Raw genomic sequence first — 112863 nt, forward strand, 5'->3', positions numbered from 1 at the left:
GGCGAGTGGAACTACACAATCAAATCAACTGTTTGAAATCTTATATGATTCCAGCCCCTTAGTTTCGATCTCGGCCGCGAATCGCACGTGCCAGCGCATTTTTCAACTCAACTTCAGGGAATTCATCGACGGTTTCGAAAGTTGCTGCCATGATGACGGACGACTCAAGGCTACTGACAAGCCCGAGAACTTGCGAGATATTCAGTTCCGGCTCCAGTGCGACTACGTCGTCACTCGGAAATCCCCACTTCTCCACCAATGGCGCCGCCTGTAACCAGCTATTCATTCGTTGATGATCCAGTCTGGCGCCTTCTGCAACTCTGACCCGAAGGCGGGAGGAGCGAGTTCCTTGAACAACCTCGTTCTCCCGAGCCAAATAGATATCCTGCACCCAGCTGGGAAGCTCAGCGCGACGACTATCTATCTGCTGAGCAAATTCATCGCATTCCCGGAGGTGCTCCCGCTCGTCACGAACTCGCCCAGTCGCTACACGCGCCGCAACGGCATCCGCATCAATCAGTACCTGCTCAACCGCCGCCACAAGTGCTTCGACATCGACTCCACTTGTCACCTCGGCATTAATGTTCCAAGATGCAGCCGACCACTTCGTGCATCCTGGAATCGCCAACGCCGCGAGACCATCGTTAACGGCTAAACTCCAGTCTTGAAAGAATCTGAGGTTCAACGGCGGCAGATTCACAAGAGAAAACGACACCTGGAAAGAAGTTTGACCTTGCCCTACTGAGATCGGTCGCACCTCAACCTCATCCAGATACGCCGGCCCATCCGCCTCCCTGGTCCTCGAACTATGTTCATTCTCCATCCAGCGTTGGCGTCGAAGTCCGGGCGAGACCATCATTGCAGCCACCGCTTCCCATCTCACAATCCACCAGAACGCGAACACCAGCGCCTGTCGTGCATCATCCAGACCAATCATAAATGAGGGCGTCTTCTGCAAGGCGGCAAACCAGGTATATTCGGCAGGTTCCATCGCAAAGGCTTGAGCAGCTGCAGCATTCCGTGCAGCCACGATCATCTCATCTAACTCTAGCTGTCCCGCCGCTTGAAGACGAAAAGGACGCTTAGCGTGCGTGTCGCCAAAATAGTTTATCCACTTCCTATATGCGGGGGTAAACGCGCGCCAGACCTCTTCGACAGCAGAGCCCGACTCCCCTTGCTCAAGGAAGTCTTCAGCAGCGTGCAGGTGCGCCGCCATCTCAGGATCAGCAACAGCTTCCGCGAGGTGCACATTTTCGATATTTACTTGAAAGACAACTCGAACCATAGACGAAACATAGCGCTCGGTTGCAATCATCCAACCGGACATCCTGATCGGGTCGGGCCCAATCCCCTCATGCTGGGCAATATTTCTGGCACGATGCAACTTCCACACCTCGGCCCATCCGTTATTTGCAGGCATGGAGGTGGCGAGTTTTCCCTTGACTCGACTATAGATGGTTTCGATTCCATCTTTTGACTTGATTTCAATCCCTTGCAGACTCTGCGCAGCCATATGCGTGATACGCTCATTAACCGCGTCAAGGAGAATCAAGGCAGTCAATTGACCAACCCGGGCCGTCGTACGCGCGGATTGTTGCGCATGTCTCAACATCGCCCGAAGCTCCACGAGAGCCTTCGCGTCACCGGGATCAAGTAGCGTCATAGTTCATACTACCTCTGCACTCCCGTCCCAATCGAGAAGCGGCATCGGCGTCCGATTCTCGGGCCCCAACCTTTCTGGGCTCAATCTCGAAGACGCCTAGAGTCCGGGATACAAGGCGGCGTCAAGCACACCCACAACCGCCGGCCAATCGAACGTAACCAGGCCATTGCCAAGTCGGGATGTTAGACGCTCAGAGTTTAAAAAATGGACTCCGGAGGCCGTCAAGGTTCGGACATTTGCTCCGTACGCCGGATGCTTGCGGAGGGCATCCTTAGCGCACGGTGCCGAAAAGATCGGGATTCCCACCCCCAGCAACTCATTGAGAACTCCCAAGGCCAGGGTGTCGCTGACGCCCATGGCCCATTTGTTGATCATATTGAAGGTCAATGGCGCTCCGAGCACCACATTTGCCTCAGGCAGCGGATCCTGATCACCAGGACGGCGCGGATACACTCGAACGGCCGCCCTCGTTGCCTTCTCCAACCGAGGTACGTCAACCCAGCCAGCGGCTGTAGGCGTCAAAATGAGACAGACTTGCCAGCCACATTCTTGAAGGAGAGATATGGGTATCTCGATCTCCAGCACCGGCGGCGCGGCTGCCGCGATCAGGTAAATGACTTTGTCCTCGCTCAATGCAAGACTCCCGACCGCTGGGCAAGTGGGCGCAGGCCTGGCGTTGCGGACTTTCGCTCCCGTTTGAGGAGTTCTCGCAGCATCTCGCGGACGATGATGTTGTATCGCAGCGTCTGCGGCGCTACCCGCTCGGCTTCCATCAGGTTGATGACGACGGCTGAGTCGTTGCGGTGCTGGGCGTACGCCCAAGCGGTGTCGATGTGGACCTGGGCGCGACGGCTGCGAAGGCCTTCGGGAAGGCCGGACGTGTCAACGTCCTCCGCGATGCTGATCGCCAACTGCGCGTCGCCGAGTTCCGCAGCTGCGGAAACCTCGTGGATGGCCACGTTCGTCGGGCCGAATCCTGTCCAGCCGTGGTTGCCGTCATGTCCAAGTGTCTCGGCGAGCTGCCGCGCGCGGCCGAGGCGCTCGGCTGAGGCCACTCGGTCACTTCGCCGCCCGGCCATGACCGAGGTGATCAGGAACAGCGCGCCGCGAACGGACAGGCCCATCGGCGAGTCATCGGTGAAGCTTTCGGCCGTCTCGATCGCGATCCGCTCCCCCTCCGCTCCCCTGTCGAACCGGTAGAACGCAGACGCGAGCTGGTACGCGGCGGCAGCTTTCAAGATGGGCGAGTCGAGACGAAGAGCCGCGGTCACAGCTCGATCGGCCGCGACCCACGCGAGCCGGCCGTCGCCGACCTTGGTCACCAGCTTCGCGGTAGCCACGTACGCCTGGTGCTGAATAACGAGCGCTCGGCGGAGTTCGTCGCCGGTTGCTTGCGCGACGGCGCTGTCGATGGTCGTGATGAGACTGGGAAGAATCCGGGCGGCTGAACCGTAGTCAGCGGCCTGGTAGCGGCGGTGAGCCTCGACCGTGAGCTGGTCAAGGTCCGCGAGATCGGCGACTACGGGACCGCTGCCGAGCAGAGCCGGATAGGCACTGAGCGCCTCGCGTACGCGCTCCATGCCGTCGAGTTCCGGATCGCCGTTGGGCGCAAACTCCATACGACGACCGGACAGCGTCTCAACGTCCGTCTTGAGGATCTTCGCGATGTCGACGAGAACCGAGAGGCGGTCGACAGAGCGGATACCGCGCTCGACCTGCGACAGCCAAGACTCGGAACGGCCGGCGAGTTCGGCCAACTCTCGCTGGCTCAGGCCGCGCCGGCGGCGGTAGATACGGATGCGCTCACCGATCGGGCCTTCCATCACCATCCCGCCACTCTCCACCGGCCTCGCCATGCCAACCCGCACTTTTGTACGGGTCCCAACTTCACGTTCGTACGTCCCACGACGTTGCGCATCGTGTGCGTCTGATGCCCTCAGAGTACGTCGCATCGGTTCGACCCACGACGTACGAAGGACTGATCGACGATGACCAACACCGATCGCGACCGGCCCCGCCGGCCGCAGCCGGCGGCCAACGGATTGACCAATCTGGAACGTGCACGGATCCTCCGTGAGCTGCGTTCACTTGCCGTCGCCAGCGACTCAATGCGCGAACGAATCAGTCAGTTGACGGCGGCGGTTGAGTCGGGTGACCGACCAGTTTCTCCAGCTCAGCCATGCGAGCATTCGTCGCGCGAACCTGGTCGGCGAGAGCCCGGATCTCAGTCATGATCGCCACGTATTCGGCACTCGGTTCAGGTTCGGCGTCCATGTCGCGTACAAAGGTGCCGCGGCCATGGGAGGCCTCGACTAAACCTTCAGCACGCAGGATGTTGATTCCCTTTTCGACCGTCGATGGCGTAACACCGAACCTCTTGCCGAGTGCGCGCCACGACGGAAGTTGCTGCCCGCCACGCAAGGTGCCGGCCTGGATGTCTTGTCGCAGCTCGTCCGCCACCTGCACGAACGCCGGACGCGGGTCATCTGCCTTCACGGTCACTCGAAGACCGTAATTGAGCTAGGGCACTCCCGTCTCGCAACCCGCTCAGCCAAACCCTTGCCAATCGATTGACCTAGTGTACTCTCGTGCACACTAGTCCAATCGTCGCCTACGGAGGAACCAGATGAAGACCGAGGTCAAACGGGAGATGGCGCCACCGGCGCCGCGTTTTTACACGGTTGCCGAAGTCGCGCGGATGCTCAGCATCTCGACGCGGATGCTCTACACCGCGATCAACAACGCGGAGTTTCCGGCCGTACGTATCCGTGGTCGGTTCGTCATTCCGGCCCGCGCCATCAACGAGATGGTGGCTGCTGCGATTCAGGCTCACGGGCTCGTTGACGCCTCCGACTGGGTCGCCCAGGACGGAGCTGCCTGATCATGCGGCCGCCGATGAAGTCACTCGATCGGGCTGAGGCGCGACGGCTCTCGCCGGAGCGGCTCGCCGAGTTGACCGAGTCCATAAACGACTACACCGCGATTCCGGTCGCGCCGGTCGTCAAACCGGCGGCAGTTGAGACCGCGCCCGAGCGGGCTCGGCGGCGCTGGTTCGATCGCCGCCCGCAGTCGGCGCCTGTTGACCGCGATCAGGTCGCCGTTGATCGCATCGTGCTGGTTGCGGCATCGGTGATCTCTGTTGCCGGCGTCGCTTTGATTGCCGGCGCGATCAGCTTCGGACACATGCATGACTGGGCCGCCGTTAACGGTGAGCCGGCGTGGCGCCAGCCGTTGTTCCCGCTCTCGGTCGATGGCCTGGTCATTGCGGGATCTGTCGTGCTGCTCGCCGATTCGCTGGCGGGGCGCCGCCGCGACTGGCTCGCTTATGTCTTGGTGACCGCCGGCGCGGCGGTGAGTGTGGCCGCCAACGTGCTGCACGGCTGGCACCACCCGATCGCCGCGACCGTCATCGCCGCATGGCCGCCGTTGTCACTGATCGGCTCGTACGAACTGCTGATGCGCCTGCTGCACCGTCTACGCCACCCGCAGATGGCGACCAAGAAGGCGTCCAAGTCTTCCGGGACCCCGGCCGCCGGCACTGGCCCGGTCGAGGTCCCGGACTCCACACCAGCTGTCGCCGCCGCAGCCAAGGTCACGGCGCCGGTGAACGTGCAGCTGCGCAAGCGGCCCAAGACAACCCGCCCGAGACGGGCGAAGACGGCAGCGGTCATCGCGCGCTCAGATGCCGACTTGCTGGTCATCCTCGCCGATCCAACCCTGACCCCTCGCGACGCCGACGGCTCGGTGTCCGTGCGTGCCGCAAAGACAGCGCTGGGCATCGGCGCCGACCGCGCCCGCCGGCTACTGGCCGAAGCCGACCTGCTGCGTAACCCGAACGGAGGACCCACCTCATGACCAGAAACCGCCGGCCGCGTGCCGACCTGATTGCTTGGCCGAACACCACAGCCATTCCCACTCCGCCTGCCGGTCATCCGTACGCGGCGGCGCTGTGGCTGCTCGGTCGCCACCCGATGTTGGCGCGGCTGGTCGCTCGCGTTCCGGACCTGGTGAGCAGGGACGGTCAAGGGCGACTCGGGTTGGACCTCGACGAGCTCGCGCTGACCTTGGTGACACTGGACCAGCACCGATCGGCGTGGAAGCGATACGAGCGCGATCACCGAGCCCCGTCTGACGATGCCGCCTACGACCAGTGGCTGGCGGCCGGACCATCCAGTACCCCGCAGGTCGACGCGATCTCTGTGATGAGTAGCTCCGAGCTGACCAGGGTCCGTCTGCTGGGCACCTTCAGCACCGTTCGAGTTCCATTCCGAGTCGGTGACCTCAGCAGCTTTGACGCCGAGGGCGTCACGCTGTTCGCCGACTGGTGCACCGCGGCGGCCCAACAATGAGCGCGGACAGCCGGCCGGCCATCGAGGCACGGCATGCCTGGGCCGAGCGAGAACTGACCGCCACGTTGCGAACCCTGATGCGGGTCGCCGAGTCCGCACGGACTCAGACCGAGGTCGTTGTCGACCTCACTCGGCAGGAGGCCGAGGTACGACCCGGCGCTACTGCCGGAGAGAGGCCCGTGCTCGACGACGGCGCGTACCTCGCGGCCCTGGACAAGTTGACCCGGGTCCGTTCCGTACACGCCGCCGTCGAAGCCGAACTCGCCCATGCCAGCGTCGGCGGTGCCGCATGAACCCGCAGACCGAACCGCTGTACCGGGTGTGTACCTGGTGGGGCCGGATTCCGTTGTCGGAGTCCACCGGCCTGACGGCAACACAGGTTCGCGAGATCGAGCGAAACGCGCGCCTTCTCGGGCACGACGTGACGACCGAGCGAGTACGCAACAATTCCGCAGCTCAACAGCCAAAAACGGCGCGTCCGGGTACGTACCTGGCTGTGGAGCTGGAAAGCGCCAACATTTGGCGTGGGCTTCCAGTCTGGGACTGGAGATGCGCTCCGGTGGGGTACGCGACACGTCGCCAGCTCCGTGAGACCGGACTCGCTCCCGGCGGGCACGAACCTGCTGGTGCGATCCGCCGCGGCGACCGACTTTTCGCGTGGCTGTACCGGATCGACCTCTGCGTCCCAAAGCGCAAGCCAACCGCAGCGCAGCTCGCCGCGATCAGCAAGGCAACCGCGGCTCGACGTACGTGCTGCGACTGCCGCCGAGATGCCGGATACGTACTTCCGCTGGTTTACGGCGGCAGATGCATCGACTGCTACGAAGGGAAATCCAGTGCCAAAGCTGCGTAAGCCCGCGATCACTCTCCACCGCATCACTCCGGCGGTAACCGGTGTGATCGTGCCAAGGACGCGCAAGGGAAGCGATCCGGTACGCACAGCGGTCACTATCCCGCCGTTTGTAGATGGAGCCATATGTGCGCAGGTCGATCCGGAGATCTTCTTTCCCGAAAAGGGCGGGTCTTTCCGAGACGCGAAGCGTATCTGCGCAATATGCCCTGTCCAGCGCGAATGTCTCGAATGGGCGGTGGAAAATCGGGAGCCGTTTGGGATCTGGGGCGGTAAATCAGTTAGCGAGAGGCAGAAAATTCGCGCGGCAAACAGCCGTTCGGCTGCGGCATAAGGGGAATCGAATGAAAAAGGGAGCACGCGACCGAGAATCTCGGCGTCAGGCGTGGTTTCGGGATCGGATTCAGTCAAGAACGGCGCCCACCGAGCAGCTCTCTGCCGCATTCGAATATCTCCAGGCGACGCTGAAAAGGCTTCCCGAGGAGGACGCGGATCGAGCCGCTCAGACGATCTGCCGAGACCTCATCGCAACGACCGAGTCCCTTGCAAGCAACAAAACGAAGGTGGCCTGATGAGTGTGGAGTTCACTAAGCGTGATGAGGCAGCCGAAGATGCGGCAGCACTATCGGCCGTCGACTCGGCGCCCAACGCGGAGCCGCGTCGTGCGGGCACGCGCGCGAGGATACCGCCCGTTTGGATCACGGAGCGTATTGCGCGATGGCGTGCACTGATCGCCGATCGAGAGCGCATGGCGGCAACTGTCCAGGTATCGCTATGGCGCGAAGCGCCAGCATCGATAGCTGACCTTGCTGGTTACGCGAAAGCTGCGCCGTGGGCTGGTGACGACTCGCCGGTTCTCGCAGCTTTGGGGCGGCTTTATGCGATCGGAATCGGGATTCCTGCGTCGGTTCTCTTGTACGCGCTGGCGTGGGTTTTGCAGCGTCCGATGCGTTTGTTGTTCGGTCTGTTTGTCATTGCCGTTGTCTGGCTGGCGAGTTAGGAAAGGTCGGGTATTCGAGATGGTTCTCAGCACGATTGGTGGGGTGATCGCCCTCGCACTGGCGGGAGTGCTGTTTTACCTCAAGATCTTCAAGAAGACTACGGCCGCATTGACGCTTGTCGGTGGCACGGCCATTACAGGTGGTATCGGCGGTCACATCTTGACCTCGGCGGTCAGCTGGACATCGACGATGGTCGGCCACGTTACCGCCACGGTAGTTGGGATCGCAGTTCCGTTCGTCCTCTCGCTGGTACTCACGGTCATCTACATCCACGACATGTGGCCCAAGAAGGGCGCAAAGACGCGAACGGCCGGTATCGGACTGGTGCTGCCCATCTTGGCACAGGGAATTCCGGGCTCCGTCGGCGCGACGTTGACCGGCGCGATCGCGATGATCGCTGGTCTTTTGTCAGGTTTCATCGGATCGATTTTCTAGGTGGTGCGTGATGATTCTGATTTGCGCGTGTCTGGCGTGGGCCTTGATGGGTGCCGGCAAGCAGTTGCTGGCCGATACCCGGTCAGGTATCCGGCAAGGGATCACGAAGGTCAAGCGGGACGCCAGTCGGAAAGCCGCTCAGATCCGCCGCTCGCACAGCTGGTTGTCGCCGGTGCGCTGGGCTCTGGCGGCTGGCACGGGCGCCCTGACCGCGTTGAAGATTACGACTCGGCTCAGCCGATCGGCTGGCAAGTCGATTCGTGCCGGTTGGGCCGATGGGTGGGAGCAAGGCCGCAAGAAGCATGCCAAGTTCGCGGCCCGCCGTCAGGAGAAAGAGCAGGCCGCGGCTGCCGAGTGGGACGCAAGCCACAGCGGCGTTCCGACGGAGGAGGAAAAGAGACCGGAGACGACAGCGAAAACACCGGCCGGCGTTCTGACCGGTGAGCACCAGCCAACGCATGCCAAGAACGACGAGAAGGAGTTGACCATGGCGGTATCGGGTGAGGCGAACAACATCGCTCAGACGCGTGAGGCGTTGGACGCGATAGTGAAGCAGGCGCAGGGGTTCACCGAGACGGTGGATCAGTTGGCCGCCGGTTTGGCGACTCAGGACGTGGATCCGGACACCATCGGTGAGGTGATGGAGATTTTCGAGGCCACGAACGGGTTGCGGTCGGCGGCGTACAAGGCGCTGGCTGGTTTGAACCAGCGCCACGGCGCGATGGAGGAGGCGGTCAACGCCACCCCGCACGCGGCCAAGACCGACTTCTACAAGCACTCCTAGATTCCGCACAGGGAGGCCGGCCGGACCACTGCACCCGGCGAGGCCGGCCACCCATTCTCGTTAGACGGACCTAAAACTTTGGAGGTGAGACCCCGATGATCGGCAAGCCACTGGGAAAGGCGAACCGCCGCCAGGTGCGTAAGATCGCCAAGGCCGTGAACAAGGAGGGCCGCCGTACCGCCCAGGACTTCGCCTCGATGTTCTCCGGGCAGATGTCCGGCGGGCAGGCCATGGTGCTGGTGGGCGGTAGCAAGCCCGCCCGCGGCAAGCGCGCGATGCGGACCGGTCGCCGGTTGGTGTGGCGGTACCGGCGCCAGCTCGCGCCGATCCTGGGCATCGTGCTGACCTGGCTGGCCGGTGCTGTGATTGCGGGCCGGCCGGATGCGACCAGGTCGGTGCTGGTGATCGCTCCGATCGCCGCCGGGTTGCTGTGGTGGGCCGGGCGCCGGTGGTTGCACCTGGACCGGGTCGCCGAGCGCCTGTACGCCGTCGTATCCCTCCTGGCAGCCGCTGGGTGGCTCGCGGTCGCCGCCGGGTACGGCGTTGGGCGACCGATGCCCGCGGTGTTGTGGCTCGGTGGGGTGGCGGTGGCGTTTCCGTGGTGGTGGCATCACCGCATCCGGGGCGTGCAGGTGGTCGCGGACAGCTCGGTGGTCGAGATCTTCAACGAGCGGGTCGGCGCGTCGGGTTATGCCCTGCCGGGCGCGAAGTTGACCGATGTCGCGTCGATCAAGAACGGCTGGGCTGGGGTGATCAAGCTGCCGCCGGGGAAGTTGGCGACGCAGAACGCGATCAGCGCGACCGAGATGGTGATGTCCGCGTACGACGCCGAACCCGGCTCCCTGGTCATCGAGCCGACCGCGTCCGGTCGAGCGTCCGAGGCCCGGCTGATGGTGCTGTCGCAGAACCCGCTGCACGACACGCTGCCGTGGCCCGGCCCGGGCGAGTTCGACCCGGCGACCGGGATCGCGCCGATCGGGATCTACGCCGATGGTGAGCCGGCGCTGTACCGCTTCTACCAGCCCGGCAGCGGCGCGGTGCACGACCTGATCGCCGGCGCGATCGGGTCCGGCAAGTCACGCCTGGTCGACGAGCTGCTGGCGTACGAGCGGGCGTCCGGACTGATCGTGTCCTGGGTGATCGACCCGCAGCGCGGCCAGTCACTGCCGGACTGGATGGACAACGTGCCCTGGTCAGCCCGCGACCTGGAAGAAGGCATGCGGATGATCCGCGCGGTGCACCGGGTGATGCTGACCCGCAACGCGTACTTCGCCACCATGTCCTGGACCGACGACAAAGGCCGAAAGCGCCGCGGCAAAGCCCACTTCGACCCCACCCCGGACATCCCACTGCTGTCGGTCACCATCGAAGAAGCCCACCAACTGCTGCGCCTGGAGCAGGCCCGCGAGTTGGTTGAGGACATCGCGAAGATGTCCCGCAAATGCGGCGTACGGCTCCGGCTGATCGTGCAGGTCCCGCTCCTGGACCAACTCGGCGGGTCAACCACCATCCGCGACTCGTTGGCCAGCGGCAACGTGATCGTGTTCCGCACCGCCAACCCACTCTCGGGGCAGGTGGCATTCAACGGCACCATCCCCGTCGACCCACACCGACTGCCCCGTACGTTCCCCAACGGCCAACCCACCGGCGGCATGGGCTACCTACTCGGCGCCTCCTCCCGACCGGCACCAATGCGCACCCACTACGTCGATGACCCGTTCCAATGGGCCACCCACGGCACCCCAGTCCAGCTGGACAACCTCTCGGTCATGGCCGCCGGCCCCGACTACGCCACCCGAGCCGACCGCAAAACAGCATTCGACGACTTCGCCGCCGTCGTCGATGCGTTCAACGACCTCACCGACCCCGCCGCCGTCGCCGCGGTTATGAACCGCACCGCCGGCACGACCGACGCCCTCAACACCACCGACAACGCCACCGGTGGTGGCACCGCGGCCGATGTGGTGCTCCAGGTGTTGACCGAGCGCGGCGAGGAGATGAAAAAGGGCGAGATCGCGCAAGCCGTCAACCGGGTCAGCGGACATTCCCTGCGTACGGTTGGCGACGCGCTGGCCAAGCTGATCACCGACGGCCGGGTCCGCCAAAGCGGCCACGGCCGCTACATCCTCACCGACCCGGACACCACCGAAGAGGACACCGCCGCATAGCCCTGCGGTACGAGTCTTCCCTATCTCGGAACAGAGCCAGCACCGCGCATTCTCCCCGCTATTGCACACATTCCTTGAAAGGAAGGGTGAGCGAAGCCATGCCAGAAAACAGCTCCTTGAGTCAGCGAAGCGAGTACACGGCCGGTTTGAGGGCTTTAGCCGACCTGCTCGACAAACACCCGGAAGTGCCACTCCCGTACAGCGGCCGCAGCGCGTTCGGCGGACATCTCACCTGGATCCTCGCCGGAGACACCGATCAGCGGAACGTTCTCGCCGACATCGCACGGGCACTACCCGGCCCGGTGCACAAAGTCGTTCGCGGTGTCGCGTTCGACCTGAAAGGCGCCCTTCACGGCCTCCACGTCCTGGTCATCGCCGACCGCGCCGAGGTCTGCACCCGACGCGTCGTCGGGATCCGGGAAGTGACAAAGGAAATCCCCGACCCGGCCGCTCCCACAGTGACCGTCACCGAGAGCGTCGAAGACGTGGTCTGGGACTGCCACCCATTGCTGAGCAACAAAAACTGCCCCACCCAGACATGAGTCACACACCCCCACATGTCACCGGACTGACCAGTAAGGAGACCACCACCGTGGCCACCACCAGAACCATTCACCGCAAGACCACCCGCGCTCCAGTCCAGTGCGTTGCACGGTGGCCGATCCAGAAGCCCCTGGTCGTCTGCTCCGGCGGGCCACTGGATGCCCGCTGGTATTTCGCGGACGACTTCACCATCCAACAGAGCGCCGCGGTCCGGCTCGGCGACACCGCCGACCGGCCGGCCGGCGCCGCACTGGCCTACCACCCCTGCACGCCGTACCGCGGCACCGGCCACCCGCAGTTCGACCTCGTCGGCCAGGTCCTCACCTACGACCCGACCTACCCAGCCACACCGGGCGACCACCAGCCCACCGACGCCCCACTCCGGGCCGCCTGACCACCCAACCAACCACCCACCCCGACTTTCCGCGTTCTCATCGAAAGGAACCATCTCGTGCAGTCCATCGACCACCGGGCGCAGCTAGCCGGCGACACGGCCACCATCCGTACGGAGTTGACTCGCGCGGACGGCAAAGCCGCCGCCCTGCTCGGCCTGGCCGGCACCATCCTGACCGTCCTGCTGGCCATCCTCACCTTGAAGCCACCCACGGCCGCCGCGACGCTCACCGCCGTCGCCGGGGCCATCACCGCTGCAGCCGCGGGAATGTTGGCCGCCGCGATCCGGCCCCGGCTCGGCGGCACCGGCGGAGTCCTGGGCCACGCCGGCGCCACCGTCGAGCAGTTGACGGACCCGTACGCCGGCGTCCATCCCATCGACCTACCCCGGATCGCCGAGCGGTACGCCCGGGAGGCGGACGAACACGCCGCCGCGGAGCTGATCTACCTCGCTGGCGTTGCCCGGTCGAAATACCGCCTCATCCGCGCGGGTGTCGACCTGCTCATCGCCACCGTCGCTGTCGTTGCCCTCGCTGGCATCACCACGGTCCTCTAAATCCGTTCCAGAGAAAGGAAAAGATCGGCATGTCCATCGACCCCACCATGGTGATCGTCGGAAATCTGACCGAGGATCCCGAACTGCGGTTCAGCCCCAACGGCACCGCGTGGACGGTGTTCACCGTCGCGCACAACAAACGCCGCCGTGACAAGGCCGGCAACTGGGTCGACGGCGACCCGCTGTTCATGCGCTGCAAAGCCTGGCGCGAGATCGCCGAGAACATCGCCGCGTCCCTCACCCGCGGCAGCCGCGTCGTGGTCTCCGGCCGGTTGGAGCAGTCGCACTGGGAAACCGCGACCGGTGAGAAACGCAGCTCCTACGGGCTCGCCGTCGACGACCTCGGCCCGTCCCTGAAATTCGCCACCGCCACCACCAAAAAAGTCACCCGCACCAAACCCACCACCACCGGTGGCGGTGCGGCTGGTGATGACCCGTGGACCAGCGAACCGGTCGATAACGAACCGCCGTTCTAACCCGCCCTTCTGATCCGCCTACGAGACAACGAAAGGACAGCCATCATGAACATCCGGGGCACAACTCACACCCTGCTCCACAGCGACGTTCTCGCGACGGTCGCCGGCCTCGCCGCCGGCAGCGCCGCGGCAGCTGCGACCGGGTGGTACCTGACCCGTACAGCCCGCACCATCGCAGATCTGCACGTCGAGGTCACCGACGCGAATCAGCGGGCATTTACCGACCCGTTGACGGGACTGGGAAATCGAGCCGCGTTCGACGCAGCGGCCCGGGACACAGCGCAAACGTGCCGAGCAATGTTCGGCCGGCCGTTGGTGTGCCTGCTGATCGACATCGAAGCGTTCAAGCAGATCAACGACACCCACGGCCACGCCGCCGGCGACCGCGCCCTGATCACCACCGCGCACGTCCTGGAGGACCTGCTCAACTCGTACGGCACGGTCGCGCGTATCGGCGGCGACGAGTTCGCGGCCATTCTCGCCGCACCCACCGACCAGGACCCGAACGCGTGGGCCACCCGGCTGGCGTGGGCGGGCCGCACCGCCCTGACCCGCCTCACCCAGGCCGCCGGCGGTCCCGTCGTACGGATCACCGTCGGCATCGCCGTCGCCGACCCGCAATACGTCACTTGGCAGGCCCTGCTCGCCCGCGCCGACGATGCGATGTACCGAGCCCGAAACCGGGACCTCGCCGTCACCCACCAACCGACCGACGCCGACGAGCCGGTTGTCACCTACCGGCCGAACATCCGGCGCCGCGACCAGCGCCGTCCCGGCACGCCCTTGCAATTCCGGCAGGTGACAGCCGCCTGAGCCCGCAACTTTTCACACCCGCACACCAATTCCCACGACATTTTCAGGAGAGCACATATGAACACCCCAACCATCGGCACCGACGACAACGCCGACCCGTACACCGATGAGGTCCAGCTCGTCCGGGTCATGAAGGTCACCCGCACCCAGTACGTGCTGACCAAAATCACCAGCGCGGTCTCAGACATCACCGGCATGGTCGTCATCGGCGCCCTGGCCCTGCTCGGTCTCTACTACGCCACCGGCCCCGGCCCCATCGCCCGCGACCTGGTCCTGCGGATCGCCATCATCACCGGCGGTGTCGCCCTCGGCGTGATGATCCTGGCCCTTGGCAGCGGCGAACTCCGCCGCTGGCTGCGCTATCGCCGCTACTTCACCGACGCCGCCGAGCACGCCACCGAATCCAACTCTCACCAGCCCTAACCCCCGTCGGCGTGGGCCGTACACGGCCCACGCCCCCATTCGGCACACCTTCCCTCCACCCACAACAAAACCAGGAGTGAACACATGAGCTGCGCACCAAATATCACCGAAACTCGCGCAGTACTACACGCCATCGCGACCACCGCACTGGAATTCGCCAACGCCGCCGACACCATGGCCGCAGCGCTGTCCGCGAACGACCTGGACACCGAAACGGTGAGCAACCTCATGGACGTTTTCGAGGCCACCAACAGCATCATCCACGTAGCCCACCACACCCTGAACAACCTGAACCGACGCCACCAAACGATGGAAGAAGCCGTCAACACCACCCCCAACGCAGCCAAAACCGAGTTCTACCGACACGACAACGAGAACTCCAAAACCGCGCCACCGATCACCGCGAGCGAGCCCGACACCGCCGCGGCGACCATCGCCGCGCATCTGAGGGCGACAGACACCGAGGAGGCGGGCGCCGCGTTCCTGGACGCCCAGCACCTGAACCGGACGAGCCTGCTCGCGATCGCTGCCGAATTGGGACTCACCCGCGTGAACAGCCTGAGCCAGACAAAGCTGAGACAGCGAGTGCTTAAGCAGGCCATCGGCGCCCGCCGTAAGTTCGCCGGCCTACGCAAGTGGTAGCTAGCGCGCCGCCCACGTCATCGACGTGCTGATCACCGCCACCTTCTCACCCCTGCCAGACAGGAGCCCGTTGACCATGCCCTTCCTTGTCGACGCCACCCAGCTCCGCTACGCGATTAGCGTGATCACTCCGCATCTGAGCCCCGACCAGGACGACCTTCCCATCCTCACGCACGCGCTCGTCCAGTTCACCGGCACCGACATGTGGCTCTATGCCACCGACCGGTTCACGATGGGCGCCTACCACCTCCAACCGGCCCGCGACAGCCAACCCACCGGCGCGCCGTACCAACTCACGCTGTCCCACCTGGACCTGCGCCTGATCCGCCGACTGGCCGCCGACCCCGACGTGCACCAGCTCACCCTCGACGCCGTTCACCCCGACACCGCGCCGGACGCCGGGCGCGGCACCGAATGGATTCTGGAGGTCAACGCCGGACGCTACCGGTCGCCGATCAACTACGCCCGCCCCGCGACGTACCCGAATTTCCGGGCAATCATGGAGAAAAGCGCGGCACGTACTACCGCGGTCGGCACGCTGCTCGACGCGTACGTCTCGCCGGAATATCTGGCCAGGTTCGACAAGCTCACCGGCCCGGTCAAACTCCGCGCGGCGGGCAGTCACAGCAACGACTCCAGCCGGTCGATGCCGTTGATCGTGGGCGCTGGTCGGTTCGTCGGGGCTATCGCCGTGATCAGTCGCGAACGGGTGCCCGACCAGGTCGCGTTCACTCTTCCACCGATCAATCAGCCCGTTGCCGCACCAAACGCGGGCCTCGGTGGTGGCTCGTGCTGAGGCTCACCGACCTGTTCTGCGGGGCCGGCGGATCCAGCTCCGGCGTGGCTGAAGAGGTGGCGCGGTGAACGTCAAGCCACCGTTCGCGTATTACGGCGGGAAGACCCGGATTGCCGCAAGGATCGCTGAGCGGATGCCGGCGCATCAGCACTACGTCGAGCCGTTCGCGGGCTCGCTGGCGGTCCTGTTGGCCAAGCGGCCGGCGGCGATGGAGACGGTCAACGATCTCGACGGCGACCTGATGCTGTTCTGGCGGGTCCTGCGTGACCGCACCGCCGAGCTTGTTCGTGCCTGTGCACTCACACCGCATGGCCGCGCCGAGCACCAGGCGGCGTACGACCTCAACAGTGCTGACGAGGAAATCGAGCGGGCGCGGCGGATCTGGGTGTTGCTGTCGCAAGGGTGGACCGGTGGCTTCACGCGCACCGGCTGGCGTCTCTACCTCGATCCGGCCGGATCGGGCACCTCGATGCCGGGCTACCTCACCGGCTACGTCGAGCGAATGGCCGCGGTCGCCGAGCGGCTTCATGCCGTCAGCCTGGAGTGCCGGCCGGCTCTGGAGATCATCGAGGCGTACGGCGCTCACAAGGACGTGCTGATCTATGCGGATCCGCCGTACCTCGGATCGGCGCGCAACAGCGTGAAGTACCGGCACGAGATGACTAGTGACGCCTCGCACCGCGAGCTGGCTGCCCTTCTGACCACGGCCCGGGCCTGCGTCGTCCTGTCCGGCTACCCATCGCCGCTCTACGACCAGCTGTACGCGGGCTGGGACCGCGTCGAATTCCACGCTGTCACCGCGCAAGGCGGCGCCGGCGGCCGCCGCACCGAAGTGCTGTGGAGCAACCGTCAGATCAGCACACCGAGCCTGTTTGGTAACCAGCTCGCCAGCCTGTTCGACCAGATCGCCTAACTCATACAACCGGAAATGAGATCAACACTGATGTCGAAAACCATCATCGCTTCCGAGTTTTCCACCGCTGTATCGGAAACCGCGCTACCGGACGAAGTCGAACCCACCTCGATCTATCCCACCAACGTGGTCAAGGGCGCTTCTACCACCAAAAACGGACTGAAGTACCTCGATCTCGGAGAGGATGGCGACCACCTCATCATCCTGGGCCCACCGACCATGGCTGAGATCACGGCAGCAATGCACGACCGGGCCGTTGCATTGGGACTCAGCGACGACGACGTTCCCGACGCGCACGACTTCCGCTACACGTACGTCCGGGAACTCACACTGTGCCGTGACCACTCGACGTTCAACGCCGAGTGCACGCGTTGCCGCTTGGTCGATGACTTCGGGAGCTGGTTCGACTTGTCAGGTCCCGACGAACGGCTAGCGGATCCCACCCAGGCGGACTACTTCCCGACCGCACTTTGGTCATCTTTTCAAGCTGGATAGGAAAAGAGTCGGAACAGCCACCTCTACCCGCAAGTGATCGCCGCCCGAAAGAGGAGAAATTCGATATGTGCAACGACAACGCTCCGACCGACACCGACCAGGTGTGCGAGTTTTGCCGGTGGGACCGGCCGCGATTCCAGATGCCTGACGGGCGCCTGGCGGGTTTTGAGGTGGTCAGTGTCTGCGCCGAACCGGCGTGCAGTATCCCGATTCACCGCGGCCTGTTCCACCTGTGTGGTGACTACCCGGGCAGTAATCGGGGGTGTGGCCGGTTTTTCTGCCCGGCGCACCTGTACGTCGGGCTGCCGTACGGATCGCAGCAGTGCGGCCATTGCAACGCCCAGCCCGTGGTCGACCTCGCCGATACCAACCAGCGCCAGCGGGTCGCGGACGCGTCCGGTGTCCCGGCGCACCTGCTCGCGCCAGCCGGCACGGTGCCGCCGCTGCCGCCGCTGCCCGAGGGCGGTCGACTACGGCCGTCAGCGGCGGCTTGAACCCGGTTTCCTTGCCGCCTCAAGGAAACGGCGGCGTACGGCCGGCGAGCGAGCATGATCATGGGCGCGAGAAAGGGTGGGGGAGAGCGACGTGGCTGAGCAGATGCCGCCGCACGACGCCGACGCTGAGGAGAAGGTCCTGGGTGCGGTGATGCTCAGTGGCGCCGTGCTGGACGAGTTGACCGAGCTGACAGGCGAGGATTTCTACCGGCCGTCGCACGCGGTGATCTGGTCCGCGCTCACGCAGTTGCACACCGCCGGCCAGCCCACCGAACCGGTCGCCCTGGTCAACCACCTGGTTTCGGCCGGCGAACTGGACCGCGCCGGCGGTATCGGGGCCATTCATGGCATCCACCGGAGTGCCGTAGTGCCGGCGCAAGCGGGCTACTACGCGAAGATCCTGACCGATCACACCCGGCGCCGGGCGATGATCGCGCTCGGCACCCGCATAACCGACGCCGCAACGTCTGGTCGGGACACAGACGACCTGCTGGCCACCGGCCGCGAACTGCTCGCCGATGCGCCGACCGGCGCGTGGCCGGAACCGTTGCCACTGCCGGAAAAGCAGGCTCTGCCGGTGTTCCCGACCGAGGCGCTGCCGGACTGGCTCGGGGAGTATGTCACCGCGGTCGCGGACTTCTTCCAGGTCCCGGTCGACCTGCCCGGCTCGCTCGCGCTATCGGTGCTGTCCACGGCGGCCGGTGGGCGGGTGCAGATCCAGATCCGACCCGACTGGATCGAGCACGTCAACGTGTTCACCATGACCGCGATGCCGCCCGGATCAAGGAAAAGCCCAGTGTTCAAGGCGTTGACAGCGCCACTGCTCGCCGCCGAGGCAGCGCTTGTGGAGCTTTCGGCGCCGAAACGTGAGGAAGCGTTGGAAGCGCGTCGCCGCGCCGAGGCGGAACTCGCCAAGGCCCGTACCGAGGCCGACGACGCCACCGGCGGGATTGAACGGGACCTGGCCACCCAGCAGGCGATCGAGGCAGCGCTGCGGCTCGAAGAGATCGTGGTGCCGCCCAAACCGATCCTGGTTGAGGACGACATCACCTCGGAAACCGCAGCGTCCCGGATCGCCGAGCAAGGCGGCCGGCTGTCGGTGATGGCTCCCGAAGGCACCATCGTGGCGTTGATGGCTGGCCGGTACGGCGGGAAACCCAACTTCGAAGTCTTCCTACGTGGCCACGGCAACGACCGGCTACCCGTCTCGCGCCAGAACCGGCGGGAGGTGATCGAGAGCGTCTGCCTCACCGTTGGGCTCGCGCTGCAACCCTCGGTGCTGCGGGAACTGCGCAGCATTCCCGACGCCGGTGGCCGCGGCCTGCTCGGACGTTTCCTGTACTCACTGCCGCCGGACAACGTCGGGCTCCGGCGGGTGCGCGACGTTCCGCTGATCCCGCAGCTGCTCACCGAGGAATACCAGCACACCGTCAAAACCCTCACACTCAGCCTCGAACCTCTCGCCGAGCCGGTCATGGTGCAGGTCACCAAGGACGCCGACGACCTCGTGTTCGACCTCCAGGACGAGGTCGAGAAGCTGCTCGCGCCCGGCGGTACGTGGTCGCACCCGATGATGCGCGAATGGGGCTCCAAATGGGTCGGGTCTTGCTGCGTACGCATCGCCGGCCTGCTGCATGTCGCCGACAACTTCCGCGACACCAAAGGCGGCGGCTACGCCCAACCCCTCACCCGGGACACCCTGCTACGGGCTGAGCGGATCGCCCGCTACTACGCCGAACACGCCCTGGTCGCTTTCGACGAAATGCAGGTCGACACCGCCGTATTCGGCGCCAAATTCGTACTCGACTGGATCACCCGCAACAACAAGACCACGTTCACCCGACGCGACGCCTACTACGCCAACCGACGCACCTTCCCCCGCGTCGACGACATCATCCCCGCCCTCACCCTGCTCGACCAGTACGGCTACCTCCGCGAATACGTACGCACCGCCGGCGCCAAAGGCGGCCGCCCCTCCACCACCTACCTCGTCAACCCCGCCATCACCGGCACCGCCGGCGGCGCAGCCGCCGATGTCATCCCGCTGCGTCCCGCCTGACCGATCAGCGCGGGGTATCCAATCGCCGCGGTGCAGGTTTTGTGTACAGGATCGGGGTTTTGTGTACACCCAACGGTCTCCAGGAAACCCTTGCCAGCAAACGCGTACACAAAACCCACAAAACCTCGACCGAACCTGAACCATTATCGAGACTGAACCGATCGAGAACGGGTTTTGTGTACGCCAACCGGGTTTTGTGAGTTTTGTGCGAGGGTCGATCGCCCAACCAGGCGCCATCCAGGCCAGAGGTTCTGTGTACGGAGCGGCGTACACAAAACGATCACAGAACCTCACAAAACCTCAACCAAGCCCCGAATGCCCGAATCGGGCAACGCGAGGCGCGCCCAGCACCTGGCTCGCCAATTCGGCCATGGGAGTTTCGTGTACAGCCGCCGTACACAAAACCTCACAAAACCGTGCACTCGTCTAGACCCAGGTACGAACTCCCAGACGCAGATCATCGAAGAGACCGTCCACCTCATCACTTGACTGCGGTTGAAATTGGTCCCGCAGGGCGATGATTCTCCAAGCGGTCTCCCGAACCGCCTGCCGATAACGATCGATGAGCTCGTCTTGCTCGATCTTGCTGCTCTTACCGCCGTGCGCGATTGCGCTACGGATAGAATAGAACTCATTGAATTCTTTGCGGCGGCCCAGGCGCTCAGCCGGCGCACCACTTAGGAAGGCATAGCGATCCGCCAACGCGCCACCTGGCATCGCCTTCTTGCCACTTACCAAGGCATCCATGCTTACACCAAGCGCAAGCGTCGAATGGTCACGTTCTCCAGTGAAATGGGATTCAGAAAACCACCTTGCGGCCACCCGAACACTCAATGACAAAGGGTCATTCGCCAAGCAGGAGCTCACCGCTTCACGCAAGTACGGCTGCGCGAGCATCGCGCCCAGCGGCACGGGCTCAGCTCCATACCATTTCACAGTTCGCGTTACTCCAAAAGCGTTGAAGAGAACCGGCATGGAGGCGAGTTCGAGCGACCACGGCTTTCCTTTCATTCCACTCTGAACCGAGCCGCGCTCAAGCGTTAGACCCCGAATACCAGGTCGGTTCGTGGCTCCTCTACGAAAGACTTCGAACCGAGGAAGATCACGTTCGAGCAGGATAACAAGGTCGACGAGATCACGAAGGTTTCTCTCAGACTGCGACAGCGCGAGCGACGACTGCCCGGGCGTCCAGCAGGCTAGTGCCACAGGGTGGACGCGTCCGTGACTCAAGCGCGGTTGAATCTGGTCCTCAAACCAACGATCTGCTTGGTCGTCCGACACGACCTGTCCCGCACCGGCTCGATCATTGATCAACTGGAGGAAGACTTTGTCAGCTTTCCCCAATACCACGTTACCGAATGCCATTGGAGGCTCGTCCCAAATTACATTTGCGACCAACTGGAGCGTCAATGCTGGAGGCGCTTTGCGGAGTCTTTCCAAACTACTCGCGAGCAAACCAGAAGGATCTGACCCATAATGCAATGCCACTGTTAGCGATCCAACGATCCCCCAGAACTCCTCCTCACTCCAGCGCGCCTGAATGGCGGGCTCACGCGCGAGGCGCTCGACAGCGTCCTCCCAGTCTGGAAGCACATCAGCAGGGATAGTCGCCGAACCGCGAGGCCCCTTCAAAGCAGCACCGTCAGATCGACGGTATCCGGGATCGCACCACCCGTAATCCCACGGCTTACGATCGGGAACTTCCTGTACTCGTATTGCCGCGTCTAGGATCGCTTGCACTACGTCGATCTTCCTAGACATGAGGCTCCTTCTCAGAAGATCTGACGCATGCTGGCTCTATCTCACTGCGGTCACGAAGGTCTTGAGGACGCTACGGTCGCCGGCGTAGCGGATCTGGAGCTCGAACTCGTTGATCCGGTCGTCGCTCCAGCCGTCTCGCCGGATGGCGTCGAGTAGGAGCGTCCGCAACTCGTCGGCATCGTCGGGATCTGCCTCGACGACAAGGTTCATCAGCTTGTCGCCCCTGCGTACGACCGTCAGCTCAAGGTTCTTGCGTCCCAATGTCCCGACCTCCCGTCTCGTCATCGGACTACCCAACGCAGCCCACCGTACGACAGGAAGCACGCGAAGGGACCGAGGTAGCCACTGCCCAGTTTGGAGAGCGACCGACCGGCGACTACAGAACGTGACCAACCTGCGGAACATCTTCCCCACCGCTCCTCGACCGGAACTCGGCAAGTCGTGGTTCCGGTCGTGGTGCGAACTTGACGGCACGGCCGGCACAGGATGCCGCCGTAGTGACGCTAGACTTCACTGTATTCGCAGGTAGACACCGGTTTCCGCAGTGTCGGGCGGCCTCCTAAAGCGGGTGTCGGCAGTTCGATTCTGCCCGGGGGCACCATGCGTGACCAGCACAAACAAGCCCCTGACCAGCCGAAAAGGCGGTCAGGGGCTTGTTGTCTGTGTCCGGCTAGAACCGATGATCACCGATCATCCTGGCCGAATACGAGCCAAGGTTGGCCGGCGTTCAGCGGTGGTATGAAGGCGATCCCCGGTGTTCGCGCCCTGGGGACACCCTTCTGGGGAGCAACTCCTGGATCACCGGACCATCCCAAACAAGAAACACATCACTTGCTCAAGACCAGGACCAAAACAGTCCAGGTCTGGCTCTAGGCTCATGCCATTACTGCTCCTAGAAAGGAACCCCTGACAATGATAGATCACGTTATTCTGACGGTGAGCGACATGGACCGCTCAATCGAGTTTTACAACCAGGCATTGAAACCCCTGGGCCTGAGCCACCTCATCGACTTCGACGGTTCGACCGGCCCGGAAGGACACCCCGACCTCAAGGGATTCGGCAAGGACCACACGTACCCGCTCTGGCTACGCGCGGGAGTCAGTGCCGGACGTGCCGCCCATGTCGGCTTCACCGCGCCCTCCAAAGAGGCCGTCAACGCGGCGTACACCGCCGCTATGGCAGCCGGCGCGACCGACAACGGCGCACCCTCGGATCGGCTCTACTACGGTCCCGGATACTACGCGGCCACTGTCTTGGATCCCGACAGATACAGCCTCGAGTTCACCTACAAAGAATGGCTCCACCCGACCGGTAGCCGAATCGACCACGAGTGATGACAACCAGGACGACCGCTGCCACGACCGACGCGATCAGCTGCGCATGCAACGAATTCCGGAAGGCGTCCAGCGCCGGGAACATCGCCGGCCATCCGCCCCAGAGCGTTCCGAGGATAAACGTGCCGACGAGCGGCGACCGCCGCTCATCGGCATTATTCAACACGGCTGTCCCAGATCGGCATAACTCCGGTAGACGTGGCGCTCGGTGAAACGATCCCAGTGGAGTCGACTTTTTTGGCGCCGATCAGTCGAGACAGAACTCGTTGCCCTCGATGTCCTGCATTCCGAGACACGACTCGTTGACCTCATCGGCGACCTGCAGTAGTCCACGGACAGCACCAAGTGGGATCAGTCGCGCGCACTCGGCCTCGAGCGCGGCCAGCCGTTCTTCGCCCACCAGCCCGGTGCCAACCCGGACGTCAAGATGCACCCGGTTCTTGACGACCTTGCCTTCGGGAACGCGCTGGAAGAACAGTCTCGGTCCTACGCCAGAGGGATCAACGCAGGCAAACGCTGAACCCTGCTCCTCAGCCGGCAGCGAGCGATCGAAATCGGCCCAACTAGCGAACCCGTCGGGTGGTGGTGGCACGACATACCCCAACGCCTCGCACCAAAAACGAGCGACCTGCTCTGGCTCCGCACAATCGAAAGTGACTTGAAACTGCTTGACCGATGGCATCTGTCCACCATAGAGGCGGGGGCTGGCTCGACATCGTCGACCACCAGGGCCCTGTCGGTGAGATCTAAACAGCAGCCCGATGGGCGATTTGGAAGGTGTTGCCGAACGGGTCGCGGACCATCGCGCGGCGGTCACCGTACGGGGTGTCCGAAGGCTCTTCCACGCTGACCGCGCCGGCATCGATCGCCCGGCGATAGGCGGCGTCCGCGTCGTCAACATAGACGTAGAGAAAAGCCGGGAAAAGCTCACGTTCGCCGGCCTCGGACACCATGACGAGAGAGTCGCCGATCTGGATTTCGGCCGGGCGTCCTGGCGCGATTTCGCCAGTGGCACCGAAAGTCGTCTTCAGAAAGTCGACGGCCGCGGTCACGTCGGTGACGAAAATTCGTGGCGTCACGGTGTGATATTTGAGCTGAACGGTGGTCGCAACTGGAGCGCCGAAGTCGGCATCGGCGGTGCTGACGGTGCCGGCGATTCGGCCGGGAGCGGTGTGATATTGCCAGTAAAGGTTCGTGTGGGCAATGACCTTGTCGGGCGTCGGCGCGCCGTACGACGACATGTCATCGGTCGTGTGCGCGTCCCCGACCAGGGTCGCGTCGTAGCCACGGACGAGAGCCCCGTGCAGGGTGGAGCGGACGCATTCGTCAGTCTGCGCACCCGCGACATAGACCCGGCCGATGCCTCCTGCGGCCAACACCGACTCCAGGTCGGTTTCCTCGAAGGCGTCGGCATAGTGCTTTTGCACGACCGGTTCGCCAGCACCCCACTTCAGCTCCGGCACAAACTGCCAGTTCTCAGTGTCCTTGACCAGATCGTCGTTGTTGTGCTGGATCCAGACGACGTCGATGCCTGCCACCCGGGCTTTGTCAACCAGCGTGGCGATGTTGGCGACGACGGTGTCCCGGTCGTACGCATCCGCGACGACTCCGTTCTGCACGTCGATGACCAGCAGCGCCGTCTTCGGTCGATTGGTGAGCGTGGTCATGCGGCCTCCCCGGTGCGTACGAATCATGGCTTCGCCGATGCTATGCCCGCGGTACGACACTGCGTCGCCCGAGCGGCACCGCGGTCGGTACGCTTCAAGGCTGCCTTCCGGAAGGACAAACCGCGAGATGCCCACCGATGACACTCCACTCGGCGCGATCGAGCCGCACAACGCACCCATCACACTCACCGAATATGACCCGCAGTGGCCGCTGCTTTACCAACGGGAGGCCGAAAGGATCCACTCCCTGCTCGGGCCAACGGCCGTACGGATCGAGCACGCTGGGTCCACTTCGGTGCCAGGCCTGGTCGCCAAGCCAATCATCGACATTGTGCTGGCCGTCCCGGACTCGGCCGACGAACCGGCGTATGTGCCGGCTTTGGTGGCCGCGGGCTATGTGTTGCGGATCCGCGAGCCGCAGTGGTTCGAACACCGGCTTCTCAAAGGCCCAGACACCAATATCAACCTTCACGTTTTCACCGTAGGGGCAGCCGAAATCGACCGGATGCTGCGTTTTCGCGATCGTCTGCGGAGCAATGACACCGAGCGGGAACGGTACGCGGCCCGCAAACGCGAACTGGCTCAGCAGACGTGGCAGCGCGTACAGGACTACGCCGACGCCAAGACCGAAGTCATCCGGACCATCGTCGACGAGCCTCGGCAAGCCGACGATGGAGATCAACTTCCCACACTATGACATCAAAGTGATGTCACGAGCTTGCAGTGACGTCACTTTGATGTCATAGTCGTCGGCATGGACTTGACGCCGTACGTCGACAGCCTCCGCCGCGAGCTCATCTTCGCAGCTGAAGCCGGTGGTGACGATGCCCGTGACCTGGCCGAGCGGCTGACCGCACCGCTGGAAGCCGCAGCTCGGCTCGTCCTGCTGGAGGCCATGTCGGCCGCCGCGGACGAGATCAGCGACGAGTTGGGTCCAGGATCGGTGCAAGTCCGGCTGCGTGGCCGGGATCCTGACTTCATGGTGACGTCACCGGTCGGCGACCGGCCGTTCGGTACGGTCGCCGACCACCCGCCGCTGCCCGCGGCGCCTCCGCCGCCTCCACCGGAGGCCGAGGACGGCGGCACCTCCCGGATCACGCTCCGGCTCCCCGAGCACCTGAAACCGCGGATCGAGGGAGCGGCCAACGAGGAAGCACTGTCGGTGAACGCCTGGCTCGTACGAGCTGTCGCCGCCGCCCTCGGACCGTACGACCGGCGGCATGTCACCCGCCGATCCGGAGCGACCGAGTCGAGACAGCGCTACACCGGCTGGCTGCGCTAATAACCGACAACCTCATCACGACGGGACAGCCATGCCGATTTTCCAGACCCCAGAACCCATTCTCGCCGTCATCGAGATCGTCGAAGGTGACGTACGGATCGCCGCCAGCGACCGGACCGATACCGTGGTCGAAGTGCGACCGCACGACGAGTCCAAGGAGGCCGACGTGCGGACCGCCACGCAGACCCGGGTCGAATACGCCGATGGCCGGCTTTTGGTGAAAACGCCCAACAGTCGAGGCCTTCTCTTCACGGCCAAAGGCGGTGCGGTCGACGTAACGCTGAGCCTGCCGACCGGTTCGACGCTGGAGGCGAAGACCGCGGCAGGTTTGCACAGCCAGGGCCGGCTTGGCGAGACGAAGCTGACCTCGGCCACCGGCGACATTTGGCTTGACCAGGTGGGAAAGCTGCGGTTGAACACGGCTGACGGCGAGATCCGGGTCCGTACGATCGACGGCTCCGGCTCGATCAACACGGCCGACGGCGACATCATCGTCGGCGACGTGACCGGCGATGTGCGGCTGCACACCGCCGACGGCAGCATCACGGTCGACAGCGCTCTGGCGGATGTGACCGCTCGTACGGCCAACGGCAGCATCCGGATCGGCGAGGTGGTCCGCGGCACGGTGACCGTGACGACCGCCGCCGGCGAGCTGGAAGTCGGCGTACGCGAAGGCACCGCCGTCTGGCTGGACGCGAACTCGTGGTCCGGCGACCTGATCAACTCCATGGACGAGGCCGACGGACCGCAGGAGTCCGACGAAACTGTCAAGGTCCGCGCTCGTACGTATTCCGGCGACATCATCATCCACCGCTCCTAATTTTCTTCCAGCACGACGGCCCGAGCTTTGTGCTGCCCAAAAACTCCCAGCAGATGAGGAATCATGACCATTTCCCCAGCCGAACCGACGATCGTGGCCACCGGGCTGCGCAAGTCGTACGGCGATCAGCTTGTCCTCGACGGCATCGACCTGTCCGTACCCAAGGGCACCATCTTTTCCCTGCTGGGTCCCAACGGTGCCGGCAAGACCACCGCCGTCAAAATCCTGTCGACGTTGATTCGCGCCGATGGTGGCAAAATCCTGGTGGCCGGCCATGACCCGGCCAGCGATCCGGACGCCGTACGGGCCGCGATCGGCGTCACCGGGCAGTTTTCCGCGGTCGACAATCTCCTGACAGGCGAGGAAAACCTGGTGCTGATGGGCGACCTGCACCACCTCGGCCGGCGGCGGTCCCGGCTGCGTGCCGGCCAGCTGCTCGACCAGTTTGGCTTGGTGAATGCTGGAAAGAAGGTGGCCGCGACCTATTCCGGCGGCATGCGACGACGTCTCGACCTCGCGATGGGCCTGGTCGGCCAGCCTCGGGTGGTTTTCCTGGATGAGCCGACCACCGGCCTGGACCCGCGGGCCCGCCGCGACATGTGGCAGGTCATCCGCGAGCTGGTGTCCCGCGGCATCACGATTTTCCTGACCACCCAGTATCTCGAAGAGGCCGACCAGTTGGCCGATCGAATCGCGGTGCTGGACCACGGAAAAGTCGTCGCCGAGGGCACCGCGGACGAGCTCAAGCGGCTGATACCCGGCGGCCACATCAGCCTGCGGTTCGCCGATCCGACCGCCTTCGACCTGGCCACCAACGCGTTGCGCGACAGTTCGCGGAACGACGAAACACTGACTCTGCAGGTCGCGAGCGACGGCAGCGTCCGGTCGCTGCGGGCTTTGCTCGGGCGGCTGGAATACGAGTCGATCGAGGTCGCCGACCTGACCATTCACACCCCGGACCTGGACGACGTTTTTCTCGCACTCACCGGAAACGCCTCACAAGAACACCAGAAGGAAGCCGTACGATGAGCACACTTTCCTACGCCGTCAGCGATTCCACCACAATGTTGCGGCGCAGCATTCGCCGCATCGTGCGCTATCCGTCGATGACCCTGCTGCTCGTCGGCATGCCGATCGTCTTTCTCCTGCTTTTCGTGTACGTCTTCGGTGGCACGCTCGGCGCGGGCCTCGGCGGCGCCCGCGCGGACTATCTCACGTACGTGGTGCCCGGCATCCTGCTGATGGCGATCGCCAGCGCCTGCCAGGGCACCGCGATCTCGGTGGCGATGGACATGACCGAGGGCATCGTCGCGAGGTTCCGTACGATGGCGATCTCCCGGGCTTCGGTGCTGACCGGACACGTCCTGGGCAACATCGCGCAGAGCGTGGTCAGCCTCGCCATCGTGCTGGGAGTGGCGATATTGCTGGGATTCCGGCCGGCCGCGAGCCCGCTGGGCTGGCTCGCGGCGACCGGCATGGCCGTCCTGGTGATCCTGGCGCTGACCTGGCTGTGCGTCGCGCTGGGCCTGGTGACCAAAAGCGTGGAGACCGCCAGCAACCTCCCGATGCCGCTGACTTTCCTGCCGTTCCTCGGAAGCGGCTTCGTGCCCACCACGTCCATGCCGGCCGGGTTGCGCTGGTTCGCGCAATACCAACCGTTCACCCCGATTATCGAGACCTTCAGGGGACTGTTGATGGGCACTGCGGTCGGCGGCACCGCGCTCATCGCGATCACCTGGTGCGCTGTCATCGGGCTGGCCGGATACCTGTGGGCGAAAAAGCTCTACAACCGCGATCCCTCGCCGCGCTGAAACACAAAACGTCACCTTCGCGGCGATCGCGAAGGTGACGTGTTTTTGCTAGATAAGACCGTGTTTGAGGGCGTACGCGACGGCGTGGGAGCGGTTGCGCAGGTGCAGTCGGCTGGTCACGTCGTGCAGCACGTTTTTGACCGTACGCTGCGAATACGACAGCTTCTGCGCGATTTCCTCGGTGTCGAACCCGTCCGCCACCAACCGCAGCACCTGCACCTCCCGCTCCGCCAGACCGGAGAAGGTCAACCCCCGCGGGCCGAGCACCTGCCGCTGCAGCTGACCGACCTGGTTAAGCAACCTCCCCAGCAAATCCGGCGGCACCGCCCCATCGCCGGCCGCGGCCGACTTCAACACCGTCACCAAATGCTCAGCGGTAGCCTCCGCGCGCCGTACCAGACCGGCGACACCGATCTCCACGACCGCCACCAGCTCCGACTCCTCGATCTGAGTCGCGATGATCACCAACCGGTTGATCCCCCGAGCCCGCAGGCCACGAAGAGCGCGAATCGCGGTCTCATCGATCCGGTCCGTCACCACCAACGCGACCTGCGCGGACTGCCACTCGTCGTTGCTGACGATCCGAACCTCGGGACGCGGAGCCAACTGCCCCTTGATCCCCGCGTAGGAAATCGGGTCACGAGCGTGAAGAAGAACTGGTAGACGTTCCATCATCTGAACCACCTGCCGGAAGACGTGTCAATCTGATGGGACAAGCATCTTCGGCGTCGTTAAGGTGCCCTTAAAGCGCCGGTAAGGGCAGGTGAACGGGCATCAGCCGAGCAGCCGGTCGAGCGCCGCGCGGTCCATCCGATGGGCCAGGATCATGCCCGCCAGCGTCTTCACCATCAGGTCGAAATCCTCGTCGTACGGCAGCGGGCTCGCCATCCGGTGCAGCGCGAAACCGTCCGCGATCGCCACGAACGCCTTGGCCGCCTGGGCCGGCTCGCGGACCCCGAGCCGCTCCAAATGGCCGGCGGCGACCTGTTCGAAGGCGCTCATCGACTCCTGCACCACCTCCCGCAGGGCCGGGTTCCGGGTGGCCTCCAGATAGACCTCGTACTGCGCGACGCTGACCCCGGACTGACCGCGAATGAGTGCTTCCACGACACGTTCACCCAGCTCACGGGCCGTTTTCGCGGCCTGGGCAATGCTCTCGATGAGGGCCGCGAGGGTGGCCGAGCGCTCCCGTACGTGAAAGCGCAGCGCCTGCTCGATCAGCTCCTGCGCAGTCTGGAAGTAGTAGCCGGCGGCGGCCGGCGGCAACCCGGCTCGCGCCGACACCGCGCGATGGGTCACCGCCCGCGTACCGCTCTGGGCGATCAGCTCGATGGCCGCGCGCAACAGCGCTTCCCGCCGTTCGCGGCTGCGCTCCTGATGAGCCCCTCGAGACGTGACCATTGACACACCCTAATTCGTGACCGATACTCCTGTATCACTTAAAAGTAATACAGATGTATTAGTCTATCCGCCCTCCCGAGGAGGCTCCATGACCACACCCCGGTGGCGCGCGCTGTCGATCGCGCTCGCCACGCTGCTGAGCTGCCTGCTGGTCGGCGCGAGCGGAACCGCCGCGCACGCCGCGCAGGCGGCGCCGGCCGCGGTCCTGCCGCCCGACCAAGACCCCTTCTACCAACCGCCGGCCGGCTTCGAGGCCAGCAGCCCGGGCACCATCCTGCGCGAGCGGCAAGTCGCCGCCAGCACGTACCTGATCCCGGTGCCCGCCCGGGTTTTCCAAGTCCTCGTACGCACAAACGACGCCAACGACCAGGCGATCGCGACCGTCAGCACGGTCGTCGTGCCGCTCACGCCGTATCCCGGCAAGCGCCCGCTGCTCTCGTTCCAGATCGCCATCGACAGCCTCGGTCGCGACTGCAACCCGTCGTACGAGCTGCGCCAGGGCACCGAGCTGGACTCGACCGGCATCTGGACCCCGCTGTCGTACGGCTGGGCCGCGGTGATCACCGACTTCGAGGGCCCGAAGATGACCTTCGCGGTCGGCCGGGTCGCCGGGCACGCCACCCTGGACGGCATTCGCGCCGCGCTGACGCTGCCCGAGGCCGGCCTGGACGTGACCACCCCGATCGCCGGCTGGGGGTATTCCGGCGGCGGGCAGGCCACCGCGTGGGCCGCCCAAATGCAACCCGGCTACGCACCCGAGCTGAACGTCAAAGGCTGGGTGGCTGGCGACTTTCCAGGAGATCTCAAGAAAACCCTGGTCGGCGTCGACGGCGGCCCGTTCTCCGGCTTCACCCTCGGCGCGGTCGTCGGGATGCAGCGACAATATCCGGAGCTGACATCTTTGTTCAACGACAAGGGAAAACAGCTTGAGTCGAAAATCGGCAAACAATGCCTGGTGCAACTGGTGTCCACCAACACCTTCCAGAAAGTCAGTGACTACACCACTGCCGACGTGGTGACTGACCCGCGTACGCAACGAATGTTCGCCGACAACAGCACCGGAGCCACCGCGCCGAGCGCGCCGGTGCTTTTCCAGCAGTCGCCGCTGGACGAGATCATCCGGCCGGACTTCAACATCGACACGTACCATTCCTGGTGCGCCAAGGGTTCCACCGTGCAATACCAGGACTATCCGGTGCCCGAACACGTGCTGAACCTGTTCGCCACCATCCCGAACTCACTGGTCTGGCTGACCAGCCGCTTCGCCGGCCTACCGGCCAGCAGCACCTGCTAGCACAGTCGTGGGAGCGGGCCTGCGTCCGCTCCCACGACTGCTACTTTCGTTACGACGCCTGATCGTTTCGAAAGGACAACACGTGCAGCTCAGCGACGAACCGCTCGAAGGATCGTTGGTACGACTCGTGCTGGTCAGCCCGGACGAGGTGAAGATCCTGGCGGCCGGCGAGCGGCTGGAGTGGTTCGCGGAAGGTTATCCGCGCGAGGACGACCAGGACGCGATGACTCTGGTGAGCCGTACGCTCGAGGCCGACCGGCGGTGGTCCGTGCGGCACATCATCCGCCGCAGCGACGGTCTCGCGGTCGGAACGATCGGGTTTTTCGGGCCGCCTGAGGACAACGGCGAGGCCGAGATCGGCTACGGGCTGGTCCCGTCGGCCCGCCGCCTGGGCCTGATCACCGACGCGATCGCGATCGCGGTGACCGCCGCCGAGGCCGCCGGTGCCCGGGTCGTGGCCCACACCGCCGCCGACAACCTGGCCAGCCAGGGCGCCCTGCTCAAGAGCGGTTTCGTCCGCGAGGAGGGCACGAACGAGGACGGCGAGTGGCGCTATGCCCGCCCGCTCGTACGCGCATAGTGCCGGTCGAAGCGGTCCGCACTCCAGCCGAATTCCACTGTCGGCCGCGGCTCTGCTTCGATTTCGCGCCATCGTTTCGGTGGATTTTCGAGCCTGTGCCGGGCCGCCGGCCGGCCGCCTCGGTGGATCGTGAGCCACCGCTCGCACAGGAAATTTTCCAGCGCCAGGTGGGGAAACAGCGGCGCATTTTCTCCTTGTGGAGATAACAAAAAACGTAGTAGTGGACATTTCGGTTATCCGACAAATCAACTCTTGTGTCGATGGTCAGGTTTAGTTGATACTTCCACCGACTCGGCATTTGGTGCGTACGAAGGTGTCTGCGCCTTTCGCGAAACATGTCCGTCGCCGCGTCTCCACTCCCATCAGGAGGCTCACGTGAGACTCACAAGGTCCTCGCTCCGCCACGCCGCCGTCGCCACGGCGGCCCTTGGCCTGATCGGCACCGCGCTGATGGCCGCCCCCGCGCAGGCCGCCACCAGCAGCACCATGTCGCCGGCCAGCGCCCAGGCACTGGCCAGCCAGCTCGGCGCCCGGTCCGCCGGCAACTATGTCGACAGCGCTGGAAAATCCGTCGTCACGGTGACCGACAACGCGGCCGCCCAGCAGGTCGCGGCGGCCGGCGCGGTGCCGAAAATGGTCACCTACGGCGCCGCCCAACTCGCCGGCGTGACCGCCGCGCTGGGCCGCTCGGCGACCGTTCCGGGCACCGCCTGGGCCACCGACCCGGCCACCGACCAGGTCGTGGTGAGCGTCGACCAGAGCGTCACCGGCGCGAAGCTCGCCCAGGTCACCGCGGCGACCCGGCAGCTCGGCGACGCCGTCCGGGTGGAGAAGGTGGCCGGCGTGTTCAGCCCGCGTCTGAGCGGCGGCGACGCGATCTGGGGCGGCCAGTATCGCTGTTCGCTCGGCTTCAACGTCCGCAACGGCAGCACGTACTACTTCCTGACCGCCGGTCACTGCGGCAACGTGGCCTCTACCTGGTACGCCGACTCCGGCCACACCCAGCTGGTCGGCAGCAACCAGAACAGCCAGTTCCCGGGCAACGACTTCGCGCTGGTCAAGTACGCCGCCAGCTACACCAACCACCCCGGCACGGTGGGCAGCGTGGACATCACCGGCGCAGCCAACCCGACCACCGGCACAGCGGTGACCCGGCGCGGCAGCACGTCGGGCATTCACAGCGGCACGGTGACCGGCCTCAACGCCACGGTCAACTACTCCGAGGGCACGGTGACCGGCATGATCAAGACCAACGTGTGCGCCGAGCCCGGTGACAGCGGCGGCCCGCTCTACGGTGGCCACACCGCCTACGGCCTGACCTCCGGCGGCAGCGGCAACTGCAGCTCCGGCGGCACCACGTTCTTCCAGCCGGTCGTCGAAGCGCTCAACACGTACGGCGTCTCGGTTTACTAGGTTTACCCTGAAAAACCCTTCCCCTGAAAACGCCACCCTCGGCCTGCCAAGGGTGGCGTTTTCTCGTCCCTGGGCCGTTTTAGTCTCTGGGCCGGCGGAGGCGGGAGAGTTTGCGCGGTTGACCGGGCGGACCGCCGGCGGTGCCGGGATAGTCGGCCGTGCCGATCACGGTCGCGAGCATGATCGCATCCGAGATGCCGACCACCTGTTCGGTGACGTCGTCAATGAAACTCATGCCGGAGCCGCCGCGGCCAAGCGCGAAAGCGGCCAGTTGCAGCCGGCCGGAGACGATGCCGGCCTCCAGCTGCGCGCTCCGGTAGCCGCGCTCGCCAGCCAACATGCCGAGGTCAGCCGAATGCACCGCGGTGTAGCCGCTGTCGCCGCCGAGCGTCTGCCGCTCGCAGAAATACGTGGCCTCGTCCCGAAGATCGCCCAGCCGCTCGGCGATCAGCTCACCGTCGGACCAAAGATAGAGGCCAGGTCTTACGCCTTGCACCGCGTGCGCGAAAATCCGGTGCCGCAGGATCGAAGGGCCAGCATCCCAGGGCAGCGGCCGGGTGGCCGCCGCGAACGCCCAGCGCAGGCAGTCCGCCGGCAGCACGGCGGCCGGTGCGAACGTACGGGTGGACCCGCGGCGCAGGATCAGCGCCTCCAAGACGTCGGTGTCGCCCGGATCCTCGACCGGCGGGCCGGCCGGCACCGGACCGGCGCCCCAACTGTCCACATCGGACGCTCGCTGGGTGCTGGTCACCAACCCGAACTCGAGCACGTTCGTACCCACCAGGCCGGCCGCCGCGGTGCCCTCGGCCTTCGCGACCGGCTCGCCCGTGCCGAGCGCGACAACCGCGAGCGGGAACTCGTCGCGGCCGTCGGCGCCCACCAGCGCGCCGACTTCGTGGTCCGGGAAGGTCATCCGCAACCCGGCCGGGATGCCGGCGGACTCGGCCAACGCCAGCAGCTGGGCCAGCAGCGAGCCGCAGTCCCACCACAGGTGCCGGTAGCCGCGCTCCGCGTAGCGCCATCCCGTACGCCACGGAATGCCAGTGATGACAACATAACTCGGGCCTGCTGACGGCGCGGCACCGACGCGTACCAACCGGTGCTCGATCGGGTCGTGATGCCAGACGCCGTCGGGCAGCCCGTCGATCCCGTTGGCCACCACGTAAAGCTCCAGCGGATGGGTGGCACCAGCCGAGCCGGCGGCCCGCAGATAGCGCCTGCCACGGGCGTCCTCGAGGTCGACATAACGCACCACGCCCGCCGAGTAGAACAGCAGCCGGGTCAACGCCGGCAGGTCCAGCCGGCCAGCTCCGTTGCGCTGTCCGGAAAGGGCCGCCGAGGCCGACACCCCAGGCGACGGCAGCTCGGTCGGCAGGCCCACCACCGGCAGATCAGGGTCGTACGTTTTCACCTGCCCGGGCCAAAGATCGACCAGGTTCGGCACGTACTCAGTGCGCAGTCGTGGGTCGTCCTGCGGCTGGTCCCAGGGACGGTCCGGTGAATAGTCGGTCAACCGGTGAAAAGTGGCTGCTGCGGACATCGGTTCCCATCGTTTTCGCTGCTGTGGAGACCATAATCGTTCAGGCGATCGGGGGCCAGCGGCAAAGACCCCCAGCGAGGCGCTCGTCGCGTCGGACTGGGCGAGCACCCCTGGTACTTCTGCCCCGAGAGCCACGTTGACGATCTGTCGACACGCCGAGAGAGGGCGGTATCCAGCCGGTACGGGTGCGGATTGGGCATCCTGGTGCTATGCAACCCGTGTCGTCGGGTGACGGCGCCCCGGAGACCGACCTGCCGGTGGAGCGCCGATACCAGGTGCCCGCTCGCTGGCCGGCCGGTCGGGTGCCCAGCGGGGACACCGAGTTCCGCGCCGCGGTGAATTGGATGCGGCACGAGAACCTGGTGCTGCGCCAGCTCGCGGTCCGCGACCTGGTGGGCCTGCTGCGGCCGTTTTTCGAGAGCGGCTACCGCATCCGGGACATCGCGGAGGCACTGGAGACCAGCCCGACCGGCGACGGGTACGACGACGGGCCGCCGCTGCTGCGATGGGGATCCGTACGCATCCTGCAGTGGGTCAAGACCCGGCTGGAACGCTGGCTGGATCCGGCCAGCTCGCGGCCGCTGCGGCCGCCGTCCGCGGACGTCGCGCAGGAGGCGGCGCAGGCCAAGGCGGCCCACCGCCAGCAGGAGCGGACGTACGAGCAGTTGCGCGCCGCCGCCGTACCGATCGCCTCCTCACCGGCCGCCCAGGAGGCACTCCGGATCGCCCGGCAAGCCAGCCACCGCCGCCGTACGCCCCGCTGACGGTTTTGTCCACAACGTCCCGTTGCGAGCAGCGGGGCGTTGCGGACATAAGAGCAGTCAGGGGGTGGCGAGGGTGGGTTGGGAGCGGCGGGCCTTGCGGCGGCGATAGCGGCGAAAGGCCCACAGGAACAGCACGGTCATGCCGGCGAAGAAGATCAGCACCAACAGCGGTACGAAGATCGCCGCGAGGATCAGCACCACCGAGACGATGTCCTCGAAGAAGCTGACGAAAGGCGCGCCGAGCCCGACCGTACTGGCGTTGACCACCGCACGGGTGGTCGCTTTGCCGCCGTGGAAGAAGAGGGCGATGACGACGCCGACCACGATCGGCACCCAGTTCCAGTTCTGCAGGAAGGTGACCGGGTCGGCGAAGGTGGCGGTCTCACCGCTCGCGGCCGCGCCGAAGGTCAGGCCACCGGCGCTCGGGCGGATGACCGTCTGCACGATGTCGTTGAGGTGGTCGACGGCCGGCACCTTGTCCGCGACGAACTCCACGACCACCAGCACCCCGAGGACGCCGAGCACCCACGGATTCTGCAGCCACATCCAGCCCGTCGGCACCGCGACGAAACTGGTGAACTTGCTGGCCAGGCCCACGGCGAGCAGCGGCAGATACGCGTTCAGGCCGGCCGAGGCGGACAGCCCCATCCCGGTCAGCACCTCGATCATCCCCGACCGCCTTCCTCCGGTACGGGGTTAGCTTGCCATGACCACGCCAGCACGCACGGCGAAGCCGGTCAGCGCCGGCCCGGCCGGTCGGCCGCCGAGGGAGGGGCGACCGGCCGACCGGGTACGTACGAAACCTAGGCGCCCGCGCTGACATTGCGATGTCAGGAGGTGGCGCCGGCGAAGTCAACCAGTGCCGCGTTGATCTCCTCGGGACGTTCCTGCTGCACCCAGTGGCCGGCGCCGGGCAGCAGCCGGAAACCGCGCAGGTCCGAGATGACCGACCGCATGGACGCCTCCAACCGGACCGGGTCGAACCATGAGATGACCGGGTCGCGGTCGCCGGCCAGCATCAGCGCCGGCGGGGTGATCTTTGCGGTCTCCCAGGCCGCGGTCAGCGCCCAGTTCCGGTCGATGTTGCGGTACCAGTTCAGCGGGCCAGTGAGGCTGGTGCCCGCATATTCCCGCACGTACGCGCCGATGTCCTGCTCGGTCAGCCACGACGGCAGTTTCTCCGGCGCTGGCCAGATGTCCGCGAAACCGCCGCCCTCCGGTACGACCAGTGGCCGGATGTGCGGGCTGTCGCCGGAAAGCCCGACCAGCGACCGGCGAAAGGCGCGGTCCAGGTCGGCTTCGAATCCGGCCTCCGCGACGCCCGGCTGCTGGAAATACAGCTGGTAGAAGTTGTCGCCGAACCGGGACCGCAGCCCGGTCAGCGTCGGCGTCGGGGAACGTTTGCTGTACGGCACGCTCAAAGCGGCCACCCCTCGTACGACATCGGGGCGCAGCAACGCCGTGTGCCAGGCCACCGGCGCACCCCAGTCATGCCCCACCACGGTCGCGGTCGACTCGCCGAGCGCCTCGATCAACGCCACCGCGTCCCCCACCAGGTGCAGGATCGTGTAGTCCTCAACGGCAGCCGGCCCGCCGGTCCCCGGATAGCCCCGCTGGTTGGGCGCCACCGCGTGGAATCCGGCCTCCGCCAACGCGACCAACTGGTGCCGCCACGAATACCAGCTCTCCGGAAAACCGTGCAGCAGCAGCACGAGCGGTCCTTCACCGGCCTCCGCGATCCGCAGCTGAAGCCCATTCGCCGGTACGGTTCGGTGCCTGATCTCAGTCATACCCGCGATTCTGCCTCGCCGGTCAGGAGTGCGCCTTGACCGCGGCCGTAGGCACCTCCGGGTCGATTTGCCAGCTGATCACCCGGCGCGGATGCACCCGGATGACCTCGCGACTGAAGAAGTCCGGCGCGAGCGGCGGATCCGCGTCGGTCAGCAGCTCAGCCTCGCCGCGGATCTCCACTCCCCGCCCCCAGCCCGGCGCGAGCGCGCCAGGCTCGTCCGGCGTCATGTCGTCGACCAGGAACGACACCAGCGGCCGGGCCGCCGCGTTCCGATATTTCTGACTGGCCGCGTTGGCCGGTCCGCCGATGTCGATGGTGTCGTCGTCATTCAGCTTGAATCCGACCGGCCGGACCTGCGCACCGCCGTCCGGCCCCACGGTGGCCAACCGGCCGAGGCTCTGGCCACGAAGATAGTTCCGCTCAGCTTCGGTTAGACCCACGGATCGTCCTCTCATCGGTGAAGCTTCAGCCTAGAACCTCAAGAATGCTTGATGTCAATCGCGAAATAATCGGCTGACTCGCGACCGCCGGCTCGCTAGCATGCGCGGTGAGGAGTTCATCGACCCAGGGAGTCGGGATGCGCCAGTCGTCGCAGGTCATCAAGACAGACGACTGTTCGGCAACCTCCCTGGGGATCTCTCTTGGCAAAAACGCTCAACATCGGCATCGTCGCGCATGTTGACGCCGGCAAGACCAGCCTGACCGAGCGGCTGCTCTACGCCACCGGCGTCATCGACCGGATCGGCAGCGTCGACCGCGGCACCACCCAGACCGACACACTTGAGCTGGAACGCCGGCGCGGCATCACCATCCAGTCCGCGGTGGCGTCCTTCATGCTCGGCGACCTGGCCGTCAACCTCATCGACACTCCCGGGCACAGCGATTTCATCGCCGAAGTGGAGCGGGCCGTACGAGTGTTGGACGGCGCGGTGCTGGTCGTGTCCGCGGTCGAAGGCGTGCAGCCGCAGACGCGGGTGCTCATGCGTACGCTCGCCGCGTTGCGGATCCCAACGCTGATCTTCGCCAACAAGATCGACCGCGTCGGCGCCACATACGACGATCTTCTGAGCTCTGTCAAACAAAAACTCGTGGCCGGCACGGTTCCCATGAACACCGTCACAGACCTGGGCACGCGATCGGCTCGGACGACCGCGACCACCACCGACGGGTGGATCGAGACGCTCGCCGAGCACAGCGACGAGCTGCTGGAGTCCTATGTGGAGGGACGAGTGGTCAGCGAACAGCGGTGCCGGCGCGAACTCGCCCGGCAGACCGCGCGAACGCTGGCCCACCCGGTTTTCTTTGGTTCGGCGGTGACCGGCGAAGGCGTGGCCGACCTACTCACCGGCATCCGGGACTTGTTGCCGGCCGCCCAAGGCGCCAGTGACGGGCCACTGGCCGGCCGGGTGTTCAAGATCGAGCGCGGTCCGGCGGGCGAGAAGCTCGCGTACGTACGACTCTTCTCCGGCTCTGTCGCGGCCCGCCAGCAGGTCACCTTCCATCGGCAGGATCTCGGTGCCGGACAAGGAAAAGTGACCTCGGTGCAGGTCTTTCGGCCCGGCGGGGCGGTGGTGGCCGACCAGGCCGTCGCCGGCCAGATCGCGAAACTCGGCGGACTGCCCGAGCTGCGGATTGGCGACCAGCTGGGGACCCCGGACGAAGCGGCCGAGCGCGCGTACTTCTCGCCGCCCAGTCTGGAAACCGTGGTGCGCACCGCGGATCCAGCGCAGCGGCCGCGACTTTTCGCCGCGTTGCAGGCATTGGTGGAACGCGACCCGCTGATCGCGGTCCGCCAGGACGCCGAGAGCGGCACCCTGTCGGTCCGGCTTTACGGCGAGGTGCAGAAAGAGGTGATCGCCGCCCAACTGGAATCGGAGTTCGGCGTGCGGGCTTTCTTCGCGGACACCCAGACCATCCACATCGAACGGCCGGTGGGCATCGGCGAAGCCGTGCACCAGATCTCCCGGCGCGGGCCGAACTTCTTCTGGGCCACCATTGGGTTGCGGATCGCGCCGGCCTCGGCGGGCAGCGGAGTAACGTACCGCATCGAGGTCGAGCTTGGCTCCTTGCCGGCCGCTTTTCACCACGCCGTCGAGGAAACCGTCCGACAGGAGCTGCGTCATGGGCTCTACGGCTGGGAAGTCACCGACTGCACGGTGACCATGACACACAGCGGATTCGCCAGCCCGCTCAGCACCGCCGCGGACTTTCGTGGCCTCGGCACCCAGGTCATCCGGGATGCCTTGAAGGACGCCAAAACTCGGGTTTTCGAGCCGTACCATCACTTCGACCTCGAAGTCCCGGCGGACGCGATGGCCGCCGTGCTGCCCAAAATCGCCGAGGCCGGCGGCATCGTGCGGGAGACGGTCGTACGCGCCGGCATCGGGCACCTGAACGGCCTGCTGCCGGCCGCCAACCTGCACGCCATCGAACAACAGCTGCCAGGACTGACCCAGGGCGAGGCCGTACTCCGCGCCGCGTTCACCGAGTTTGCGCTGGTTAGTGGCCCTTTCCCGAAGCGCCAACAGGCGCTGGTCGCTGGCGTTGGCGGGGAACCTCTACGGTGAGCATCATCGACGTTAAGGATCGTTCCGAAGGGTTTCAGATGACTGTGGTGATAGCGGGCGCGACCGGCAACGTGGGCAGCGAAGTCCTTCGCGCCGTACTGGCGGCCGGCGGCAAGGCACGAGGGTTGGTACGGGCCGAAAAGCAGCTGCCCGAAGGCGCGGAGGTCGCGATCGGGGATCTCAACGACCCAGCTTCGCTGGCCGACGCTTTCCAGGGCGCGACGGCGGCCTTCCTGCTCAGCGGCTATGCCGACATGACCGGCCTGTTGGCCGCCGTCCAGCGGGCCGGCCTGGAGCGGGTCGTGCTGTTGTCAGGAGGCTCGGCCGAGCTCGGCGACCTCAGCAACGCCGTCAGCGCCTACATGGTCCGGTCGGAGGTGGCGGTCCGCGAGTCCGGTGTCCCGTTCACCATCCTGCGGCCGAGCATGTTCATGACCAACACCTTGGACTGGCTGCCACAGCTGCGAGAATCCGATGTCGTACGCGCCGCCTTCCCGGACGTGGCCGCCGCGGTCCTGGACCCGGCCGACATCGGCGCCGTCGCCGCGACGGCCTTGTTGAACACCGGCCACGAAAATCGTACGTACCGGCTGACTGGCCCGGAGGCACTGACGCCGGCGGACCGGGTACGCATCCTGGCTGGGATCCTCGGCCGCGACCTGCGTTTCGAGGGTCTGTCGAACGAAGCGGCGCGGGCTCAGATGACCGCCGCGATGCCGGTCGAATACGTCGACGCCTTCTTCAGTTTCTACGTCGACGGCACCCTCGACGAGTCCCCCGTACTGCCCACCGTCACCGACATCCTCGGCCGCCCGCCCCGCACTTTCCGTGAGTGGGCGCAAACCCACGCCGCCAGCTTCTCCTAACTCTCAACGCACGCATTCGGTTACTGGGCGTGGGAGTGCTCGGAGTCGGGGCTGCCGCCCATCATGCGCAGCATCGGGAGGCCGCCGGAGCGGAAGAACCGCAAGACCAGTAGGGCGGCCAGGATCAGGAAGGCAATGTTCAGCCAGGTGGTGTAGTTCCAGGAAATGCCGGACTCCATCACCATCGCGCCACGGTTGGACGGCACCAGACCGAGGCCGCCAAAGATCAGCTCGATCGCGTAGCCGGCGATCACCATCGCGAGATAGAAAGCACCGACCATCAGGGCCGCCATTTTCAGGCCGTAGTATTTCCGATAGATGTTCAGGATCGGCAGGATAATCAGGTCGGCGAAGATAAACGCCACCACACCACCAAAACTGATGCCACCGTTCCAGAGCACCACCGCGAGCGGCACGTTGCCGATCGAGCAAACGAAGCTGATGACGGCCACCAGCGGGCCGACAATCGGTCCCCAGATGCCGGCGAGTACGGGATCATTGGCCAGAAAGAAGGCTCTCCAGAAGCTGTCCGGCACCCAAGCGCCAATCGCGCCAGCGATCAACAAACCGCCGACAATGTCCTTCCAGACGGCTGCCCACTCCATCACGAAAATGTGCGAAACCGCGGTCAAACCCGGCGCGGACCGCAGCCGTCTCCACAGCGATCCCTGCATTTGTACGCTCATATCCATCGCCGCGTGACCCTCCATCGAGCCGGTCAGTCCGCGGTCGGCCTGTTCCAGTGCCTTTTCCAGGAGCTGTTTGCGGAGGAAGATGCGGAAGAACACGGCCAGCGCCACGATCATGATCGGCCCACCGACGAACTCGGCCAGGGTGAACTGCCAGCCCATCAGCAGCGCGAGGATCACGCCGAGTTCGATCACCAGGTTGGTGGACGCGATCTCGAAGGCCATCGCGGCGGTGAAGTTGGCGCCCTTGCGCAAAAGCGACCGAGCCAGCGCCACTGCCGCGTACGAGCAGGACGACGACGCGATGCCGAGCCCGGTGGCGATCGCCAGCGTGCGCGGCCGGTCGTCGCCGAGCAGTCGGACCACGGTGGCCCGGCGGACCAGCGCCTGCACGACCGCGGACAGCGCGAATCCGAGGATCAGCGCCCACAGAATTTCCCAGGTCATCGACCCAGCCAGCGCGAGCGCTCGACCGACGGCTTCCATCTTTTGGCTCCTTCCAGGGCTCGACATACCCCTCTGGGGTATGTCGAGCCCGACTGTACACCGCGGTTGGGGTTACCGCACCCGGAGTGTGATCGCCGCCGTGCGCAGCCGCCCGCCGGTCTGGAACTGGACGAACAGCCGCCAGTCGCCAGACTTGGGCAGCATCGCCACGAAAGTCAGCTTCGGCCCGCCGTGATCACCCTGCACCGAGCCCTCCGGGTGCAGGTGTGCGAACGCCTGGTCGCCGGCATGGAAGGCGGTCAGGTGTGCGTACGTGTCGAGGTACGGCTGGAGGTCCGTCACCGGCTTCCCCTCCCGCGCCACGCTGACCGTGAGCGGATGGGACATGCCGGCCAGCAACGACGGGCTGTCGACCGTCAGGGTGTAGCCGTCGACCGTGGTGGTCGTCGTCGGCGGTGGCAGCACCATCGCGGATGCCTTGCCAGGCACCGAAACTGGTTGACTGAGCACCAGCGCCTTGCCGGCGGAGAGGAAGGACGCGTACGCCCGATAACTGCCCGGTGCGGCAGTGGCGAGGTTCGCTGTCCAGGTGCCATCGGCGGCCATTTCCGGGTGGACGTGCTGAAAACCGGTGAGATCGGACCGGACGAGATAGAAGTGCATTCTCTTGGTCTGGTCGACTTCGAAGCTGGTGACCGGCTTCCCGTTCGTACCAAGGATCTGGAAGGTCAGTGGCCCGGCGGTTTTGCCGATGGCCAAACGGAATCCATCGGCACTGGCGGCGAGCCCGTCGCCGGTCGCCATTTCCATCCCGCGGTGATCTGCGGCGGACGGTGAGGCGCCCATCGATCCGTGGTCGGCCATCGGGTTCGCGCAACCGGCGACCACCAGGGCGACCGCGGCGGCAGCACAGAGACGTGTGAACGTACGCATTTTTGGTTGTCATCTTTCCGAACATGCACGCGTACGCGTGCGAACTGGTCAGGGCAGCGAAAAACGCGGCCTGATCAGGTCCGGCTGATGCAGAGGTCCAGCAGCGGGTCGCGCGGCGGCGGACGGGCCGGCGGCACCGGACGTACGGCCGAAGAGAAAAGCCGGTCGATGCCGAAGACGGCGACAAACAGGACCAACAGGACCACCGCCCAGTGGAAATCACGAGGCAGGGTGGGATCGCAGGTCAGGCCTACCTTTTCGGCGACGGCCGGTCCCATCGCCAGGCCCATGACGTGACTCACGCCACTGTCCATTGTGGCCATGCTGCCGTGGCAAGCGCCCGTGTTGGGCGCGATGTGCATGCCATAGAGGCCCGCCAGCACGCCAAGAACGACGACGAGCGACGCGAGCGTACGGTGCCGCCCGCGTCCGGTTCGCCCGATCGGTGCCATCAGGATGTCAGCGTACGACGGAACCATGGTCGCCTCGCAAGCGTCCGACACTCGTACGCGCGACACAAAGGAGCGAAGATGGTCAGACGCAGCGGCAAGTCCGCCGACGAGCGACGCGCCCGGATAGCGGCGGCGATGGCGGCGAAGGCGCGGGCTCGCCGCCGCCGACAGCTGATGATCTGGAGCTCCGCCGCGGTGGTCGCGCTGGTAGTGGTGGTGGGCGCGGTGGTCATGATCATCGCCACCACCGGCCACAAGTCACAGGCCGCGCCCAAGGCCTCGCCGACCACCGCCGGCACCACCGCGAACCCGCCGTGGGCCGCGCCGACCGATCCGTCGGCGGCCATCCAGGCCGCCGGCCTGCCGCTGCTCAGCGCCGAGGGCACCGTCGAGCACATCCACGCCCACCTCGACGTGATCGCCGACGGCAAACCCGTCCAGGTGCCCGCCGAGCTGGGCATCGACGAGGCCGGCGGCCACATCAGCCCGCTGCACACCCACGACACCACCGGCGTCATCCACGTCGAGTCGCCGGTCAAGAAGGACTTCACGCTCGGTCAGTTCTTCACCGAATGGCGGGTTTCCCTTGCCAGCGACCACATCGGCGGCCTCAAGGTCAGCTCCGACCAGGTTTTTCGCGCGTACGTGAACGGAAAACTCGTCCAAGGTGACCCGGCCGCGCTCGTCCTGCACGCCCATGACGAGATCGCGCTTGTCTATGGAACCACCGCGCAACAGCAAAATCCGCCGAACAAATACGCCTTCCCAGCTGGGCTTTAGTCGAGCACATCGCCAGCGATCGGGTGCCATTCGCGCAGCGAGTCGACGGTGACGCCGGGGCCGCGATAGTACGGGTCGGCGGCGACGATCTCGTCCATGCCGGCCTGGTCCGTACGGAAGATCAGCAGCGCACCGGACTCGTCGTCCCACGGCCCGGCCGCGAGAAGCCTGCCCTCAGCCTTGAGTTGGGCGAGCCGCTCGCGGTGGGCCGGGCGAGCGGCAAGCCGGCGGTCATCGCCGTCGAAAGAGACCTGCATGACGAAGAACATGCTCCGAATCGTATTCCGATGGTCCGCAACCGGCCCGTGGGTTGGCCGGTTGGGGCCTTAAGTAGTGGCAGCGGGCCCTTCGTACGTGAAAATAGCCCGGACCGTGCGGTGCGTTAGTGACTAATGCCCGCATCGCTTGCCCGGGAGGACACGGATGACGCTCGAACCCGCCGAATCGGCGATCGCCAGCCTGGTCAACCGCCGCGACGTGTTCCGGATGGCCGGACTCGGCGCGGCCGCCAGCGTGCTGCCCACCGCCGCCCTGGCCGCCGCCGCACCAACCGCCGCCGTCGCACAGGAGCGAGCCGCGGTCACGACCGGTGTGCAGCCACGCGCCGCCGCCGAGCTGCCGCTGGTCGGCGGAACACAGTTCCCGATCGGCATTTTCTGGCCACCGCACCCGTACGAGACGACAGTGGCCCGCTACACCGAGATCGCGGATGCCGGTTTTACGTTCGTGGTCAGCGGAAACTATGCCGACGATGGCAACATCATCGGACAGATGCTGTCGGTGGCCGACCAGACCGGCTTGAAAGTTCTCGTCTCGGACGACACTCAGGTCCGGAACATGACCCGCTGGTTCACCATTTCGGACGACCGTAGTGTGCCGATGTCGATCACCACCGCGGACGCCCGCGAACTTTTCCAGCGGGCACTGGACGCGTACGGCCCGCACAAGTCGCTGGCTGGCTTCAACCTCTTCGACGAGCCGTGGGACGGCATTTTCGGCAGCCTGGGCAAGGCTTTCGACGTGGCCCGGACACTCGCACCGCAACTGCTCCCCTACGCGAACCTGTTGCCTGGCAACGGTCCTTCTTACGACACGTACGTCAACAACTACATAGCCGCGACCAAGCCGGCGCTGCTGTCCTTCGACCGCTATCCGATCGTGGCCAGCGGCGAGGACACCGGATATTTCGACAACTGGGCCCGTTTCCGGCTCGCCGGGCTGGCCCACAACCTGCCGACCTGGACCTACATTCAGACATTGGCTTACAACGGCCACCGCTCCCCGACCGCGGCGGATTTGTTGTGGCAGGTCAACGTAAGTCTCGCCTACGGCGCGAAGGGCATCCAGTATTTCACCTACTGGACCCCGGATCCGGCCCGCGGCGAGGGCTTCGGCCCGGCGCTGATCACTCTCGACGGCCACCGCACCGAGCGTTATACGGCCGCGAAGAAGATCAACACGCAGTGGCTGCAGCCGGTCGGCCAGCAGCTCAAACCGCTGGTTTCGGAATCCGTACAACACGCCAACGAGTCGCCGCTGCCGACCAACGCCGCTGGTTTCGTGGCCGATGACTACGTAAGTGCGGTCAGCGGGAGCGCCGTTATTCTGGGCCGCTTCAGCGAAAGTGACAGCTCCCGCAAGCACCTGCTGGTCGCGAACCGCTCGGTCAGCGACGCCGCCGCGACCGTCGTACACACCGGCTCCGCCGTCACCGGCGTCCAACTGTTCGACCCACGCCACAACCGCTGGCTCACGTACGCCAACCCGCAGCAACTCGCCGTCGCCCTGCAGCCCGGCGAAGCCCAACTTTTCCGACTGCTGCACTAAGAGACACCCTCGGCAACCCATGCCACTGGAGGGGCTCGCCGCGCCTTCACTGCGGCACAATGTCCCGCACTCGACATCGAGTGCGGGACATTGTCCCGCGCTCAAGGACCAAAGCCGCCCCGATCGGGGACACTGCCACGGCGCGGACAGCACTATCGTCGCTGGCATGACGGTGGCGATTCGGTTGGCGGGCGAGACTGACCTGCCGGTGCTCAGGAGGATCGAGGTGGCCGCCGGAAAGGCGTTCGCCGAGATCGGGATGGACGAGGTGGCCGGCGACGAGGGGCTGCCGGAGGAGCAGCTGCGGGCGTACCAGCAAGACGGCCGGGCATGGGTCGCGACGGACGCCGCCGATCACCCCGCCGCGTACGTCCTCGCCGACGTGGTGGACGGGAACGCCCACATCGAGCAGGTCTCGGTCGATCCGGACCACGCCCACCAGCGGATCGGTCAGGCCTTGATCGACCAGGTGGGCAGGTGGGCGCGCGAGCGTGGACATCCCGCGCTCACCCTCACCACCTTCGTCGAGGTCGCGTGGAACCTGCCCTACTACGAGCGTCTCGGCTTTCGTCGCCTGACCACCGCCGAGGTCACGCCTGGCCTGCGTACGATCCGCGACCACGAGGCGTCGCTCGGGCTGGACCGCTGGCCGCGCTGTTGCATGCTCCGCGCCCTCTGACCGGCGTCAAGAGCGAACATCGACAGACTTGGCCAGCTATATGACGGCTCGATTGTGCTCAGAGGACGAGCCGGGAGAGTTACGGTGCTGGCACGCGTTCCGTCGGACGGAAAGAGACTATGGCTCGCACTCGTCGGTTGTTGGCTGCTGATTTGGCACAGATCGCGGTCTTCGCCGCTTTCATCGCGGTCCTGGGATTGATGCCCGGTATCTACCTTTTCGGGAGTACGGTCCCGATCACCCTGCAGACGTTGGGGGTGATGCTGGTCGGCTGCCTGCTGGGCGGGCGGCGGGCGGCGTTGACGTTGGCGCTGTTCATCATGCTGGTCCTGGTGGGCTTCCCGCTGCTGTCCGGTGGTCGTGGCGGGTTGGCGGTGTTCGCCGGGCCCAGTGGCGGCTTCATCATCGGGTGGCTGCTGGGCGCGTACGCGACCGGCTGGTTGGTGGAGCGCGCGCTTCCCAAACTGAGCTTCGTCAAAGCGTTGATCGCCTGTGTGGTCGGCGGGGTGGTTGTCATCTACGCGGTGGGCATTCCGTACTGGGCGGTCGTGGTGGGCAGCCTCCCCACCGCCGCGATCCAGTCGCTGGTGTTCATTCCCGGCGACGTGGCCAAGGCGGTGATCGTGTCCCTGGTGGCGGTCGCCGTGCATCGGGCATATCCGACGTTGGTGCCGGTCTCGAAGACGCACGCGGCGAAGGTCGACGTAACCTCCATAAGTGACTGAGGGGTTGGTGCTGGCCGAGCTGCGGCGCTGGGCGACCGAGAGGCCGGACGCCAGTGCGCTCGACGACGGCCGGCGGACGGTGACCTGGTCGGAGCTCTGGGAGTGGGTCGCTGGTGGCGCCGCCGAGCTGCGCGGCCGGGGCGTACGAGCGGGTGACCGGCTGGCGCTGGACGGCGTCGATCCGGTCGGCACGGTGGCTTGGTTTCTGGCCGCCGACTGGTGTGGCGCGGCCGCGTTGGTCTGCGATCCGGCCTGGTCAGCCGCCGAAACCAAGCACATCCTGGCCGCCGCGCGTCCCACCCACCATGTCGAGACTTCCCGAACTCCACGTTTTGGTAGCGATCTTTCCCTTGCTGACGACGAAAACGTCGAGTTCTATCTGGGGACGACGTCGGGGAGTACGGGCGGGCCGAAGGTTTTTGGGCGAACACGGCGGTCGTGGCATGAGTCCTATCCGGTGTTCACCGACGTGACTGGGATGACCGTCGATGACACCGTGTTGTCAGGTGGGCGGTTGTCGACTTCCGGTGGGATTTTCGCGGTGACACATGCGATTTCGGTGGGGGCGCGGTGCCTGCTGCTGCCGGACTGGTCGCCGGCGAAGGCGGCCGCGCGGGCCGCCGAAGCGACCGTGGCGCACCTCATCCCGGCGATGCTGGCCGCGCTCGTACCGGTCTGGGAGGTGGAGCCGGCGGCACATTTGCGGATGATTCTCACGGTGGGCGCCAAACTCGACCGTGACCTGGAAATCCGGGCCGAGAAAGCATTGCCCGGTTGCCAGGTCGTCGAATACTACGGATCGTCCGAGCAGTCGGTGGTCAGCGTTCGTACGACCGAGCCGGCAGCCACCGTCGGCCGGCCACCATCCACTGTGGACATTGAAATCCGGGACGACGGCGGACAGCCGGTGGGTGCCGCTGAGGAAGGCGAGATCTGGGTCCGTTCCGCGCTGCTTTTCGCCGGATACCTGACAAACGGCGTGAGAGTCGACGCAGGCGAGTGGGTCAGCGTCGGCGATCGCGGTCTGCTGCGGGAGGACGGCTCACTGGTGGTGGTTGGCCGGGGTGCCGCCACAGTTGTCAGCGGTGGCACGAAAGTCTCCGCCGAGGAAGTGGAAGCCGTGCTCCGGGCGGCGCCGGGCGTCGCCGAGGCGGTGGTGGTCGCACTACCGCATCCGTGGCTGGGAGCGGTCGTCGCGGCCGTTTTGCAGCCGGAGCCTGGTACGGTCCTGCACCGGCGCGCCCTGCGCGCCCACACCGCGGTCCGGCTGAGCGCCGGTAAACGCCCGCGCCGCTGGTTCACAGTGGACCGGATTCCGCTGACCACCAGCGGAAAAATCGCCCGTGCGGCGGTCCAGGACCGCTGGCCGGACGTACGGCCGCTGCGATGACCGCGGTGATCGTGGCGGCCCGCCGCAGCCCGATCGGGACGGTCGGCAAGTCGCTCCGGTCGGTGCCGGCCGACCAGCTCGCGGCCGCCGTGTTGACCGCCACCGCCGATGACGTACGCCTTGCCGCAGCTGACATTGACGATGTCATCCTCGGGAATCTCATGGGGCCGGGCGGAAACACCGCCCGGGTGGCCGCACTTCGCGCCGGCTTGGGGGAATCCGTGCCGGGCCTGACCATCGACCGGCAGTGCGCGAGCGGACTGGAGGCGATCAACCTGGCCGCCGCGCAGCTCGCCGCCGGCCGCGGCCACGCCTATCTCGCTGGCGGCGTGGAGAGCCCGTCGACCGCGCCCTGGCGGGCCGAGCGTCCGCGTACGCCCGGCGAACCGCCGCGTTTCTATCCCAGGGCACCGTTCGCGCCGGCGTCGTACGGAGACCCGGAAATGGGGCCGGCCGCCGACGCGTTGGCCGCCGCGGCCGGGATCAGCCGGCAACGCCAGGACGAGTACGCGGCGGCAAGCCACGCGCGGGCGGTCGCCGCCCAGCGGTCGGGCGCCTTCGACCGGGAAATCGTGCCGGTCGCTGGAGTCACCACGGACGATCGACCACGACCCGGCTTCGGGGTCGGCCGGTTGTCTCGGTTGCCGGCCGCGTTCGGTCCCGGCGGCACCGCGACGGCCGGGAATTCCTGCGGTGTCAACGACGGCGCCGCGGTGGTCGCGGTGGTGAGCGAGAAATGGCGAGCGCAGCGCTGGCTGCCGGGCCTGCGGATCGTGGACTGGGCGGTCGCCGGTGTCGACCCGCGACGGCCTGGTTTCGGCCCGGTGCCAGCGATCCAGACGCTGCTCAGGCGCAACGGCCTGACGTTGGACCAAGTGTCCACTGTGGAGTTCAACGAGGCTTTCGCCGGCCAGGTGCTGGCCTGCCTGGACGCCCTCGACCTGTCCTGGCAGCGGGTGTGTCCGGACGGCGGCGCGATCGCGCTCGGCCATCCCTGGGGAGCCTCCGGCGCGGTGCTGATGGTGCGGCTTTTCAGCCAGCTCATCAACAAGCCCGGCGCGTACGGGTTGGCCGCGATCGCGTCCGGCGGCGGCCTCGGGGTGGCCACCCTGGTCCGGAGTGTGTCCGCGTGATCGAATTCCAGGGACTCTCGCACCGGTACGGCGAACGAGTCGTCCTCACCGATGTTTCGTTGCGCCTGGAGGAAAACCGGGTCGGGTTCGTCGGCGCCAACGGTTCCGGCAAGTCGACCCTCGCGCGTACGGTCAATGGCCTGGTCACGCCCACCGCCGGCGAGGTCTTGGTGAATGGGCTGGAGGTGGGCAAGCACGGCCGGCAGGTGCGTCGCCAGGTCGGCTTCGTCTTCGCCGACCCGGACAGCCAGATCGTGATGCCCACGGTCGCTGAGGATGTGGCTTTTTCGTTGCGCCGCGGTGGTCTTTCCAAAGCCGAGATCGCCCAGCGGGTCACCGCGGTGCTGGACCGCTACGGCCTTGGCGGCCACCGCGACCATCCGGCGCATCTGCTGTCCGGCGGCCAGAAACAGCTGCTGGCGCTGATGTCCGTGCTGGTGGTGGAACCGGCCGTGCTGGTCTGCGACGAGCCGACCACTTTGCTGGACCTGTCGAACAAACGCAGATTCGCCGCCTTGCTGGACGAACTGCCACAACAAATTCTGCTGGTCACCCATGATCTGGACGCATTGGACTCATTCGACCGGGTGATCGTGCTGGACCAGGGCCGGGTGGTCGCGGACGACTCCCCCGAGCCGGCGCTGAAGTTCTATCGGGCGCTGGTCGGATGAGCCTGCTCGGCCTCTACCACCCAACTCCGAGCCTCCTGCACCGCCTGCCGGCCGGGCTCAAACTGGCCGCCCTGCTGGTCGCCGCGATCGGTCTTTTCCTGATCCCGTACGAGATCTGGCTGATCGCGGCCGCTGTCGGCTGCCTCCTGCTCTACGCGGTGGGGCGCATTCCGGTTCGGCTTGTCTGGGCGCAGTTGAAGCCCATCGCCTTCGTCGTCTTGTTCGTTTTCGGTGCCCAGTGGATTTTCGCCGGCCTGCACACCGCGATCCTGATCTGCGCCCGGCTGATCGCCCTGGTGGCGCTCGCCGGCCTGCTGACCCTCACTACCCGTACCACCGAGCTCGTGGCCACGGTGGAAAAACTGCTCCAGCCGCTGCGCCGGTTCGGCGCCGACCCGACCCGGCTCGGCCTGCTGGTGGCGCTCACCCTGCGGTCGGTGCCGGTGCTCGCGGAAATCGCGTCGGACATCCGGGAAGCCCAGCGGGCCCGTGGCATCGCCTGGTCGGTCCGCGGTTTCGTGCTGCCCTTCGTCATCCGTACGCTCCGGCGTACCGAATCCCTCGGCGAGGCTCTGGTGGCCCGCGGTGTCGACGACGATTAAACTCGCACAGAAAGCATAAATCCCCTTTTCCAGCCAATCTGGCGGGTTCAACAGGTGCCCTGAAAAGGTCCCATTAGGGCAGGACAAGTGGGCACCGGGAATGCCATCCTCCGCAGTTATGGGGGATTCTTCGGCTTACACCTTGGACAACGCGGCCGAGCAAGCCGCGACTCGTTTCGACAACCTGGAGTCGTTGTACGACCCAGGAACCATTCGGCACCTCGACGCGCTCGGGCTCGCGCCGGGCGCGCGCTGCTGGGAACTGGGCGCCGGCAGCGGATCGGTGGCCCGGCTGCTCGCGGACCGGGTCGGGCCGGCCGGCCACGTGCTCGCCACCGACCTCAACCCGCGGCTGGTCGACACCGGTGACGCCGCGGTGGTGGAGGTCCGCCAGCACGACGTGACCTCGGATCCGTTGCCAGCGGGCGGTTTTGACCTTATCCATGCCCGCCTGGTGATCGTTCACCTGGCCGATCCGGTGGCCGCGCTCGCCCGGTTGACCAGCGCGTTGAACCCCGGCGGCCGGCTGCTCATCGAGGATTTCGACCTCAGCCGGACGCCGGTGGTACGAGTGGACGCCGACCACGAGAATGTCTCCGTGGTTTCGCAGGCATTCATCACTTTTCTGGCCAATCACGGCTCGGATCTTTCGCTCGGACCAAAACTGCCGGAGCTTTTCGCCAGCCTCGGGCTGGTGGACATCCGGGCCGAGGGCACCTGCGCGATCGGGATCGGCGAATCCGCGGTCGGCGGGGTGAACCGGGCCAATATCGAGCAGGTTCGGGACGGGCTGATCGCCAGCGGCCTGCTCACCGACGACCAGATCGAACGGTTCTACCAGGAATTGTCCGACCCGGATCTGGTCATCCAAATGCCACCGCTGATCAGCACCACCGGCACCAAGCTCTGACGTTCAGGAACGCGAACGGCAATCCGCCAAGAAAGTCGCCGTGCGGGCGATTTGCGGCGATCACCGGAAAAATAGTTCTTGACTCTTCCGTATGCGGTTTTTGGTTAAGAAACCCGGAAGTTCGCTGATTTCCGGAAAGGTGGTATGCGAGGCTCTTCGCACGTGTTAGCGTGCTCCCGGTTTGCGAGCAGGAGCGGCAAAAGAGTTCGCACCCGGGGATGGGGAGCCGCATGACAAGGCACGCTCGCGTTCATACCGTCCCGCTGCCGGCGCGCGAACGCCGATCCTGTGAGCTCAGCAGCAGGCCGCCCACGCGCGAACTGCGCGGCTCGGTGATCTGCTATCGCGGCTACCGGCTGCGCGGTCTGCCAAGGCGCCGGCTGGAGCTGCCAGACGGTGTGGTGACGGTTCTCCTGCAGTTCTCCGGGACCGTACGCACAGGTTCACCTTCGGCTGAGCACGGCTCGCTGGTCGCGGGCCTGCGCCGCACCGCCGTACTGGCCGAACACGGCGCCCACCTGGAAGGCGTGGAAATCATTCTTTATCCGCTGGCCGCTTACACCATTTTCGGGCTCCCCATGCATGAACTGACCGACACCGTCGTACGACTGACAGACCTGCTCGGCCCGCGCGCGCAGCGGTGGCTCGACCGGTTGGTTTGCTGCCCCAGTTGGGAATCCCGGTTCGCACTGATTGACCGGTTGTTGGTCTGGCGGCTGCGGTCCGGGCCGCCGCACCGGCCCGAAGTCGGCTTCGCGTGGCGGGCACTGCACCGGAGCGCGGGTGCCGCGCCGGTGGAGAACCTGGTCAGCGAGCTGGGCTGGAGCCGCCGGCGACTGGAACGCTGGTTCGACCAGCAGGTCGGGCTGCCGCCCAAGACGCTCGCACGGGTACTGCGGTTACAACGTGCGTTGCGGCTGGCCGAGTCCGACATCTCCTGGGCCGAGGTGGCGGCCACCGCCGGATATCACGACCAGCCGCATTTCGACCATGTTTTCAAGGCCATGGTGGGCTGCAGCCCAAGCCAGTTCCGGCTGGCCCGCCGGCGCGGCCGGCACCCTCGCGCATTAGACCGGATCCCGCACCAGGTCACCAGCGTGGAGATCTCCGGTATTGACGCGTTCTTACAAGCCGCGCCCGCGATCGGCCGGCAGGCTGCCGGGTGACCGTCCCGACCAGGAGGCAGAAATGCGCGCTCACACCAAAATCGGCGCCGTCGCGGTTGGCGTACTGACCGCTCTCACGATGACGGCCGGCCCGGCCGCGGCTGCCACCGGCCCGGCCGCGCCCAAGATCCTCTCCCCGCAGTCTGTGCAGACCTTCCAGGACTACGCCACCGGATTCTGCCTGGACAGCAACGCATCCAAGTCCGCCTACACGAACCCGTGTGGCAGCACCAACACGTACCAGCACTGGACCGTGGTCGCTTTTGGCAGCCACCGCGAGCTGCAGGACGTGGCCACCGGATTCTGCCTGGACAGCAACTCATCCAAGTCGCTCTACACGAATCCCTGCGGTCACGGCACGAACAGCTACCAGCTGTGGGACGTCTTCACCTTCGGTGGCAACATCGAACTGCAGGACTACGCCACCGGGTTCTGTCTGGACAGCAATTCGTCCAAGTCCGCATACACCAACTCGTGCGGGCACGGCACCAACAGTTATCAACTCTGGCACTGAAAACCGTCAGGTTGCCGGCAATGCCAAGAAGCTGGCATTGCCGGCGACCGGGCGCGGCTCAACCGCGCAGGCGGGTGACGACCGGGATCACCTCGTCGACGAAACCGTAGTCTTTGGCTTCCTGCGCGGTAAACCAGCGGTCCCGGTCGGCGTCCGCCTCAATCCGCTCGTAGGTCTGGCCGGTGTGGAAAGCGGTCCGCTCCTGCAGCACCCGCTTGGTGTAGATGAGCTGCTCCGCCTGGATCGCGATGTCGGTGGCGGTGCCACCCATGCCACCCAGCGCCTGGTGCATGACCACCCGCGCGTGCGGCAGCGCGAAGCGTTTTCCGGGCGCGCCGGCACAAAGCAGCAGCTGACCCATCGAAGCGGCGAATCCCAGCGCGTACGTGGAAACGTCCGGCTGAATGAACTGCATCGTGTCGTAGATCGCCATGCCAGCACTGACCGAGCCGCCGGGCGAGTTGATGTAGAGGCTGATCTCGGCTTCCGGGTCCTCGGCCGCGAGAAGCAGTAACTGTGCGCTGATCGTGTTGGCGTTCTCGTCTTTCACCTCACCGGTGAGAAAAACGATCCGCTCACGCAACAGCTGCTCGAAAACCGCTCCGTCGAAACCGAAACCACCCTGTGCCACCCGTGCCATTTCCGTCATCGAAACCCTCCAGGAACTGAATCGCCACTGCCGTGACGATAAACCTGGGGCCGACGTTTTCCTTACCGGAAAAGGGTGATTACGCTGTCAGCGGTTCCGCCCAGAGCGCAAGGAATCAGGTGCTGAAAAGCTCCACCAGCTCATGGCCGAGCACGGTGCGCTGGACCAGCACCGTACGGCCGGACCGAGTGCGCTCGATCAGGCCGGCCTCGGCCAGCCAGTCGCAGTGCCGACTGACCGAGCTCATCGCCCAGTCGCCGACCTCGGCGAGATCACCGATGGTGATCGGCTGCTGCGCGGCCCGCAACAACCGGGCTCGCACGCCACCCATCAGCGCCGGCAGCCGGTCAAGGGTGGCCGTTGCGGCGCCTCGGTCCGGATCCGCACCGAACAGCTGGTGCAGCGCGGGCAGCGGGTAGCCGATCCAGACCGTCTCGTCGTCCTCCAGGTCGTGCGCGATCGACTGCGCTCCAGACACCATCGGCACCAGTACGAGCCGTTTGGCGCGCACCTCATAGCGGTTGCCCTCAATGGCCGGCAGCCACAGGGCGTCATCGGTGAACCGGGCCCGCGGATGGAGGCTGGCCAACAAAAGATCGGTCCGGCCGCGTACGACCGCATGCCCGACCCGGTCGATCTCCTTGTCCAGCAACCGGCCGGCCGCCGTCCAGGTCTGCGCGACCACCGCCGCGGCCACCTCGGCGGCGCCGGCGAAATGCCGCAGCCAGCGGCGCGGCTCGCGGGCCACCGGCTGCCACTGCGCCGGCAGGTCGATGCCGTACATGCCGTCCAGATCAGACAAAAGAGTGTCCGGCGAGGTGGTCCGCAGCTGCTCCAGCGCGTCCGCCAGCGAGGTCTCCTGGTCAGCCGGCGCCGGCGCGATCACGCAGTCCGGTTGGCGAGCCCGGCCGAGCTGGGTCATCGTGCGCACCGAGGACCGTTGCTCAGCCGACGCCGTCCGGGCGATCCGCTGCCGCCAGCCGTCCGGCACTCCCCGATCCCACCCGCCGAGCGCGTCGAACAGCAGCGTCGGGATGCTCGCGTACGGATTCAGCGAGACCTCGACCCGCAGCGTGTCCACCGGCTCGCAGAACCGGATCTCCTCCCACTGCGGCTGCGCCCACATGACGGTCCTCCTGGATCGGGTGTCTGCCTCCCCACCCCCCGCAGCTGGTCCCGATCGCATCATGACACATGTCATCCAGTCCACAGAGCGGAACGGATCCTTCGCAACAACATCGACACAAACGAAAAGACCCCTGATCGCGGGGATCAGGGGCCTTTCCGGACTGCCGGTCAGATCACGCCGTACGCAGCTCCGGCTCGACCGCGAGCTCCAGCGCTTCCTTCTCCACCGCCGCGGCGACCTTGTCGCTGCTCATCGCGAGGCTGACGGCCCAGTAGAAGATCACCAGGCTGAACGCCGCGACCACCAGCAGGTCGACCCAGTTCGGGATGATCTTGAGCGCGGTAATGATGTTCGTCTTCGGGTCGCCATAGTCCTGGCCGAGATAGCCAATGATCAGCGTTCCCAGCAGCCACGGACCCACCCACCAGGCGGCCCGCCAGTCCTGCAGCGAGCGCTCCACCTGCGGGGTGAGGGCCTGGGTGATCTCGAACAGCACCAGCCCAATGATCATCGCGACGGCGATCCGCCAGGTGGTGTCGAAGTTGCCCCAGTAGATGATCATGTTCGCGGCCACGAAACCAACCGGTGCCAGCACCTTGGGGAAAGGCACCTTGTACGGCCGATGCCGGTTCGGGTCGCGCTTGCGCAGCGCCGCCAACGAAATCGGTGCGTACGCGTACATGACCGCGGTGGCCGAGGTGACCACGCTGACCAGCGACTTCCAGCTCGGGAAAGGCAGGAAGGCGATCTCGCCGATGACGAAGGCCAGCAGGATCGACCACAGCGGAATGCCGCGGAAACTGATCTTGCCGAGCAGCTGGGGCAGCTGCCGGTCCCGGCCGAGCGCGTACGAGAGCCGGGCTGACGTGCCCACGTAGATCAGGCCCGTACCAGCCGGCGAGATGAACGCGTCGGCGAACAGGATGTAGGCCAGCCAACCGGCACCCACGCCCAGTGCCAGCGTCGCGTACGGACCGAAATCGCCGGCGCCGATTGGGTTCGTCCACCCGTGCACCAGGTTCCCCGGGTTCAGGCCGCCGATGAAGGCGACCTCCAGCCCGATGTAGATGATCGTCCCAATGATCACCGCGACGATCACCGCCCGGGAGATGTCGCGCTGCGGATCCCGCGCCTCACCGGCCAACTGGATGCATTGCTCGAAGCCCTGCAGGGCGAACACCACCCCCAACGGCAGCGCGGCGAAGACACCGTGCGCGCCGAACGGAGCGAACCCGCCGCCGGCAGTGAAGTTGCTCAGGTGGAAGGTCAGGAAGAACAGCACGCCGATGGTAAGCAGCGGCACCGCCGTCTTCCAGATGACCATCACCGTGTTGCTTTCGGAAAGGAACTTGACGCCGACACAGTTGATGACCGTGAAGACGATCATCAACAAGGTGCCCCAGAAGAAGCCGCTCGCGGTGAGCAGACCGCCCTGGTTCAGCAGGTGCAGGTGGTCCTTCACCCAGGCGATGCTGTTCAAGTAAGACAGGCTGGCCTCGACCTCGATCGGGGCGATCGCGACCGCCTGCAGCCACGCGGCCCAGCCGGCCGTGAAGCCGGTCACCGAGCCGAAGGCGAACAGCGGGAACCGGGCCGTACCGCCGGCGACCGGGTAGGCCGCCCCCAGCTCCGCGTGAATGAGCGCCAGCACGATCAGGATGACTGCCGCGAGGACCCAGGACAGGATCGACGCGGGACCGGCGACCTGAGCCGCCGTGAGAGCACCGAGCAGCCAGCCGGAGCCGATGATGGATCCCAGCGAGATGAACATCAGCCCCCAGAAGCCGACGTCTCTTCGCAGTTTTCCTTCGCCAGCGTGGGCTACCACTCCTGTGGGCGCTGCCATCTCGCCACCACCTCGCTCCGTGTCGCGCTGTGTCTGGCGGGCAATGCTTGCAGAAGTTCCGGAGTGACGGAGCGAAACGTCAGAACCGGCCACTCACAACTAGATTTCTTTTGGTTCGACCAGAAGTAGCCGGTTTATTCTTTGCATTTTCTTTACTCGAATCTCGTACGTGTAACCAGTGACGAGGCTGATGTTGCCCCGCCACTGGCATGGTCACGAATGGGTCAGCGCTTGCCGATGGTCGGACTTCCGCCGCCGTCGACCAGACCGGCCCGACGCAACGCGTCCGCCAGCGCGCCGCCAGCGGAATTGCTCGTACCGCCGTTTCCCCTTGATTGGCCCCCCGACTGCCCGCCGGACTGGCCGCGCTGCTGTCCGGACTGCTGGCCGCTCCCTGACTGACCGCCACGCTGACCGCGCTGCTGACCACCGCCGCGGCGGTCCCGGTCGCCGCCGGCCGGAGCGGGCGTCGCCTCGTCGTCCAACCGCAGGGTGAGCGCGATCCGCTTCCGTGGGATGTCCACGTCCAGGACCTTCACCTTCACGATATCGCCCGGTTTGACGACATCGCGCGGGTCTTTGACGAAATTTTTGGACATCGCGGACACGTGCACGAGCCCGTCCTGGTGGACGCCGATGTCCACGAAGGCGCCGAAGGCCGCCACGTTGGTGACCGCGCCTTCCAAGATCATCCCGGACTTCAGGTCGGCGAGCGTCTCCACGCCGTCCGCGAAGGACGCCGTCTGGAATGCCGGCCGTGGGTCGCGGCCAGGTTTCTCCAGCTCCGCGAGGATGTCTGTGACCGTCGGCAGCCCGAACGTGTCGTCCACGAACTCGGCCGGCTTCACCTTGCGCAGCGCCGGGGTGTTGCCGAGCAGGCCAGCGATGTCGCCGCTGGTCGCGGTCGCGGCGATGCGGCGTACGACCGGATAGGCCTCGGGGTGCACACTGGAGAAGTCCAGCGGATCGTCGCCACCACGGATCCGCAGGAAGCCCGCGCACTGCTCGAAAGCCTTCGGGCCGAGCCGCGGCACCTCCTTGAGGGCCGTACGCGAGCGGAACGGGCCGTTCGCGTCGCGGTGCGCGACGATGCTGGCGGCGAGCCCGCTGGTGATGCCGGAGACCCGGGACAGCAGCGGCACCGAGGCGGTGTTCACGTCCACGCCAACCGCGTTCACGCAGTCCTCGACGACCGCGTCCAGCGACTTGGACAGCTTGTTTTCGGCCAGGTCATGCTGATACTGGCCGACCCCGATGGACTTCGGGTCGATCTTGACCAGCTCGGCCAGCGGGTCCTGCAAGCGGCGGCCAATCGAGGCCGCGCCGCGCAGCGACACGTCCAGATCGGGCAGCTCCGCCGACGCGTACGCGGACGCCGAATAAACCGAGGCGCCGGCCTCGGAGACGACGACCTTGGTCAGGCCAAGCTCCGGATGCTTCTTGATCAGCTCGATCGCCAGCCGGTCGGTCTCCCGGGACGCGGTGCCGTTCCCGATCGCGATCAGCTCGGTGCCGTATTGCTTGGCGAGCCGAGCGACGGCCGCGATGCCCTCGTCCCAGCGGCGCTGCGGCACGTGCGGGTAGATCGTGTCGGTGGCGACGACCTTGCCAGTCGCGTCCATAACGGCGACCTTCGTACCGGTCCTAAAGCCCGGGTCCAGCCCGATCGTCGGCCTGGTGCCGGCCGGCGCCGCGAGCAGCAGATCGCGCAGGTTGAAGGCGAAGACCCGGACCGCCTCGTCCTCCGCGTTCTGGCGGAGCCGAAGCCGCAGGTCGATGCCCAGATGCACGAGGATGCGCGTACGCCACGCCCACCGCACCGTGTCGCCCAGCCAGCGGTCCGCTGGGCGGCCCTGGTCGGCGATGGCGAACCGCTGGGCGATCCGCCGCTCGTACTCGGTCGGGCCGACCGGCGCGTCCGGATCGACCTCCTCGGGCTCCAGGACGAGCTCCAGCATGTCCTCTTTTTCGCCGCGCAGCAGCGCCAGGATGCGGTGCGACGGGAGCTTGGTGAACGGCTCGGCGAAGGCGAAGTAGTCGGAGAACTTCGCGCCGTCGGCCTCCTTGCCCTCCCGGACCTTGGACACCATCCGGCCCACTGACCACATGCGTTCGCGCAGGTCACCAATCAGGTCGGCGTCCTCACCAAAGCGCTCAACCAGGATCGACCGGGCACCTTCCAGCGCCGCACCAGCGTCGGCCACCCCCTTGTCAGCGTCGATGAACTCGGTCGCCTTGGTGTGCGGGTCCTGGTTCGGATCGGTGAGCAGCAGATCGGCCAGCGGCTCCAGCCCGGCCTCGCGGGCGATCTGCGCCTTGGTCCTGCGCTTGGGCTTGTACGGAAGGTAGATGTCCTCCAGCCGCGCCTTCGTCTCGGCCTGCATGATCTGCGCGCTGAGCTCGTCGGTGAGCTTGCCCTGCGACCGGATCTCCTCCAGGATCGCGCCCCGCCGCTCTTCCAGCTCCCGCAGGTAGCCCAGCCGTTCCTCCAACGTACGCAACTGCGCGTCGTCCAGAGTGCCGGTCACTTCCTTGCGGTAACGAGCGATGAACGGCACCGTCGCGCCGCCGTCGAGCAACCCGACCGCCGCCGTCACCTGCCCTTCCCGTACGCCCAGCTCTTCGGCGATCTTCTGGTCGATGCTCGTGGTCACAGTCCCGTCCGCTCCCTTACCCAGCTGACAACGCTCCCCATTCTGCCGGCCGCCGGCTGGGACTCTCCATCGGACTGCTGGGCAGGTCTCGCTCGGGTCGCGGTGAGCGTGTCCTCTTAACCCCGAAGCGTCTGGTTTCTTGACGGGGGTGCGGCGCGAAATTGTCGTAGGTGTCTGTTTTTCTTTCCCCCTCCCTTTGAACGGGCGGGGGGTGGGTTGAGAGGTGGACCTTAATTTTTAGTTGAACATTGGTCCCCAAACCCGCCCCCACCCGTTCTTGGGTGGGGGTGATTTTTCGAGGTGGGTACGACAATTTCGCGCCGCACCCGGTGTAGAGGGCTGCACAATTGGATTCCGATTGTGCAGCGGGGCGTGCGGTGAGGTGGGTGGGGGCCCTTCGGGCGGAGCCTCAAGGAAGAACGGGGTCGACGGGTTCCGTGCGGTTTGGGTATGGGTGGCGAGGGTTCGTTCTCTCCGTCGTCGCCCTGGGGGTTACCACACGTCCGGGGTTGGCGGTGGAGCTTGAGTGGGTGGTTGGGTTTTGTGGGCCGCCGCCGACCCCGGACGTGTGGTAAGGCTTCGCCCGCCGACAGGGAGAACGAACCAGCATCACGTTTGCGGGGGGCAATGCCCTTAAGTTAAGCGTTTCGCCTGCTCAGAATGGGTGCCGGAGGTCGGCGGAGTCAGTGTCGAAGTTGTTGATCTTGTTCACTTTGCCTACCCAAAAAGGAAAATTCAGTTCCATGTCCGTTTTGGATAGGCAAACTGAGCAAGATCAACAACGAATCTCACTATCAGTAGCCACATGCTGGCGACTGGGTGACGCTGAGTATTGCGCGCTGCTGACGTGCGTCGCGCTCACCCCCCGGCCTTTGTGGGGTGCGGTTTTGACTGTGGGTGATCTGGTACTGGGTAGGGGTATGTCCGATTGTGACGGTGTTGCCCATTCTGGGGCTCTGGATGGGCAACAACGTTACAAACGGACATGGTGGGTGGCGATGTTCGCGAGAATTGGCTACTGGCGGTGAGAGTTGATCCCACCAGTCCCAATAAGAACAGCGGAATGTGCCTGACCGGATTCTGTCCCATATTTTGGGATTGGCGTCCCGTACTCCGGATGGGTCGGTTATCTCTGTGACTCAAGTGACTCCTGCGCACTCAACCACTCGCGAATGTAGCGAAACGGACAAAACCTCACCAGTTTCGTTACATTCCCAGGCGGCTGCCGCCGAAGATCACGCGGCGCGAGAGACTCCGGCGCGAAGCAGGACTGGGTCGCCGACCGTGACGCGACCGGGGCGCGTGATGGTGCCGTAGACCCCGAGGCAGGCGTCGCGGTCACGGGCGATGGTACGAAGGATGGCGGGGTTGCGTTCGGTGGTGAAAGGGTCGTAGTTGACCAGCACGCAACGCTGGTCGCGCTGGTCGACGCGCATTTCCAGGTCGCCGACGCGGATCGTCGAGCCGACCCACCGGTCCTCCGGATAAGGCGCGTCGCCGGCGGCCTCCACAACCAGGTTCGGGCGGAACCGTACGGGATCCAAAACAGTGCCGACAAGCTCGCCGAGACTGTCGACGGTTTGGGTTGTCATCAGGGAAACGGGGAGTACGTCGAAAATTCCGCGATTCTGTTTCATCACCCGTACGCCGTCACCGAGTTCGCCGGCCAGCGCCGGATCCTGCACGTCGACCTCGGCGCCGGACGGCGTATGCACCACCGTAGGCGAGGCGTCGGGGCGGTCCGGGTCGGTGAAAACGGGGCGGTAGAGCGACATTTCCGGGCGCTGCCGGATGGTCAGCCACGGAAATCCGTTGGCCACCTGGCCAGCACGGATGAAAGCCCAGCGGCGGTCGCCGGCAACGCCGTGCCACGATACATCGGCGGAGTCCAGCGACTCGCCTGCCATAGATTTCACCGGATAGCGCCACAGCGCGACCACCCGACCGAGCACCTGCATCAGAGCCACCTCCTTGACGGAGGCGCCCTTCGCGGTCAACCCGTGGCCGAGCGTGGCGGGTGTCACCCGTCGCAGCGCCTCTCGACCCAGGTGCGCTTTATGGCGCTCACCCATAGTCAGCGACCCCCGCGGTCACTGTCAACCGGCATGCGCGGTTTTACCTCCGTCAATGACCATTTGGGCACCGGTCAGGTACGGGAAGTCATCGGAGGCCAACGCCAGCGCGAATGCCGCGATCTCGTCCGCGGTGGCCATTCGCCCCAATCCAGGTACGTGAGTTTTGGCCCACTGGCTGGCGAAAACTCGCCAGGCCGGGTCCGGTACGTTTTCCATTCCGGCGGCGCGGCGGACCAACTCGGTATCGGTGGTGCCCGGGATGAGGGCGTTGACCCGGATGCCCTTCGCCGCGAAGTCGAAAGCGGCCGACTGAATGAGACCGACAATGCCGCGTTTGCTTGCTGTGTACGCGGCGCGATTCTCCGTCGTCGCCAACGCGTTGGACGATGAGGTGACCACGATGGTACCGCCGCCAGCGGCCACCAAATGCGGGATTTCGTATTTGGTGGCCAGGAAACTGCCACGAAGGTTGGTGTGGATCACCCGGTCGAACTCGGCCGATGTGAGTTGGTCCAGTGGCTTTTCGATGGTGATACCGGCATTGTTGAAAGCCACGTGCAGCCCGCCGTAGCGACCCGCGACAGTGTCCACAAAGGACTTCACGTCGCCTTCGACAAGCACATCCGCTCGTACGTAGGTGGCCTCGCCACCAGCCGCCCGAATCTGTTGCTCCACCTGCTTGCCGCGGTCCACCCGCCGGCCGCAGAAGCCCACTTTCGCGCCCTCGGCGGCGAACTGAATCGCCGCGGCTCGCCCAATCCCGGAGGTGGCGCCGGTGATCAGCACGACCTTGCCGGCGAACCGCCGGCGGCCGGAGCCCTGGTACGGCGGAGCTGCCGCGCCCACCCCCACCGTGGCGCCCGCTCCGAAGCCGACCGCGAGGCCGGCGGCCCCTATCGCGGCTCCCCGCAGCAACCCTCGCCGACTCCGACTGGTTTCGTCTTCCGCCATGACCAACTCCCCTATCTGAACAGCGTTAAGATGGACCTTAAACACTCGATCTAAACACTGTCAAGATAGAGGTACGAGTAAGTTGTCGCCGGACGTACGATCGAAAGGAAACGCATGACCGAGCTGCCTCGGCATGGTTACCACCACGGCGACCTGCGCGACGCGCTGATCAGGGCCACCGACGAGATCCTGGCCGAACGCGGCGTCGAGGGCTTCACCCTGCGCGAGGCGGCCCGCCGCGCCAAGGTGTCACCGGCCGCACCCGCGCACCACTTCGGCGACGCGGCCGGGCTGCTCACCGAGGTCGCGATCCGCGGCTGCGAGACCCTCCGAGCAGCCCTGCGCGCCAGCACAGGCGCCGACCCGACCGAGCGGCTGCATGCCCAAGCGCTCGCCTACGTACGCTTCGCCCTCGACCATCCCGGCCGTTTCCAGCTGATGTTCCGCCGCTCGATGCTCAAATCCGATGACCCGCGCCTGCGCGCCGCGCTCGCCGCCGCGCACGACGAACTGCGGTACGCGATGAGCGCCTACCTCGGCGGTGGCCAGCTCGACGAGACCGGCCGCCTCGCTGTCACGGCCGCTTGGTCGCTCTGCCACGGCTTCGCCCAGCTGGCACTGGACGGAAAATTCGACGACGCGGCCCCTGCTGGCCGGGACGCGTACATCAGCACCGCCCTCTCCCACATCATCACCCTGACGTTCCCGCCTCGAAACTGACCTGGTGTTCCGAGGTAGGAGCGGTGAAACGCAGGAGGGACAGAGCTTCGGCTTCGGTGGCTTCCTGGTCCAGTACGGAAAAGGGCGTCACCACCAAGGTGGCTGCCGTCTTCGTACGCTGGATTTTCCACAGCCCTGCCACAAAACCGTCGGAAAGTACGGTGCCGCGGACGATGCCGTTGACGGTCATGATCCGCTTTCGGTATTTGTCGGGGACAATCCGGGAGCGGTCAGCGTGCCCCAACACCACGTTGTCGAATTCGGCGACAAGTCGCACCGGCACTGGCAGGTCCGGATCGGGTAACGCGCCGCGCGGCAGGTCGAAAAGCTCGGCACCGTCTTCGGTGCGCAAAGTTCGCAAGGTCGGGCGCATCCGCTCCACCACCTCGCCGAGTCGGGTCAAGCCGGACCAGTTCTGTACGTCGGCGACGGTCGCCGGACCGAAAACGGATAAATAACGGGAAATCAGTGACTCCACCGCTGGTTCGGCGGACACCGGACGGTCGAGCCACTTCTCGATCGTGGTGTAGACCCGCGGCCCGCTGCGGTCCCACGTGCCGCATGGCGGCACCTGGACGAGCGGCACCTGCGTACGCACCGCATTTGTCACCATCGTCGGGTGCCGGCCCGGCCAGCGAGCCAGCAGTCCGTCCCGCAACTGCCCGAAGGTGAGCGGCTCGCCGGCCAACAGCTCGCGTCCGACTTTGGCTAACTCATTGACATCCATTCCATCCAGGACCTTGGCGTACGTGGACTGCATGGCCCGCTCGAAGCCGGGCTGAACGACCGCCCGGATGGTCAGGAAATCGTCGGCGGTGTGCAGGTGCAGGGTCCCGCGCATGGTCGCCGCCCGTACGACCTGACGACTGGTGATCAGCTCGTCCAGCTGCCGCTGATCAAAATTCACCAACCGCGACCAAAGACCATGAAAGGGCGGATTGGTGGCCTGCGCCTGCAGTCCCACCAGCCGCTCGATGGCCGCGGCGGGCCTGAGCTTGCACCGCCGTACGAGCAGCTGCCGTTCCAGCAAGGCCCGGTTGAGCACTCGCCGGCTCACCACTTTCGTTGCCATTCCAGCAGCGTACGGTCCGCGGGAGACCTTGGTATCACCCGGTGATACTCCAGAGAGGGACCCGCGGGACAGGACCACAGGGTGACGCCCGTCCGTAGTCGGAGGCAATAGCGTCCCTGGCCATGAGAACCGATTCCGGAAAACAAAAGACGCTCGCGGCTATCACATTGCCAATGACGGCCGCGATCGTCGCGGCCGGCCTGTTCGCGTCCGCGCCAGGTGCAGCTTTCGCGTCCGCCACCACGAATCCGGCGGTCAGTACGACCAGTTCCCGCGGCCAGCTGCTGTCCGTCGACTATCTGGGCACTTTTGCCAATGCCCAGGCCGTTTCCGCGACTCTGAAGAAGGGCGAATTCACCGACCCCGGCACCCTACGCTACGGCGTCAAGACTTATCGGTTGATTTATCGTACGGTCGACCCGCACCGCCGTCCCACCACCGCGAGCGGCCTCCTTGCCTTGCCGATCAACAAAAAGGGCGACCTACAGGTTGTCTCGTACACGCACGGCACGGCGAACTACTGGCAGGACACCCCGTCGACCTACCTGCTCTCGGGCGATATCTGGAATGTGGCGCCGGCGCTCACGTATGCCAGCACCGGTTTCGCCGCGGTGGCACCGGACTATCTGGGCCTCGGCTATGGAACCCCGATGTATCCCGCCTATCTCGACATCCCCTCCGAGACGACCACCTCAGTGGACATGCTGAGGGCGGCTCGTACGGCCGCGCAGCGACAGGGCCGTCAGCTGCAACGCAAAGTGCTGGTGAACGGCTTCTCGCAGGGCGCGAACGCGGCCGTCGGGCTGGCCCGGGCGCTACAGGGCGGCGCCGACGGCTGGTTCCGGCTGGGCGCACTGTCCGCGATCAGCGGCGCGTACGACTTCGGTGGCATCGAATTGCCCGCGCTGGTCAACGGAAAACTCAATCCCAAGGCGAGCGTCGCGTACAGCGCGTTCGTGATGGTCGCGTGGAACAAGCTGCACCACCTTTACCCGAGCCCGCGGGACGTTTTCCAGCAGCCGTACGCGGACAAGGTCGAGCGGCTGTTCAACGGGCGCACTTCCGGCCCGGAAATGCTGTCGACGCTGCCGGCCACCGTCGACGAGCTGTACACCGAGCAGGGCCTGGACATGCTGCGGCACCCGACCGGCCGACTCGCCGCCGCGCTCGCCGAGGCGGACAGCATCTGCAAGGACTGGGCGCCGCGGGTGCCGGTCCGGCTGCTGCGCTCGGCCAGCGGCGATGTCGAGGCCGCGCCGGCGAACACCACGTCGTGTCAGGCGTCGTTCCAGGCGCACGGCGTCCACGTGCCGGTGACGGAGCTGACGCCGCTGTCGTACGGCGGGTCGTACCACTCAGGCTCCAACATCACCGGCGTCGCCGACACCGCCCGCTGGTTCACCACCCTCTGACCGGGCTGTTCTGTCCGCAACGCCCCGTTTCTGCGTCTGGCGCAAGCAACGGGGCGTTGCGGACATAAGGACAAAGGGACAGGTCAGCCGCCGATGATGGGCTTGCCGAGCGGCAGGTTCGACCCGCCGGTGGTGGCGGACGCGACGCCCGCGTAGAGGTAGACGCCGACGGCGGCGAACACGAAGACCAGGACACCGCCGATCTTCAGCCAGCCAGCCGAGCCCTGCAAGGTGCCTATAAGGACTGCAACCAGGGCGAGGTCGATGAGTACGAAGAGCAGGCTGAACGCGAACGGCAGCCGCAGTGTCGTGAGGGTCAACATCACCACGATGATCAGCCAACTGATCAGGAACAGGCCCTGGGTGGCCACCGCCGCGTCCGCAGTGATGCCGAACCAGCTGTGGATCAGGCCCATGACGAGCACCGCGTACGAGAGCCAGAAGCCGGCGAAGATCCCGAAGATGCTGGCGACCGCGCTCTGGCCGGCGGCGGCGGCCCAGAAGGCCGCGATCGTCAACCCGATCGCGGTGGCCGCCCCGATGATCGGCAGCGACGCGCCGACCGCGCTGGCCGGCACGTATCCGACCAGTACCAACCCGAGCGCGATCGAGCCGGCGATGAAGGCGGGCAGCCCGACGGCGGCCGGGTTGCTCTCCAGGAAGGGGTTCGGGACCGCCGGGGCGGCGGCCTCTGGCGGGGCGAGATGGGCGGCGGAGGTGGTCATCGAGAACTCCCTACGGATAGGCGCGCGTACCCGGCCCGGTAACCAGGCACCGCATGGTGGTTGGGAGGTACCGCGGACTCCAGCCATCACACCGCGTCAGGAGGCGACCAACCGTCTCAATCTGAGACACGGCCCACACCGGGATGGCCCTACTCTTGCTCGTACGGCCACTCAAAGGAGCTCTCGTGGCAGGAGAGCCGGGCATCAGACCAAGCGGGTACGAGGACGCCGAAGTCAGCCACGCTCGTGACCGCTTTCTCACCGGTACGGGCGAGGGTCCGCCCGGAATCAGGCGGGTCATTCTCGCGTCCTGGGAAAGATCCCGGGAAAGCAAGGTAAACGTCGACCGGATTGTCGCGCCCTTTGTTCGCGATCCCGATCTGGAAGCGCCACTGGCCCGCAGTGCCGCGCCGATCCTGGAGGTACTGCACGAAAAACTTAGCGGCGAAGTGGTCAGCACCATTCTCACCGACCACACCGGGGTGGTGCTTGACCGGCGCTGTTCCAGTTTTCCCATCAGCCAGGCACTGGACGCTGTTCAGCTGGCGCCCGGTTTCAGCTACGCCGAACAGTTCGTCGGCACCAACGGGATCGGGACCGCGATTTCCAACCGGTCAGCGGCATTCGTGGACGGTCGTGAGCATTACACCGGCGAGCTGGGGCAGTTCGCCTGCGCGGGCGAGCCGATTCGCGACCCGATCCGCGGCAAGGTGGTCGGCGTACTGGACATCACCACGTGGAGCCGGACACCTGGGCCGATGTTGATCGCACTGGCCTCAGCGACCGCACGGCAGATCGAGGCCGAGCTGTTGGCCCAGTCAGGGCAACGCGAACTGGCCTTGATGCGGGAATACATGAAAATCTGCCAGCGGTCCGCCGGACCTGTGCTGGCGCTCAACAATGACGTGCTGATGATGAACGATTCACTCAGGCAACTGATCGATCCGGCCGAACAACAGACCCTTTTCGGCTACGCCGTGGACACCATGGACGACAGACACGCGTTGCGTACGGTCGAACTGCCCAGCGGGCGTACGGCCCATCTGCGCTATTCGCCGGCCACCACCGAAGCTGGCCGGGCCGGCGGAGTTTTCCAGATTCGCTTGGAAAGACCAACCGGCGCGGTCTCTTTCCATGGTGGAAACCGAAAGCGGACGGCTTTGCCGGGCCTGGCCGGCACCGGGCCAGCCTGGCAGCGCTGTGTCGAGCAGGCTTCTTCCTGTTATGCCACCGGAGACTGGTTCGCGATCGAGGGTGAGCCCGGCGCCGGCAAGCTGACGCTGCTCCGGGCCGTCCACCACCACCACGATCCCGGCCGGCCGTTGCGGGTCATCGGTCCGCCGGACGCGGCCGAGGTGGACAGCTGGCTCCGGGCCCTGTCCGAGGACCTCACCATTCCTGGCGCGACCGTTGTCCTTACACAAGCCGAAAAACTCACCGACCAGCAGGCCGCGGCGATCGCCGACCTGCTCAGCGACGACTGCTGGGACACCCCGGACGGTCCGATTCGGGTCGTCCTCACTCACACCACCGGATCGCCGGACACCGCGTTGCGTTCGATTTTTCCCCGCACGGTGGAAGTTCCGGCGCTGCGCCACCACCTCGACGACCTGCCGGAACTGGTGCACCATTTGCTCTGCCAGCTCACCAAAAGCGAGCAGCTCACCTGTTCACCGCAGGCTTTGGCCCAGCTCGGCCGGCTCAACTGGCCGGGAAATGTCGGTCAGCTGCGCAGGGTCCTGTCCACCACGATCAAAAGGCGGCCGTCCGGGGTGATCGAGGTCGTCGACCTGCCACCGGAATGCCGCTCGGCCAGCCACCGGCTGCTGTCCCCGATCGAGGCGCTGGAACGAGACGCGATTGTCAACGCGCTGCTGGAAAACGACGAAAACCCGACCCGGGCGGCGAACGCCATCGGCATGTCCCGGGCCACCATCTACCGGAAAATCCGGCAATACGGCATCTCTTCGGCGGCTCGCCCGGCCTGACACTAGTGTTGTCCTCCGGAGCAGGAGGTTGCCGGTGAGTGAGCCATTCCGCGTTGCGGTTCCAGAGGCGGTTTGGACGATCTGCGTGAGCGTCTTCGGCGCGTACGCATGCCGGCGCCGCCGGTGCTGGACGGTGGCGAGACCGCCGACACGATCAGTCGAATCGAAGAGCTGGTTCGCTATTGGCGGGACTCGTACGACTGGCGCCGGCAGGAAAAGCGGCTGAACGCGTTCCCGCAGTTCCGCTCGAGCACTGGCCTGCACTACCTGCGGATTCCCGGCACCGGCCGGGATCCGCTGCCGCTGCTGCTCACCAACGGCTGGCCGAGCTCCTTCGTCGAGTATCTGAATGTTCTCGGCCCGCTGTCCGCGAACTTCACCGTGGTGGTGCCCACGCTGCCCGGCTTCGGTTTCTCCGACCGGTACGCCACCGACGATGTCAGCCAGGAACTTGTCGCCGATCTTTTCGACCAGTTGATGGTGTCCGAGCTCGGACACCGCCATTATGTGGCGCACGGCGACGATATCGGCGGCGGCATCGTCAACCGGCTGGGCCAGCATCACGCCGATTCGGTGCTCGCCATTCAGACCGCGAATCCGCTCAGCCCGCCCGCCGCGCTGACCGACGCCGAACGAGATTTCGTTGCCGCCGAACAGGAATGGGACGCGACGGAAGGGGCGTACGCACACGTTCAGGAGACCCGACCGCAGATCCTCGCGTACGGGCTGAACGACTCGCCACTGGGACTGGCCGCCTGGATCCTGGAAAAATTCCTGACATGGAGCGATCCCGCGACCCGCGACCAGCTCAGCGCCGACGACCTGCTGACCACCGTGATGATCTACTGGGTGACCGAGACGATCAGCACGTCGATGCGGCGATATGCGTTGCCGTACAAGCCTTTGCTGCCCGGCGAATCCGTACCGGTGCCCACTTCGGTGCTGCTGCCGCACGAGCCGAAGCTGCCGGTGCCACCGGAGTCCTGGCTGCGCCGGGCCTATCCGAACCTCACCCGCCGGGTCGTCCTGGGCGAAGGCGGCCATTTCCTCGCGCTGGAGTCACCGTCCCGGTTCGTCGCCGAAATCGAGGCCGCTTTCCGGCCGTACTTTCCCAGCCCGGACAAGCCATAAATCGCGGCCCATCAAGATGTGCTTGGTCTCCGGGCGAGGACAAGTAGGCACCGTGGGCTGTCGTCCTCGCGGCGGCCCAGGGCCGTCAAAGGGAGCGTTGTCACGGTGAATCCGGCTGTTGTCAGGTCGTTGCGGATCGCGTGCAGCGGGTGGGTGCGGTAATACATGACGAACGGAGGCCGCCACACGATATTGCGGACCCTCATAGCCACATCGAATCCGAGCAGCGCCCAATACCAGCCCGAGATGATCGGCGCAGGCGCAGCTATCGGCATGGCAAAGAGGCCACCCGGCCGCAACGAGCGGTATATCCCGTCAAACAGCGCGAGCCGTTCGGCGGGCAGGAAGTGTCCAAGCGCCCCGAAACTGACCGCCAGGTCGAAGGCCTCGACGAACGGCAGAGCCCGGACGTCGGCCCGCACCCAGTCCGCGTACGGGTGTGCCCTGCGCGCCTGCGCGAGCATGCCGGTGCTGAAGTCGACGCCCGTGACCTGTCCGTGACACAGGGGTCCAAGGACCCGCATGCCCGCGCCCGTACCGCAGCACACGTCCAGTCCACGCTCGAACGGCCCAAGCGGACGCAAAGCATCAGCGGTCGCGCCAAGAATGGTCTCGGGGGTGCGAAAAGGCGTGTGGTCGAACTTCGGCCCGAGCAGGTCGTAGCCGCGCTCGACCGACGACAGCGCCTGGATCGCCAGTTCACGCGAAGAAGGACCTTGAGACCAGAACACCCACCAAGGCTACAACGTGAACGGGAAGCCGCCCGGATCGTGGACAGCAAGCGGGAGATCGGCCGGATGCAGTCAGGAATACGGCGCGGCGGAATCGTCAGGTGGGCCGAACCGGTCGACCAGCTCCCCCATGGCCGGCTGTTAGATTTCCAGTCATGGCCGCAGAACCCGAACAGGTGCACCCGGAACTCGCCGCCGCCTTCAACAACGGCGACCTTGAGGGGGTGCTCGCGACCTACGACCCGAAGGCGGTGTTCGTCATCAGGCCCGGCGAAGTCACCGACGGACCCGCGGAGCTGCGCGCGGCGTTGCAACGGCTCCTCGAACTGGATGCGCGGCTAACGGTCACCCCGTCGAGCCTCGTGCGCTCCGACGATGTGGTGCTCGCGCTCGGCCGGTACGCGCTCACCGGTCGCCGACGCGACGGCACCCCGTTCGACCTCGACGCCGGCTTCGCCGACATCCTGCGCCACCAACCCGACGGCACCTGGCGCATCGCCGTCGACAACGGCTTCACCAACGCCTGACGCTTTCCCCGGGATTGTTGAGGCTAGAGCTGGTTGACGTCCACGATCCGTACGACGGCGGTGCCGGCCTCGTCGGAGGCGGCCAGGTCGACTTGCGCGCTGATGCCCCAGTCATGGTCGCCGGCCGGGTCGTCGAGGATCTGCCGGACATTCCACCGGTCGGCGAGCTGCTCGATGATCAGCAGCGCCGGGCCGCGGGCGTTCGCGCCGGTGCCGATGTCGTTGTGTTCGTCGAAATACGGCCGCAGGGCGTCCTGCCAGGCGGTCGCGTCCCAGCCACTCTCAGCGTCCATCTCGCCAAGGTCGAAATAGCGCCGGCGGGCCGCGAGCTCCACCCGCCGAAAGAGTTCGTTTCGTACGAGCACCCGGAAAGCGCGCGCATTCGAGGTGACGGCCGGCGGCCGGTCGTCGCCCGGCACCGGCGCCGCGATCTCGGCCTCCGGGTTGCGCAGCCGCTCCCATTCGTCGAGCAGGCTGTTGTCGGTCTGGCGCACCAGCTCGCCGAGCCATTCGACCAGGTCGATCAGCTCGTCGGTTTTGGCTTCGTCCGGGACAGTTTGCTTCAACGCCTTGTACGCGTCAGCCAAATAGCGCAGGACCAGGCCCTCGGATCGGGCCAGCTGATAGAACGAGATGTATTCGGTGAAAGTCATCGCCCGCTCGTACATGTCCCGGGCCACCGTCTTGGTCGACAGCTCGTGGTCCGCCACCCACGGATGGCCGCGCCTGTACATCCCGTACGCGGCCTCCAAAAGCTCGAGCAGCGGCCGGGGGTAGGTCACGTCTTCCAACAAGGTCATCCGCTGCTCGTACTCGATGCCCTCGGCTTTCATCGCCTCCACGGCCTCGCCGCGAGCCTTGTTCCGCTGCGCGGACAGCACCTGGCGCGGATCGTCCAAAGTGGACTCCACAATGGACGCCATGTCCAGCGCGTACGTCTCGGACTCCCGATCGAGCAACTCGAAAGCGGCCAGCGCGAACGGCGAAAGTGGTTGGTTTAGCGCGAAGTCGAACTGCAGGTCGACGGTCAGCCGGACGGTACGCCCCTGCGCGTCCGGTTCGTCGAGCTTTTCCACCACCCCGGCGGCCAGCAGCGCCCGATAGATCGCGATCGCGCGGTGGATGAGTTTGCGCTGGGTGGGCCGGCTCTCGTGATTGTCGGTCAGCAGGTGCCGCATCGCCACGAAAGCGTCGCCCGGTCGGGAGATCACATTCAGCAGCATCGCGTGGCTGACCGCGAAACTCGACGTGAGCGGCTCCGGCTCCGCCGACACCAGCCGCTCAAACGTGGCCGTGCCCCACGAAACAAAGCCCTCCGGCGGCTTCTTCCGGACCACCCGCCGGCGCTTCTTCGGGTCGTCGCCGGCCTTGGCCAACGCCTTTTCGTTCTCCACCACATGATCGGGCGCTTGTACGACGACCGACCCGACGGTGTCGTAGCCGGCGCGGCCGGCGCGGCCGGCGATCTGGTGAAACTCACGGGCCTTCAGGTGTCGGGTCTTGATGCCGTCGTATTTGCTCAGAGCGGTGAAAACCACCGTACGGATGGGCACGTTGATGCCGACGCCGAGCGTGTCGGTGCCACAGATGACCTTCAACAGACCGGCCTGCGCGAGCTGTTCCACCAGCCGGCGGTATTTGGGCAGCATGCCGGCGTGATGTACACCGATCCCGTGACGTACCAGCCGGGACAGCGTCTTTCCGAATCCCGAGCTGAACCGGAAATTGCCGATCAGCTCGGCGATCGCGTCCTTCTCCGCCCGCGTACTGACATTGATGCTCATCAATGCCTGGGCCCGCTCAATCGCCGACGCCTGGGTGAAATGCACGATGTAGACCGGCGCCTGGTGAGTGGTGAGCAGCTCGGTTAGTGTTTCGTGCAGGGGCGTCAAAACGTACGAGTAGTGCAGTGGCACCGGGCGTTCGGTGGAATGGACGACCGCGGTCGTACGACCAGTGCGCCGAGTCAGGTCCTTTTCGAAGAAACTGACATCGCCAAGAGTCGCTGACATGAGCAAAAACTGTGCGTCCGGCAGTTCCAGCAACGGCACCTGCCAGGCCCAGCCGCGCTCGGGATCGGCGTAGAAATGGAACTCGTCCATGATGACGAACCGAAAATCGCAGGCCGCACCATCGCGCAGCGCGATATTCGCCAGCACCTCGGCCGTCCCGCAGATGATCGGCGCCTCCGGGTTGACACTGGAGTCACCAGTCATCATGCCGACATTCTCGGCGCCGAAAATGTCGCAGAGCGCGAAGAACTTCTCCGAGACCAGCGCCTTGATCGGCGCCGAGTAGAAACTCCGCCGGCCGTCCGCGAGCGCGGCGAAATGCGCGCCGGCGGCGACCAGGCTCTTCCCGGACCCGGTCGGGGTCGCGAGGATGACGTTGGAGCCGGACACCACCTCGATCAGCGCATCCTGCTGGGCCGGATAGAGGCTGATGCCACCGTCCTGGACCCAGCCGGCGAAAGCCTCGTAAAGGGAGTCGGGATCGGCGGTCTGCGGCAGCTGGTCGGTGAGGGTCATCAGACCACCCATGGTAGCGATGCCGGCGCCGGCCCGGCCGTACGCAGGGACCTGGGCCGGCCGTACGCAGGCACCTGGCTCGGCCGTACGCAGGCACCCGGCGTGGCCAGGAGGTGACAACATCCGTTCCGCGTACTTTCCGCCAACTATGGCCCTGACCAGGCATTTGTCGCTGATATGTGAATAGTCTGTGAAGAACGTACCGTTGAGTAGCCAGTTTTGTGGGTGTAAGAACCACATTGCCCATCCCCGCTGAGAGCTGCGTCACCGCGGCTTCGCCAAGGAGAACCGATGAAGCTGGCCACCCGCCGCCTCGCCACCATCACCGCCCTGGCGGTCGTGCCCGTGCTCACGCTCGGCACGGCCGCGTCCGCCACCCAGACCGCCATGTACAAATGCCAGGCCACAGCTGTCGGCCAGACCGCCGACTTCACCCTCAACCAGGACCTCGACGCGAGTGCGCCAGCCACCGTCGCGGCCGGCGGCGCGGTCGCCGTCGTCATCGACCCGGCGTCCAACCAGATTCCCGGTTCGGCCGGCGGTTACACCATCAAGAATGTCCAGGATCTTTCACTGAACATTCCGGTGCCGGCGAATGCGACGTTCGTGTCGGCAACCCTGGTCGGCGGCTCCGGGTTGAACTCGACCCCGACCGTCGCTCTCAGCGGCAGTAATGTCGTGCTCAGCGTGCCCGGCCCGGTGAACGGCGGCTCCACTTTCGAGCTGCCCACCATCACCCTCAACCTCACCGCCGGCGGCTCCGGCACCATCACCAGCCAGCTCGGCGGCACCAGCCTGGACGACCCGGGCCTGACCGTGACCGCGAATGTCAACGGCCCGCTCGGAATTCCGATCAGCGCGCCGGCCAAGTGCTACCCGGACCCCAACCCGACCCTGACCACCACCACGATCGGCTGATTTCCCGCTGGCCACTTGCGGCCCTTTCCCGGCCGTCTCCGACCCGCCCCACGCGCCGGAGACGGCCTTTTGGCGTTCACATCTATGAACCATTTTTGGCTTCTTAGAAGGGGATTGACGGCAGAAGAGCCAGCCTCCTAGGGTCGCTTGCATCCGCTTCCAGGAGGCACCACATGATCCGTGACCGTGTCCGCCTCGGCATTCTGGCGGTGACGCTGGGCGCCGCTCTCACCGGCTTTACGGCTCCCGCGGTGACCGCGAACACCGTTCATCCGCACGCTTGGCGAGTCGTCGACCAGACCACTGTGAGCGGCTCGATCGCCGGCGAAGGTGTCGCGACCGTTCGTACGCCCGGCCAGCCACTGCGGATCTACTACACGGCCGGGGCCACCATTCCGGCCGACCTGCAGGCCCAGGGCTGGGGTCACATCGGTGATCCGGACTCGTTCCGCGGCTATGTTTTCGATCCTTACCAGCAAACCGTCGGCACGGTGACGAAGAAAATGATGCTGGTCACGACACCTGGCGGTCAGCGGTACGAGTACGTGCACCAGCTGGGCGACGGCGAAACGACTGCCAACGCCAACGCGTACACAACCGTCTCCCCGGACGGACAGTGGCTGGTTTCCAGCGAACTCGCCCCGGTCACCCGGCTGTTGGTTTTCCCCGCACCACTGCTGAATCCAGTTCTCCCGCGCACCGGCGGCAACCTGCCGCTGGCCGGCCGGGTGCTGCTCGAGCAGCTGGTCCGCAACCCACAGGGCTGCGACTTTGTCAGCGCCACCAGGCTGATCTGCGCCTCGGACGACTCGAACAACGATCTTTACCCGACCAGCAAGCCGTTGCTGCAGATCGATCTCGCCCATCGCTTGGATGGCAAGGATGTGACCGCGCACGTGACCTGGCTGGCGCAGCTTCCGTTGCGCAGCAGCTGCGTCGGCGCATACACCGTCGAAGGCGTCGACTACGACACGGTCACCGGCAACCTGCGAGTCGAGGTGAACGCTCCCAGCCCCTGCAATGCCGACACCACCATCTACACTCTCCGCCGCTGAGTCGGCTTTCTGTGTTTCTATGGTCTGGTTTCCATGGCCTGGTTTCCATGGCCTGGTTTCCATGGCCTGGTTTCCATGGCCTGGTTTCCATGGCCTGGTTTCCATGGCCTGGTTTCCATGGCCTGGTTTCTATGGTCTGGGGCCGAATGCGGGCGGCCCGATGAGCGGCGGCAACAGGTCGTACGCGTCGTGGACCCAGTCACAGAGCAGGCCGCGAGTTCGGGCCGGATCGATGATGTCCTCGACGCCGAAACGTTCGGCCGTACGGAACGGCGAACGCACCGCGTCGAGCCTTTCCAGAATGCGGGCCCGCTCGGCAGCGCGGTCCGGCGCTGCCTCCAACTCCGCTCGGTAGGCCGCTTCCAGGCCGCCTTCGACCGGCAGCGAACCCCAGTCGCCGGACGGCCAGGCCCATCGCCGGACCAGCCGGTGCCGATTGACCTGACCCGCACCGCCGACCCCGAACACTCGCCGCACAATAACCTCGGCCATCGGCACTTTTGCCTGGTAAATGGCGGCAACCGCGCGGGCGCCGTGGCGGATCGCGGCGGACCGTTCGCCGGCCGTACCAATCACCATGCCGGACTGGTCGGTCAGCGATACCAGCGGTAGGTGGAAAGTCTCGCAGAGATCGGCCAGCCGGGTGAGAGCGTCCGCGCCCTGGGCGGTCAAAGTCGCGCCTTTGTACGGATCGGTGGCCACCACACCCACCGGATGCCCGTCCAGTCGGGCCAGCGCTGTCACCAACGAGCCGCCGAAACCCGCGTACCGGAACACCGAGCCGGCATCGAAAACCGCGTCGAGCAGCGGCGCGATTTTGTACGGCTGGCGGCGATCGCGTGGCACCAGCGACACCAGGCTCTCTTCTCGCCGATCGGGATCGTCAGTGCCTTCGATCACTGGTGGGAGGTGGTAAACGCTTGTCGGCAGGTACGAGAGAAACGCTCGTACGGCGGCGAAAGCAGCGATCTCGCTGCTCACCACCAGATCGACGGCACCACTGCGCCGATGAATGGACGCGCCGCCCAACTCCTCTTTGGTGACATCCTCTCCGGTCGCATATCGCACGACCGGTGGACCAGCAACGAAAAGTTGTGCCGTTTTGTCCACCAGGAGCGTCAGATGCGAGGTGACCGCGAGCGCGGCACCCAGGCCCGCGACCGGCCCGACGCAGGCCGAAACCACCGGCACGGTGGAAAGATTGGCGACCACATGGTCCCAGCCGGGGTTCACCGGCACGTATGTGAACCCGTGATCCTCCAGCATCTTGACGCTGCCACCGCCGCCGCTGCCCTCGATCAGCCGGACCAGCGGGTGCCGCATTTCGTGTGCCAACTGCTCTGGATATGCGGTCTTGGCGAGGTTTCCGGCGTCCGCCGATCCACCTCGCACAGTGAAATCGTCGGCGCGTACGACGATTTTGCGACCATCGATCCGCCCAGTGCCGACGACCAGATTCACCGGCGAGAAATCCGTGAGTTCGCCATTCTCATCGTACGTGCCACGGCCGGCCAGACCGCCGATTTCCCGGAAAGAACCAGGATCCAACAGGCCGTCGATCCGTTCCCGTACGGTCAGCCGGCCGGCGGCCCGCTGCCGGGCCACCTTCTCCGGGCCACCCAGCTGGGCGGCCAGTTCGGCCCGCCGGGCTCGTTCGGCCAGCTCCGGTTCCCAGACCATCGTCTCACCGCGCCAACGGGTTGGGGACCGTGCCATGCACAGCCGCGTGCGGACGCTCCGGGCGATCTCGATAGCCGTCCAGCAACAATCGGTTGCGGTTCAGGCAAAGTCGCTCGATCCGGTCGGTCAACAGGTCGAAAAGCGCGAAACGCTCGGCCAGTTCGGGAAAACGCCGCTGATAGGCGAGGATCTCCGCACGTACAACCGACCAGAAGTCATCCTGAGAGAGGTCCATCACCTCGACCAGATAGCGGAAATGCCCGACGAACAGCCCCGAATGGATGAACTGACAAAGAAAGTCCGGCTGCTCCTGCAGCAGGATCGTATCCACCGGCGCCGGCATGTCGGCGAGCTCCGGCAGCGGCGCGGCGCTGACGTTGACATCGTCGACGAAGTCCTTGACGGCGAGCCGGGTCGGCACCTCGTGCTCGTCGAAGACCACGATCGCGTTTTCGCCGTGCGGCGAGAAGACCACACCATAGCGGTAGAGAAAGTGCAGCAGCGGCGGCAACATCGCGTGTACGAGCCGCGCCAGCCATTCCTTTGACGTCAAGCCGGAGCGTGAAACGAGTTCACCGACCAGCGAACGGCCCTCCGGGTCGACATAGAGCAGGGCGGCGAGCGTACGCGCATGCTCGTCCGCATCCAGCTGTTCGGTCAGTGGCTGCCGCCAAATCGCGCCCAACAGCTCCAAATACTGGTAGGGCACGCCCGGAACGCTTTCCAGCAGGTCATGGCGTACGGTCACCGACGCCACCTCGCCAAGCAGCACCGGACGCGCCTCATCGCTGAGGAATTCATCCTGATCGCGCAGCCCCAGCACCCACTCGGTCACCGCCGGCGCGGCCACCGTTCGCTCGGTCGGCAGGCCGCGCCACACCAGCGTGTTCAGCACCGACAGCGGCAGCTTCACGTGGTGCCGACTCGGCGAGGTGACGTTGCTGAACGTACGAATCGACTGCTGCGCCCGGAAATCGTCCGGCCCATCGCCCAACGGGACGATCCGACCAGCGGCCACGTCGGCGGCGAACAGCGGCAGGATCGTGTCGTCCCACTGCCACGGATGCACCGGCAGCCACAGATAGTCGGCCGGGTCGAGGCCGCGTTTGGTCAGGACGGCCACAAATCTCGCGCGAGCGTCGGAATCCAGCTCGGTTTCGTAAAGCCGCTGCTCGGTCAGATCCCCGGTGAACTGGTAGGTCGCGAGGTCCCGGTGCACAGCGATCCACGGCAGGCGTAAGAGTTTGCGTGCTTCGGGTGGGAAGGTCGCCGCGTCGGTGGCCGAGAACCCGAGCCGCCCTTTGTTCGGCACGATCCAGGGGTGGCCGGTCTGATAGCCTTCCACCTCTGCGTACGGCAGGTCAGCGAGCTTTTCCACTGGCAGCGCGGATCCGGCCAACCGAGTGTCAGCGCTGAGGGTGGCCGACAGTTCCCGGATGAGATGCCCGGTGGTGTCGCCGCTGAGTCCGATCGCCGGTCCGGCATCAAAAATGAACCGCAGTGCGTCGTCGGCGGGCGCGTCGATTCCATCCTCTCGGCGGACAATCGTCTCCGCGTCGACATGCCACGAGTCGTACGCACCACGGTGGGCGGTAAAGACGTACGACAGCCGCTCGGAAAGTTCGACGGCGTACCGATCCCGCCCGGCAGCGACCGGGACGAGCAGTTCCTCATAGCTGAATTCGGCCAGTGCCTTGGCCAACATCCGGCGGGACGCGTCCTGCCAGCGGTCGGCGGTCAGCTCATCGGGCAGGTACAGCGACACGGGGCGCCTCCGAGTCCGGCTGCGGTGCCGGGGCACCGAAAGTGGTGAATGACGTACGGGCCGGCAGCCGGTAGGCGGCCTTCCCGGCGATCGCGTTCAGGATCATCGCGGCCCGATGCGCGCCAAGGCCCAGGTCTGGCGCGCCGACGCCGTGAGTGTGCAACTCCGCGTTCTGTACGTACAAGCCGGCCGGCCAGTCGTCCACAAAGGACACTCGATAGTTCTCGTCGATTTGGTAGCGACCCTGTTGGTCCCAGGCGACGCCGCCGGAGATCGGTGTCAGAAAATCCGGTTGCCGAGCCGCGTAACCGGTCGCCGCGACCACCGCCGCGGTCCGTACGCCGAATTCGCGACCTTGCTCGACATGCCGGCACGTCAGGTCCAACTGTCCGCCGGTGTCGGCGGCCGCGTTCACTGTGACGCCAGGCAGCAGCACTGCTTCCGGCCATTCGCCGCCGATGCCTTGTTCGTAGAGCACATCGAAAATCTCCGCGATCGTCTCAGCACTGATCGCTTTGTAGAGCTGCCATTGCTCAGGTACCAGCGCGTCTCGTACGGGTGCGGGTAGCCGGCGGAAATAGTCGGTGTAGGCCGGGGTGAAATGCTCCAGTCCGAGCTTGGAATACTCCATCGGCGCGAACGGGGTCTGGGTGATCCAGCGGACCCGGCGGCCGTGTTCGGGCGCATCCCGCAGCAGATCCAGGAAAACTTCCGCGCCAGACTGCCCGGCACCCACCACGGTCACGTCCGACAGGCCCGCGATGGAGTCCCGGCGGCCGAGATAGCTGGCCGAATGCACCACTCGATCACTGTCCAGAGCAGCCAACGCGGCCGGCAGCACCGGCTCGGTTCCCACGCCCAGCACCACATTGCGGGCCAACACGGTGTGGTTCCGCTCGGCTTCTCGGTAGGTCACCTCGAAGAAGTCGCCGGACCGACGAACCGCGCCAACCTCGGCGCCGAACCGGCAGCCCGCCAACTCCCGGCTGACCCATCGACAGTAATGATCGTATTCGCGCCGCGGTGCGTGGAACCTTTCGCTGAAATAGAACGGGAAAAGCCGGTCATGCTCACGCAGGTAGTTGAGAAAGGACCAGCGGCTGGTGGGATCCGCGAGGGTCACCAGGTCCGCCAGGAACGGCACCTGCAGCTGGGTGCCGGGGAGCAACATCCCCGGATGCCAGGAAAACTCCGGTTTCGCGTCCAGGAAAAGGGCTCGCAGCCCCGGCACCGGATCGGCCAACGCCGCCAGGGACAGATTGAACGGCCCGATCCCGACGCCGATCAGATCGTACGGTTCGCTGTTCACTCAGATCACCTCTCGCGCACCATCAGCGCGGCGCGCTTCTCGGGAAGGACAATGTCCGTCGTACGACTGAAACCGGCCCGCTCGAAGGCGCGGATGGACCGGACGTTCCGCACGTCCGGCTCGGCCACGATCCGGGACATCTCGGCGTCGCCGGCGAACATCCGATCGGCGACCGCGCCGATCAGGACGGCGGCCAGGCCACGGCCGCGAGCCGTGGCCGGCCCCAACAACAAATGGATGCCGCCATCGTGCGGGAGAGCCGGGTAAAACTGGCCGAGCCGATCCTGGTCGGCCCGGTAGAGCTCCCAATAGCTCATCGGTTCGCCAGCAATTTCCCCGATGTAGGAGGTGGTGTGTCCCAGCGCCACCTGCGTGGCGAGGTGCGCGACCGTTCGCTCAGGCGGCCCGGCCAGCTCCCAGAACCGGTCCACCTCCGGGTCGTTCATCCACCCCACCAACAAATCGGTATCCGCCTCGGTGATTTCCCGGAGCTGGAAGTCGTCCGCGCTCATGACCGCAGCGGATTCGGGATCGTCACGTAGACCGACTGGGTAGCCACCGGCCCGACCAACTCGTCCATCCCGTGCACCCTGGTCAGCAGATTTGCCTTGCATCGCAGGGTGGGCGAGGTCAGGAAGGTGTCCACCATGGCCGGCACGCGCAGTCCAGCCACCGTCATCGCCTCTCGCGTCGCGGCAAGTCCGCCCCTCAACGCATGGAAAAGTTCGGTCTCCGCCACCAGGCCGGCGGATCCGAAGCCACCGATCAGACCGAGAATGTTGTTGATCCCCAGGTAATAGCCCAACCGCTCATCGGCCACCTCGTCGGGCACGGTGGTGTCCGACTCCTGCCCGGCGCCAGCCACCAGCCGGTCCAGCTCGCCGATCCGTGAAGCCATGAAGTAATAGCCTTGGTTGTCCCGATAACGGCCGCCCACCGGCCACCCCTGATCGTCGAGCTGCACGAGGGTGTTCTGGTGGTGGGCTTCCAATGCGATGCCATGGGCACCGCACAACCAGAGCACCGGCTCGATCACCGCCAGGTAGTAGCGCTGGAACCACTCCACTGAAAGATCGCCGGGTGTACGGGAAAGGCGCTGGCTGAGACTGCCGATCAGCGTCGCCAGGCGGGACGGGCCGATCCCCGGCCGAGCGGCCACCAGCCCTGCCACGCAACGAAACTCGTCATCCGCGCCAAACGGATTGGCGCGCAGCACCACATCCAGCCCGTGAATGGGTTCGTCGACCGCGAGCCAGGCGGGATCCCGGAGGATGTCAAAGCAGGGATACCTCGACTGGATGGACGCGCCGATGCCGGCGTCAAGCAGTCGACTCACCTCGGCGCCGCGGACCAGCTCCTTGCGCAGGTTTTCCCGGCGGGAGTTGGTGATCCGCAATCCCAGCGAGAGTTTCAGCATCACCGGCGCGTCCGGTCGATAGATCGTACGAAGCGAGGAGGTGGGAAACCAGGGCGCTCCAGCCGGCCCGAGATCGATGAGGGTTCCCTTGCGCAGAGCCTCGACCACTGCCGGCCGGCCGACCAGATCGGCCGCCTGCCAGGGATGCGCCGGCACCGCGACCATGCCGGTGGGCACCGCTGGACCATCCAATGTGGACATCATCGGGGCGGACGAGTCAGAACTGACAATCTCCTGCGCCGCCGCGAACCAGTGCAGCGCAAAAGATCCACGCAGCTCCGGCGCGTACGCCCGCGCCTCCGCGTCGCGCATGCCGTCCCGACTCTTGGGCGTCGGGTGCAACGGGTGGCCGAGAATCAGCGCCTGCTCACCGGAAAGGAAGGGTGTGGTGCCCTCCGGATCTCGCGGTTCGGCCCGCCGGCCGGCGACGAATTCGGCCGTACGACGGGCCGAATCCAGGATCCGGGCGACCAGATCGGCGCCGGACACCGACTCTCCCGAGCCAAAGCCAGCCTCGCGAGCGATCAGCGCCGCGACCGTCGCGAGATCAGCCGGACCGTGCCCGGCCACCAAAACCTCGCCGAACCGGTGCCACCCGGCCGCCGACCAGTGCGTGACCACTGCCTCGAGCGTGATCCCAGAAGACTTCAGCGACAACGACAATCGGTCGCCATCTGGCCGCGGCACGTTTGTTTCCCTTATCCAACAACGAAGAAGGTTCTCCATCGCGGCGAACTCGGCAACCGCCGCCGGATCGGCGTCATCCAGCCGGTCTGTCATTTGTTCTCCTGCGCTTCGCCGGCCGCGACGACGGCGTCCAGCACCCGGTCGAGGTCGGTGCGGGTGGCGTACGGATTCAGCAGTGTCAGCTTCAGCCAGGTCTCGCCGGCACGCTCGGTCCGGCCAACCACGGCCGTCCCGTCCACGATCAACTGTCGCCGCAGGGCCGCATTGACCTTGTCCACATCGGACTTCGCCCGATATCGGAAGACCACGGTCGTCAGAATCGGCGGAGCCAGCAGCTCCAACCGTGGCGCGGCGGCGATCGCCGCCGCCGCCGACAGCGTCAGTTGGTGGCAGGTATCGACGAAATCTCCCAAGGTGGACAGGCCGAAGGCGCGGAAGGTGACGGCGATCCGGAACGCGTCCGCTCGCCGGGTGGTCCGCAACGACAGGCCCAGCAGACTGGGAAATCCAGCCTCTTCGTCGTCGACCGGATTCAGATAGGCGGCGGACATCGCCAGCGGCGCGAACGACTTCCGTTGCCTGGTCAGAAAAACGCCGGCCGGCGCCGGCTGCCAGCCAATCTTGTGCAGGTCCAGGCCCACCGAATCAGCCTGATCAATGCCCTTCAGCAGAGCCGAAAGTCGGCGCGAGAAGAGCGCACCACCGCCGTACGCCGCGTCAACATGCACCCACGCGCCGAATTCCCGTGCGACCGAAACGATCTCGTCGATCGGGTCGATGGTGCCCAGGTCTGTCGTACCGGCGGTCGCCACCACGACAGCTCGCTCCGGCGATGCCGCCAGCGCGTCCCGCAGGGCGGCGAGGTCCATCCGCGAATCCGCCTCGGTCCGTACCGGCGTCACCGCGTTCGGGCCAAGACCCAACACCATCGCATTACGGGCGATGGTGAAATGTGCGTACGGGGAACAGAAAACGCGGACCGGCCCGGGCCTAGCGTCCCGGGCCAACAGCAGTCCCATCAGGTTGGATTCGGTGCCGCCACCGGTCATCACGCCAGCGGCTTTTTCCTTGTCATAGCCGACAAGCTCAGCCAGCGCGGCGATCACCTCCTGCTCGATCACGGTCGCCGCCGGGGCCTGGTCCCACGAGTCCATCGACTGGTTCAGTGCGGCCACCGCGACATCGGCGGCCACCGCCACCGCGAGCGGCGGGCAGTGCAAATGCGCGATGCAGGCTGGATCGGCCGGATCGGCTGCCCCGGCGGCCAGCACGCGGGTCAGATCCAGCAGCGCGGCATCAGCCCCCACCCCGTCCCGCGGCGCCGCGGTGGCGCCGAGAACGGCCCGTACGGCCGCCTCCACCGCCGGTGGCCCACCGGCCGGCACCGGCCCACCCCGGGCCTGCGCGCCGTCGGCCAACGCCCGCGCCACCTGCGCCAACAGCGGCGCCAGCGCGCCGGCCGTGCCGGCGAGCGGGGCCACCGGCCCGCCATTCACGTCCGCGATCACTCAGCGACTCCCAGCAAAGTTAGGATGACCTAATCCGTCGCCGAGCGTATCGAACGCGCCACCGGACCGTACAGCCCAGGCCTTCGTTCACCGAGCTTTCGCACCGCGGCGGTTTCCGCCAAAAGGACTTCGTTGACCTTGGCGGAATAGTCGACGATCAGGGCTCGCTCAGCTGGGGCATAGCTGGCCATCAGCGCCTTCATTCGTCGAAAAATCCCGCCAAACAAGGCAACCACCTCGCCGAACCGGTCCGGGTCCACTCGTACGGTCACCTGCCGGCGATCGGTTTCGCTGCGCTCGCGGTGCGCGTAACCAGCCTGTTCCAGCCGATCGACCACCGTGGTGACCGCGCTGGGTGTGAGGTTCAACTCCTGCGCCAACTCGCGGGCGGTCCGCGGCCCGGCGCCAAGGATGTTCAGGCAGCGCACGTCCGTCGGCGTGATGCCCAGCCGGTTGGCCACCGCCTCATGGAAAACCAGGCTGTTGGTGCCGGCCCGCTGTTGTTCCAGCAACAACTGGGTGACCTCGGACTGCCTTGACATAAACATTCACCCATCTGATACTTCGATCATCGAACAATCCCACGGACGAACTACTGTCACCGAGTATAGAAGGACCGACATGACCCACACCACACCCGAGTTGCGCGTCACCGGGAAGAAAGTCCTGTTCGAAGGCGTCGCCGATGTCACCGTGACCCACCGGCGGGGCCGGGAATGGATGGCGCTGGGCTCGATGACTCCAGGCGACAAGGCCATCGGTTTGCAGTCCGCCCACATCCAGCGAAACAGCGGAGAATGGTCGATTGACAGCACTCCGCTCGCCAAGTTCCCGCCGGCCCACGCCTGGGATGCCACCGGCTATCACTGCGCCTCATACGTTCGGGGGCGCGTCGACGGTGAATGGCGGGGAAGGATCTACTACGCCAGCAGCTCGTCGTGGACCGACATCACCGGGCCGTACCAAATCGGCTTTCTGGAGTTCGACGGCACCGGCTGGCGCCGGCATTCGGAGCCGGTTTTCCAGGCATCACTACCATGGGAGCGTGGCACGGTGCTGGAACCCAATCTCGTTTACGAGGGCGGGCTGTGGCGCATGTGGTACTGCACCGGACTGTCCACATCGGAGCCGCCCACCATCGGGTACGCCGAAAGTGCTGATGGGATAACTGATTGGCGCGGCCGTAAGGTCGTGAGCACCGGCAACTTCGACGCGGCGGTCACCGCGATCGACGGCGGCTATGCGATGGTCACCGCGCGCCACAATCTGACCGGCCCGCCATCGGACGGCGGCCTTTACCTCTCGTACAGCGAAGACCTGGCGAGCTGGAGTCCCGCTCGACAAATCCTGTCGGCGTTGGACGGCACGCCCTGGCACCGCGGCGGCGTGTGGAAGCCTTCCGTACGCTACGAATCTGGCCTCTTCACGGTGTTCTTCAATGCCAGTGAACCCCGTTCCGACTCGTATGTCGGCAAGCTCTCGGTCGGCCAACTCGACTTCTACTCGTCCTGACGGGCTCGATAGGTACGGACTTTGTGGCGATTGCCACAGCGTTCCATCGAACACCAGCGGCGGTTGCGCGATCTGGACGTGTCGAGAAAAACCAGCCGGCAGTCCGAGGCGGCACATTCCCGTACCCGCCGGCCGCCATCCCACACCAGGAAGTCGATCACTTCCCTCGCCACCACACCAAGAACCTGCGCTCCGGTGATCGGCGTGACCCAGCCCAGCCCACCGGTCACTAGGTCGACCTTGGGTTGAATGGTGGTCGCGGCGGACTCGTTGATCAGAGTGAGATCCTCGGCGCTCGGTGGCCGGCCATGCACAATCTCGCCGACGACTAGCCAAAGAGTGTCGCGGAGGGCCTGGATCTCGGCGAACTCGGCCGGTCGGATCCGGAAATCCGCGGCCGTTACCGGCACTGTCAAGGCCAGCCGGGACTCCTGCAGCCAACTGGCGAGATCGGCCGGCCGGTCCAGCGTCTCGAACCTTCCGTACGGACCGGGACCGCCACTGAGCAGCAGCTCCAGCGGGAGGCTGCTGGGATCGAACCGATAGCTGACACCGTCGCCACCGGTCAGCACTCTTGTGCCCTTGCTCACGTAACCACTATAGTCGGTGTCCGACACCAACTAAGACAGTTACCGGTCGAAGGATGGACATGACGGACGAAAGCGCGTTGCTGGCAGCGGAAGACGAGCTATGGCGAGCCAACCGGGAGGGCGACGGCGGCTTCTACGCCAAGAATCTTCGCGATGACGCCCTGGTGGTCAGCAAATACGGTGTGGCCAGCAAGGAAATCATCGTGGCCACCATCGGAGCGAACCGCAATCCGTACGTCAAGACGGTCCTGTCAGATCAGCGAGTTCTGTTTATCACCAGCGACAGCGCATTGGTGACATACAAGGCCGATGTCACCGCCCTGGTCGCGGGAAAAGAGGTCGAGTTCTCGGTGCTCGCCAGCACCGTGTATGCCCGCGAGAATGACCAGTGGCGCGGTGTTCTGCACCAGCAGTCGGCGCTGTGATGGTCGGCGAGACCAAGGACGCCGGCTTCGAAATCGGCGTGTCACAGACGATTCCCTTTCCGATCGCACAGGTGTGGGAGTTTCTGGTCAGCGACGCTGGAGTGGCGCTGTGGCTGGGCAAAGGTGCGCGGCTGGCCACCGAAAAGGGCACTCCTTACGCCACCGAAGACGGCACCGCCGGCGAAATCCGCAGCTACCACCAGCAGGACCGGGTCCGGCTGACGTGGCGACCACGCGACTGGGACCACGACACCACCGTGCAGGTGGCCGTCCAAGCGACCGGAGACCGGACACTTTTGCGCTTTCACCAGGAATGGTTGGCCGACTCGGCCGAGCGAGTCCGTCAGCGCGAGCACTGGCAGGCGGTCCTGGAGTCGGTCGTGCGGGCACTCAGCTAGGTAGTGTCTGGTTATTCCGCCGGGCGATAGCCGAGCCCAGAAGCCGCCTGCAGGCACCGTGGGAAAGCCCCCATAGCGCTGCTATGAAGGCTTCCCCACGGCACCAGCAGCCAACTTCTGGACCTCGACTCTCATCCCCCCGGAATAACCAGACACTACCTAGCAGCGACCTTCCGTCCAAAGAAACGCGCCGATTCGTTCTGTTGGGCCATCCGCCGCAAAGCCGACAGCAGCGCGTCTCCGAGAACCGTGCCGACCACCATGCCTTCGATCACCGATTCGGTGCCGGTACGCCGCTGAAGGAGCTGAAAGTCAACCGCGGCGGCGTTTTCGGCCGCGTCCGCGTAGTTGTCGAGCGCGCCGACAATGACATCATCACCCACTCGGCGCAATATCACCAACACATCAGAAAGCGCCCGCCAGGCCGGATCTCCCTCGACCGTGGACCATCCCCGACTCTGGACCAACGCACAGACCCGCTCGCGGGCCCATTCGGCCAGTTCCGGATCCTCCGGTTGCACTGGGGTGATCGACCGCTGCACCACACCGAGCACCTCGTGCAACGGCTTGTCGGGCGTCTGCATCGCCGCCAACACCTCACGCACCGAGCCGACCGACAGGCCACCAACGTCCAGCAACGCACGAATCAACCGCAGCCGACGCACGTGCGTTTCGTCGTACTGCGCCTGATTCGGGCTGGTCAGCTCGCCCGGCTGCAGCAGACCTTCACGCAGGTAGTACTTGATGGTCGGCACCGGCACCCCGGACTGCCGGCTCAGCTCGGCGACTCGCATAGGATGGATACTATCACTATCCATCGGAATCACCAGCCAGCTCGTACGTCCTCCACATGCGCCGCGACGATCTCGTCCACCGAGGCGTCCGCGGTGAATCCCAACCGCAGCGCCCTGCTCGTGTCGAAAGCCTGTGGCCAGCCGGCGACAATCGCGGCGACAAAAGGATCCGGTTCGTACGTGACCAATTCGGCGGCCTGCTCCCCGCCGATCCGGCGGACCGCGTCGACGAGATCGGCCACTGTCGCGTCCAGTGAAGGCAGGGTCACCGACCGGTCCCAACCCCAGGCATCAGCTGGCAACTCGTGTGCCCGCAGCAGGTTTTCCACGCACCTGCCTGGCGAAAGAATGGGCGACCGCACAGTTTCATCGACAGGGCAGGCGTACGCACGGCCAGCCAGCGGCTCCCGTACGATCGCGGAAACGAAGCTGCTCGCCGCCGCGTTGGCCGCGCCGGGCCGGATCGCGATGGTCGGCAGCCGTAGCGCACGGCCGTCGATCCAGCCTCGGCGGGTGTATTCGGCGACCAGGAACTCCCCCATCGCCTTCTGCATTCCGTACGACGTCTGCGGAGTCAGCCGCTGACCGTCGGTCAGCCGAGCCGGCAGGTCTCCGCCGTAAACAGCCAGCGAGGACGTGAAAACAAATCGCGGCGCGGTCCCGAGGCTGCGCAGGATTTCCAGCAAGTACGTCATGCCGTCGACGTTGACGCGTTGCCCGAGATCGAAATCGCGTTCCGCGGCACCGCTGACCACCCCAGCCAAATGGAACACCGAGGTGACTTCCGAATCGACGATATCGCTGACGAAGTCTGGGTCGGAAATGTCACCGACCCGGTAGGTCAACCGTGCGTCGGACAGTTTCACCGGCGGCTCGGCCACATCCGCGGCGACCACCGCGTCGACGACCGTCTGCTTTCCGTCCGGGCCGGCCAGCGTCCCAGCTTCCAGCACCTGCGCGGTGAGTCGCCTTCCCAGCATGCCGTTCGCGCCGGTAATGAGCACCGAACCCATCTGCACCTCCCCTGTTCTGCCTCATCAGATCCGATCGGACGAGGTAGCGTCAAGCCGTGCCGCTCCTCAAGATCGCCCTCGTCCAGCAGAACTGCCCGAAAGGTGCGGTGGCCGCGAACCTCGCCGCGACCGCGGACTATGTGCGAGACAGCACCGCGGACATCATCTGTTTTCCGGAGATGAGCCTGACCGGATATCTCCAGCCCGAAGAACAGCCCGAAGCGATGCTGACGTTGGAGAGCCCGGAAGTTCGCGATTTCTGTTTACAGACCGCGCACCGCCCGATCACCGCGGTAGCCGGCCTGGTGGAGCGGAATCCGGCCGGCAGACCTTACATCACCCAGATCGTCGCGAGCGGCGGAAAGCTCGTCGGCGCCTATCGCAAGGTGAATGTCGCGCCAGACGAGCGAGACCAGTTCGCGGCCGGCACGGACACCCCGGTATTCACTGTTTCGGGCGTACGACTGGGCATCGCGGTCTGTTACGACATCGGCCATGGTGACCTTTTCGACGCGTACGCACGCGCCGGAGCGCAACTGGTCCTGTTGGCGGCGGCTCCCGGTCTCTATGGCGAGCAGGAAACCCGGGACTGGGACAGCGGTTTTCAGTGGTGGCGCTCGGAATGTCAGCGGCACCTTGCCAGCTCGGCGAGCCGGAACGGGTTGTGGATCGGCGTCTGCACCCAAGCCGGCCGGACTGTCGACGAGGATTTTCCGGGCGGTGGCTACCTTTTCGACCCTGCTGGCACGCTGGTGGCCGAAAGCGCTGACGACGTCTTGCTCATTACCGCGGATATCAGGTAGCGAACAGGTCCGCCGCGATGCCCATCACCATCCGGTCACCGGGCCGCAGGGTCCGCATGATGTCCACCAGGACGGGTTTGTCCACCGCGATGCAGCCAGCGGTGGGACCGGACGTCCGGATGTGGAAGAAGATCGCCGACCCGAGGCCGGCCACCACCGGTGCGTCCGGCGGCCGGTTGTAGTCGATCACGACGGACTGCTGATACTGCCCGGAAAGCATGATCGCGGACAGATTTTCGTCGTCCGGACCGCAAACTCCTGAATAGTATTCGTTGTAGCGTGGATCGGTGACCGTGGATCCCCAGCAGTCGCCGGTGGAATGCAGTTTGCGGTACGGCAGCGCGGTCCCCGGATCGCCTTCGCCAAAGGCCTCGGTCAAGGTGTAGGAGCCGGTGGGCGTACGCCCGTCGCCCTCGCGTTTTTGGCCGGGCGGCGCGAAACCCTTGGTGCCCGCTCGACCGTCCGCGGTCCGGACCGTCCGCCAGCGCAGCCCTTCTCGCACGCATTCGGTGACCGTGACCGTGTTGACGCCGTAGGCCGACGCCACCGCGAAAACCACGTGTCGGGCACCTTGCACCGGAAACTTCACGGTCCGGGCATTGAGGGCGTGGCACGGATCGGCCTCGGCCGCATTCGCCGGTGCGCTGAACCCCGTCATCGCCAGCACCGCCGCGAAAAGTGCGGCGACCGCTCGTTTCGTTGACATGCGGGCTCCCGTCCGGCCGTCGGATTCGCGCCCAGAGTGCCGGAAATGCGCGGCCCCGTCAACGCTGTCACCGCTGATCGAGCTTCCGATAGTGGACACCGAGAACGTCCAGTCGGTCGAGGTGACTGGCCAGCCGCGGGGAGAAATCCGCCGGGTCGCTGCCCCACGCGACCTCCGCGAACGCGCAGGTACGCGGGAATGCCATGTATTCCAGGTGTGCGGAGTCCGGGATGTATTCGGTCCACAGCTGGCACTGCGTCCCCAGCACCCGGTCGACCCGCTCGGCCAGCGCGATCGGCACCGGTTCGTACGCGCGGACGCTCTCCAACGTGGTAAGGCCGCCGATCGCCACCGGCTCGCCGGCCGAATCCGCCTGGTAGTAGTCGAAATAGACCCGCTGCGACGGAGTCATGACCACCTCGTGACCGAGGTGCGCGGCGGTGATTCCGCCCTCCTCGCTGCGCCAGGACATGACCACCGCTCCGTCGGCCAGGCCACCCTCGATAATCTCGTCCCAGCCGATCATCCGGCGACCGTTGTCCGCCAGGAAAGCGGCCAACTGCCGAATAAACCACGACTGCAGTTCGTCCTCATTGGACAGTCCGCGCTCGGATATCAGCTGCTGCGCGCGTTGGGAAGCGCGCCATTCGCTCTTCGGGCACTCGTCTCCGCCGATGTGGACGAACTCGCTGTCGAAAACGTCCAACACCTCGGCCAGAATGTCCGTACAGAACTGAACGGTCCGCTCCTCCGGATTCAACACCTCGTCATGGATGCCCCAGGTGGTGGCGACTTCGACCGGACGGGACGGAAAATTGCCCAGCTCCGGGTAGGCGGCGATGGCCGCCCGCATGTGCCCGGGCATGTCAATCTCCGGCACCACCGTGATGCCGCGATCGCGCGCGTACGCGACGAGGGACCGCAACTCGTCCTGCGTGTAGAAACCACCGTGCCGCACGCCGTCGAACTTCTGCTCGTCGTAATGCCCCACCATCGATTCCCGCCGCCACGCACCGACCTCGGTGAGTCGGGGATAGCGCCGGCTTTCCCAGCGCCAGCCCTGATCGTCGGTGAGGTGCAAATGCAGGACGTTCAACTTGTGCAGAGCGGCCAGGTCCACAAAGCGGTGAAGCTGATCCAGCGGCAGGAACCACCGGGCGACATCGAGCATGATGCCCCGCCACCGGAATCGCGGCACATCCACGATATCCACGCACGGCACGTCCCATTTGACGCCGTTCTGCTGCTCAGCGGCGAAAACTTCGACCGGCAACAGCTGCCGAAGGGTCTGCGCGGCCCACCGCAGGCCCGTGCTGGTCGCGGCCACCGCGGCGATCCGGTCCGGCTCGACGGCCAGCTGGTAGCCCTCAGAACCGAGATCTTCCCGGCTCGGATCCACCCGCAATGCCACCACGTTCGGTCCGGGAGCCGACGCCGGCGGGAGGCCATATCCAGTGACCGGACCAAGCAGCGTGCGTACGAGATCGGCGACCGGACCGGCGGCCTCGTCGGCGAAAATCCCGGTGTCCACGGTCACCGAAAACGCACCGTCTGACCGGCTCATCCGGTCGGGCGCTGGGACGATCACGGGCGTCGGCATGGCGTCGACCATCGAGCGGGCTCCTCAGCGATATCCGGTTCTGGATCCATTCTGCCCGTCCGATCGTACGGACCGACGCCCGAAGTGCTCATCGGTGGCCGATTCCGGACCGTCACACGATGATCGAGACCATTTTCAGCATCGTCTCAGCGACGGCCCGCTCGCCTTCGGTGACAATTTTTGCCCGTACCACCTCGACGGACGCGTTCTTTGTGCACAGTCGCCAGAATGTGTCCGGGTCGGTCCGTACGGCGGTGATCGGATCGCCCACCGCGCCTGGGCGCAACGCCCACTTGTTGTTCGTACGCACGCAGGACCAGACCCGGCCGCCGACCTCGTACGTCACCGGGCCGTTAGTGGTCACCTCCCGAAGCGTGTACGGCAGCGCTCGCATGAAGATGTCGACCACCGGATCCACCAACACCCGATCGTCGAGCGCTGACAGGCCCACCGCTTCCCGGAGCTGCTGGTGGTGGACCCAGTATTCGGTGTAGTCGCGGCCCATATCCAGCCACATCGGCGCTGGATCAGGTCCGGCCCACGAAACCGCGATGCTCGGCGCGAACAGGTCAACACCGGCCCAGAAATCACATACCTGCGCCGAGGCGTCCGCGAGGATGTCGACCAACACTGGCGCGGAAAGCGTTCGTGTCGCGGTCACCCATTCGTCGTTGAGCCGGTGGATGAAAGCCGGAAAGGCTTCGCCATCGGCCGGCCCGGCCGTACGATGTCCGTCCCGGCTCGCGGAAAGTCGGTGCAGGTGATCACCCAGCAGGTGCCCGGCGAGATCCTTCACGTCCCACCCGGCGCAAGCGGTCGGCAGTTTCCACTGCTCGCTTGTCAAGCCGCGCAGCAACTCCAACAGTTGGCGCTGTTCCAGCGGAAACAGGTCATGGACATCGATCGGTGGACCGAGTGGGTTGTCTTGCGGCATGCCGCTAGTTTGCCCGATTCAGCGGGTACGGTCCACCTCAGTTGGCCCGTACGGCGGCCAGCTCGGCGAGTTTTCCGAGCAGTTGGTGGGCGGACAACACCATGCCGCAGCGGCCGGCGACCCAGCGCAACGCATCCCGGTGCTCGTGCTCACTGAAGTCGGCGACCCCGTCAGACACCAGGAAAGTCTGAATGTCACGCATAAACGCGTCGCAGGCCGTTGTCATCACGCCAATGTGTGCGTAAATTCCGGTGATCACCAGCTGATCCCGACCCAGGTCCGCCATCAACTCGGCCAGGTTGGTCTGCTGAAAGGCGCTGTATCGCCATTTGGTCAAGACCGTGTCGTACGGCTCAGGGCCCGGTTGGTTGTCCCGTCGGCGAAAACGGTGCGAGGAAATAGTTCTGCATGTCGTGAATCAACAGCACGGCCCGATCGGCTCTCGGCCGCCAGTCGACCCGGTTCGGCGGCAGCGTGTCCTCGGCCGGCATCGAGTACGGCGCGATGGCCGGAATTGCCTTGCCCTGCGGTGACATCGTGCTCTCCTCAACGGCGGTGATCAGCAGCGCGGGGTGGCGCCGCCGTCGACATAAAGGTCCTGAAGGGTGATGCGCCGATCCCGGTCCGACGCGAGAAACAACACGGCTTCGGCTATGTCGCCGGGATCGGCGAACCGACTCGATCCGCATCATGACCCTTTCCGAACGCTGGCAAGCCGCCGGCGCTGACATCGGTCTCATGGAGCTGGCGAAAATCCGACCCTTCGGCAGTGGTGGAAGCTGGTCGGCGGTGCCGATGGGTGAAGGTGACCGACTACCACTTTCGGTCGCACAGTTTGGACTCTGGTACGGCCAGCTGTCCGATCCGACGAACCCCACCTACAACTGCGCGCATTACGTCCACATCGAGGGACGGCTCGACGAGCGACTCTTCGAGGCCGCCGTGCGGCTGGCGATCGCCGAAGCCGACTCGCTGAATGTCGACTTCGTCACCGAAGCCGGAAAGGTGAGCGACGGGCTGACAATTGTCATTTTCGGCCAGCCGCGAAAAGGCGGTTTGATGCCTTCGCTAGAATGCCGGCGTGAGCTCACCCTATCGTCGCCGCTCCAGCACCGGCCTCATTATCGCCATTGTCTGCGGAGCGCTCGCGGTCCTGCTGTGCTGCGGCGGCGGCCTGCTCGTCGCCGTCTATTTCAACGCGACCAACGCGAACAAGACGACAGTGCTCTACACCGCCACTGGATCAGGTCCCATCCACGGCACGTACATCGAAGCCAACGGCTCGGTCACGAGCTATTCAGGTAGCACCGCCTGGACCAGGACCATCAGCGCGTCCACGACCCTGGTGACAGTGACGGTGACCAACCTCGACCCGAGCAACACGACCCCGGTCACCTGCAGCATCCTGGTCAACGGCAGCAAGGTCAGCGACCAGACCGGCCCAGCCGCCTACTGCACCGCCACTCTTCACAAGAGCTAACCCGTCAAATGACTATAAGGTGCAGCTGACTCGCGACATCGCCAGCTTCGGCGAGCTTGTGCAAATCTCCCGGGTCGCTCGTGACCACCACCGAGCCACGCGACAACGCGGTGACGACAACTATCGCATCGACGGCATCGGCGGTTCCTGATCGGCCGAGCAAAACGCCAGCCGCCTTCGCGGTCTCCTCATCGGTTGGTTCGATGTGGCAGCCGGCGATTGCGCGCGCCAGATTCGCCTGCCGAGCTCCGCCTCGCCAAGCCTGAGTCAGCACCGGGGAGGGCACCACGGGGATCAGGCCGGCGGCCAAAAATCTCATATGCAGTACGCGAAAACGGTCGACGCCGCGCTCGGCGGCCAGCAGCGCACCAGCGTCGTAGACGACTGGGAGTGGAGGACGCCTCAACTCGCGGCCCGGTAGGGCGGTCGCAGCTCTGACTCGAGTCGCACGAACTGCTCGTCTGCCCAGGCTTCAGCATCTGGCGAGGGCGGCCCCTCCACGTCTTCCCACTCTTGCAGCGCAGCGAGTCCATCCTGAATTTTGACTTCATGTTCAGTCACTCGCGCCAGCCAAGTCGAAAAAGGCAGGCCGGCAAGACGTGCGAGTTCCGTCGCCCGATCAATCAACTCTTCAGGAAGAGTGACCGTGACCTTCTTCGTAACCATGACCGCACCATACCATGGTATGGCGCCACGAGAGGCACGTGAGAGTTCCTGGACCTGATCCGCTGAGCTGAAGCGGGATTCAGGACGGTAGGTGTCCGCGATTGGTCGTACGGTGGCCGCTATGGACATCGACTGGACCACGCAGCTCGCCGACCAACTGGACTGGCATTGGACCAACCAGGCCCGGCCCCGGCTGGACGGACTCACCGACGACGAGTATTTCTGGGAGCCGGTGCCTGACTGTTGGAGCGTACGCGTCAAAAGCGACTCGAAGACGACCATCGACTTCGCTTACCCACCACCGAATCCGGCGCCTGTCACGACCATCGCGTGGCGGCTGGCGCACGTCATCATCGGCGTGTTCACGATGCGCAACGCCAGCCATTTCGGCGGCCCGCCCGCTGACTACGACACGTACGACTACGCAAGCACCGCAGACCAGGCGCTTAAGCAGCTTGATGGTGCGTACGAGAGATGGATCGCGGGCGTACGCAGCCTGGACGCGGCGGCTCTCGCGCTGCCGTGTGGACCCGCAGAGGGGCCGTACGCAGACCTGCCGATGGGCGCGCTGGTCCTGCACATCAACCGGGAGGCGATCCACCACTTCGCCGAGATCGCGCTGCTGCGTGACCTCTACCTGCGCCGCTGAGTGTCGCACCCGCGTGCGAGAGTGATCGCCGTGCGTGGCGCTGGGCGAGCCAGGGCCGCCGGTGGGCGAGGATAAGGGCGTGGGCATGACCGCGATCGACCCGAGCGCAGCGCGCAAGGCGAGGGGGGCTTTCTTCACCCCGCCGGAGCTGTGTCGGTACGTCGTGGATTGGGCGCTGCGCGGTCCTTCCGACGTGTTGCTGGAGCCGTCCTGCGGCGAGGCGGCTTTCCTGGTGGCGGCGGCCCGTCGGCTGGCTGAGCTGGGCGGTCGGGCGGATGAGCGGCAGTTGCATGGCGTCGAGATGCACGCTGCCAGCGCGTCCGGCGCCCGGACCAGGCTGGCCAGCGCGGCCGCGGCCGCGAAGATCCGGGTCGCCGACTTCTTCACCCTCGACCCGACGCCACGCTATGACGCGGTGGTCGGCAACCCGCCGTACGTGCGCTATCAGGACTTCACCGGCCAGGCACGGGTACGGTCACAGGCCGCCGCTTTGCGAGCTGGCGTGTCACTGAGCGGATTGGCCTCCTCCTGGGCCGCTTTTACCGTGCACGCGGCGCTTTTCCTCAAACCCGGCGGCCGGCTCGGCCTGGTGCTGCCGGCCGAGTTGCTGAGCGTCAACTACGCCGCCGGGGTTCGGCGGTTTCTGATGACCCGCTTCAAAAGTGTCCGGCTGGTGCTGTTCACCGAGCGAGTTTTCCCAGGGGTGATGGAAGAAGTCGTGCTGCTGCTGGCGGACGGTTTCGACCGCGGCCCGACCGGTCACTGCGAGCTTTTTCAGGCGACCAATCTCAGCGACCTGCACAGCGCGGTCGGCCGCCGCTGGGTGCCGCCCACGCCCGGGCACAAATGGACCGCGTCGCTGTTGCCGGACACCGCGCAGGCCGCCGTTGCGGCGATCACCGGTTTCACCGAGCTGGAGACGTGGGGCGACACCACGCTCGGCATGGTCACCGGCAACAACCGCTATTTCGCGCTCTCCCCAGAAGAAATCGCCGAGAAGGAACTACCGCCGGACGAGCTGATTCCGCTGTCGCCGCCGGGTTCGCGGCACCTGCGCGGACTCGCGTTCACGTCGGCGGCGTGGCGCGACCTCGGCGCGCAGGGCCGCGCCACCCATCTCTTCCGGCCGCCCGGCGACCCGTCCGAACCGGCCCGGCTCTACATAAAAGCTGGCGAACAGGTCGGCATCGACAATGCTTATAAGTGCCGCGTTCGTACGCCCTGGTGGCGCGTCCCGCTGGTGCCGCCGGCACATCTGCTCCTGACGTATATGAATGCCGACACTCCGCGGCTGTGCGCCAACCGAGCCAGGGTGCACCACCTCAACTCCGTGCATGGCCTCTATTTGCGTTCTGGGTACGTGAAAACCGGTCTCGACCTGCTGCCGGTCGCGGCTCTCAACGCGATGACATTACTCGGCGCCGAGGTCGTCGGCCGGGCGTATGGTGGCGGGATGCTCAAGCTGGAGCCAAAAGAGGCCGACAAACTGCCGGTGCCGGCGAAAGATCTGTTGCTGGCGGCCAGAGACGAGCTGCTCGCGCTACAACCGCGAGTCGCCGAAGCATTGCGTACGGGTTCGGTCACCGATGCGGCCGCGCTGGTCGACGAGGTGCTGCTGGTCCGCCATCTTGGGTTGCGCCGCAAAGACCTCACCGCGCTGCGAAGCGCGCATGCCGACCTACACGGCCGCCGGGTGGCGCGCGGCGCTGGAGCGCGGATGTGATGGCCAGCAAGGAAGACGTCTTCGACTCCTTCGAGAAGGAAATCCGGGTGCGGCCGCCGCTGGACCCGTGGGCGCCGGACGCCGACCCACCGCGCTATGTCGCCGACTATGATCTTTTGGCTACCCTGCTGGCCATTCCGGTAAGGGACGGCAGCGGTTCGGAGTCCGGCCGGCTGGCCAAGGCGATCGACGCCTGGACCGCGTACGAGCTGCGCCGTGCCGGCTTCCCACCGGACGAGGTATGGCCGCGGCTTACCAAGCCGCGGGTGCTCCCCCGCGAGGTTGGCATCTTCATTGACCGGCTGCCCCGCTCGCTGCAGCCGGCCGCCCGCGATCACTTGCTGCGCAACAAAACAGTGGCGCCCTCGGACGCGCGGGTGCTCGGCCGCGCGTACGTGAAACAGGTCGACGTGCTGATCTCACAGTGGGCTCGCGGACCGGAGCTGCTGGTTTCCACCAAGTCGATGGTGTCGTCCTTCCGTAACAACCTGCCCAACCGGTTCGAAGAGTCGTACGGAGACGCCAAAAACCTGCGCGGCCGCTATCCGATGGCCGCGATGGGCTTCCTTTTCGTCCTCCGGTCCACGGTGCTCGACGAGCCCGGGACTTTCGAGAAGGCACTGGACATGCTGCGCAAACTCCGGGTCGAGTCCGACGTGTACGACGCGACCTCGATCGTGCTGGCCGAATGGGACGACGCCGATTTCGACGGCGTCACCATCCGTACCGACGCGGTGCCTGCGGACCTGAGCGCGGACCGGTTCATCGCGACCCTGATCGAGGCCGTGCTGGACCGTACGCCCATCGAGATGCACGTCGAGGTCCGCGGCCGCCGCGAGCACCGCCAACTCCCTGTCGAGGAATCAGACTTCTTCCTCCTGGACTAGAAGGTGACTCCGAGCATCGACCTGGGCGCCGATCAGCGACAGGACTTCGTTGACTGGCAACGCATCCAGCCGACGACCATCCCGCAGCCGCAGAGCGATCGAATCGCTGGTCGCTTCCCTGGCACCGATGACGGCTTGGTACGGCACGTGGCGGGCGGCTCGTACGCGCGCGCCCAGGCTCCCCTCCACCACGACCTCGGCACGCAGCCCGCGGTCGAGGCACTGGCGTACGAACGCGTTGGCTGGCGCGACTTCGGCGTCGGACAACGGGAAAACCGCCACCTGGACCGGCGCCAGCCAGGCCGGGAAGGCGCCGCCATGCACCTCGATGAGATGCGCGACGGCCCTTTCCAGGCTGCCGATGATGCTGCGATGAACCATTACCGGCCGTTTTTTGGTCGCGTCCGAGTCAATGTAGTGCAGGTCGAACTGTTCGGGCTGGTGGAAGTCGACCTGTACGGTGGAAAGGGTCGACTCACGGCCCAAGCTGTCCGCGATCTGGATGTCGATTTTCGGCCCGTAGAAGGCCGCTTCTCCCTCCGCCGACTCGTAGTCCACCCCGGATTTGTCCAGCACCTCGATGAGCAGCTCGGTGGCCCGGCGCCACGCCTGGGGATCGCCAAGATACTTCTTTCCAGGCCCAGGAAGCGATAGCTGGTAGCGGACTGGCACGATGCCGAGAGCGTCGTACGCCCGCAGGATCAGGTCCAGCGCCGCGCCAGCCTCCTGGGCGACCTGTTCCACGGTGCAGAAAATGTGGGCGTCATTGAGTTGAATCGCCCGTACGCGGGTCAATCCACCGAGCACTCCGGACAATTCCGCCCGGTACATGCCACCCAACTCGGCTATCCGCAGTGGCAGCTCCCGATAGCTGTGCGAGCGAGAACGGTAGATTAGCGCGTGGTGCGGGCAAAGGCTCGGCCGCAGCACGACCTGTTCACCACCGAGATCCATCGGCGGGAACATGTCCTCCTGATAATGCGACCAGTGCCCGGAAATCTCGTAGAGCTCCCGTTTTCCCAGCACTGGCGAGTAAACATGCTGGTAGCCGGCCCGGCGCTCGGATTCCCGGACATATTCCTCCAGGGTGTGCCGTACGATCGCGCCGGCCGGCAGCCAATACGGCAGGCCAGCGCCCATCAGTGGATCGGTGTCGAAAATGCCCAGCTCACGGCCGAGCTTGCGGTGGTCATACATGCTGGTCTCCTCGCGGATGTGAGGCGAGCCACCAGACAGCAAAAAGCCCGGGGCACTCGCCCCGGGCTTTTAGACAAATATCAGCGCGCCGGGACAATGTCCGGCGTCGTCGTCATCGCTGCGCGCTTCATGGCGCACACTCTAGCACGGTGGTGATCGTCCTTCCAGCGGTTTGTCCCGCGAGCCGACCGGTCAGCGGGAAAGCTCGTGTTCCAGCGCCTCCAACTCGCTGCCGCCGGACATCTGGTGGGTGAGCTCGGGCAGCGTGATCTCGTCGCGGGTGGCGTTCATCGCGAGACCGCCACGGTTGAGAATGATGAACCGGTCTCCGACCAGATACGCGTGGTGCGGGTTGTGGCTGATGAAGATCACCCCGATGCCGGCGGCCCGGGCCGCCGCGATGTATTTCAGCACGACACCGGACTGTTTGACACCGAGCGCGGCCGTCGGCTCATCCAGGATGAGGATCTTGGCGCCGAAATGAATCGCACGGGCGATCGCCACGCATTGGCTCTGGCCACCGGACAACGTCCCGATCGGCTGGTCCACGTCAGCCAGATTGATGCCCATCTTGCTGAGCTCGACATCGGCCGTACGACGCATCGCCGGAATATCCAGGCGCCGGAACGGACCCGCGCCCTTGGTGATTTCCGAGCCCAGGAAGAAGTTTCGCCAGACCGGCATCAGTGGCACCAGTGCCAGATCCTGGTAGACCGTGGCGATGCCGAGCGCCAGCGCCTCCCGAGGCGACGAGAATCGTACAGCTGAGCCGGAAACCTGATAGCTTCCCGAGTCCGGCGGGATCAGTCCGGAGACGATCTTGATCAGGGTGGACTTGCCGGCGCCGTTGTCGCCAAGGATGCAGGTCACCTCGCCCTGCGAGACCTCCAGGGAAATCCCGTCCAACGCGGTGACGTTGCCATAGCGCTTCCCGATATCCGTCAGTTTCACCGTGGGCAGGGTCACTGTTTCACCGCCCGCCGCCGGACCCAGATATTCACCAGGGTCGCCAACAAAAGCGTCGCTCCGAGGAAGAACTTGAACCAGTCCGGGTTCCACCCGGCGTAGACAATTCCCTGTGTCGTCATCCCGAAAATCAACGCGCCAATCGCCGAGCCCACCGCGGAGCCGAAGCCGCCGGTGAGCAGGCAACCACCAATGACCGCGGCGGCGATGTAGAGCAGCTCGTTGCCGACGCCAAGACCGGCCTGAATGGTGTTGAATGCGAAGAGCAGATGCATTCCGGTGAACCAGCCGGTGAAACCGACCGCCATGAACAGGCCGATTTTCGTACGCTTAACCGGAACGCCGACCGCAAGGGCGCTTTCCTGCTTGCCGCCCACCGCGAAAATCCAGTTTCCCTGGCGCGTACGCAACAGGATCCACGTTGCCACCGCGACGAAGATGATCCACCAGAGCACCGCGATGCTGACCGTGCCATCGCCGCCTATCGGGATCTCGGCGGCGAAAACCGCGCGGGCGCCGTCGAATCCGGCCATGTCGGAGATGTTGTTGCTGGCCACTCCACCGGACAACAGCTTGGTGACGGCGAGGTTGAGACCCTGCAACATCAGGAAAGTCGCGAGCGTGATCAGGAAGCTCGGCAGTTTGGTTCGTACCACCAGATAGCCGTTCAGCAACCCGATGCCCAGCGCCAGCACCAGCGAGAACCCGACACCAACCCAGACGTTGGTGTTGAACTGGTAGTTGAACATCGCGGCGGCCAGTGCCGCAGTAGTCACCGAAACGCCGGCGGACAGGTCGTACTCGCCGCCAATCATCAACAATGCGACTGGTACGGCCATCAACCCGATCGTCGCGCTCTGGTAGAGCACCGTCGCCATCGAGTCGATATTACGGAAAGTCGGTGCCAGCGCGAAGAAGAACACGAAGACCACGACCGCGCCGAGCAGCGAGCCGACCTCCGGCCGGCTGAGGAACCGGCGCAGCAACGAGCTCTTCGCCGGTCCCACCGCCGCAGGCGCGTCTTTTACCAGCGCGTGACTCATCAGCGGGTGCCACCGGCGGCGAACTGCGAGACCTGGTCGACGTTGCTCTTGTCGACGAAGGTCGGGCCGGTCAGCACAGCCTGCCCGCCGCCAGTCACATTTCCGTTGACCTTGTAGAGCCACAGCGCGTCGACCGCCAGATATCCCTGCAGATATGGCTGCTGATCAACGCAGAACTGGATGCTGCCGGCCTTGATCGCGGCGATCAGGTCCTTGTTCAGGTCGAAAGTGGCGATCTTCGCCGAACTGCCGGCGTTCTTGGCCGCGGTCACCGCGGTGGTGGCGAACTGCGCGCCGAGCGTCACCACGTAGTCGATGCTCTTGTCCTGCTGCAGTTTCGCGGTGATGGTGCTCTGCACCGACGGCAGGTCGGCGCCATTGACGTACAAATTCTCTGTGGTGCCAGTGAAAGTCTTCTTCAGGCCAGCGCAACGGTCTTCCAGTTGGACTTGTCCCTGGGCGTGTATGACGCACAGCACATGTTTGGCCGACAGCCCCGCCAGCTTCGTCCCGAAGGCCTCGCCGGCGATCGACTCGTCCTGCCCGAAATACTCCATCATCCCGAACTTCTTCCAGTCCGAGATGCCGGCGTTCAGTCCCACCACTGGGATTTTCGCCGAGACAGCTTTGCCCACCACCGCCTGCATCGCGTTGGGAGTGGCGAGCGTGACCGCGATGCCGTCGACCTTCTGGTCGATCGCGTTCTGCACCAGGGTGGCTTGGTTCGGCGCGCTCGCGTCCGAGGAATAGAGCAGCGTGACGTTGTCCTTGGCGGCCGCGGCTTGGGCGCCTTTGCGCACCACGTCCCAGAAAGTGTCGCCGGCCGCCGCGTGGGTGATGAAGGCGATCTTCAGCGGTGGGGTGTTCGCCTTCCCCGCTCCGACGCCGCCGGCCGGCTGGTTCGCCTGCGCTCCCCCAGTGCTGCTGCAGCCAGCCGCCGCGAGCACGGCGAACGCAGCCACCGCCGCGATCCTGATAAGACGTGACCTTTTCATTTGTGGACCTCTCCTGGGGGGTCAGAGGTAGCGGCGCTGTGCGCGCCTTTCCCGCTGGTACGACGCCCGCGCCTCGCGGGTGCTGTCCAATGTGGACGTCTCGGCCACCGGCACGTCCCACCAGGCGGAGGACTCCGGCCCGGCGGCCCGCGGATCGGTTTCGACGTGGACGACGGTCGTCACGTCCGACGCTTTGGCTTTTTCCAGCGCCGCGCCCAAGTCGCCGATCGACGACGCCCGGATCACCTGCGCGCCGAGGCTGGCCGCGTTCGCGGCCAGGTCCACCGGCAGTTGGTCCCCGTCCAGCAGCCCGGTTTTCGGGTTGCGGTAACGATAGCTGGTGCCAAAACGCTGGGAGCCGACCGACTCCGACAGCGCGCCAATCGACGCGAAGCCGTGGTTCTGCACCAGGACGATGATCAGCTTGATGCCCTCGGCGACCGCGGTGACGATCTCCTGGCTCATCATCAAGTACGAGCCGTCGCCGACCAGCACGAAGACCTCGCGGTCCGGCGCGGCCATCTTCACGCCCAACCCGCCGGCGATTTCGTAGCCCATGCAGGAATAGCCGTACTCGACGTGATATTGCTTCGGATCCGTTTGCCGCCAGAGTTTGTGCAGGTCGCCGGGCATGCTGCCGGCCGCGTTAATCACCACGTCCCGCTCACCGGCGGCTTGGTTGACAGCCCCGATAACCGCGGCCTGGGTAGCATCGCCGCGATAGAGCTCGTCCACGGATCGTTGCCACCGCTGCGAGAGTTCGACGGCCCGTTGTGCGTACGCAGGCTCAACACTCCAGTCCGGCAGCGCGGCTCGCACCTCCGCGAGGGTTTCCCGGGCATCGCCGGTGACCATCAGCCCAGACTGTTTGGCCGCGTCGAAGGCACAGATGTTGACGTTCACGAAAGAAACGTCAGGATGACCGAAAACCGAGTTCGACGCGGTGGTGAAATCGCTGTAGCGGGTGCCGATGCCAATCACCAGGTCAGCCTCGGCAGCGAGCGCGTTGGCCGCTGGCGTGCCGGTCGCGCCAATGGCCCCCAGAGCGCTCGGATGGTCCCAGCGCAGGGATCCCTTGCCTGCCTGGGTTTCGCCGACCGGGATGCCAGTCGCCTCGACGAAAGCGGCCAACTCCTGGGTCGCTCCAGAATAGATCACCCCGCCACCAGCGACGATGATCGGCTGCCGCGAAGTGCGGATCTTTTCCACCGTACGCGCGAGAACCGATCGATCCGGCCGGGGCCGGGCCACCGTCCACACTCGACGGCGGAAGAACTCCACCGGCCAGTCGTACGCCTCGACCTGCACATCTTCGGGCAGCGCGAGGGTGGCGGCACCGGCCTCGGCCGGATCGGTCAACACCCGGACGGCCCCCAGCGCCGCCGGGATGAGCTGTTCGGGTCGGTGGATCCGGTCGAAGAAACGGCTGACCGGCCGGAAAGCGTCATTCGCGGTCACATCGTACGAGCGCGGGTCCTCCAGCTCCTGCAACACCGGATTCGCCACTCTGGTCGCGAAAGTGTCGCTGGGCAACAACAGCACCGGTATCCGGTTGATGGTCGCGAGCGCGGCGCCGGTGACCATGTTGGTGGCACCTGGACCAACCGAGGTCGTACAAACCAAGGTGGACAGCCGGTCGCGCATGCGCGCGTAACCGACCGCTGCATGCACCATCGCCTGCTCATTGCGGGCCAGATAGTACGGAAGTTTCTCGGTGTCGCCAGCAAGTTGGTGTTCCAGCAGCGCCTGCCCGATGCCGGCCACGTTGCCGTGGCCGAAGATTCCGAAACATCCGCCGAAAAGTCGCTGCTCGACGCCGTCCCGCTCGGTCCACTGCCGGCTGAGGAACCGGATCAGCGCCTGCCCGGTGGTCAACCGGATGGTCGCCGAGCTCATGTCAGTTTCCTCTCGGGAGAAGGCTGACCGCGGTGTCCACGGCCGTCAACACGTCGTCATCGGCCGGATACAGCAGCGACCGCCCGACCACCAGCCCGCGCACGGTCGGGAGCGTGAGCGCTTGCTGCCACTGCTCGAAAGTCTCGTCCGGACGCTCGGAAACCTCGCCGCCCAGCAGCAAAGCCGGCAGCGTCGACGCCTGCATGACCCGCTCCATGTCCGGCACAACCGGCACTTTCAGCCAAGTGTAAGCCGAAGTGCCGCCCAGCCCGGACGCCACCGAAATCACCCGGATCATCGCCTCGGCGGAAAGGTCGTTGCGTACGTGCCCTTCCATCCGATGCGACAGGAAGGGTTCGACCACGGCCGGCAACCCAGCGGCCGCCAGCTCGTCCACCGCGTGCGCGCAGGATTCCAGCGTGGGCGCGGTGTTCGGATCTTCCGGATCGATCCGGAGGAGCATTTTCCCCGCGTCCAGGCCCATTCGTACGATCGCATCGGCCCGGTAGCCAGTGAAGCGGTCGTCGATCTCGAAAACCGTGCCGGCCAGGCCGCCGCGGTTCATCGAGCCGATCACCACTCGGTCTTCCAGTGCTCCCAACAAAAGCAGGTCCTCGATGATGTCCGCGGTGCCGAGAATGCCGTCCACCCCGGGCCGTTCCAGGGCGATCCGCAGCCGGCCGATCAGGTCCCGACGGTCGGCCATCGCGAGCCGCCGGTCGCCGGCCCGCAGCGCGCCGCGGGCCGGGTGATCGGCGGCGATAATCATCAGCGAGTTACTGCCTGCTGGCAGCCACGGCCGGCGCTGCCGCTCCAGCGCGGCCCGCTCGATCGCCTCCGGGTCGCGAACCCGCAGCTCCAGCACTTCGTCCAGATCCTTAACCGGCATGGGGCGATCCTGCCAGCAACGCGTCCACTTCGGGCGAAGTGGGCATGGCGTCCGAGCAGGCGAGCCGGGAAGCCACGATCGCGCCAGCCGCATTTCCATAGCGCATGATCGGCTCGGTGTCCCACCCGGACAGCAGACCATGGCACAGCGCGCCGCCAAAAGCATCGCCGGCACCGAGGCCGTTGACCACGTCGACCGGGACCGGCGGGACCTCCACGGATCCCTTGGCGTCCACCGCGAGCACGCCCCGCGGTCCCTGTTTCACTACCGCGAGATCCACTCCGTAGTCGCGCAGCAGGGTCGCGGCCTGGGCTGGCTCGCGCGTCCCCACGGCGGTGTCGCACTCGTCCTGGTTGCCCACCACCACTGTCGCGTACGGCAGCGCCTGCTGGACAACTTCCCGCGCCTGTTCCCTGGACTCCCAGAACATCGGCCGATAATCCAGATCCAGCACGGTGATCCCGGACCGGTTCCGTCTTTTCAGCGCGTCCAAGGTGGACTTTCGGCTCGGCTCGGCGCACAGCCCGGTGACCGTCACCCAGAAAATGCCGGCGGCGTCGATCGCCGCCACTTCGGCCGCGGAGTTTGTCAGCTCCAGATCCGGCGCTTTGGGGAAACGGTAGAAATAGATGGGAAAGTCGTCCGGCGGGAAGATCTCGCAGAAGGTCACCGGGGTCGGCAGCGACGGCACCTCGGTCACGAATGCGTCGTCGACCTGGTACCCACGCAGGGCGGTGTGGATGAACTTGCCGAACGGATCCGCACCTGTCCGGGTGATCACCGCCGACCGGCGACCGTAGCGCGCCGCCGCGACGGCCACGTTTGTCGCGCTGCCACCCAGATATTTACCGAAGGAGGTGACCTCGTCGAGGCTGACGCCGATCTGCTGCGGATAGATGTCCACGCCGATCCTGCCCATGGTCAGCACCTCGTACGCCTCGCTCATGCGCGCACCTGCGCGACCTCCACCGGGCGCCCGGTGTCTTTCGACAGCTGGCATGCCTCGGCGATATAGAAGGCCCGCAAGGCATCCTCAGCGGTGCAGGGGCTCGGCTGCCGGCCGGCCACCACTTCGATGAAAGCGTTCAATTCAGCGATATACGCGTCGTGGAAACGCTCGAGGAAGCCTTGGTACGGCGTTTCGGCCTGGTGCCAGGAAATCGAAGGCTCGGCCGACATCAGCGCGGCCCGGTCGTCCAACCCCACCACCAAGCCACCGGCCGAGCCGCACACCTCCAGCCGTACGTCGTGGCCAGCGCCGTTGTAGCGGGTCGCCGACACGGTGGCCAGAATCCCGTTGCCGAGCTTGAGAATCGCCACCGCGGTGTCCACATCGCCGGCATCGGCGAAGAACTTGTCGCCCTGGTTGCTGCCCAGCGCGTACGCCGTCTCGACCTCCGCACCGGTCACCCAACGGATGATGTCGAAGTCGTGAATGCTGCAGTCGCGGTAAAGTCCGCCAGAAGTGGGCACATATGCCGCCGGTGGCGGCGAAGCGTCCGCGGTCACCGCTCGTAAGGTATGAATCCAGCCAAGTTCACCGGCCTGCAACGCTTGTCGCGCCCGGGTGTAGCCGCGATCGAATCGGCGCTGGAACCCGATCTGCACCGGCACGTCGCCGGCCGCGACGCGGTCCACCACCGCACGGGTGTTCGGCACGTCCGGAGAGACCGGTTTTTCGCAGAAAACCGGGATTTCAGCGTCCAGCCCGCGGTGGATCAGCGGCGCATGCGCGCTGGTGCCGGCGGTGATCACTACCGCGTCAATGCCGCTGCCGAAAAGCTCCTCGACCGTGTCCGTCGCCTGGATGCCGAGCTTGTCCGCCAGTTGACGTGCCCGGGCGGCATCCACGTCGGCCACCACGATCGACTCGACTTCGGGATGGGTATGCAGCGTGTCGGCATGAAAGCTGCCGATTCGCCCGGTCCCGACCAGTCCGATTCTCATCCGCGAGCACCCTGTCTGTTTCGGCTTTGTGTGTGAACCCGTTCACAGGGTTGCCCAAGCCGGCTCCGAGGTCAATAGTTTGTCCTGACATATTGACGTCGTCACATGGGTGAGAATGGGAGGTGGCACCGGTGGTGGTCCCTGCCCTGAAGGTGGATCGGTCCAGCCCGGTGCCGCTGTACTTCCAGGTCGCCGAGCAGCTGCAGTCGGCGATCGAGACCGGCGAGCTGCCGACCGGGTCACGGCTGGAGAACGAGATCCAGCTGGCCGGCCAGCTCGGTCTGTCCCGGCCGACCATGCGCCAGGCCATCCAGTATCTGGTCGACCAGGGCCTGCTCGTACGAAAACGCGGGGTCGGCACCGAGGTGGTCGCCAACCGAGTCCGCCGGTCGGTGGAGCTGACCAGCCTTTACGACGACCTCACCGCGGCGGGCCAGACCCCGACCACTTCGGTGCTGGAGCTGCAGAACACGACCGCCGACGACGTGGTCGCGCATCACCTTGGCATCGAGCCGGGCACTGGGGTCGTACGCCTGAAACGGTTGCGTTGCGCGCAGGGCGAGCCACTCGCCCTGCTCACCAATTTCCTGCCAGCCGGTTTTGTCCGACTGACAAAGAAAGATCTGGAACGCGCCGGGCTGTACGAGTTGCTGAAGGCCGCCGGGATCCGGTTGTGCACGGCCTCCCAGACCATTGGCGCGAAGAACGCGAGCAACGCCGAAGCGCAGGCACTGCAAGAAGGCCGGCGGGCCGCACTGCTCACCATGACCCGGGTCGCGTACGACGAGCGAGGGGTCGCGGTGGAATTCGGCCACCACCTCTACCGCGCGTCCCGCTACACCTTCGCGGTCTCGGTCGCGACCACGCGAGGGTGACGTTTGCCCCGGCTTGTCATCCCACAACGTCCCCCTCGCGAAAACGGCCGCAGGGGCGGTCCCTCGCCGCGCCGGCCCTGGATGTGGCACCGTAGGGGTATCGCTCCGCGCGGCTATGAGCAGGGGGAACAGCGATGAGCACGTATCTGGTGACCGGCGCGACCGGGCTGATCGGACGGCATATCGTCCAACTGCTGGCCGAAAGGGCGGATGCGGACGAGATCATCCTGCTGGTACGGGACCGCTCGCGGGCCCGGCTCGCCGAGCAGATCCGCGGCCTGCCGGGTCAGGACCGCATCCAACTGCTGGTCGGCGACCTCGGGCAGGACCATCTCGGCCTGTCCACGTCCGCTCGGGACGCGCTGCGCGGCCGGGTCGACCACCTCATCCACGCTGCCGCGCTCTACGACCTGGCCGCCGACAACGCGACCAGTGTCGAGGCCAATGTGGACGGTACGCAGCACATGCTGGATCTGGCGGCGGATCTGCACGTCCGCCGGCTGCACCACCTGTCCTCGGTCGCGGTCGCGGGTGACTACCGGGGAAAGTTCGCCGAGGACATGTTCGACGCCGGCCAGCGGCTGGTCACCCCGTACCACCGAACCAAGTTCGCTTCCGAAGAACTCGTCCGCGAGCAGCACGCCGTGCCCTGGCGGATTTACCGGCCGGCGGTGGTGGTCGGCCACTCGATCACCGGTGAGATGGACAAAATCGACGGCCCGTACTACTTCTTTCCCACTCTCGCCCGAATGGCCGCCCTGCCCTGGATGCCGGTGCTGATCCCCGACATCGGCGCCACGAATATCGTCCCGGTCGACTATGTGGCCGCCGCGCTCGTCCACATCGCGCACGCGGACGACCTGGACGGCCAGGTTTTCCAGCTGGTGAATCCGGATCCGCAGCCGGCGGCCGAGGTCTACAACGCCTTCGCGAAGGCGGCCGGCGCGCCGCAGATCACTGGCGCGCTCCCTCGGCAGGCCAGCAAACCGTTGCTGGAGCTGGCAAAACTCACCGAATACGTGCCTGGTGCCGGACTGTTGCGAGATGGCGTCCTTGACTGGCTGGGAATCCCGCCGGCGGTACTTTCGGTGCTCACCTTCCCGTCGGTTTTCGACAGCTCGGCGACCCGCCGCGCGCTCGCGGACAGCGACATCCACGTGCCGCCGCTGGACGACTACGCGCCGGCTTTGTGGCGCTATTGGCGCGAACACCTGAACCCGTACAGAGCCCGCGTACATCACGGCCGGACGAAACTGGACGGCCGGCGGATCGTCATCACCGGCGCGTCCTCCGGGATCGGCCGGGCCACCGCGCTGCGGGTTTCCGCCGAGGGCGGCATTCCGCTGCTGCTGGCCCGGCGGGCGGAGGAACTGGAGGAGGTACGCACCGAAATCCGGTCCAACGGCGGCGCCGCGTACGCGTATCCCTGCGATCTCACCGATCCGGAGTCGGTCCGCAAGACGGTCGACCAGATGTTGGCCGAACAGCCCGCTATCGACATGCTGGTGAACAACGCCGGCCGGTCGATCCGGCGGTCCGTACGACTGTCGTACGACCGGTTCCACGACTACGAACGTGCCATGGCCATCAACTATTTCGGTGCGCTGCGGTTGATTCTGGCGTTGTTGCCGCACATGACCGAGCGCAAGTTCGGGCATATCGTGAACGTGTCGTCGATTGGCGTGCAGGGCATCGCGCCGCGGTTCTCCGCCTATGTGGCCTCAAAAAGCGCGCTCGACCAGTTCAGCAAGGTGGCTGCCACCGAAACCTTCGGCGACGGCGTCACCTTCACCACCGTGCACATGCCGCTGGTCCGCACCCCGATGATCCGGCCGACGAAGATTTACGACGCCTTTCCAGCGAAATCTCCCGAGCAGGCCGCCGACATGATCATCCAGGCGTTGGAGGAGCGGCCCAAACACATGGGCACCGGCGTCGGCTTCATCATGCAGCTGGCTTACGCGATCAGTCCTGACCTGGTGGACGCGATCGCGTACCAGGGCTACCGGATCTTCCCGGACTCCACCGCGGCCGGCGGACAGGGACGGGTCAAACTCGGGAAATCCGAGCGGCAGCTGTCCAAAGCGGCCGCCGCGCTGGTCCGCATGACTCGCGGCATTCACTGGTAACGGCGAACCAGCACCACCAAACCCAGCACCAGCCCCAACGCGACAGTCAGCAGCGCGGAAGCCGTCAACGCGGCCGGTGCGCCGAAAACGTTGACGATCGGCCCACCGATCAGGGTGCCCAGCGACACCGCCGGAATGACGATCGCACCACGGACCGCGAGCACCCGGCTGAGCAGCTCCGGCGCGCTGACGCGCTGGAAAAGCTCAGTGCTCATCGCCATATACGGTCCATAAATCAGGCCGCCGAGAGTCATGCCGATCATCGCTGGCAGGAGCGTACGAGACAGCCCGACCGGCAGCAGCGCCGCTCCCCAGCCGACGATGATCACGATGACCACCAGCCAGGGCGATCTGCGCGGCAAAAGTCCGGCGCAGAGCCCACCAATCAACGCCCCTACCCCGAAGACCGCGAGCAGGATGCCCAGCACGCCGGCGCTGCCCCGCAGATCGTCGGCCACGTGCAAGGGCAGCGCCACCTCGACCGGCCCGTAGAGGAAATAGAAAACACAGGTGATAACCAGCAGGCCGAGCAACTGGCGGCTGCCGGCGATGACTTTCCACGCACTGCCGGGTGGTCCCGACGGGACCGTGGTGGGCTGCGCACCGCGACCGACTTTCCAGGAAACCGCTGCGAGGACCACGAAAGACAACGCATCGAGACCTATTACCCAAGATGGTCCGGCGATCGCCACGATCCCGCCGGCCAGCGCCGGCCCGACCACCACCGACGCCTGGCTCGCGGTCGACAGCAACGCATTTCCGGTCACCCGGTCGGGACCGTCCAGCCGCTCCGACACCAGCGTGTACGCGCCGGCGTTCCCCCACGCATGCAGTAGCGACGAAAAAGCAAGCAGCACAACGTAAACAACCGGATGCAACAGTCCGGCGATACCGAGCGCCGCGACCGCGCCGAGCGCGACGGCTCGCAGGATCGCGTCCAGCGCGATCAACCGGGAGCTGGCCATCGATCGTACGAGCGGCGCCAGAACGACCGTCCCAAGCGCCGCCGGCAGCGCGTACGCGGCCACCGCGAGGCCGGTCCACACGCCGGCCTGGGAAACCGGCGCGATCTGGATCGCCAGCCAGGCCACCGCGACCACGGCCATGCCGTCGCCCAAACTGGAAACCAGCACGCCGGTCAGGATCCGCCGCAACACCGGCTCACGCAGCACGCGACCGTACGGCCCGAAGCGGGCCTTCGCGGTGAGGTCAGTAGTCACCGCTTGATCATGCGACCTCAACCGCGGTTCAGGTCAACACCGTCAGCTTCGGGCGCAAGTCGTCCGCACTCACCCGGCCGACACCCTCGCGCTCGACCCGCACGATCAACTCCCGACCAAACATCATCAGGCCGGTCCCGTCGATCCGGTACGGCAGACCGTCGTACGCACTGATTCTTTCGATGGCCCTGCTGAGCAACGAGACCGCGCCCTTGGCATTTCCCCGTCTTACGTGAGTAATCCCGACCGCCAGTTGCGCCATTCCCTTCCACAGCTCACGTTCTGGCTCCGGCGCGGCCTTCCAGGCGCCCTCCAGCACTTCGTGCGCATGGAACGGCCGGTCCTGGTCGAGGAGTTTTTGCGCCAACGCGAGACTTTCGTCCGGCCCGAGCCCGAGATCGTCCGGCATCGTCTGAATCCCGTCCGTCCCGTACGGCAGCGGCCGCCCGAGCGCGTCCCGCGGCCGCGCGTTGCGCGCCCGCCCTTCCTCGTCCCGATCCCGCTCCGCCATCCCCCCAGTCTGCCACCCGATCACTTTTCTTGTCCCCCGTCATCGACGCGCGTTTGTCCTTTGTCAAAGCGAAGCGTCCCGCAGCTTGTAGCGCTGGATCTTGCCGGTCGCGGTCTTGGGCAGCTCGGCCAGGAACTCCACGAAATGCGGGAACTGGTAGCGCTGCAACCGTTCCTTGCACCACTCCTGCAGCTGCGCGGCCAACACGTTGGACGGCTCTCTTTCGGGCAACTCTGTCTCGGACAACACGACGAACGCCTTGATCCGCGCCAATCCGTCCACCGAGGTCGCGACGATGGCCACCTCGGCGACCAAGGGGTGGTCGATCAGGGTGTTCTCGATCTCGATCGGCGAGACCCACAGGCCGCCGATCTTCATCATGTCGTCGGCCCGGCCGCAATACCAGTAGAAGCCGTCGGCATCCCGGGTGTAGCGGTCGCCGGTGAAGAACCACTCGCCGTGTAGCGACTGCCGAGTCTTTTCCCGCCGGTGCCAGTAGAAGTCGAGTGCACTGTCGCCCTTGGCGTAGAGATTGCCCGGCTCGTCGACATCCACCGAACCGCCGTCGAAGCCGACCAGCTTCACCTGATAGCCCGGCACCGCCTTGCCGCTGGAACCGGGCCGCAGGTCGGTTTCGGTGTTGGAGCAGTAAATGTGCAGCATCTCGGTGGAACCAATGCCGTCCAGGATGGTCAGCCCGAACCTGTCCTTCCAGCGCTGCCAAATGCCGGCCGGCAACGGCTCGGCGGCCGAGGCGCACAGCCGTACGGACGAAAGATCGCGAGCCGCCGCACCAGGAGAGCGCAACATCGCGTGGTAAAGCGTTGGCACCGAGAAGAAAATCGTCGGACGAAACTTCTCCGCCGTGTCCAGC

At 65.7% G+C, this 112863-nt stretch carries 116 protein-coding genes and 3 pseudogenes (1 of these 119 only partly in view); 63 read left to right on the forward strand and 56 right to left on the reverse strand.

Annotated elements, in window-relative coordinates; all coding sequences use genetic code 11:
- Nucleotides 1-58: 58 nt before the first annotated feature.
- The 4 genes from ABD301_RS32955 to ABD301_RS32970 all read right to left on the reverse strand — a co-directional run bounded on the left by ABD301_RS32955 (nt 59) and on the right by ABD301_RS32970 (nt 4165).
- Complete coding sequence (locus ABD301_RS32955) at nt 59-1663, reverse strand: hypothetical protein (RefSeq protein ID WP_344314148.1); 1605 nt, start codon at nt 1661-1663, stop codon at nt 59-61.
- Nucleotides 1664-1759: 96 nt separating this feature from the next.
- Nucleotides 1760-2296: a flavoprotein gene (locus ABD301_RS32960; protein WP_163571201.1), complete on the reverse strand. Its 537-nt coding sequence runs from the start codon at nt 2294-2296 to the stop codon at nt 1760-1762.
- Nucleotides 2293-3519 (reverse strand): helix-turn-helix domain-containing protein, encoded by a 1227-nt coding sequence (locus ABD301_RS32965; RefSeq protein WP_344314149.1) that lies wholly within the window; start codon nt 3517-3519, stop codon nt 2293-2295. The genes ABD301_RS32960 and ABD301_RS32965 overlap by 4 nt, the downstream gene beginning before the upstream one ends.
- Before the next feature lie 265 nt (nt 3520-3784).
- Nucleotides 3785-4165, reverse strand: a complete 381-nt coding sequence (locus tag ABD301_RS32970; RefSeq protein ID WP_344314150.1) for a GntR family transcriptional regulator — start codon at nt 4163-4165, stop codon at nt 3785-3787.
- 124 nt (nt 4166-4289) lie between these two features.
- Here ABD301_RS32970 and ABD301_RS32975 point away from each other — a divergent pair, with 124 nt between their 5' ends.
- The 22 genes from ABD301_RS32975 to ABD301_RS33075 all read left to right on the forward strand — a co-directional run bounded on the left by ABD301_RS32975 (nt 4290) and on the right by ABD301_RS33075 (nt 19853).
- Entirely contained in the window at nt 4290-4544 is a 255-nt protein-coding gene (locus ABD301_RS32975; protein WP_163571197.1) for a helix-turn-helix domain-containing protein, read from the forward strand.
- A gap of 14 nt (nt 4545-4558) precedes the next feature.
- A complete protein-coding gene (locus ABD301_RS32980; protein WP_344314151.1) occupies nt 4559-5518 on the forward strand; it encodes a DUF2637 domain-containing protein in 960 nt (319 codons plus the stop codon).
- A complete protein-coding gene (locus ABD301_RS32985) occupies nt 5515-6012 on the forward strand; it encodes a hypothetical protein (protein WP_163571193.1) in 498 nt (165 codons plus the stop codon). The genes ABD301_RS32980 and ABD301_RS32985 overlap by 4 nt, the downstream gene beginning before the upstream one ends.
- Entirely contained in the window at nt 6009-6305 is a 297-nt protein-coding gene (locus tag ABD301_RS32990; RefSeq protein WP_163571191.1) for a hypothetical protein, read from the forward strand. The genes ABD301_RS32985 and ABD301_RS32990 overlap by 4 nt, the downstream gene beginning before the upstream one ends.
- On the forward strand, nt 6302-6865 hold the full coding sequence (locus tag ABD301_RS42615; protein ID WP_425552006.1) for an RRQRL motif-containing zinc-binding protein: 564 nt from the start codon (nt 6302-6304) through the stop codon (nt 6863-6865). Before ABD301_RS32990 ends, ABD301_RS42615 begins: the two co-directional genes overlap by 4 nt.
- Nucleotides 6783-7196: a WhiB family transcriptional regulator gene (locus ABD301_RS42620; RefSeq protein ID WP_425552007.1), complete on the forward strand. Its 414-nt coding sequence runs from the start codon at nt 6783-6785 to the stop codon at nt 7194-7196. Before ABD301_RS42615 ends, ABD301_RS42620 begins: the two co-directional genes overlap by 83 nt.
- A gap of 237 nt (nt 7197-7433) precedes the next feature.
- On the forward strand, nt 7434-7862 hold the full coding sequence (locus ABD301_RS33000) for a hypothetical protein (protein WP_163571188.1): 429 nt from the start codon (nt 7434-7436) through the stop codon (nt 7860-7862).
- 43 nt (nt 7863-7905) lie between these two features.
- Nucleotides 7906-8298 (forward strand): hypothetical protein, encoded by a 393-nt coding sequence (locus ABD301_RS33005; protein WP_279581783.1) that lies wholly within the window; start codon nt 7906-7908, stop codon nt 8296-8298.
- Nucleotides 8299-8308: 10 nt separating this feature from the next.
- Nucleotides 8309-9082: a hypothetical protein gene (locus ABD301_RS33010; protein ID WP_344314152.1), complete on the forward strand. Its 774-nt coding sequence runs from the start codon at nt 8309-8311 to the stop codon at nt 9080-9082.
- Between the two features lie 95 nt (nt 9083-9177).
- Nucleotides 9178-11250: a P-loop NTPase family protein gene (locus tag ABD301_RS33015; RefSeq protein WP_344314153.1), complete on the forward strand. Its 2073-nt coding sequence runs from the start codon at nt 9178-9180 to the stop codon at nt 11248-11250.
- 98 nt (nt 11251-11348) lie between these two features.
- On the forward strand, nt 11349-11792 hold the full coding sequence (locus tag ABD301_RS33020; RefSeq protein WP_344314154.1) for a hypothetical protein: 444 nt from the start codon (nt 11349-11351) through the stop codon (nt 11790-11792).
- Between the two features lie 50 nt (nt 11793-11842).
- A complete protein-coding gene (locus tag ABD301_RS33025; RefSeq protein ID WP_163571174.1) occupies nt 11843-12187 on the forward strand; it encodes a hypothetical protein in 345 nt (114 codons plus the stop codon).
- Nucleotides 12188-12244: 57 nt separating this feature from the next.
- A complete protein-coding gene (locus ABD301_RS33030) occupies nt 12245-12742 on the forward strand; it encodes a Pycsar system effector family protein (protein WP_163571172.1) in 498 nt (165 codons plus the stop codon).
- Between the two features lie 29 nt (nt 12743-12771).
- Nucleotides 12772-13218, forward strand: a complete 447-nt coding sequence (ssb, locus tag ABD301_RS33035; protein ID WP_344314155.1) for a single-stranded DNA-binding protein — start codon at nt 12772-12774, stop codon at nt 13216-13218.
- Between the two features lie 45 nt (nt 13219-13263).
- A complete protein-coding gene (locus ABD301_RS33040; protein WP_163571170.1) occupies nt 13264-14031 on the forward strand; it encodes a GGDEF domain-containing protein in 768 nt (255 codons plus the stop codon).
- A 57-nt stretch (nt 14032-14088) separates the two neighbouring features.
- Nucleotides 14089-14454 carry a hypothetical protein gene (locus ABD301_RS33045; protein WP_163571169.1) on the forward strand — a complete coding sequence of 122 codons (366 nt, stop codon included), beginning with the start codon at nt 14089-14091 and terminating at the stop codon, nt 14452-14454.
- 84 nt (nt 14455-14538) lie between these two features.
- Nucleotides 14539-15096: a hypothetical protein gene (locus tag ABD301_RS33050; RefSeq protein WP_279581778.1), complete on the forward strand. Its 558-nt coding sequence runs from the start codon at nt 14539-14541 to the stop codon at nt 15094-15096.
- 76 nt (nt 15097-15172) lie between these two features.
- On the forward strand, nt 15173-15892 hold the full coding sequence (locus ABD301_RS33055) for a hypothetical protein (RefSeq protein WP_344314156.1): 720 nt from the start codon (nt 15173-15175) through the stop codon (nt 15890-15892).
- 64 nt (nt 15893-15956) lie between these two features.
- Nucleotides 15957-16805: a DNA adenine methylase gene (locus tag ABD301_RS33060; RefSeq protein WP_279581777.1), complete on the forward strand. Its 849-nt coding sequence runs from the start codon at nt 15957-15959 to the stop codon at nt 16803-16805.
- A gap of 30 nt (nt 16806-16835) precedes the next feature.
- The gene (locus ABD301_RS33065; protein ID WP_163571165.1) at nt 16836-17300 is read left to right on the forward strand and encodes a hypothetical protein; all 465 of its coding nucleotides are present in this window, start codon (nt 16836-16838) and stop codon (nt 17298-17300) included.
- Nucleotides 17301-17440: 140 nt separating this feature from the next.
- Entirely contained in the window at nt 17441-17794 is a 354-nt protein-coding gene (locus ABD301_RS33070; protein WP_344314157.1) for a hypothetical protein, read from the forward strand.
- A gap of 91 nt (nt 17795-17885) precedes the next feature.
- A complete protein-coding gene (locus tag ABD301_RS33075; protein WP_344314158.1) occupies nt 17886-19853 on the forward strand; it encodes a DUF3987 domain-containing protein in 1968 nt (655 codons plus the stop codon).
- Nucleotides 19854-20279: 426 nt separating this feature from the next.
- On the opposite strand, the gene ABD301_RS33080 is transcribed toward ABD301_RS33075, so the two are convergent.
- Together ABD301_RS33080 and ABD301_RS33085 are read right to left on the reverse strand one after the other, a co-directional pair.
- Nucleotides 20280-21614 (reverse strand): hypothetical protein, encoded by a 1335-nt coding sequence (locus ABD301_RS33080; RefSeq protein ID WP_344314159.1) that lies wholly within the window; start codon nt 21612-21614, stop codon nt 20280-20282.
- Nucleotides 21615-21650: 36 nt separating this feature from the next.
- The gene (locus ABD301_RS33085; RefSeq protein WP_344314160.1) at nt 21651-21899 is read right to left on the reverse strand and encodes a hypothetical protein; all 249 of its coding nucleotides are present in this window, start codon (nt 21897-21899) and stop codon (nt 21651-21653) included.
- Nucleotides 21900-22526: 627 nt separating this feature from the next.
- On the opposite strand from ABD301_RS33085, the gene ABD301_RS33090 reads away from it, so the two are divergent.
- Nucleotides 22527-22949: a VOC family protein gene (locus tag ABD301_RS33090; protein ID WP_344314161.1), complete on the forward strand. Its 423-nt coding sequence runs from the start codon at nt 22527-22529 to the stop codon at nt 22947-22949.
- Between the two features lie 247 nt (nt 22950-23196).
- Here the strand turns inward: ABD301_RS33090 and ABD301_RS33095 are convergent, their stop codons facing one another.
- On the reverse strand, nt 23197-23631 hold the full coding sequence (locus ABD301_RS33095) for a VOC family protein (protein ID WP_163572561.1): 435 nt from the start codon (nt 23629-23631) through the stop codon (nt 23197-23199).
- Nucleotides 23632-23695: 64 nt separating this feature from the next.
- Nucleotides 23696-24616: an isochorismatase family protein gene (locus ABD301_RS33100; protein ID WP_344314162.1), complete on the reverse strand. Its 921-nt coding sequence runs from the start codon at nt 24614-24616 to the stop codon at nt 23696-23698.
- A 127-nt stretch (nt 24617-24743) separates the two neighbouring features.
- Here ABD301_RS33100 and ABD301_RS33105 point away from each other — a divergent pair, with 127 nt between their 5' ends.
- From ABD301_RS33105 to ABD301_RS33125, 5 genes are all read left to right on the forward strand, one after another.
- Nucleotides 24744-25313 carry a GrpB family protein gene (locus ABD301_RS33105; protein WP_344314163.1) on the forward strand — a complete coding sequence of 190 codons (570 nt, stop codon included), beginning with the start codon at nt 24744-24746 and terminating at the stop codon, nt 25311-25313.
- A 57-nt stretch (nt 25314-25370) separates the two neighbouring features.
- Entirely contained in the window at nt 25371-25898 is a 528-nt protein-coding gene (locus ABD301_RS33110; protein WP_344314164.1) for a histidine kinase, read from the forward strand.
- 31 nt (nt 25899-25929) lie between these two features.
- A complete protein-coding gene (locus tag ABD301_RS33115; protein WP_163572565.1) occupies nt 25930-26718 on the forward strand; it encodes a DUF4097 family beta strand repeat-containing protein in 789 nt (262 codons plus the stop codon).
- Between the two features lie 63 nt (nt 26719-26781).
- Nucleotides 26782-27747 (forward strand): ATP-binding cassette domain-containing protein, encoded by a 966-nt coding sequence (locus tag ABD301_RS33120; RefSeq protein ID WP_344314165.1) that lies wholly within the window; start codon nt 26782-26784, stop codon nt 27745-27747.
- Nucleotides 27744-28529 carry an ABC transporter permease gene (locus ABD301_RS33125; protein ID WP_344314166.1) on the forward strand — a complete coding sequence of 262 codons (786 nt, stop codon included), beginning with the start codon at nt 27744-27746 and terminating at the stop codon, nt 28527-28529. Before ABD301_RS33120 ends, ABD301_RS33125 begins: the two co-directional genes overlap by 4 nt.
- A gap of 48 nt (nt 28530-28577) precedes the next feature.
- Here ABD301_RS33125 and ABD301_RS33130 read toward each other — a convergent pair whose 3' ends face one another.
- Together ABD301_RS33130 and ABD301_RS33135 are read right to left on the reverse strand one after the other, a co-directional pair.
- Nucleotides 28578-29204 carry a helix-turn-helix transcriptional regulator gene (locus ABD301_RS33130; RefSeq protein WP_279582522.1) on the reverse strand — a complete coding sequence of 209 codons (627 nt, stop codon included), beginning with the start codon at nt 29202-29204 and terminating at the stop codon, nt 28578-28580.
- Between the two features lie 99 nt (nt 29205-29303).
- The gene (locus tag ABD301_RS33135) at nt 29304-29930 is read right to left on the reverse strand and encodes a TetR/AcrR family transcriptional regulator (RefSeq protein ID WP_163572559.1); all 627 of its coding nucleotides are present in this window, start codon (nt 29928-29930) and stop codon (nt 29304-29306) included.
- An 88-nt stretch (nt 29931-30018) separates the two neighbouring features.
- Between ABD301_RS33135 and ABD301_RS33140 the strand changes: the two genes are divergently transcribed.
- The 3 genes from ABD301_RS33140 to ABD301_RS33150 all read left to right on the forward strand — a co-directional run bounded on the left by ABD301_RS33140 (nt 30019) and on the right by ABD301_RS33150 (nt 33217).
- Nucleotides 30019-31224: a lipase family protein gene (locus ABD301_RS33140; RefSeq protein ID WP_163572558.1), complete on the forward strand. Its 1206-nt coding sequence runs from the start codon at nt 30019-30021 to the stop codon at nt 31222-31224.
- Between the two features lie 82 nt (nt 31225-31306).
- Nucleotides 31307-31804: a GNAT family N-acetyltransferase gene (locus ABD301_RS33145; protein WP_344314167.1), complete on the forward strand. Its 498-nt coding sequence runs from the start codon at nt 31307-31309 to the stop codon at nt 31802-31804.
- Nucleotides 31805-32179: 375 nt separating this feature from the next.
- Nucleotides 32180-33217, forward strand: a complete 1038-nt coding sequence (locus ABD301_RS33150; RefSeq protein WP_344314168.1) for a S1 family peptidase — start codon at nt 32180-32182, stop codon at nt 33215-33217.
- Between the two features lie 79 nt (nt 33218-33296).
- Here ABD301_RS33150 and ABD301_RS33155 read toward each other — a convergent pair whose 3' ends face one another.
- Entirely contained in the window at nt 33297-34757 is a 1461-nt protein-coding gene (locus ABD301_RS33155) for a nitroreductase family protein (RefSeq protein WP_344314169.1), read from the reverse strand.
- A gap of 209 nt (nt 34758-34966) precedes the next feature.
- Between ABD301_RS33155 and ABD301_RS33160 the strand changes: the two genes are divergently transcribed.
- Nucleotides 34967-35521, forward strand: a complete 555-nt coding sequence (locus ABD301_RS33160) for a hypothetical protein (protein WP_344314170.1) — start codon at nt 34967-34969, stop codon at nt 35519-35521.
- Between the two features lie 57 nt (nt 35522-35578).
- Here ABD301_RS33160 and ABD301_RS33165 read toward each other — a convergent pair whose 3' ends face one another.
- The 3 genes from ABD301_RS33165 to ABD301_RS33175 all read right to left on the reverse strand — a co-directional run bounded on the left by ABD301_RS33165 (nt 35579) and on the right by ABD301_RS33175 (nt 37753).
- Nucleotides 35579-36190, reverse strand: coding sequence for a DUF4126 domain-containing protein (locus ABD301_RS33165; protein WP_163572552.1), 612 nt, complete (start codon nt 36188-36190; stop codon nt 35579-35581).
- A gap of 161 nt (nt 36191-36351) precedes the next feature.
- Nucleotides 36352-37311, reverse strand: a complete 960-nt coding sequence (locus ABD301_RS33170; RefSeq protein ID WP_344314171.1) for an alpha/beta fold hydrolase — start codon at nt 37309-37311, stop codon at nt 36352-36354.
- Nucleotides 37312-37333: 22 nt separating this feature from the next.
- Nucleotides 37334-37753, reverse strand: coding sequence for a PPOX class F420-dependent oxidoreductase (locus ABD301_RS33175; RefSeq protein WP_344314172.1), 420 nt, complete (start codon nt 37751-37753; stop codon nt 37334-37336).
- A gap of 201 nt (nt 37754-37954) precedes the next feature.
- Here ABD301_RS33175 and ABD301_RS33180 point away from each other — a divergent pair, with 201 nt between their 5' ends.
- Both ABD301_RS33180 and ABD301_RS33185 read left to right on the forward strand, forming a co-directional pair.
- Nucleotides 37955-39880, forward strand: coding sequence for a GTP-binding protein (locus tag ABD301_RS33180; RefSeq protein WP_344314173.1), 1926 nt, complete (start codon nt 37955-37957; stop codon nt 39878-39880).
- Nucleotides 39881-39918: 38 nt separating this feature from the next.
- A complete protein-coding gene (locus ABD301_RS33185; RefSeq protein ID WP_344314174.1) occupies nt 39919-40746 on the forward strand; it encodes an NmrA family NAD(P)-binding protein in 828 nt (275 codons plus the stop codon).
- Nucleotides 40747-40766: 20 nt separating this feature from the next.
- On the opposite strand, the gene ABD301_RS33190 is transcribed toward ABD301_RS33185, so the two are convergent.
- From ABD301_RS33190 to ABD301_RS33200, 3 genes are all read right to left on the reverse strand, one after another.
- Nucleotides 40767-41921, reverse strand: a complete 1155-nt coding sequence (locus ABD301_RS33190) for a permease (RefSeq protein WP_344314175.1) — start codon at nt 41919-41921, stop codon at nt 40767-40769.
- Nucleotides 41922-41993: 72 nt separating this feature from the next.
- Entirely contained in the window at nt 41994-42815 is an 822-nt protein-coding gene (locus ABD301_RS33195) for a hypothetical protein (RefSeq protein ID WP_344314176.1), read from the reverse strand.
- 74 nt (nt 42816-42889) lie between these two features.
- The gene (locus tag ABD301_RS33200) at nt 42890-43267 is read right to left on the reverse strand and encodes a hypothetical protein (RefSeq protein WP_344314177.1); all 378 of its coding nucleotides are present in this window, start codon (nt 43265-43267) and stop codon (nt 42890-42892) included.
- A gap of 78 nt (nt 43268-43345) precedes the next feature.
- On the opposite strand from ABD301_RS33200, the gene ABD301_RS33205 reads away from it, so the two are divergent.
- Nucleotides 43346-44047, forward strand: a complete 702-nt coding sequence (locus ABD301_RS33205; protein WP_344314178.1) for a hypothetical protein — start codon at nt 43346-43348, stop codon at nt 44045-44047.
- Here the strand turns inward: ABD301_RS33205 and ABD301_RS33210 are convergent.
- Complete coding sequence (locus ABD301_RS33210; RefSeq protein ID WP_163572549.1) at nt 44044-44316, reverse strand: YciI family protein; 273 nt, start codon at nt 44314-44316, stop codon at nt 44044-44046. The two genes, ABD301_RS33205 and ABD301_RS33210, sit on opposite strands and share 4 nt — an antisense overlap.
- 154 nt (nt 44317-44470) lie before the next feature.
- Here ABD301_RS33210 and ABD301_RS33215 point away from each other — a divergent pair, with 154 nt between their 5' ends.
- The 10 genes from ABD301_RS33215 (at nt 44471) to ABD301_RS33260 (ending at nt 53664) form a co-directional block, all read left to right on the forward strand.
- The gene (locus tag ABD301_RS33215; protein WP_344314179.1) at nt 44471-45874 is read left to right on the forward strand and encodes a hypothetical protein; all 1404 of its coding nucleotides are present in this window, start codon (nt 44471-44473) and stop codon (nt 45872-45874) included.
- A 166-nt stretch (nt 45875-46040) separates the two neighbouring features.
- Complete coding sequence (locus ABD301_RS33220) at nt 46041-46553, forward strand: GNAT family N-acetyltransferase (protein WP_163572545.1); 513 nt, start codon at nt 46041-46043, stop codon at nt 46551-46553.
- 119 nt (nt 46554-46672) lie between these two features.
- Complete coding sequence (locus ABD301_RS33225; RefSeq protein WP_344314181.1) at nt 46673-47278, forward strand: biotin transporter BioY; 606 nt, start codon at nt 46673-46675, stop codon at nt 47276-47278.
- Nucleotides 47271-48668 carry a class I adenylate-forming enzyme family protein gene (locus ABD301_RS33230; RefSeq protein ID WP_344314182.1) on the forward strand — a complete coding sequence of 466 codons (1398 nt, stop codon included), beginning with the start codon at nt 47271-47273 and terminating at the stop codon, nt 48666-48668. The genes ABD301_RS33225 and ABD301_RS33230 overlap by 8 nt, the downstream gene beginning before the upstream one ends.
- Nucleotides 48665-49801 (forward strand): thiolase family protein, encoded by a 1137-nt coding sequence (locus ABD301_RS33235; RefSeq protein ID WP_344314183.1) that lies wholly within the window; start codon nt 48665-48667, stop codon nt 49799-49801. Before ABD301_RS33230 ends, ABD301_RS33235 begins: the two co-directional genes overlap by 4 nt.
- Nucleotides 49798-50472: an energy-coupling factor ABC transporter ATP-binding protein gene (locus tag ABD301_RS33240; protein WP_344314184.1), complete on the forward strand. Its 675-nt coding sequence runs from the start codon at nt 49798-49800 to the stop codon at nt 50470-50472. The genes ABD301_RS33235 and ABD301_RS33240 overlap by 4 nt, the downstream gene beginning before the upstream one ends.
- The gene (locus ABD301_RS33245) at nt 50469-51074 is read left to right on the forward strand and encodes an energy-coupling factor transporter transmembrane component T family protein (protein WP_344314185.1); all 606 of its coding nucleotides are present in this window, start codon (nt 50469-50471) and stop codon (nt 51072-51074) included. The genes ABD301_RS33240 and ABD301_RS33245 overlap by 4 nt, the downstream gene beginning before the upstream one ends.
- A 118-nt stretch (nt 51075-51192) precedes the next feature.
- The gene (locus tag ABD301_RS33250; protein ID WP_344314186.1) at nt 51193-51984 is read left to right on the forward strand and encodes a class I SAM-dependent methyltransferase; all 792 of its coding nucleotides are present in this window, start codon (nt 51193-51195) and stop codon (nt 51982-51984) included.
- Between the two features lie 230 nt (nt 51985-52214).
- Nucleotides 52215-53150 carry a helix-turn-helix transcriptional regulator gene (locus tag ABD301_RS33255; protein ID WP_344314187.1) on the forward strand — a complete coding sequence of 312 codons (936 nt, stop codon included), beginning with the start codon at nt 52215-52217 and terminating at the stop codon, nt 53148-53150.
- Between the two features lie 22 nt (nt 53151-53172).
- A complete protein-coding gene (locus ABD301_RS33260; RefSeq protein ID WP_344314188.1) occupies nt 53173-53664 on the forward strand; it encodes an RICIN domain-containing protein in 492 nt (163 codons plus the stop codon).
- A gap of 58 nt (nt 53665-53722) precedes the next feature.
- On the opposite strand, the gene ABD301_RS33265 is transcribed toward ABD301_RS33260, so the two are convergent.
- The 6 genes from ABD301_RS33265 to ABD301_RS33290 form a co-directional block, all read right to left on the reverse strand.
- Nucleotides 53723-54313: an ATP-dependent Clp protease proteolytic subunit gene (locus tag ABD301_RS33265; RefSeq protein WP_344314189.1), complete on the reverse strand. Its 591-nt coding sequence runs from the start codon at nt 54311-54313 to the stop codon at nt 53723-53725.
- Nucleotides 54314-54428: 115 nt separating this feature from the next.
- Nucleotides 54429-55439 carry an ArsR/SmtB family transcription factor gene (locus tag ABD301_RS33270; RefSeq protein WP_344314191.1) on the reverse strand — a complete coding sequence of 337 codons (1011 nt, stop codon included), beginning with the start codon at nt 55437-55439 and terminating at the stop codon, nt 54429-54431.
- A gap of 175 nt (nt 55440-55614) precedes the next feature.
- Nucleotides 55615-57288, reverse strand: coding sequence for an APC family permease (locus tag ABD301_RS33275; protein ID WP_163572540.1), 1674 nt, complete (start codon nt 57286-57288; stop codon nt 55615-55617).
- A gap of 224 nt (nt 57289-57512) precedes the next feature.
- Nucleotides 57513-59942, reverse strand: coding sequence for a Tex family protein (locus tag ABD301_RS33280; protein WP_344314192.1), 2430 nt, complete (start codon nt 59940-59942; stop codon nt 57513-57515).
- 1235 nt (nt 59943-61177) lie between these two features.
- Nucleotides 61178-62014 (reverse strand): MOSC domain-containing protein, encoded by an 837-nt coding sequence (locus tag ABD301_RS33285; RefSeq protein ID WP_344314193.1) that lies wholly within the window; start codon nt 62012-62014, stop codon nt 61178-61180.
- A 24-nt stretch (nt 62015-62038) separates the two neighbouring features.
- Nucleotides 62039-62968 (reverse strand): SDR family NAD(P)-dependent oxidoreductase, encoded by a 930-nt coding sequence (locus ABD301_RS33290; RefSeq protein ID WP_344314194.1) that lies wholly within the window; start codon nt 62966-62968, stop codon nt 62039-62041.
- A gap of 114 nt (nt 62969-63082) precedes the next feature.
- Here ABD301_RS33290 and ABD301_RS33295 point away from each other — a divergent pair, with 114 nt between their 5' ends.
- A complete protein-coding gene (locus ABD301_RS33295; RefSeq protein ID WP_344314195.1) occupies nt 63083-63688 on the forward strand; it encodes a TetR/AcrR family transcriptional regulator in 606 nt (201 codons plus the stop codon).
- Here ABD301_RS33295 and ABD301_RS33300 read toward each other — a convergent pair.
- Complete coding sequence (locus ABD301_RS33300; RefSeq protein WP_344314197.1) at nt 63660-64760, reverse strand: winged helix DNA-binding domain-containing protein; 1101 nt, start codon at nt 64758-64760, stop codon at nt 63660-63662. The two genes, ABD301_RS33295 and ABD301_RS33300, sit on opposite strands and share 29 nt — an antisense overlap.
- Nucleotides 64761-64882: 122 nt before the next feature.
- Between ABD301_RS33300 and ABD301_RS33305 the strand changes: the two genes are divergently transcribed.
- On the forward strand, nt 64883-66172 hold the full coding sequence (locus ABD301_RS33305; RefSeq protein WP_344314199.1) for an alpha/beta hydrolase family protein: 1290 nt from the start codon (nt 64883-64885) through the stop codon (nt 66170-66172).
- An 83-nt stretch (nt 66173-66255) separates the two neighbouring features.
- On the opposite strand, the gene ABD301_RS33310 is transcribed toward ABD301_RS33305, so the two are convergent.
- Nucleotides 66256-66897 carry a GPR1/FUN34/YaaH family transporter gene (locus ABD301_RS33310; protein WP_163572535.1) on the reverse strand — a complete coding sequence of 214 codons (642 nt, stop codon included), beginning with the start codon at nt 66895-66897 and terminating at the stop codon, nt 66256-66258.
- A 185-nt stretch (nt 66898-67082) separates the two neighbouring features.
- Here ABD301_RS33310 and ABD301_RS33315 point away from each other — a divergent pair, with 185 nt between their 5' ends.
- Both ABD301_RS33315 and ABD301_RS33320 read left to right on the forward strand, forming a co-directional pair.
- Nucleotides 67083-68885, forward strand: coding sequence for a sigma-54-dependent Fis family transcriptional regulator (locus ABD301_RS33315; RefSeq protein ID WP_344314202.1), 1803 nt, complete (start codon nt 67083-67085; stop codon nt 68883-68885).
- A gap of 72 nt (nt 68886-68957) precedes the next feature.
- Nucleotides 68958-70016, forward strand: a complete 1059-nt coding sequence (locus tag ABD301_RS33320; RefSeq protein WP_344314203.1) for an epoxide hydrolase family protein — start codon at nt 68958-68960, stop codon at nt 70014-70016.
- An 11-nt stretch (nt 70017-70027) separates the two neighbouring features.
- Here ABD301_RS33320 and ABD301_RS33325 read toward each other — a convergent pair whose 3' ends face one another.
- Nucleotides 70028-70747, reverse strand: coding sequence for a class I SAM-dependent methyltransferase (locus tag ABD301_RS33325; RefSeq protein ID WP_344314204.1), 720 nt, complete (start codon nt 70745-70747; stop codon nt 70028-70030).
- Between the two features lie 155 nt (nt 70748-70902).
- Here ABD301_RS33325 and ABD301_RS33330 point away from each other — a divergent pair, with 155 nt between their 5' ends.
- On the forward strand, nt 70903-71274 hold the full coding sequence (locus ABD301_RS33330) for a YybH family protein (protein WP_163572530.1): 372 nt from the start codon (nt 70903-70905) through the stop codon (nt 71272-71274).
- 23 nt (nt 71275-71297) lie between these two features.
- Here the strand turns inward: ABD301_RS33330 and ABD301_RS33335 are convergent, their stop codons facing one another.
- Complete coding sequence (locus ABD301_RS33335) at nt 71298-73802, reverse strand: DEAD/DEAH box helicase (protein WP_344314288.1); 2505 nt, start codon at nt 73800-73802, stop codon at nt 71298-71300.
- A gap of 291 nt (nt 73803-74093) precedes the next feature.
- Between ABD301_RS33335 and ABD301_RS33340 the strand changes: the two genes are divergently transcribed.
- Entirely contained in the window at nt 74094-74720 is a 627-nt protein-coding gene (locus ABD301_RS33340; protein WP_344314205.1) for a hypothetical protein, read from the forward strand.
- A 173-nt stretch (nt 74721-74893) separates the two neighbouring features.
- The gene (locus ABD301_RS33345) at nt 74894-75775 is read left to right on the forward strand and encodes a hypothetical protein (protein ID WP_344314206.1); all 882 of its coding nucleotides are present in this window, start codon (nt 74894-74896) and stop codon (nt 75773-75775) included.
- 129 nt (nt 75776-75904) lie between these two features.
- Here ABD301_RS33345 and ABD301_RS33350 read toward each other — a convergent pair whose 3' ends face one another.
- From ABD301_RS33350 to ABD301_RS33380, 7 genes are read right to left on the reverse strand one after another with little or no spacing between them, the layout of a single operon-like run.
- Nucleotides 75905-77455: an acyl-CoA carboxylase subunit beta gene (locus ABD301_RS33350; RefSeq protein ID WP_344314207.1), complete on the reverse strand. Its 1551-nt coding sequence runs from the start codon at nt 77453-77455 to the stop codon at nt 75905-75907.
- A gap of 4 nt (nt 77456-77459) precedes the next feature.
- A complete protein-coding gene (locus ABD301_RS33355) occupies nt 77460-79220 on the reverse strand; it encodes an IucA/IucC family protein (RefSeq protein ID WP_344314208.1) in 1761 nt (586 codons plus the stop codon).
- Nucleotides 79198-80529: a lysine N(6)-hydroxylase/L-ornithine N(5)-oxygenase family protein gene (locus ABD301_RS33360; RefSeq protein ID WP_163572526.1), complete on the reverse strand. Its 1332-nt coding sequence runs from the start codon at nt 80527-80529 to the stop codon at nt 79198-79200. The genes ABD301_RS33355 and ABD301_RS33360 overlap by 23 nt, the downstream gene beginning before the upstream one ends.
- Before the next feature lie 5 nt (nt 80530-80534).
- Nucleotides 80535-81041: a GNAT family N-acetyltransferase gene (locus ABD301_RS33365; protein WP_163572525.1), complete on the reverse strand. Its 507-nt coding sequence runs from the start codon at nt 81039-81041 to the stop codon at nt 80535-80537.
- On the reverse strand, nt 81038-82726 hold the full coding sequence (locus ABD301_RS33370; protein ID WP_344314209.1) for an IucA/IucC family protein: 1689 nt from the start codon (nt 82724-82726) through the stop codon (nt 81038-81040). The genes ABD301_RS33365 and ABD301_RS33370 overlap by 4 nt, the downstream gene beginning before the upstream one ends.
- Nucleotides 82723-84141 (reverse strand): pyridoxal phosphate-dependent decarboxylase family protein, encoded by a 1419-nt coding sequence (locus tag ABD301_RS33375; protein ID WP_344314210.1) that lies wholly within the window; start codon nt 84139-84141, stop codon nt 82723-82725. The genes ABD301_RS33370 and ABD301_RS33375 overlap by 4 nt, the downstream gene beginning before the upstream one ends.
- 29 nt (nt 84142-84170) lie before the next feature.
- A complete protein-coding gene (locus ABD301_RS33380; protein WP_163572378.1) occupies nt 84171-84683 on the reverse strand; it encodes a MarR family transcriptional regulator in 513 nt (170 codons plus the stop codon).
- 79 nt (nt 84684-84762) lie between these two features.
- On the opposite strand from ABD301_RS33380, the gene ABD301_RS33385 reads away from it, so the two are divergent.
- A complete protein-coding gene (locus ABD301_RS33385; RefSeq protein WP_344314211.1) occupies nt 84763-85653 on the forward strand; it encodes a glycoside hydrolase family protein in 891 nt (296 codons plus the stop codon).
- Here ABD301_RS33385 and ABD301_RS33390 read toward each other — a convergent pair.
- Nucleotides 85641-86243, reverse strand: coding sequence for a CGNR zinc finger domain-containing protein (locus ABD301_RS33390; protein ID WP_163572380.1), 603 nt, complete (start codon nt 86241-86243; stop codon nt 85641-85643). The two genes, ABD301_RS33385 and ABD301_RS33390, sit on opposite strands and share 13 nt — an antisense overlap.
- A 59-nt stretch (nt 86244-86302) precedes the next feature.
- Between ABD301_RS33390 and ABD301_RS33395 the strand changes: the two genes are divergently transcribed.
- Nucleotides 86303-86668, forward strand: a complete 366-nt coding sequence (locus tag ABD301_RS33395) for a nuclear transport factor 2 family protein (RefSeq protein ID WP_163572381.1) — start codon at nt 86303-86305, stop codon at nt 86666-86668.
- A complete protein-coding gene (locus tag ABD301_RS33400) occupies nt 86668-87066 on the forward strand; it encodes an SRPBCC family protein (protein ID WP_344314290.1) in 399 nt (132 codons plus the stop codon). Before ABD301_RS33395 ends, ABD301_RS33400 begins: the two co-directional genes overlap by 1 nt.
- Before the next feature lie 155 nt (nt 87067-87221).
- Here ABD301_RS33400 and ABD301_RS33405 read toward each other — a convergent pair whose 3' ends face one another.
- Nucleotides 87222-87860 (reverse strand): MerR family transcriptional regulator, encoded by a 639-nt coding sequence (locus tag ABD301_RS33405; RefSeq protein ID WP_163572425.1) that lies wholly within the window; start codon nt 87858-87860, stop codon nt 87222-87224.
- Between the two features lie 29 nt (nt 87861-87889).
- A complete protein-coding gene (denD, locus tag ABD301_RS33410; RefSeq protein ID WP_344314213.1) occupies nt 87890-88873 on the reverse strand; it encodes a D-erythronate dehydrogenase in 984 nt (327 codons plus the stop codon).
- A 56-nt stretch (nt 88874-88929) separates the two neighbouring features.
- On the opposite strand from denD, the gene ABD301_RS33415 reads away from it, so the two are divergent.
- The gene (locus tag ABD301_RS33415; RefSeq protein ID WP_344314214.1) at nt 88930-89676 is read left to right on the forward strand and encodes a carbon-nitrogen hydrolase family protein; all 747 of its coding nucleotides are present in this window, start codon (nt 88930-88932) and stop codon (nt 89674-89676) included.
- Here ABD301_RS33415 and ABD301_RS33420 read toward each other — a convergent pair.
- The 5 genes and pseudogenes from ABD301_RS33420 to ABD301_RS33440 all read right to left on the reverse strand — a co-directional run.
- The gene (locus ABD301_RS33420; protein ID WP_344314215.1) at nt 89669-90382 is read right to left on the reverse strand and encodes a L,D-transpeptidase family protein; all 714 of its coding nucleotides are present in this window, start codon (nt 90380-90382) and stop codon (nt 89669-89671) included. The two genes, ABD301_RS33415 and ABD301_RS33420, sit on opposite strands and share 8 nt — an antisense overlap.
- Nucleotides 90383-90449: 67 nt before the next feature.
- Nucleotides 90450-91994, reverse strand: coding sequence for a beta-N-acetylhexosaminidase (locus tag ABD301_RS33425; RefSeq protein ID WP_344314216.1), 1545 nt, complete (start codon nt 91992-91994; stop codon nt 90450-90452).
- A 100-nt stretch (nt 91995-92094) separates the two neighbouring features.
- Nucleotides 92095-92916 (reverse strand): maleylpyruvate isomerase family mycothiol-dependent enzyme, encoded by an 822-nt coding sequence (locus ABD301_RS33430; RefSeq protein ID WP_344314217.1) that lies wholly within the window; start codon nt 92914-92916, stop codon nt 92095-92097.
- A 37-nt stretch (nt 92917-92953) separates the two neighbouring features.
- A pseudogene (locus ABD301_RS33435) lies at nt 92954-93452 on the reverse strand (isochorismatase family protein).
- A 23-nt stretch (nt 93453-93475) separates the two neighbouring features.
- A pseudogene (locus tag ABD301_RS33440) lies at nt 93476-93580 on the reverse strand (SDR family oxidoreductase); the annotation flags it as partial.
- Between the two features lie 131 nt (nt 93581-93711).
- Between ABD301_RS33440 and ABD301_RS42625 the strand changes: the two are divergent.
- Together ABD301_RS42625 and ABD301_RS33445 are read left to right on the forward strand one after the other, a co-directional pair.
- Nucleotides 93712-93906: pseudogene (locus ABD301_RS42625) on the forward strand (condensation domain-containing protein); the annotation flags it as partial.
- Between the two features lie 91 nt (nt 93907-93997).
- Complete coding sequence (locus ABD301_RS33445; protein WP_344314218.1) at nt 93998-94396, forward strand: hypothetical protein; 399 nt, start codon at nt 93998-94000, stop codon at nt 94394-94396.
- Nucleotides 94397-94400: 4 nt separating this feature from the next.
- Here the strand turns inward: ABD301_RS33445 and ABD301_RS33450 are convergent, their stop codons facing one another.
- Together ABD301_RS33450 and ABD301_RS33455 are read right to left on the reverse strand one after the other, a co-directional pair.
- On the reverse strand, nt 94401-94802 hold the full coding sequence (locus ABD301_RS33450; RefSeq protein ID WP_163572426.1) for a PIN domain-containing protein: 402 nt from the start codon (nt 94800-94802) through the stop codon (nt 94401-94403).
- Complete coding sequence (locus tag ABD301_RS33455; protein ID WP_344314219.1) at nt 94799-95062, reverse strand: hypothetical protein; 264 nt, start codon at nt 95060-95062, stop codon at nt 94799-94801. The genes ABD301_RS33450 and ABD301_RS33455 overlap by 4 nt, the downstream gene beginning before the upstream one ends.
- 127 nt (nt 95063-95189) lie before the next feature.
- On the opposite strand from ABD301_RS33455, the gene ABD301_RS33460 reads away from it, so the two are divergent.
- From ABD301_RS33460 to ABD301_RS33470, 3 genes are all read left to right on the forward strand, one after another.
- The gene (locus ABD301_RS33460; protein ID WP_163572427.1) at nt 95190-95711 is read left to right on the forward strand and encodes a DinB family protein; all 522 of its coding nucleotides are present in this window, start codon (nt 95190-95192) and stop codon (nt 95709-95711) included.
- An 85-nt stretch (nt 95712-95796) separates the two neighbouring features.
- Nucleotides 95797-97434 (forward strand): N-6 DNA methylase, encoded by a 1638-nt coding sequence (locus tag ABD301_RS33465; protein WP_344314220.1) that lies wholly within the window; start codon nt 95797-95799, stop codon nt 97432-97434.
- Nucleotides 97434-98321 carry a hypothetical protein gene (locus ABD301_RS33470; protein ID WP_344314221.1) on the forward strand — a complete coding sequence of 296 codons (888 nt, stop codon included), beginning with the start codon at nt 97434-97436 and terminating at the stop codon, nt 98319-98321. Before ABD301_RS33465 ends, ABD301_RS33470 begins: the two co-directional genes overlap by 1 nt.
- Here ABD301_RS33470 and thrS read toward each other — a convergent pair.
- From thrS to ABD301_RS33510, 8 genes are all read right to left on the reverse strand, one after another.
- Complete coding sequence (gene thrS / locus ABD301_RS33475) at nt 98298-99560, reverse strand: threonine--tRNA ligase (protein ID WP_344314222.1); 1263 nt, start codon at nt 99558-99560, stop codon at nt 98298-98300. The genes ABD301_RS33470 and thrS overlap by 24 nt on opposite strands.
- A gap of 150 nt (nt 99561-99710) precedes the next feature.
- The gene (locus ABD301_RS33480) at nt 99711-100478 is read right to left on the reverse strand and encodes an ATP-binding cassette domain-containing protein (protein ID WP_344314292.1); all 768 of its coding nucleotides are present in this window, start codon (nt 100476-100478) and stop codon (nt 99711-99713) included.
- 2 nt (nt 100479-100480) lie between these two features.
- Complete coding sequence (locus ABD301_RS33485; protein ID WP_344314223.1) at nt 100481-101527, reverse strand: ABC transporter permease; 1047 nt, start codon at nt 101525-101527, stop codon at nt 100481-100483.
- A complete protein-coding gene (locus ABD301_RS33490; RefSeq protein WP_344314224.1) occupies nt 101527-102522 on the reverse strand; it encodes a substrate-binding domain-containing protein in 996 nt (331 codons plus the stop codon). Before ABD301_RS33490 ends, ABD301_RS33485 begins: the two co-directional genes overlap by 1 nt.
- A 21-nt stretch (nt 102523-102543) precedes the next feature.
- Nucleotides 102544-104418: a 3D-(3,5/4)-trihydroxycyclohexane-1,2-dione acylhydrolase (decyclizing) gene (iolD, locus tag ABD301_RS33495; protein WP_344314225.1), complete on the reverse strand. Its 1875-nt coding sequence runs from the start codon at nt 104416-104418 to the stop codon at nt 102544-102546.
- A 1-nt stretch (nt 104419) separates the two neighbouring features.
- Complete coding sequence (locus ABD301_RS33500) at nt 104420-105307, reverse strand: Cgl0159 family (beta/alpha)8-fold protein (RefSeq protein WP_344314226.1); 888 nt, start codon at nt 105305-105307, stop codon at nt 104420-104422.
- The gene (iolC, locus tag ABD301_RS33505; protein ID WP_344314227.1) at nt 105297-106253 is read right to left on the reverse strand and encodes a 5-dehydro-2-deoxygluconokinase; all 957 of its coding nucleotides are present in this window, start codon (nt 106251-106253) and stop codon (nt 105297-105299) included. Before iolC ends, ABD301_RS33500 begins: the two co-directional genes overlap by 11 nt.
- On the reverse strand, nt 106250-107254 hold the full coding sequence (locus ABD301_RS33510) for a Gfo/Idh/MocA family oxidoreductase (protein ID WP_344314228.1): 1005 nt from the start codon (nt 107252-107254) through the stop codon (nt 106250-106252). The genes iolC and ABD301_RS33510 overlap by 4 nt, the downstream gene beginning before the upstream one ends.
- Before the next feature lie 134 nt (nt 107255-107388).
- Here ABD301_RS33510 and ABD301_RS33515 point away from each other — a divergent pair, with 134 nt between their 5' ends.
- Complete coding sequence (locus tag ABD301_RS33515) at nt 107389-108129, forward strand: GntR family transcriptional regulator (protein WP_163572428.1); 741 nt, start codon at nt 107389-107391, stop codon at nt 108127-108129.
- A 134-nt stretch (nt 108130-108263) separates the two neighbouring features.
- Complete coding sequence (locus ABD301_RS33520; protein WP_344314229.1) at nt 108264-110258, forward strand: SDR family oxidoreductase; 1995 nt, start codon at nt 108264-108266, stop codon at nt 110256-110258.
- Here the strand turns inward: ABD301_RS33520 and ABD301_RS33525 are convergent.
- The 3 genes from ABD301_RS33525 to ABD301_RS33535 form a co-directional block, all read right to left on the reverse strand.
- Nucleotides 110249-111478, reverse strand: a complete 1230-nt coding sequence (locus tag ABD301_RS33525) for an MFS transporter (RefSeq protein WP_344314231.1) — start codon at nt 111476-111478, stop codon at nt 110249-110251. The genes ABD301_RS33520 and ABD301_RS33525 overlap by 10 nt on opposite strands.
- Nucleotides 111479-111506: 28 nt before the next feature.
- The gene (locus tag ABD301_RS33530) at nt 111507-111989 is read right to left on the reverse strand and encodes a DUF309 domain-containing protein (RefSeq protein WP_344314232.1); all 483 of its coding nucleotides are present in this window, start codon (nt 111987-111989) and stop codon (nt 111507-111509) included.
- 63 nt (nt 111990-112052) lie between these two features.
- Nucleotides 112053-112863, reverse strand: partial view of a benzoate-CoA ligase family protein gene (locus ABD301_RS33535; protein ID WP_344314233.1) — the 3' portion only. 734 nt of this gene lie beyond the right edge of the window; the window shows 811 of its 1545 coding nt (coding positions 735-1545); its start codon lies off the right edge, out of view — the gene reads right to left on this strand; it ends in the stop codon at nt 112053-112055.

It is taken from the genome of Fodinicola feengrottensis, from assembly GCF_039530045.1.
GTDB lineage: Bacteria > Actinomycetota > Actinomycetes > Mycobacteriales > HKI-0501 > Fodinicola > Fodinicola feengrottensis.

Bases quoted from the DNA above. Each gene is read 5' to 3' on its own strand.
- ABD301_RS33385 (WP_344314211.1), top strand. From the start codon at position 84,763: ATGACCCACACCACACCCGAGTTGCGCGTCACCGGGAAGAAAGTCCTG.
- ABD301_RS33010 (WP_344314152.1), top strand. From the start codon at position 8,309: ATGATTCTGATTTGCGCGTGTCTGGCGTGGGCCTTGATGGGTGCCGGC.
- ABD301_RS32965 (WP_344314149.1), bottom strand. From the start codon at position 3,519: ATGGCGAGGCCGGTGGAGAGTGGCGGGATGGTGATGGAAGGCCCGATC.
- ABD301_RS32990 (WP_163571191.1), top strand. From the start codon at position 6,009: ATGAGCGCGGACAGCCGGCCGGCCATCGAGGCACGGCATGCCTGGGCC.
- ABD301_RS33350 (WP_344314207.1), bottom strand. From the start codon at position 77,455: ATGGTCTGGGAACCGGAGCTGGCCGAACGAGCCCGGCGGGCCGAACTG.
- ABD301_RS33045 (WP_163571169.1), top strand. From the start codon at position 14,089: ATGAACACCCCAACCATCGGCACCGACGACAACGCCGACCCGTACACC.
- iolC (WP_344314227.1), bottom strand. From the start codon at position 106,253: ATGAGCGAGGCGTACGAGGTGCTGACCATGGGCAGGATCGGCGTGGAC.
- ABD301_RS33485 (WP_344314223.1), bottom strand. From the start codon at position 101,527: ATGAGTCACGCGCTGGTAAAAGACGCGCCTGCGGCGGTGGGACCGGCG.
- ABD301_RS33020 (WP_344314154.1), top strand. From the start codon at position 11,349: ATGCCAGAAAACAGCTCCTTGAGTCAGCGAAGCGAGTACACGGCCGGT.
- ABD301_RS42620 (WP_425552007.1), top strand. From the start codon at position 6,783: ATGCCGGATACGTACTTCCGCTGGTTTACGGCGGCAGATGCATCGACT.
- ABD301_RS33395 (WP_163572381.1), top strand. From the start codon at position 86,303: ATGACGGACGAAAGCGCGTTGCTGGCAGCGGAAGACGAGCTATGGCGA.
- ABD301_RS33215 (WP_344314179.1), top strand. From the start codon at position 44,471: ATGACGCTCGAACCCGCCGAATCGGCGATCGCCAGCCTGGTCAACCGC.
- ssb (WP_344314155.1), top strand. From the start codon at position 12,772: ATGTCCATCGACCCCACCATGGTGATCGTCGGAAATCTGACCGAGGAT.
- ABD301_RS33155 (WP_344314169.1), bottom strand. From the start codon at position 34,757: ATGTCCGCAGCAGCCACTTTTCACCGGTTGACCGACTATTCACCGGAC.
- ABD301_RS33520 (WP_344314229.1), top strand. From the start codon at position 108,264: ATGAGCACGTATCTGGTGACCGGCGCGACCGGGCTGATCGGACGGCAT.
- ABD301_RS33065 (WP_163571165.1), top strand. From the start codon at position 16,836: ATGTCGAAAACCATCATCGCTTCCGAGTTTTCCACCGCTGTATCGGAA.
- ABD301_RS33345 (WP_344314206.1), top strand. From the start codon at position 74,894: ATGATCCGTGACCGTGTCCGCCTCGGCATTCTGGCGGTGACGCTGGGC.
- ABD301_RS33290 (WP_344314194.1), bottom strand. From the start codon at position 62,968: ATGGCGGAAGACGAAACCAGTCGGAGTCGGCGAGGGTTGCTGCGGGGA.
- ABD301_RS33400 (WP_344314290.1), top strand. From the start codon at position 86,668: ATGGTCGGCGAGACCAAGGACGCCGGCTTCGAAATCGGCGTGTCACAG.
- ABD301_RS33200 (WP_344314177.1), bottom strand. From the start codon at position 43,267: ATGGCACCGATCGGGCGAACCGGACGCGGGCGGCACCGTACGCTCGCG.
- ABD301_RS33500 (WP_344314226.1), bottom strand. From the start codon at position 105,307: ATGCCGGTTAAGGATCTGGACGAAGTGCTGGAGCTGCGGGTTCGCGAC.
- ABD301_RS33170 (WP_344314171.1), bottom strand. From the start codon at position 37,311: ATGACTGAGATCAGGCACCGAACCGTACCGGCGAATGGGCTTCAGCTG.
- ABD301_RS33330 (WP_163572530.1), top strand. From the start codon at position 70,903: ATGGCCGCAGAACCCGAACAGGTGCACCCGGAACTCGCCGCCGCCTTC.
- ABD301_RS33255 (WP_344314187.1), top strand. From the start codon at position 52,215: ATGACAAGGCACGCTCGCGTTCATACCGTCCCGCTGCCGGCGCGCGAA.
- ABD301_RS33365 (WP_163572525.1), bottom strand. From the start codon at position 81,041: ATGAGCGCGGACGACTTCCAGCTCCGGGAAATCACCGAGGCGGATACC.
- ABD301_RS33080 (WP_344314159.1), bottom strand. From the start codon at position 21,614: ATGTCTAGGAAGATCGACGTAGTGCAAGCGATCCTAGACGCGGCAATA.
- iolD (WP_344314225.1), bottom strand. From the start codon at position 104,418: ATGAGCTCGGCGACCATCCGGTTGACCACCGGGCAGGCGCTGATCCGG.
- ABD301_RS32955 (WP_344314148.1), bottom strand. From the start codon at position 1,663: ATGACGCTACTTGATCCCGGTGACGCGAAGGCTCTCGTGGAGCTTCGG.
- ABD301_RS33000 (WP_163571188.1), top strand. From the start codon at position 7,434: ATGAGTGTGGAGTTCACTAAGCGTGATGAGGCAGCCGAAGATGCGGCA.
- ABD301_RS33285 (WP_344314193.1), bottom strand. From the start codon at position 62,014: ATGGGTGAGCGCCATAAAGCGCACCTGGGTCGAGAGGCGCTGCGACGG.
- ABD301_RS33210 (WP_163572549.1), bottom strand. From the start codon at position 44,316: ATGTTCTTCGTCATGCAGGTCTCTTTCGACGGCGATGACCGCCGGCTT.
- ABD301_RS33040 (WP_163571170.1), top strand. From the start codon at position 13,264: ATGAACATCCGGGGCACAACTCACACCCTGCTCCACAGCGACGTTCTC.
- ABD301_RS33430 (WP_344314217.1), bottom strand. From the start codon at position 92,916: ATGCCGCAAGACAACCCACTCGGTCCACCGATCGATGTCCATGACCTG.
- ABD301_RS33295 (WP_344314195.1), top strand. From the start codon at position 63,083: ATGACCGAGCTGCCTCGGCATGGTTACCACCACGGCGACCTGCGCGAC.
- ABD301_RS33335 (WP_344314288.1), bottom strand. From the start codon at position 73,802: ATGACCCTCACCGACCAGCTGCCGCAGACCGCCGATCCCGACTCCCTT.
- ABD301_RS33135 (WP_163572559.1), bottom strand. From the start codon at position 29,930: ATGGTCACGTCTCGAGGGGCTCATCAGGAGCGCAGCCGCGAACGGCGG.
- ABD301_RS33125 (WP_344314166.1), top strand. From the start codon at position 27,744: ATGAGCACACTTTCCTACGCCGTCAGCGATTCCACCACAATGTTGCGG.
- ABD301_RS33490 (WP_344314224.1), bottom strand. From the start codon at position 102,522: ATGAAAAGGTCACGTCTTATCAGGATCGCGGCGGTGGCTGCGTTCGCC.
- ABD301_RS33420 (WP_344314215.1), bottom strand. From the start codon at position 90,382: ATGTCAACGAAACGAGCGGTCGCCGCACTTTTCGCGGCGGTGCTGGCG.
- ABD301_RS33310 (WP_163572535.1), bottom strand. From the start codon at position 66,897: ATGACCACCTCCGCCGCCCATCTCGCCCCGCCAGAGGCCGCCGCCCCG.
- ABD301_RS33300 (WP_344314197.1), bottom strand. From the start codon at position 64,760: ATGGCAACGAAAGTGGTGAGCCGGCGAGTGCTCAACCGGGCCTTGCTG.
- ABD301_RS33405 (WP_163572425.1), bottom strand. From the start codon at position 87,860: ATGCGAGTCGCCGAGCTGAGCCGGCAGTCCGGGGTGCCGGTGCCGACC.
- ABD301_RS33270 (WP_344314191.1), bottom strand. From the start codon at position 55,439: ATGTGGGCGCAGCCGCAGTGGGAGGAGATCCGGTTCTGCGAGCCGGTG.
- ABD301_RS33425 (WP_344314216.1), bottom strand. From the start codon at position 91,994: ATGGTCGACGCCATGCCGACGCCCGTGATCGTCCCAGCGCCCGACCGG.
- ABD301_RS33340 (WP_344314205.1), top strand. From the start codon at position 74,094: ATGAAGCTGGCCACCCGCCGCCTCGCCACCATCACCGCCCTGGCGGTC.
- denD (WP_344314213.1), bottom strand. From the start codon at position 88,873: ATGGGTTCGGTGCTCATTACCGGCGCGAACGGCATGCTGGGAAGGCGA.
- ABD301_RS33250 (WP_344314186.1), top strand. From the start codon at position 51,193: ATGGGGGATTCTTCGGCTTACACCTTGGACAACGCGGCCGAGCAAGCC.
- ABD301_RS33100 (WP_344314162.1), bottom strand. From the start codon at position 24,616: ATGACCACGCTCACCAATCGACCGAAGACGGCGCTGCTGGTCATCGAC.
- ABD301_RS33380 (WP_163572378.1), bottom strand. From the start codon at position 84,683: ATGTCAAGGCAGTCCGAGGTCACCCAGTTGTTGCTGGAACAACAGCGG.
- ABD301_RS32980 (WP_344314151.1), top strand. From the start codon at position 4,559: ATGAAGTCACTCGATCGGGCTGAGGCGCGACGGCTCTCGCCGGAGCGG.
- ABD301_RS33140 (WP_163572558.1), top strand. From the start codon at position 30,019: ATGACCACACCCCGGTGGCGCGCGCTGTCGATCGCGCTCGCCACGCTG.
- ABD301_RS33465 (WP_344314220.1), top strand. From the start codon at position 95,797: ATGACCGCGATCGACCCGAGCGCAGCGCGCAAGGCGAGGGGGGCTTTC.
- ABD301_RS33225 (WP_344314181.1), top strand. From the start codon at position 46,673: ATGGCTCGCACTCGTCGGTTGTTGGCTGCTGATTTGGCACAGATCGCG.
- ABD301_RS33195 (WP_344314176.1), bottom strand. From the start codon at position 42,815: ATGCGTACGTTCACACGTCTCTGTGCTGCCGCCGCGGTCGCCCTGGTG.
- ABD301_RS33265 (WP_344314189.1), bottom strand. From the start codon at position 54,313: ATGACGGAAATGGCACGGGTGGCACAGGGTGGTTTCGGTTTCGACGGA.
- ABD301_RS33105 (WP_344314163.1), top strand. From the start codon at position 24,744: ATGCCCACCGATGACACTCCACTCGGCGCGATCGAGCCGCACAACGCA.
- ABD301_RS33050 (WP_279581778.1), top strand. From the start codon at position 14,539: ATGAGCTGCGCACCAAATATCACCGAAACTCGCGCAGTACTACACGCC.
- ABD301_RS33160 (WP_344314170.1), top strand. From the start codon at position 34,967: ATGCAACCCGTGTCGTCGGGTGACGGCGCCCCGGAGACCGACCTGCCG.
- ABD301_RS33260 (WP_344314188.1), top strand. From the start codon at position 53,173: ATGCGCGCTCACACCAAAATCGGCGCCGTCGCGGTTGGCGTACTGACC.
- ABD301_RS32985 (WP_163571193.1), top strand. From the start codon at position 5,515: ATGACCAGAAACCGCCGGCCGCGTGCCGACCTGATTGCTTGGCCGAAC.
- ABD301_RS33115 (WP_163572565.1), top strand. From the start codon at position 25,930: ATGCCGATTTTCCAGACCCCAGAACCCATTCTCGCCGTCATCGAGATC.
- ABD301_RS33245 (WP_344314185.1), top strand. From the start codon at position 50,469: ATGAGCCTGCTCGGCCTCTACCACCCAACTCCGAGCCTCCTGCACCGC.
- ABD301_RS33455 (WP_344314219.1), bottom strand. From the start codon at position 95,062: ATGGTTACGAAGAAGGTCACGGTCACTCTTCCTGAAGAGTTGATTGAT.
- ABD301_RS33090 (WP_344314161.1), top strand. From the start codon at position 22,527: ATGATAGATCACGTTATTCTGACGGTGAGCGACATGGACCGCTCAATC.
- ABD301_RS33235 (WP_344314183.1), top strand. From the start codon at position 48,665: ATGACCGCGGTGATCGTGGCGGCCCGCCGCAGCCCGATCGGGACGGTC.
- ABD301_RS33110 (WP_344314164.1), top strand. From the start codon at position 25,371: ATGGACTTGACGCCGTACGTCGACAGCCTCCGCCGCGAGCTCATCTTC.
- ABD301_RS33205 (WP_344314178.1), top strand. From the start codon at position 43,346: ATGGTCAGACGCAGCGGCAAGTCCGCCGACGAGCGACGCGCCCGGATA.
- ABD301_RS32975 (WP_163571197.1), top strand. From the start codon at position 4,290: ATGAAGACCGAGGTCAAACGGGAGATGGCGCCACCGGCGCCGCGTTTT.
- ABD301_RS33190 (WP_344314175.1), bottom strand. From the start codon at position 41,921: ATGGAAGCCGTCGGTCGAGCGCTCGCGCTGGCTGGGTCGATGACCTGG.
- ABD301_RS33510 (WP_344314228.1), bottom strand. From the start codon at position 107,254: ATGAGAATCGGACTGGTCGGGACCGGGCGAATCGGCAGCTTTCATGCC.
- ABD301_RS33095 (WP_163572561.1), bottom strand. From the start codon at position 23,631: ATGCCATCGGTCAAGCAGTTTCAAGTCACTTTCGATTGTGCGGAGCCA.
- ABD301_RS33070 (WP_344314157.1), top strand. From the start codon at position 17,441: ATGCCTGACGGGCGCCTGGCGGGTTTTGAGGTGGTCAGTGTCTGCGCC.
- ABD301_RS42615 (WP_425552006.1), top strand. From the start codon at position 6,302: ATGAACCCGCAGACCGAACCGCTGTACCGGGTGTGTACCTGGTGGGGC.
- ABD301_RS33185 (WP_344314174.1), top strand. From the start codon at position 39,919: ATGACTGTGGTGATAGCGGGCGCGACCGGCAACGTGGGCAGCGAAGTC.
- ABD301_RS33165 (WP_163572552.1), bottom strand. From the start codon at position 36,190: ATGATCGAGGTGCTGACCGGGATGGGGCTGTCCGCCTCGGCCGGCCTG.
- ABD301_RS33275 (WP_163572540.1), bottom strand. From the start codon at position 57,288: ATGGCAGCGCCCACAGGAGTGGTAGCCCACGCTGGCGAAGGAAAACTG.
- ABD301_RS33305 (WP_344314199.1), top strand. From the start codon at position 64,883: ATGAGAACCGATTCCGGAAAACAAAAGACGCTCGCGGCTATCACATTG.
- ABD301_RS33015 (WP_344314153.1), top strand. From the start codon at position 9,178: ATGATCGGCAAGCCACTGGGAAAGGCGAACCGCCGCCAGGTGCGTAAG.
- ABD301_RS33470 (WP_344314221.1), top strand. From the start codon at position 97,434: ATGGCCAGCAAGGAAGACGTCTTCGACTCCTTCGAGAAGGAAATCCGG.
- ABD301_RS33530 (WP_344314232.1), bottom strand. From the start codon at position 111,989: ATGGCGGAGCGGGATCGGGACGAGGAAGGGCGGGCGCGCAACGCGCGG.
- ABD301_RS33120 (WP_344314165.1), top strand. From the start codon at position 26,782: ATGACCATTTCCCCAGCCGAACCGACGATCGTGGCCACCGGGCTGCGC.
- ABD301_RS33130 (WP_279582522.1), bottom strand. From the start codon at position 29,204: ATGATGGAACGTCTACCAGTTCTTCTTCACGCTCGTGACCCGATTTCC.
- ABD301_RS33085 (WP_344314160.1), bottom strand. From the start codon at position 21,899: ATGACGAGACGGGAGGTCGGGACATTGGGACGCAAGAACCTTGAGCTG.
- ABD301_RS33370 (WP_344314209.1), bottom strand. From the start codon at position 82,726: ATGACAGACCGGCTGGATGACGCCGATCCGGCGGCGGTTGCCGAGTTC.
- ABD301_RS33220 (WP_163572545.1), top strand. From the start codon at position 46,041: ATGACGGTGGCGATTCGGTTGGCGGGCGAGACTGACCTGCCGGTGCTC.
- ABD301_RS33055 (WP_344314156.1), top strand. From the start codon at position 15,173: ATGCCCTTCCTTGTCGACGCCACCCAGCTCCGCTACGCGATTAGCGTG.